Genomic DNA, 114901 nt, shown 5'->3' on the forward strand with positions numbered 1-114901 from the left:
GCAGCGAATGGGCCGAGGTGATCGCGTGGAAATCGCCGGTGAAGTGCAGGTTCATCTCTTCCATCGGAACAACCTGCGCATAGCCGCCCCCCGCAGCGCCGCCCTTCATGCCGAAGTTCGGACCCAGCGAGGCCTCGCGGATACAGATCATCGCATTCTTGCCGATCCGGTTCAGACCGTCACCCAGACCAACCGTTGTGGTCGTCTTGCCCTCACCCGCAGGCGTCGGGTTGATCGCCGTCACCAGCACCAGCTTGCCGTCTTCACGACCCTGAACCGAGTTGATGAACTCCTGGCTCACCTTCGCCTTGTCATGCCCATACGGCAACAGATCATCACTGGATATTCCAAGCTTCGCGCCGATCTCCTGGATCGGCTTCTTATTCGCTTCACGCGCAATTTCGATGTCGGATTTATAGCTCATTGGCCGGGGTCCTTGATTGAATACCGTGCAAAACCGACGTCAAACGTCGGCGCTACGCATTCCATACCCTTGTGTACAATCTGATTAGCCATGGATTCCGACATTCTGGCGTCGCGAAGCGTCGTCAGGTCACTTCATCGGTAACTAATCGGAAACCTGCATATTTTCGGGGCTCCAGGCAGGCTGGTCCGGAACAAAGAGCTTGAGGTGATCGCCCAGTTGAATGCGCCCGGGACGTTCGATCCATCCCGTGACACCCCGGCGCCCGACGGCAGCGGGTTTGAACCCTGCACCATACCCCTGATGATCCGCTTCGATTTCGCGTCCGGGCAATACGCAGGGTGCGTTTTCCATATCCACAGTGATCGTCAGCCCGTTGACCGCCTGAAGGCGCGAGGACGGCGGAATGTGCGAGAAATCCGGAACACCTTTCAGCACTATGGATACGCCCAGATAAGACGGGTCAAGCTGGTCCAGCCCCATGTTCTGCGCGATCTGCTGCAACTCTTCCAAGGACAGCACCGAAAGTTGACGAACATTGCGGATTTCAGTGCCCTTGGGATAGAGGTTCGAGACCCGAACACAGGACGCACGGTTCAGACCTTCGTGCCGTTCGCCTTTCGCGCCCTCAAACCCAAGATCCAGCAACTCCACGGGCTTGGCACGAAGTGATCCGCCGGCAGGAACAAGGCCCAGCCAAACGACTTCGGCTGCAAATTCGGTTTCCCGCAAAAACGGCATATGCGCTTCCCTACCCATTGGTGTCTGCCAGCGCATAATGCCCAGTAACGCTCTGATGGAAAGAGAAAAAACCCGGGTCAGAGCCCGGGTTCTTGCTGGTTATGCTGTCGGTTCAGGTTCCATCCCGCCCTCAGGCGGTGATTTCTTAGCCTTGGTCTTGGGGATGGCTGTGACGCTGGGCGCACTGCCCTCGTCCGACTTGTCGTTCCGGTCATCGCTGTCGCCGGGCGATTCCCCGTTCATGACGCGTTTAATTTCGTCACCGGTCAGCGTTTCGTATTCCAGCAAACCTTGGGCCAGACGTTCCCATTCTTCGTTATGATCGGTCAGAATCTTGTGCGCCTTTTCGTAACCTTGCTGGATCAGGCGCTTTACCTCTTCTTCAATCAGTTCCTTGGTATGAGCCGATACCGAGAAACCGGCAGTATTGCCCTGGTATCCCTCATGGGCCTCGGCATAGTCGATATTGCCGACCTTGTCCGACATTCCCCAGCGCATCACCATGGCACGTGCCAGTTGGCTGGCCTGCATGATGTCCCCGGCAGGCCCGTTCGACACGTGATCTTCGCCATACTTGATGACCTCGGCCGCCTTACCTGCCATGGTCATCGCCAGCTTTTGTTCGCACTCATCCCGGTGATAGTTCAGGCGATCCATTTCCGGCAGCGAAACGACCATACCCAGCGCGCCGCCGCGCGGTATGATGGTCGCCTTGTAGACTGGATCGCACATGGGCAGAGACAGACCAACAACAGCATGACCCGCTTCGTGATAGGCTGTTTTTTCCTTCTGATCCTGAGTCAGCACCATCGAGCGGCGCTCGGCCCCCATCATCACCTTGTCCTTGGCGTTTTCAAAATCTTCCATGGTGACAAAGCGACGACCCACGCGTGCGGCCATCAACGCGGCCTCGTTCACGAGGTTGGCCAGATCCGCACCCGAGAAGCCGGGCGTACCGCGCGCGATGATGCGCAGATCGACATCGGGGCCCAGCGGCGTCTTGCGTGCGTGAACGCCCAGAATTTTCTCGCGGCCCTTGATGTCCGGGTTGCCGACTGTGACCTGACGGTCGAACCGGCCCGGTCGCAGCAGCGCAGGGTCCAGAACATCCTTGCGGTTTGTCGCCGCCAGAATGATTACACCTTCGTTGGCCTCAAACCCGTCCATTTCGACCAGCAACTGGTTGAGCGTTTGTTCCCGCTCGTCGTTGCCGCCACCATACCCGGCGCCGCGATGACGACCCACAGCGTCAATTTCATCGATAAACACGATACAGGGCGCGTTCTTTTTCGCCTGCTCGAACATGTCACGCACGCGGGACGCACCCACACCAACGAACATTTCGACAAAATCCGAACCCGAGATGGTGAAGAACGGCACGCCCGCCTCACCCGCAATGGCACGGGCCAGAAGCGTCTTACCGGTACCCGGAGGGCCAACCAGCAGCGCGCCCTTGGGGATCTTGCCACCAAGGCGGCTGAACTTCTGCGGGTTTCGCAGGAATTCGACAATCTCTTCCAGCTCTTCCTTGGCCTCGTCGATACCGGCAACATCGTCAAAGGTCACGCGGCCATGCTTTTCGGTCAGCATCTTGGCCTTGGACTTGCCAAAGCCCATCGCGCCACCTTTGCCGCCGCCTTGCATCCGATTCATGAAATAGACCCAGACACCGATCAGCAGCAGGAAAGGCAGCAGCGTGATCAGGAACGACTGAAAGCCTGATTGCTGTTGTTTTACGGCCTGAACGGGGATGTTTTCTTCGATCAGAAGCTTGGTCACTTCGGCGTCGCCGGGTTTGATCGTGACATAGCTGGCACCGCTTTGCAGGGTATAGCGAATCTGCTCACCATCCAGGGTCACATTCTTGACTTCACCGCTTTGGACGGCACCGACAAAGTCGGAATAGGTTTTCTCGTTGTTCTGAAGCGTTCCGCCCGGTCCACTGAACAGATTGAACAGTGCAAGGATGAGCAGGAACAAAACGACCCAAAACGCGATATTGCGAGCGTTGCCCAAGGAAATTCTCCTAAAAGTTCCGGCAGGTGAGACGCTGCCAAGTTACCTCTTAAAATAGAGAGGATTGTCGTATGTTCAATGCGATAAAAAAGATGTGTGGAACTCGGGCCAATCTGACGCAAGACTGGCATGCCAACCATTCGCGAGACCCGCAAGCGGGGCGGCCAGCACCCTATCCGCATTCCAAACCGCAGGCGTCGCTGTCAAAGCTATCCTGGGACGCCCGGTTGCCCGCCACTCGGGCACCTGTTGCAACCCCTCACCCCCCAAAGCACGGATTTCTGCGCCCATTGTTGCCGGTCCGCTCAGCCGCCATTTGCCATCCCACACAGCACCGGGTGCAGCCAACTGAGATTTCACGGCATTAAATTCCCTGCAAATCCAAACACTCCCGCCGTGTGGAACAATAAGACAACCGCCCACTGACGCCGATTGCCCATTCGCAACTGCATCCATCGCCCGATCCACTGCCGCCTGACGCGGGGGATAACCCGACCCGGCAACCCACGAGAGGATTCCCAGCAGGACACGGCGCCGAATCTCAAGGGGCAACGCGGCAAATCCGGCCCGGTTCACCCTCACGTCACTTTGATCCACTTGCGCCACGGACCGTGCGGATTCTTGCGCACAGATGCCAAGTGCCGTGTGTGCCTGCGCCAGATTGTCAGCCACGCGGGACAATGAAAGCGCATCAATTCCCAAAGGTTCTAGACCACCCAAAGCTTCGCGCGCCTTGATCCGATCGAAACGGGCATCCTGATTCGAAGGGTCGTCCACCCATGCCACGCCAGCCCCAGTCAGATAGGTGCGCAGCTGTTCACGGGCAATCCCCAGCATCGGGCGCAGTATCGTCAGCCCCCGCTGTTTCCGAATGGCCGCCATTCCGGACAGGCCCGTGACCCCGGATGATCGGCCCAACCGCATCAACAGTGTTTCCGCCTGATCATCTGCGGTGTGGCCCAGCGCAATGGCATCGATTCCGCGGCCCTTTGCCCATTCGGATAACAAATCATACCGCGCCTGACGTGCGCGGTCCTGCAAGTTGCCGGTACCGTCCCATCCCGACCAACGCAGCGTGTCATGAGGCATCCCCAACGCAGCCGCCTGCAGGGATACCGTTTCGGCCTCGCGCGCGGATTCGGGGCGCAACCCGTGGTCGACCGTGGCAACGAAAAGGGTGATAGCCTCATCCTGCGCCACATGATGCAAAAGGTGCATTAAGGCGACAGAATCGCCGCCTCCCGAAACTGCAATACCCAACTTGCGCGGAAGTGTTTCGGGTAGCCGGGCGCGAAGGTCTGCAAGTAGTTTGCTGGAGTGATGGTTCAAGTACATCCCAACGCGGTCATCTCCTGCGTGGCGTTCGAAAACTCTGGCGCAGAAGGAAAGCGTACTCCGACCTCATTAAGCGTGATGCAGGCCTGATCAGTCTGTCCCAAACGGCCAAGCGCCGCACCCAGTTCGTACAACGCCTCGGGTGCAAATGCGCCCTCGGAATCACCCGTGAAGCTGGCCAGGAATGCTCGGGCCGCTTCGCGCGTGTCGCCAATCCCTTCAAGGGCATGACCGCGTTTCAGGTTGGCTTCGGGCGCCAGCGGACTGCCGGGATAGCTTGTTTCAAACTGCGCAAACAACGTGGCAGCAGTCTGGAAATCGCCATCGGCCAACGCTTGCGAGGCTGCATCAAAATCAGCACGTTCACCTATGGCCAGTTCACCATGATCGGTCGCCGTTGGCGTTTCGATACTTGTTGGCCCGGTGATCACACCGGCCGTGTCACCACCCAATGTCGAGGTCTCACCCAATGTCGTCAAATCGCCGCCTTCCAGTTCGACCAGCCGGAACTCAAGGTCACCGATTCGGTTGGTGCCGTCAGTGACAATGTTCTGCACCCGCTGGTTCAACTGCTCGGTTTGGCGGGTCAGGCGCTGCAATTCCGCTTCGATCGCGACAACGCGTTCTTGGACCGAACTGCCGGACAGGTTCGGTGCAGGTGAACCCGTGGTAGAAAACTCGCGTTTCAAACGCTGAATTTCCACATGTAGCACCGTTAGTTCCTGACGGATATCTGCAAGAGTTTGCTGATCCTGTGCCTGTGCAACACCAGCCGTCGCCACAACCGCCGCCAAAACCCATCCTGCAATGCGCATCATCTTACCCCAGAGTTGACCCGGTCAGAACCGTTACCGCACGGCGGTTCTTGGAATAACATTCCTCGGTGCTGCAAATCTCGATCGGGCGTTCCTTGCCATAGCTCACGGTATTCAGGCGGCTGCCCGCAACTCCGCGTGAAATCAAGTATTCTCGTGCCTCATTAGCGCGTTTGGCACCCAAACCAAGGTTGTATTCCCGTGTGCCCTGCTCATCCGCGTGGCCTTCAATCGTTGCGACAAAATCCGGATTGGCCAGCAACCAGTCTGCCTGCCCTTGCAGCACTGTTTGCGCCTCGGGCGACAAGGTCGACTGGTCAACGGCAAACAGGACACGGTCCCCGACCGTTTGCTGGAAATACGCGGGCGAGCGCGGATCACTCGGTGATCCGGGGACAATGGATCCAATGCCTCCGCTACCACCACCGCCACCCAAGGCTGAGGGGTCATTGTTTGTGCAGGCGGCGATCACACTCAGCGCGCCCAGCGCCAGAACTTTGCTCAATACGTTCATTTCAGGTGCCTCGTGTTATGTTTATTGCCGCCTGTCTACCACAGGGACGATTTGTTGTGAACTTCACTGCGATCAATTCTGCAATGGGCCCCAGGACGGATCGCTGCCGCCGTCCGGTGTACGTACCGGGCGCAGGTTCCTGCCCGAGATATCCACCGAGTAAAGCGATGCCCTACCGCTGGCCCCCTGCGTTTCGCGGGTGAACATGATGACCCGGCCATTGGGCGACCAGGTGGGGCCTTCATCCAGGAAAGACGCTGTCAGCAAACGTTCTTCTGATCCGTCGATGCGCATCACGCCGATATGGAACCGGCCCTGGTTCTGCTTGGTAAAGGCGATCAGGTCGCCTCGCGGCGACCAGACCGGCGTACCATAGCGACCCGCGCCAAAGCTGATCCGCGTGGCTTCGCCCCCGTTTGCTGCCATTACGTACAATTGCGGCGTGCCGGAGCGGTCGCTTTCAAAGACAATCCGGCCACCATCCGGCGAATAGCTGGGAGCCGTTTCAATTGCGGGCGTGTTGGTCAGGCGCGTACTTTGCCCCGAGGTGATATCCATTTTCCACAGGTCGGTATTGCCGCCCTGAATCAGCGAATAGACAATCGACCGGCCATCCGGCGAGAACCGTGGCGAAAAGCTCATGGTCCCGTCCTGCGTCTTCAGTTCCCGTGGTTTCGGGCGCCCGACTTCAGTCACGTAAATGCGCGGGCTGCCGCTTTCATAACTGGTATAAAGCAGCCGGTCACCGGTGGGTGAGAACCGGGGCGCCAGAACGATGGCGGCGCTGTCAGTCATGTACTGCACATTCGCGCCATCGTAATCCATGATCGCCAAACGCTTCAGGCGCTGGTCCTTCGGACCGCTTTCCGAAACAAAGGCAACGCGGCTGTCAAAATAACCGCCTTCACCTGTGATCCGGCTATAGACCTGATCGGCCACCTTATGCGCCATGCGCCGCCACCCGTCGGTGGTACCTGCCAGTTGAAGGCCATTGCCCAGTTCCTGGCCCGAAAACACATCCCACACCCGGAACCGGACCGTCAGTTTCTGACCGGACACATTGACAGCGCCCGTGATCAGGGCGTCAGCGTTGATCGCCTTCCAATCCGCAAACTGAACCGGAGCTTCGAAGCTGCTGACCCGGCTGATGAACGCATCCGAGGATATCTCGCGGAACAACCCGGTCCCGGTCAGGTCAGCCGCCACCACGCGCGAGATATCTTGCGCGAACTGAGCTGCGGCCGGGCCGTCCGGCACAAAATTCGGAACGGCAAAGGGCAAGGGTTCGATAATCCCCTCATCCAGTTCCAGACGCAAAGGCCCGCTCTGTGCATAAACCGGCGCAGACATCAATGTCAGGCCGACAAAGAGGCTGGTCAGAAGCTTCATCATTTGATCCGCATCCTCTCGGGGTTAAATGTAATCTCAACATCCTGCCAATGTTCGTATTTGTCAGCAGGCAAATCATATCCTTTGGCCCCGCAGCGCAAAATAGCACGTCGCGCAGCCTCGTAGGCCTGTTTAACGGCTCCCGCCGAGCCGCCAGAGCTGTCCAGCATCCGAACGCTGCCGCCGACGACCGTACCATCACGGTTCAACGAAAACGCGACAACAACCACAGTGTTCAGCGCATCTGTGGACAAGGAACCCACATTCCAACATCCAGAGACGGCCAGTCGCATCGCGTCTTTCTCTCCGCTGGTCAGCGGTGGACCAGAGGGTTCGGACCCGCTGCCCAAGGCTTCGGCCAGGGCGTCGTTAATTGCCGTTTCATCGGTTTGTTTTTCAGATTCCGGGGTCGCTTCAGGCGATTTGGCCACAGCGGGTTCGGATGGCGGCCTTGGCCGGTTTGGGCGCACGCGCGGCCGCGGAGATGTCAGGGGCGACTGTTCCTTGGTTTCCTCGGCCTCGGTCACAATCTCCGGGGCTGCCTCTTGCGGCGCGGTCTGATCCTGCTGTTCCTGCTGAACTTCTGCGCCTTCATCCAGGGATACCGGCGGCGTTTCAAAATCATCAGGTTTTGCCTCGGGCGGTGGCGGAGCTATTGCCTCGGGCGCGACGCGATCCGAGGGGCGCGGCTGTGCCTCCGGACCAGGCGGCGCAGGCTGTGCAACAGGCTCGACCTGAGGTTCCGTCAGAACCGGAGGCTCGTCAGGAACCTCGGGTTCTGGCGGCGCTTCCACGATGACAGGCTCTGGCTCTGGTTCTGGTTCAGCCGGTGCAACAGGTTCAGGGCGCGGCTGTTCGTCAATCACGGATTCCGGCGGTTTGGTCACAGCCTCCGGTTGGGGCGGTTGTTGCAAAGCGGTCGGCACTTCGGGGACTTCCGGCGCATCCCGCTGGGCAGTCATCGCCGCGAATTGTTCAGCCGTGATCACTGAGACGTCCTGCACAGCCATCGGCAACGGTTCGGACCTGAAGGTGCCGCCGAACATCGCCCATCCGATCAGGCTGACATGCGCAATCGCTGAAATCTTGGTGCCGGTATCCACCGTGCGACCTCACTCTCCACCTTCATCCAGCGTCGGCCCACCGGTATCGGTCACAAGGCCAACGTTGGAAAAACCGCCCGCGTTCAGTGCACCCATGACCTGCATCACCTGTGCATAAGGGATTGCGCCATCGGCCCGCAGGAAAACCCGGTCGCTGCTCCGCTCTGCCGCAATGGCACGCAGCTTGCCAATCAACTCTTCGCGCAACACATCGGTGGTCTGGATCTGCACGCGGCCGTCTGCGGTCAGAGTCACGGTCAAAGGCTCTTCGTTGTCGCCGGGCAGCGCACTGGCCGCGGTCTTGGGCAGATCGACCGGAACACCAACCGTCAGCAATGGCGCGGCCACCATGAAGATGATCAGCAATACCAGCATGACATCCACGAAAGGGGTCACATTGATCTCGGCCATCGGCTGCGCGCGACCGCGACGCCGACCACGTCTGCGCCCATTGCCGCCCGAAGATTGCTGGATCGCAGCGCCCATCTTCAGCTGTCCAACTGGCGCGACAGGATGGTTGCGAATTCATCCGCAAAGGCTTCATAGCCGCCAACGATCCGGTCACTATCTGCGCTGAGTTTGTTGTAGAAAATCACCGCCGGGATCGCCGCCAAAAGGCCCAACCCTGTCGCCATCAACGCCTCGGCGATGCCGGGAGCCACCACAGCAAGGTTAGTGTTTTGCTGCTCGGCAATCTCGATGAACGCATTCATGATGCCCCAAACGGTGCCAAACAGCCCGATAAACGGAGCTGTGGAGCCAACAGTCGCCAGAATGGGAAGCCCTTTTTTCAAGGTTTCCGCCTCTTTCGCGATGGCGACATCCATCGACCGGTCGATACGCGCGGTTGCCCCGGCAATCAGCCCGCCATCATTGCGATGCGACCTGCGCCATTCGATCATGCCTGATGCAAAGATTTTTTCCGAGCTGCCATCCGGCTGGGTTCCGATCTGCTCGAACAACTCATCCAACGGGTTGCCCGACCAGAAGCTTTCATCAAAAACCTGCGCCTCGCGTCGGGCCGCGCGATAGTTGATCAGCTTCTGAATGATGATCCCCCAGGACCATATGGATGCGCCGGTAAGTACCAGCATCACCAGTTTGACGATAAAGGTCGCGCGGGCAAACAGCCCCCACATGGAGAAGTCGATCTCCTGCGCCAGCGCCAGCGTTTCAGCTTCCATGAACCTGCTCTTTGTTTTGCCTGATGGCCGTTCGTTTGGCCTTGTTTTGCCAAACGCTATCTCAGTTGGTCATGAAAAGCCAACAGAACCACCCACGGTCCGCAAATTGTTACATCAATGCGCGAATCTCTGCCGGCAAACGGATCGGCTTGCCTGCTTTATTGATGCAAACGGCCGTGACTGTTGCACGAAATATTTCGGTCTCACCGCGTCGGACAAGCTGTGCCATGGTCAGACGCACGCCCGAGATTTCGGTAACTTCGGTTTCGACAATCAATTCATCATCGAACCTTGCAGGCGCCAGATACTCGGCCTCAAGCCGCCGCACGACCCAAACAATGCCTACTTCCCGCATGGCGTTCTGGTCATTGCCCAGATTACGCACCCAGTCCGAGCGCGCGCGCTCGATATAGCGCAGGTAGTTCGCATGATAGACAACCCCACCCATGTCGGTGTCTTCATAATACACGCGGATGGGGTAGGTGTGTTTCATTGCAACGTCTCCAGACGGGCAAACAGCCTTAACGCGTGCGAGGCATCCTGTGCCGCCCGTGGCAAAACCGGATCATAGGCCGCCCGGATCAAGGACGCGATGTCGGGACGCAGGATCGTGGCCTCACCTGCGATTGCCAGTGGAGATTGATTGCGAAATGCAGTGTCCGACCAGAGCAAGATTGTCTGCACGACCTGATTGAGCGCAAGGGTTTCAGCCGGAACCTTCGACAATTCTTTGTCCATGCGCAGAAACACAAACGCCGCGCGGATCGCGCCATCTTCTTCGAACCGGAAAATGCGGTACTGGTTTGCATCTGCCTCGACCAGCCGTGCAACCAAAGGTTCCAGATCCGGAACCAGACGATCAAGGTCCGGTACTTCCAGCAGTTCCTGCCAGTCCCGGAAAAAGAAAACCATGCAATTCGCGCCAAGTTCAGGGTCCGTCTCGGCCATTTGGTGACCGGCCAGCGTGACAACAGCTTCAAAAGCCCCCTTTACGGTGGCTAGCGTCTCGTCTTCAACGCCGAAAACGATCGGAACAATAGGCCGTCCCCAGCGCGTAAACAGAAACTCGCCGCTTTCGCGTGTGAACAGCGCCTCAATTTCTTCCGGTGTCACCGCCAGCCCTTTATCTTTTTAAAAATACTCTCGCCGAAAGGCATAAAATCTAAGTGCGCGGGCTTCAACCGAACAGATCGCTTTGCCGCTTGGGCGCGGCCATCCCAAGATGCGTCCACGCCTTCTGCGCCAACATCCGCCCGCGCGGAGTACGCTGGATTAGCCCCTGTTGCAGCAAATAGGGCTCGATCACCTCCTCAAGCGAGTCGCGGCTTTCGGACAGCGCGGCAGACAGGGTTTCAATCCCCACCGGGCCGCCTGCGTAGTTTTCGGCAATCAGCTTCAGATACCGCCGGTCCGCACCATCAAGACCCAGATTATCAACGCCCAGACGGGTCAAGGCACCATCGGCCAGGTCCCGTGTGATCCGCCCGTCCCCTTCGACAATCGCGAAATCCACAACGCGTCTCAGCAATCGCCCGGCGATACGCGGGGTTCCACGCGACCGGCGCGCGATTTCGCGCGCACCATCGTTATCCGCGGGCGCGCCCAGTTTCCGCGCGTTCCGGGTGACGATTTCGTGCAACTCATCCACCGTGTAGAACTGAAGCCGGGTCGGGATACCAAACCGGTCACGCAAGGGCGTTGTCAGCAGGCCCATCCGCGTGGTGGCCCCCACCAGTGTGAATGGCTGCAATTCGATCCGAACGGTGCGCGCAGCAGGACCTTCGCCGATAACAAGATCCAGCTCGAAATCTTCCATGGCCGGGTACAGCACTTCCTCCACAACCGGGTTGAGCCTGTGAATCTCGTCGATGAAGAGCACGTCACGCGATTCAAGATTGGTCAGGATCGCTGCCAGATCCCCCGCCTTGGCCAGAACCGGGCCAGAGGTCATGCGGAAATTCACTCCCAATTCACGCGCCATGATCTGCGCGAGGGTCGTTTTGCCCAACCCCGGAGGTCCGTGAAACAAGGTGTGGTCCATCGCCTCGCCGCGTTGCCGGGCTGACTGGATAAAGATGCGCAAGTTGGCGCGCGCCTCAGCCTGACCAATGAATTCATCAAGCCCCTGAGGACGCAAGGCGCGGTCATTGTCTTCCGGCAGGGGCTCCGGGCGCAGGGTGGGATCAGCGTCAACCATTCACTTACCCTTTCGGAGCCAGCAGCCTGAGGGCCGCGCGGATCAGATCAGCCTCGTCCGCATCCGGCTGGCTTGCAGCCGCTTCAGCCACAGCGCCCGCCGCGTCGGACGGCCCATATCCAAGATTGGCCAACGCCGACAACGCCCCGGCAGACGCGGCCGCAGCACCTGATGGCAGCTTCGATACACGTCTAGGTGCGGGCGTAGAATCATTCGGCTCAACAACCTCAAGTTCCGGGCCGTCCAGCGCCTGAGTAATCGTGCCACCCATGGCCATCACACCCGGCGCCTTGTCCTTGAGGTCCAACACGATCCGCTGGGCTGTTTTTGGCCCGACCCCCTTGGCCGCCTTTACCGCACCCCAGTCCCCCAGGGCAATTGCGCGGCTGACACCGTCGGGTCCCAATGCACTCAGGATCGCCAGCGACACCTTCGCGCCGACCCCCTGGACCGAGCACAGCAGGCGATGCCACTCTTTCTCGACAAGCGACAGAAACCCGTAAAGCTGCATCAGGTCTTCGCGGACAACCATGTCAGTGTAGATCGAGACCGCCTCGCCCACCCCCGGCAATGCCGCCATGGTCCGGTCGGAACAATAGACAAGATAGCCGACGCCCCGGACATCGATCAGCACATGATCTGCCGCACGATAATCCAGCCGCCCTGTCAGTTTTCCGATCATGCCCGCACCTCTTTCACACGCGCCTGTTGCGTCTTTCCGTAATAGGCGTGGCAGATTGCAATCGCCAGTGCATCCGCCGCGTCGGCCCCTTTCGGCAAACAGCCCGGCAATTGCAGTTTGACCATGTGCATAACCTGCTCTTTCTCGGCATGACCCACGCCCACCACGGTCTTTTTGACCCGATTGGGTGCATATTCCCCCACCGGCAGACCGGCCTGTGCCAGCGTCAGCAACGCCACGCCACGCGCCTGCCCAAGCTTGAGGGTTCCGGCCCCGTCCTTGTTCACGAATGTCTGTTCGATAGCAGCCTGATCGGGCCTGTGATCCGCAATCACTTCGACAATCTGATTGTGCAGCGACAGCAACCGCTCGCCCAGATCGTCGCCATCCGATTTGCATAATCCATTGGCCACATGGCTCAGGCGGCTGCCATTTGATTCGATGACGCCCCATCCCAGGGTTCTAAGCCCCGGATCGATGCCCAGAATTCGCATGTTTTGCCTCGGCCTGCTCGGGTTGTGTGATCTTTTTTCAACGCCTAGCACGAAGCGTGAACATTTTCCAAGCGAATTGACCCCAGGGCTGAAAACGACACGCGTGTTTCAGGCGCGACTTCGGGCGCGTTTTGCGACCCAGTGAAGTCTGAATTCGACACTTTCTCAAAGGCTTTTTCACCAATTGTTTAAGGGGATTACAACTTCGTGAAGCCTTGCAGAAAACGCATAGGACACATGCAAAAACTGAACTTGTGCGAACGAAATGGCGGCACTAGATGCCCCGCAGATCGCAGAAATGCAATGTGAACACTAACCAGAAGGAAACAGGATATGGCTGCACTGGACACAACCCGCGTCGCTACCACTGGCTCGTTCGGCCTTGTTGGCCGTATCGGCGCATTTTTCGTATCGGCCGTTAACGCCGCAGTTGAATGGAATGACGCCCGCGTAACCCGCAACGCGCTGACCGGTCTGACCGACCGCGAACTGGACGATATCGGCCTGTGCCGCGGTGACATCGACTTCATTGCCGAAGGTCGCCGCTAAGAACCGACCCCAACACTTATACGCCCCTTCCTCCTCCCTTGAGGGGCACACAAAAACACCGCGCACCGTAAGGGTACGCGGTGTTTTTTTAATCCGAGGGAGCGGATTAGTAGAAAACTTTGTTCAACTGAGTGGCGAGGGCTTGCGACACAGGATCGATTTGCATCACCCAGGCACCGGCTTTTTCGACTGGTGTGCCTTCGTTCAGGCTGTCGATCCGATATTGATAGCCGGTGGGACTAAGGTGGGACAAAAGAAATGCTTTGAAGGCGAAGAAACCGACAAGCGTAAGCAACAGCACCTTTGCTGGCACCGCCGAGCTCACCCGCTGCGGCCTCATCACAACCAGGCCATCCTTGCGCATCGTCGCACGATAGCCGCGGCTCATCTTTTGGTGTTTCTTGTTCAGGCGATTTACGCGCTGATTGAACTCCAGTTGTTTACCCGTCATGGCAGCCTCCAAAAACCGCCCCCCTCGACTTCATTCAGAAAACGGTAAAAAGAGATTGCGACAAAAACGTGGCAAAAACCTATAAAACTCCTGCAAATGGCCTAATTCGCGCCCTGTTTGGTTAAAATTAGGGTCGTCCACTCACCAATCTCGGCCCTATAGGCCTGATTGAACCCGTTTTGTGAATAAACGGAAACCACGTCATCGGCCTGTTCGTTAAGGATTCCCGACAGGATCGCATGCCCACCTGGGCGGAGATTCGCTGCCATTTCGGGTGACAAGGCCACCAAAGGTCCTTTGAGGATATTGGCAAAGATCAGATCGTAGGGTGCGTGTGCCTTGAGGTCGGGATGATCGAAACCTGCGGCTTCAACACACCGAACCGCGCCGGACATACCGTTTGCCTTCAGGTTGGCTTCGGCCACTTCAACGGCCACCTCGTCGATATCGCTGGCAATGAAATCACCATCCCATACCCGGGCTGCCGCCATGGCCAGAACGGCCGTGCCGCAACCGATATCCGCTACTTTCGAGGCACTGAATCCTTCATCCAACAACCGGTCCAGAGCTTTCAGACATCCCAGCGTGGTACCGTGATGCCCGGTGCCAAAGGCCATTGCCGCCTCGATCAGCAGTGGAATGCGACCGTCGGGCAGCTTGTCGGCATCGTGGCTGCCATAGACAAAAAAGCGGCCCGCCTCAACCGGGGCAAGCTCGCGCCGCACATGGGCCACCCAATCGGTTTCAGGCAATTCCGACACAACAAAAGGTTTGGCTTCAAAGGCAACTGCCAGAACGGCCAATGCGGCCTCGTCAGGGGCTTCGGTGAAATATCCACCCACTTCCCACAGGCCCGAGCCATCTTCGACCTCGAACACACCGACGCCGGTTGGTTCGGGCTCCAGCCGCTCCATCGCTTCGCCCAGACCTTCGGCGGCTTTCTTACCTGTCAGCGTAGTCAGCGCAGTGAATGTGGGCATGGGGAACTCCTGTTTCAGTTGGCACTGCGCGTAGGACGGTGCGCCGCCAACGTCAAGCTTGCGACCTATTCCGCCGGGGCTGGCGCGTATTTGCTCAGGACGGTCTCATTGCCCGGTTCCGGGTGGCGTGGAACCAGCAGGGACAGCAGCAGAGAAACGACCGCCATCGCCGCCGCTAGGCCAAATACGGCGCCTGGCGACATGACCCAGAGCAAACCCAGCAACGCGGGCAAGAAAACCGCGGCGATATGGTTGATCGTGAACGCGACTGCGGCAGTTGGCGCAATATCCGCCGGATCAGCGATTTTCTGGAAATAGGTTTTCAGCGCCAGCGCCAGCGCAAACAGCACATGGTCGATGACATAGAGCGTCGCCGCCAACAGCACGCCCCAGCCAAACCAGTAGATGCCACCATAGGCTGCGAACACGATCGCCAGACCGGTGTATTCAAAGATCAACGTGCGCCGTTCGCCAAACTTGGCCACCGCTTTACCCAGCAACGGAGCAACCATCATGTTGATCATCAGGTTGATCAGATACAGGCTGGTCAGCTCATGCACTTCAAAGCCGAACTTCTCGACCATCATGAACCCGGCAAAGACGACAAAGATCTGTCGCCGCGCACCGGCCATGAATTGCAGCGCGTAATATAGCCAGTATCGACGGCGCAGGATCAGTTTCTTGGTTTGCGGTGTGGGGGCATCGAATTGCGGGAAGGTGAACAGGCAAAACAGGGCTAGCAAAGCTGTTGCACCGCCAGCAGCCATGAAGACAAAGTTATAGGACAGATCGAACCGCTCCCAGGTCAGAACGATCAGCCCGTAAACCACCATCGTTGCAGCCGAGCCCATTGCGACCAGCCATCCCAATATCTGCGGCGCGCGATCCTTGGGAAGCCATTGCAACTGAAGCGACTGGTTTACCGTCTCATAGTAATGAAACCCGATTGAACTGAACAAGGTCACGAACAGCAATCCGCCAAGGCTTGGGAACCAGGCCGTAAAAGCCGTTGCGACCCCAAGCATCATCAGCGAGATCATGGCCAGCACCTGCTCGCGAATGAAAATGATGACGGCAATCACGCCGACCGCCAGAAAGCCCGGAATCTCGCGCACCGTGTGTAGCAGGCCGATATCGGCCCCGTCGAAATTCGCTGCCTCAATGACGAAGTTGTTCAACAGCGCGCTCCACGCATTAAACGCGATGGGCATGGTCAAGGCCATCACGAACAGAAGCGTGACAGGACGACGCCAGAACGGAAGGCTCTGCGCCTCGGCAAGGGGCATAGGTTTCAGCATGAGAATCCTCTACGCCCATTTCCCAACTTTGGCGAGGGGGAAGCGACCGGCGCACAATGGCCCTGCGTTAATGCAGACGTCACCGTCAGTAAAAGCTTTGTGGATCGATATCGACGGTCAGGCGGATATCGCCTTTCAGGCGTAACGGGGCAATCCAACGGGCGATAGCATCCTGGATTGGTGCGCCCTTGGGTGCCTTGACCAACAGGCGGACACGGTGACGTCCGCGAATACGGGCAATCGGCGCCGGGGCGGGGCCAAACACCTGTGCACCGATCTGGCGCAATGGACCGTCGTTGCGCGCCATGGCATTGCCGATGTCAAAGACCGGGCCGACCTCTGGCCCTGACAGAACAATCCCTGCCATACGTCCATAGGGTGGCACACCGGCCGCTTGCCGACCGGCGGCCTCGGCCTGCCAAAAGCCCTCTTCGTCCCCCGACAGAATCGCCCGGATCACCGGATGTTCCGGCTGAAAAGTCTGTAACAGCGCCTGCCCCGGTTTTTCAGCCCGACCGGCACGCCCCGCAACCTGCCGCATCAACTGAAATGTTCGCTCGGCAGCCCTCAGGTCTGCGCCATGCAGACTTAAATCCGCGTCGATCACCCCCACCAATGTCAGCTTGGGAAAGTTGTGCCCCTTGGCCACCAGCTGCGTTCCGACAACGATATCGGCATCCCCGGCCGCAATCTCTTCGATCTTGGCCTTTAGTGCGCGGGCTGAGCCGAAAAGATCAGAACTTAGCATGGCAATTTTGGCCTCGGGGAAGGTCACCTCGGCCTCTTCGGCCAAACGCTCAATGCCCGGCCCCACCGGAGCCAGCTTGCCCTCGACCCCGCAGGAAGGACAGATCTCGGGCATCGGCTTGGTCTCGCCGCATTGGTGGCACATCAGGCGCTTCAGGAATCTGTGTTCGACCATGCGCGCGTCGCAATGGTCACAAGCGATCTGTTCCCCGCAGGCGCGGCACAGGGTTACAGGAGCATATCCCCGACGATTGATGAACAAAAGCGACTGCTCGCCTTTCTCGATCCGCTGCTGCACCGCTTGCCGCAAAGTCGGAGATATCCACGTTCCGGCCTGCATCTGTTCGGCCCGCATGTCGATGGGCTTCATCTCGGGCAACACTGCCGCCCCGAAACGCGAAGTCAGGTCGATCCGATCATATTTACCTGCCTCAGCATTTGCCCAGCTTTCCAGCGAGGGGGTTGCGCTGGCCAGAATCACCCGCGCGCCGCAGATGGCCGACCGCAGGACCGCCATGTCTCGCGCGCTGTAATGCACCCCGTCTTCCTGCTTGTACGAGGTGTCGTGTTCCTCATCCACCACGACCAGCCCCAGATCGCGAAATGGCAGAAACAGGGCTGACCGCGCGCCAACAACCAGTTGAGCTTCCCCCTGCCCGACCATCCGCCAGACCCGCCTGCGTTCAGTCATGGTCGCGCCCGAATGCCACTCGGCAGGGCGCGCGCCAAACCGCGCTTCAACCCGTGTCAGGAATTCTGCGGTCAGCGCAATTTCAGGCAAAAGGACAAGCGCCTGCCGCCCCATGCGCAGCGCTTCGGCCACGGCCTCCAGATAGACTTCGGTCTTGCCGGAACCCGTCACGCCTTTCAGCAGCGTCGTGCCGTAATTCCCCGTCCGTTGCCCGGCGCGAAGCTGCGCAACCGCACTTGCCTGATCTTCGGTCAGGTCCTTTCCCGGTAAATCGGGATCAAGATGCGGATACGGCAGGTCGCGCGGGCTGTCTTCTTCACGAACCGCGCCTTGCTTGACCAAGCCTTTGACAACGGACGAAGTTACCCCTGCCTGTTCCGCCAGTTCCTTTAACGTGAATGCCAACCCGCCATAGTCGCGCAACACGTCAAGTACACGGATTCTGGCGTCGGTCATCCGGTCTGGCAGGGTGGCTCCCAAACGATAGATCTTGCGCATGGACGGCGGGTCGCCCAGCCCCGGCGCGCGGGTCGCCAGCCGCAGCATCGCGGGCATCGGTGTCAGAGTATAGTCGGCAACCTTGCCGAGGAATGCCCGCATTTCCTCGCGCATCGGTGCAACTTCCAGCACACGGATCACCGATCGCGCCTTGTTCAGATCGAAACCGCCCTGCCCCGGCCCCCAGACCACGCCCAACACCTTGCGCGGACCAAGTGGCACCTCGACAAACGCACCCAGAAAGCACCCTCCTTCGGGCGCTTTGTAATCCAACGTCCGGTCAAGCGGTTGCGTTGTCAGCACCGCAATCAGCTCTCCCTCGTCGAAAAATCCGTTAGCGCTCACAGCATATCCTTTGCAGGGGGTTCCAGCATGGCTCTCTTTGAGGTAAAGCCATCCGCGACCAAGGCCAACCCATCAAAGGACTGCCCTCATGAAATTCTTCGTAGACACTGCAGAGATTGACGCCATCGCTGAACTGAACGATCTGGGCATGGTGGACGGCGTGACCACCAACCCCTCGCTGATCCTGAAATCGGGCCGCGACATTCTGGAAGTGACCAAAGAGATCTGCGATCTGGTCGACGGTCCCGTTTCCGCCGAGGTTGTCGCGACCGAAGCTGACGACATGATCGCCGAAGGCCGCAAGCTGGCCAAGATTGCCCCGAATATCGCAGTGAAGGTTCCGCTGACATGGGCCGGTCTGAAAACCTGCAAGACGCTCAGCGATGAAGGACAGATGGTCAACGTCACCCTGTGCTTTTCGACCAATCAGGCGATCCTGGCTGCAAAAGCGGGTGCGACCTTCATCTCGCCCTTCATCGGTCGTCTGGACGATATCAACCTGGATGGCATGGATCTGATCGCCGACATCCGTCAGGTCTATGACAATTACGGATTCGAAACCGAAATTCTGGCCGCTTCAATCCGCACCGTGAACCACGTTACTGAAAGTGCCCGCATTGGTGCCGACGTCATCACCGCGCCGCCAGCCGTGATCAAGAAACTGGCCGATCACCCGCTGACTGACAAAGGTCTGGAAACATTTCTGGCAGACTGGGCCAAAACCGGTCAGAAAATCCTCTGATCTAGTGTGCAACCGCGCGGCGCTATCAGGCGCCGTGCCCGGCCCAACGGCCCAAAGCCTGATCTGCGATCAGGCGTGGCAGGCGGGAGCCTATCCGCCACAGCATCCGGGGAAATCCACTCTTGCGTGCATTTTTCCCAAGGCAAATCCGGTTCGGCATGCTATAAGCCGCCCAACAAAAAAAGACCGGACAGGACATGAGCAGCAATCCCAAACTCGAGGATAATCTCCGCGCGGCAATTCTGGCCGAGCCCGACGTCGTTCTGGACGACAAGGACCTGATGCAAGCCCTTGTGGCCGCGAACGAACGCGCCCGGGGTGATAATGTGATCGATCTGCGCGGCATTGCCATGCAGCGGCTCGAGGCGCGGCTGGACCGGTTGGAAGATACCCACCGCTCGGTCATCGCTGCGGCCTATGAAAACCTTGCAGGCACCAATCAGGTACACCGCGCGATTTTGCGCTTGCTGGAACCCGTCGAATTCGAGGATTTCCTGCGTGCCCTTGGCGCCGATGTCGCAAATATCCTGCGGGTTGACCATATCACGCTGGTTCTGGAAACCACCGTGGTTCAGAACGATCCTGCCATCGACAGGCTTGGAGGCGTTCTGACGATCGCAGAGCCCGGCTTCATCAACCAATACCTGACCAATGGTCGCGGCGGCCCTGTCCGCGACGTGACCTTGCGCGAAACTCATCAGCCGAACCGACGTGTTTTCGGCGCGCTGGCGGATCAGTTGCGCTCGGAAGCCTGCCTGAAGCTGGACCTCGGTCCGGGTCGCCTGCCGGGCATGATCGTCATGGGGGCCCGTGATCCGCGGCATTTCACGCCGCAACTCGGCACCGATCTTCTCACCTTCTTTTCCGGCGTATTCGAACGCTCGATGCGCCACTGGCTGTCGTGAACCTTATCTCACCTGCTTGCCGCGACGCGCTCCAGCACTGGCTGGACACTCTGGGCGCGCTGGCGGGGCGGTCCCAGAACACCCAGACCGCCTATCGCGGCGATGTCACCGAGTTTTTGTCTTTCATGACCCTTCATCACGGGGAACGACAAGGGTTGAAGGCGCTGGAACGGATCACCGTCTCGGACATGCGCGCCTGGATGGCAGATCAGCGCAGCGGGGATATCGGCGCGCGATCCCTTGCGCGCAAACTGTCCGCCGTCAAAAGCTTCTATCGTTGGCTGGCCGAGCGAGAGGGATTTGAACCCACCGCCGTTCTGTCGACCCGCGCGCCCAAATTCACCAAGAAACTGCCCCGCCCTCTGGCCGAAGACGCCGCGCGCGCCATGATTGACACGGTCGAGCTGCAATCTGTGTCCGACTGGGTCGCGGCCCGTGATGTTGCGGTTGTCACGCTGCTCTATGGATGCGGCCTGCGGATATCCGAGGCCTTGTCTCTGACCGGTGCAGACGCGCCCTTGCCCGAGACACTGCGCATTGTCGGGAAGGGCGACAAGGAACGGATCGTTCCGGTTCTTCCAGCCGCCCGAGATGCGGTTGACCGGTATCTTCAGCTTTGTCCCCACCCGCAAGCGAAGGACGCAGCCCTGTTCCGGGGCGTCCGTGGCGGCCCTCTGAACCCGCGCGCAATTCAGGGCGTCATGGCTAAGGCACGGATGCAACTGGGGCTGCCATCAACCGCCACACCTCATGCCATGCGGCACAGCTTTGCCACCCATCTGCTGTCCGCCGGAGGAGATCTGCGGGCTATACAGGAACTGTTGGGGCACGCCTCATTGTCAACCACACAGACCTATACCGCAGTGGATACCGCGCGGCTTATGGAGGTCTACAACCGTGCGCACCCCAAGGCGTGACCGATACATCGAACAGAAACCTCGGGCTTTTGGTTTGCATCTCTGGCGTGCATCGGTCATGACCCTAACATGACACTCAGATTCAAAGCTCTTGCCGTACATCTCTTCACTGCCACAGGTGCTGTTTTCGCAATGCTGGCCATGCTGGCCGCTGTGGAAGAGAAATGGAGCCTAATGTACCTTTGGCTGGTTGTATCTTTCGTTGTTGATGGCATCGACGGTCCGCTGGCGCGGCACTATCACGTCAAAAAGAACGCGCCCGAGTTTGACGGTGTCTTGCTGGATCTGATCATCGATTATCTGACCTATGTGTTCATTCCAGCCTTTGCGCTGTTCAAATCCGGATTGATGGATGGGTGGACTGGCTGGTTCGCAATCATTGTCATCACCTTCGCCAGCGCGATGTATTTCGCGGACACTCGCATGAAAACCAAGGACAATTCCTTTTCCGGCTTTCCTGGATGCTGGAACATGTTCGTTGTCGTGATCTTCGCGCTTGAACCCAATTTCTGGATCATCCTGCTGCTGGTCACACTGCTGTCGCTTGCGATGTTTCTACCTTTGAAGTTCGTTCACCCCGTGCGCACCGAACGCTGGCGCAGTCTGACCTTGCCGGTCGCCCTTGCATGGACGTTCTTTGCGGGCTGGGCCGCGTGGGTCGATTTTCATCCCGAAAGCTGGGCACACTGGGGTCTGGTCATCGCCAGCCTGTACCTGACATTTGCGGGTATCGCACAACAGGTCATTCCGCAGCGCCGTACCTGACACGAGCGCTGCCGGACCGGGTTTAAAGAACGTCCTGAACCTCAAATTCAGTACCGTTATGGGTAAAGACGTCACCCGCTCGCAGACCGGCCATGGCCAGATAGATCGGGCTTTGCGTCGAAATCCCCATATATGTATCTCCACCCACCTCAAACCGGGTCGTCGAAACACAGACGACAAAGCTGCGGTTGTTGAACCTGATCACCGATCCCGGCTTGACTGTATCTGTCAGCCCAAAATCGGTATTCTCGATCACATCGATCTTGGCATGATGCGCATGGACAGGCGCGTCAAACGCAGCCGCCAGATCGGCATTTTCGCGCGATGCGGCTATGTCATCCTTGTCGTGGCCTTCCCGGTCGTCCAGTCGGGCATCCTTCAGAAACGCATCGTAATGGGCCTGCGCCGTTGCAAGCTCCTCCGCCTCAAGCGACATCAACCGGTCGATAATGGCCTTCTTCTGGGCTGCGCGATCATTTTCAGTGCTCATTCAATGCGATCCTTCAAATTCAGCAACTGATATAAGTTGTGCTTCCCAGAACCGGATTGCAACCGAATTTCGAGGCTCAGATCAAAAGACCCGCCGCCCGTTCATGCCGCAGCAGTGCAACCTTTGTCTCGATCCCGCCGCACCCGGAAAACCCGCCCAGCCCATTGGCGGCCAGCACTCGGTGGCAGGGAATAATAACGGGGATCGGGTTTGCCCCGCAGGCCTGACCGACCGGTTGCGCCGGTTGCCCCAACGCCTTGGCGATATCCCCGTAGGTGCGCGTTTCCCCAAGGGGAATGGCATACATGAGATCACAGACCTGCCTTTGAAACTGCGATCCATGAATGCGGTAGGGCAGATCGAAGCGGTCAAGCCGACCAGCGTCATAGGCCATCAACTGCGCCGCCGCCTCGCGCAGCAGAGCGGTCGGCTCGCCCTCGTCCTCGCCGTCCCAGACCAGCCGCGTGAGGGCACCATCGGTTTCCTCGATCCCGAGTCTTCCGAACTGAGTTTCAACTGCAATCATCGCCATGGGATGACGGTTTCAGATCAATCCTCCAAGTTCAAGTGGGGAAGCCATGGGGGCTGCGCGACGCGCGGATTTTGTGAATTTCGGCAATCATGTTAGCCTACTTGCATTGTCAAAAAGAGTTTTGGAGCATGAGATGGGTCGTCATTTGATCCTGACGGTTCATGGAATTGGCGAACAAATACCCGGTGAGACCGTCGATCAGGTTGTCGGGGCCGCGACAACCTGGCTGGATGGCAATCCCGAACCGCCGATTGAGGTTCAGCGCGGGATGATCGAGCTGGCCGAGACAACCTTCGACGGCACCCCCCGAAGCGCGACATTGTTCCCGGTCAACCTGCGCAAGGTGACAAAACCGTCTGCTCCGCAGGATGCGGCTATGTTTGCCGAGGTTTTCTGGGCAGATCGCTCACCTGCCCCGAAAGGTGTCATTAAGACAGCGTTGGACCTGATCTGGGTTGTTCTCGCACTGGGTTATCTGGCGATGGACAATGCCGAACAAACGCATAGCCGCGCGGATGTGGCCTCGGATCAAGCCAACGGCAGGAACACTTTGGCCGCGCGGCTGGTTCACCTTTTTACCTGGGTTTTCTTCGGTGCAGTCGCGACCCTGAATGCCTATCTTCTGATCGGAGCGCTCGCCGTGATGGTCGATCGCGTTCCCGGGATTTTCTTTCAAAGCACGATCCTGCTGTTCTGGCTCTTGTTCACGCTTTACGCCGGAGGGGTCGCATACGGACTAAGGCGCAGCTTAAAAGCCCCGACCTATCTGAGGCGCGTATTCTGGCGCGGCATTCTCGGGATGGGGTTCTTGCTGCTGATCTGCCTGATCATAGGTCCGCTTGGTCTGGAAATCCGGGCCTGCACACCCTTGCCGGGCAGCCCAGCCTGCCCTTCGGCGCTGGAGCAGTTTGTGGCCTTTCAGGTCTACCTGCTGGCGTTTTTCTGGGCTTCGCTGATCTTCATGACAATCATTTTGTACGTGCTTTCTGCGACCAGGCTTGATGAAAAGGTTCAGGCAGACAATCTGAAAGAACACAGACGGCTGTATCCCAGCATATGTGCCGGGATGTTGGTGTTCTGGATGTTCTTTATATCCGGGTTGTGGCTTATGCTGCGGGAAATGCTCGACACGATTCCGGGGCTTTCGGATGGAAAACTGACCGGTCTGTTTGACAATTTTCTCAGCGATTCCATCGAAACGCTCAGCGTTGCCTTTGCGGCAATTGTGCTTCTTGTGTTTGTCGGCGTTGGCCTGTTTGCCGGTCGCAGAAGGCTGAAGGCAAACCTGCATGTCCGCGACGGGCTGATCAGCCGCGCCATCCTCAATCGTTTTGCACAATGGGTCTTTTTGTTCGGTGCAATCACACTGGCCCTAGTCGCAATCCGAGAGATCGCGATGAGCCAGCACGTCGATCCCCTGTGCCAGATCGGAACGGACAATTGCAACGTGATTGGCCTGGTTTTGAACAAGCTGGCAAGCAAACAGGGCGAGATTGGCCTGATCGTCCTGGGTGCAACAGCATTGATGTACCGCTTTTCCGATTTTGTCGCGGCAGGGCTGGGCGTGGCAAGAGACATCGTCACCTATGCCATTCGCGACAAGTGCTTTCTGAAAGCGGACCTTAAAACCAGGCTGCGCAATTATCCGGATCGCAAGGCGATTGATGAACGGTTTTACCGTGCGCTGCATTACGTGGTGGATATCTTTGCCGCGGACCACATCACGGTGATCTCACATTCACAAGGCACCGTGATTGCTACACAGATGCTGGCTGATCCACGCGTGCAAAAGCTGATTGACGGGCGCACCCTGACGCTGATCACGATGGGCTGTCCTGTGACCCACATCTATCAGCGCTATTTTCCGGAAATGTTCACGGTCGTTCCCAAAAATCTGAACGCCGCATGGTTCAACATCTTCCGGCAGGATGACTTTGTAGGGACCGAGATTGAAGGCGGGCTGATATCCGTAAATCGCAACATCCCGGTCGATCCTGGTGGGCACACTGGATATTTCACGGATTATCAGGTCTGGAAGGCCTTGAAGGACCCAGCCATTGGCTTTGACCTGTTTAATCCGACACCGCAGTCCGTGCAGACGTGAAACGAAAAACGCCCCCTCGAAAGATCGAGAGGGCGGTTTCCATCAGCTTAGCGCTTCATCGCAGCGTCGGCAAACTCCGGCGTGGGCGTGGCGGCCCACGTCAGGAAGGATTTTCCAACAGCGCTGACATTTCTCGCCTTCGGCCTTCTCGAACACGACGGCAACGCCTTCGATTTCGGGTACGCGGAACGCTTCGGCCGGGGCCGGGTCGCCAGTCACAGTCAGGCCTGACGTGATGCACAAATCGTCCACGTCAAAGGTCACCAGCAGATCAAGGGTTTCACTGTCCTCAACATGCACAATCGGAGCTGCTTCGAGGCTGGAGCCGATCACCTTGTCCTGACGCTGGATCTCAAGCGCGGCCGTCACTGCACGGCGTACACGGCGCACTTTGGCAACAGCCTCTTCCAGTTCGGCAAAACGCCAATCCGCAGGCGTTTCCGGGAAGTCGACCAAATGGACCGAGCTATCGTCGCCCGGAAAGCGCTCCAACCAGACCTCTTCCATGGTGAAAACCAGAACCGGCGCCAGCCATGTGGTCAGGCGATGGAACAGGATATCCAACACGGTTCGCGCGGCACGACGGCGCGGCGTGTCGCCGTCACAATAAAGTGCATCCTTGCGAACGTCGAAGTAGAAGGACGACAGGTCAACCGTGGCAAAGGTAAAGACCGCGCTGAATACGCCCTGGAAATCGAAAGACGCATAGCCCTTGCGAACCTGCTCATCCAGATCGGCCAGCCGGCTGAGCACCCAGCGTTCCAGACGCGGCATGTCTTCGGGCGCAACGCGGTCGGCCTCGGTGAAATCCGCCAGCGAGCCCAGCATAAACCGCATAGTGTTGCGAAGACGGCGATAGCTGTCGGCGGTGCCTTTCAGGATCTCCGGCCCGATCCGCTGGTCGGCCGTGTAGTCGGTCTGTGCCACCCAAAGGCGCAGGATATCGGCGCCGTATTGCTTGACGACCTCTTCCGGTACGATGGTGTTTCCCAGCGACTTGGACATCTTGTTGCCCTTGGCATCCAGCGTGAAACCATGGGTCACGACGTTGCGATAAGGCGCGCGGCCTTTGGTGCCGCAGGCCTGCAACATGGATGAATGGAACCAACCACGGTGCTGGTCGGTGCCTTCCATGTAGACGTCGGCGATACCGTCCTCGGTCCCATCTTCGCGGTCGCGCAGAACAAAGGCGTGGGTCGAGCCCGAGTCGAACCACACATCCAACACGTCAAACACCTGATCGTAGTCATAGGGGTTGGCGATGCCGTCTAGGATTTTCTCTTTGAACCCGTCGGTGTACCAGATATCCGCGCCGTCTTTCTCGAACGCCGCCTTGATACGCGCGTTGAGGTCTGCGTTGCGAAGCAGGTAATCCGCATCGGTGGGCAAGGCACCTTTCTTGGTGAAACAGGTCAGCGGCACGCCCCAGGCGCGTTGGCGCGACAGAACCCAGTCCGGGCGCGCTTCGATCATCGAATAGAGGCGGTTACGGCCGGTCTGCGGCGTCCACTTGACCAGTTCGTCGATCGAGCGCAGCGCACGTTCGCGGATGGTGTCGCCCATCTCACCCATGCCGTCGTCCAGCTTGCGGTCAACGGATGCAAACCACTGCGGCGTGTTGCGATAGATGATTGGCGCTTTCGAGCGCCACGAATGCGGATAGCTGTGCTTGATCTTGCCGCGCGCCAGCAGCCCGCCGACCTCGGCCAGCTTGTCGATGACAGCCTTGTTCGCGTCACCCTCACCGCCCTTGCGCGACAGGATGTACTTGCCACCAAAGAATGGCAGATCGGCACGGAACGAGCCATCATCCATCACGTTATAGGTGATGACCTGCTCTAACATACCCAGATCGCGGTAGAGTTCGAATTCTTCCATACCGTGTGACGGCGCACAATGAACGAAACCGGTGCCTTCGGTATCGGTCACGAAGTCAGCCGCGCGGAAGTCGCGGATATCGTCCCATTCGCCATTGCCACCTTCGGCCCCGGCCAGCGGGTGGGTCAGTTGAACACCTTCAAGCTCGTCAGTGGCGACATCACGTACGCGGGTCCACTGATCGTCGTTCAAACGGGCACGACCCAACACATCTGCGGCCAGATTGTCAGCCAGCAGGAACCTGTCACCCACATTAGCCCAGCATTCCTCAGGCGCGCCGGTGACTTCGTACAGGCCGTAAGAGATGTCTTTGCCATACACGACTGCCTTGTTCGACGGCATGGTCCAAGGTGTCGTCGTCCAGATCACGACGAATGCACCATCCAGGTTACCCGCGTTCACGACCTTGAACTTCACCCAGATGGTGAAGCTTTCCTTGTCGTGATACTCGACCTCGGCTTCGGCCAGCGCGGTCTTCTCGATGGGCGACCACATCACGGGTTTCGAGCCCTGATAAAGCGTGCCGTTCATCAGGAACTTCATGAACTCATCGGCGATCACCGCCTCGGCATGGAAGTCCATGGTGATGTAGGGATCAGGCCAGTTGCCGGTGATGCCCAGACGTTTGAACTCTTCCCGCTGGATGTCGATCCAGCCTTCGGCGAACTTGCGGCATTCCTGACGGAAGTCGACGATGTTCACCTCATCCTTGTTCTTGCCCTTCTTGCGGTACTGTTCTTCGATCTTCCATTCGATCGGCAGGCCGTGGCAGTCCCAACCGGGCACGTAACGCGCGTCAAAGCCCATCATCTGATGGGAGCGCACGATCATGTCCTTGATCGTCTTGTTCAGCGCGTGGCCGATATGCAGGTGGCCGTTCGCATAGGGGGGGCCGTCGTGCAGAGTAAAGGGTTTGCGGCCCGTTTTCTCGCGCAAGCGGTCATAGACACCGATGGTCTCCCACCGCTCCAACCATGCGGGTTCGCGTGCAGGCAGGCCCGCGCGCATGGGAAAATCGGTTTTTGGTAGGTTCAGCGTTTCTTTATAGTCAGGCGTTTGAATCGTGTCGGCGCACATTTTGAGCGTCCTTTGGATGATCAGGTCGTACTTGGATCGAAGCGGTCGGTGCGAGTTCTCAAACACCTTTGCCCGGCGTCTCAGAGGGTCAGAGCGCCGGGGATATAATTCGAATAATGATGGCCGTCCGGTCATACATGGCCGCGCTTATAAGACGCCTGCCTTCAATGGTCCAGAGGTTCCGGCCCATGCGGCGAATGGCGCAGCTTGGCCCAGCGATTCAGCCATGCCAGACCAGCGAGCCCAAGCCCCAGCGCCAGCAGTGAAAACACCCGGATCAGCCCACCCAGACCGGCAATATCGATCAGGAAGACCTTGGCCACCGCCAGCCCAATCACCACCAGCCCCGCCTTGCGCATCGCATCCGAACCACGTGTCAGAGATTGGTAGAACAGCACCGCCCCGACCAGCAGCAGAACAAGGGTATATGTATAAAGCTCGGGCTGCGTGACGCCGTTGCCTTCAAACATGCCTGCTGCTCCCTGCCAGACATGGCGGATGGTCAACCCAAACCACACGGCAATCAACGCGCCCGCAATGGCGTAGCTTGCCAGCCTGATCTGCTTTGGCATGTCCCTGATCCGCCAGGCCGAGAATCCAATGGTCAGTGCAGGCACCAGATAAGCAAGGACAAGGGTGTTCAGAAACGGTGGGCCAAGCACCGGGTCGGCGTTGGGGTTCAACAACGGGTTTTGTTCGGTCAACGCCAAGGTCAGACGGAACAAGCCATGACCGGCAAAGAACGCCGCCAACGCGTACCGGGCATAATTCAGCTTGCCGCCCAGCCCAAACCTCTGAACCTGAGCAAAGGCCAGCAGCAGCCAGATGACCGCCAGCAGGCCCAGACCCCAATGGCTGTTGTCGGCCCCGCCTTCACCGAAACCTTCAAGCCACCGCAGTAGCAACAGGGACAGCAGAATGCCGCCCGTCGCCCATGCCGCGCTTTCCAGCAGCAGTGCTGCAACCGGCCGCAGCAAGGGACGCAACAGCCACCAGCCAGCCACGAAACCCAATGTGGCCGTGCCATAAACCATCACCATTTCGGACACCGGGGCCGCGTTGGCCCAGTCCAGACCCGGGTCAAGCACCAAGCGCACGGTGACGGCGAAGACACCGGCCCAGATAAACCAACTCATCTGCGGCAAGGTGAATCTGCGATCCAACGCTGCTGCTGCGACGACGCTGGCCACCAGCGCAATCGTCAGCGCGGCCGAGCTGAGCACGATGACGCAGGCAAAGACCAGACAGGACAGCGCCGACAACGTGGCCAGAGCAGCCCGCATCCTGACCTCGCCGTCGGCGCGACCAAAACGCCCGGCCAGAAACACCATCAGAACTGCCAGGACAATCGCGTGTAGGGCCCAGGCGTACGCACCGATAACCGTGGCAGGATGCCAGCCCAATTCCAAAGCGATGGCCAGCGCTGGTGCAAAAATGACAGCCCACCCGGCCCAGATTGCACGATACTGGTTTACCCTGAATGACCGCCACGCCATCAAAATCGACGTGAGCGCGCCCAAAGCAACCAGCACGGTGGCCACCATCGGAAAGTCGGCCTCGGGCGTCTCCGCATAGGTGTCGGCGAAGCTGCGCAGAACCGCGCCGTATTCCAGCCCGTGAGAGGCAACAAAAAACACAAGGCCCGTCGCAGGTAGCACGGTCAGATCCTGAAGGGCTGGCGCATCCTTGGCCCACAAAAGCAGCGCCAGAAGCAGGGCGGACAGCAGGCAGACACCCAGCCAGAATTCAGCTGCGGAGTCTGCCCAATGCCAGGACAGGATCGCGGCACTGGCCGCAATCGCTCCGGCTGCGAGCCGAGTTGGAAACTCGGGCCACGGGCGGGTTCCGGGGGTGCGGATTACCTGAGACATCATACGCCCTGCATGATTCGGCCAAACGCGCCGCACCGGAATGGCCGTTGCCAGAAGCGCCAGCACTGTTGTCGCAACCAGATACCCCGGTTCCGTATTCGGTGCGCCACTTATCAAAAGCAGGTTTGCCGCATAAACGCCGACCAACGTCAGAACAGAAATCCATGCCCAGCGCCGCACCGTGTCGATACCCAGCCCCAAAACGGCTACCAAAAGAAAATAGGCATAGAGCCACGAAGGATCGTCAGATGCGCCCCCAACCAAAAAGGGTGCGGCATAGGCTCCGATCAGTCCAACCGCAGCCAGCAGCGGGCCGTGGAACCACCCCAGAACAAGACCAACAAGCGCGATGACAATCATACCTGCCAAAGCTGTCTCGGCCCCGATCAGGCCATAGAGCTGCCGCGCAGACAGGATAGCCCCGAACAAGGTGACAAGACCGGCCCCGGAAAAGACCGATGGCAAATAGGCAGTGGCCACCGCTTCGTCATCCCCGAACCTGCGGCGCAGAACCTCGCCCCCGACAATCAAAGCCGAACCAAAACCAAGCGCGGCGAAAACGCGGGCCACCGGAGGTAACAATCCGTTCTCAACGCCATATTGCACGAGGAAAATACCGGCCAATGCCAGCGACAGGGCCGAGACAGCGTAAAACCAGTTCTCACGCAGCCACGCGCCCAGCGCGGCAAACCGGTCATGGCGAAATACAATTGCAGGCGTAGCGGCGTCGGTGTCTACATCTTCGGCGCTTTCGTCTTCCTGTCGCTTTGGCGCGGCCCACGGCCCTGGGCTTTGAACCTGTTCCTCTGCCACAGGTTGCGGTGAAGGTGCATCTTGTTCCGGTTGCAGCGATGCCGGTGCATCACGCGACACCAACGCATTGATCTGCGCTTCCAGTTGTTCGACCCGGCGACGCAATCGGGAATGCCCGACCAGAAGGGCAATCAATGTCACCGGGATGGCCAGAACAACCAGGCCAATAAGAACAAGCAGCGTTTCCAACCGAGTCGCTCCGATCCGTAATTTCGGCCAAGCTATCTTGTGCTGTCGGTCAGCAACAGTCAGGAAAGCCGTGAGAAAGTCTAAAGCACAGAAATCGCCGGGCGGGCGATCATCAGCCAAAGGATGGTCAAAACCGCCAGAAACGCCGGAACCCCGCAGGCGAACCAGAACCGAAACAAGCGGTAATACTCCGGTGGCAGTTGCGTTCCCTGCTCTGCCGCCGTTCGCGCGTGGTCCCGCAACCGGATTTGGACCCAAACCACCGGCAACCAGAACAGGCCCGTCAAAACATAAAGTACCAGAGACAACACAATCCATCCTTCACCCAAAGACCACCCGATCTGCCAGGCAAGCAGCGCTCCGGTCACCGGTTGCAGGATGACAGCGGTCGTGGTGAACAGAAGGTCACCCAGAACCACCGTACCCGCCGTATGGGCGATGACGCGCGGGTCGTTTGTCCGGTGCGCGATCAGCATGAAAAAGGCGATCCCTGCCCCAGTTCCCAGCAGCACACATGCACCGATGACGTGCAGCCATCGCAAAATCAGTTCAGGGTCCATCATCGGCTCTCAAACAAGGGCAGCGCCACAAGCGACAGGATCATCGCGGGCAGGATTTTCACCAGCGGCCCCAGCGGGTCCAACCACAAGTCCGGCATCGTGATCGAAGCGGCGATCAGGTAGAACACGGCCACGGTTAACTGCGCCACGCAGGCCCGCGCCGCCCATCGGCGCCACAGGATGGCCAGACCCAGCGCTATGTCGATCAGGGACCAGAACACAGCGCTGGTCACCGCCATGGCGGATGACCACCCTGCTTCGACCAGCATGCCAGAAGCCGTGGATAAACCCGCCAAACCAAACAGGCCCGACAGCAACCAGAACAGGCTGAGTGTTGCAACGATCAGCGGCATCAACAGCGTCATCCGAGCGGTCAACCGATGCTCGCGCGCGCAAGGCAGCTTGGCGTAGACATCAGGCAAGGCGGCAATCCCGCGCCCGGCCGCTGCACGATAGTGGCCGGGGTCGCCAACCACGCCATCCGCCATGACCGTCATCGCCGTGCTGCGCAGCGGAGACCGCCAACCCAACCGGGCCAGACAGTCCGCCATGGACGCAACGGCTTTTGTCAGGACAGGCGGCAGGACCAAATGAAAGCGCGCGGCAGGAAACCCGAGCCACTGCCGCGTGCAGCGCACCACGTCCGACAAACTATGCGGGATATCCTCGACCAGATCGTAATTACCCTGCGGTAGGCGACCGGCAACGGCGGCAGTCACGACGTCACACAGGTCGGGCATCCCGATGCATTGAACGGGTGTATCGGGGTAAGCCAGCGGTTGAACAAAAGGCACGGCAGCCAGCATTCGCAGCAACGCCGTTCCCCCATAATCCGTTTGCCCGATAACTAGCCCCGGTTTCAGGATCCAAAGTGTTACGCCCGATGAACGTAAAGCGGCATCTCCGCGTGCCTTGCTGCGCAGGAAATGCGTGCTCGCGTCCGGCTCTGCCCCGATTGCCGAGATCTGAACAACGCTGATGCCACCTTTAGCGCAGGCCTCTGCAAGGGCTGTGATTGCTGAATGGTGCACCGCTTCAAGGTTGTCCTGCGCGTTATCCTGCAAAACCCCCGCGCAATTCACCACGACATCGACGTTGGCCAGCAGGTCCTGCCAGTCTTCCTTGTGCAACAGATCTCGCAAATCGTCCTGTTTCAGCGACACCCCCGGCAGGACCTTTGCCCCTTGCTCAGGATTGCGCCCCATGCCCTGAACCGTGGCACCTGCGGCTGACACTGCCCGCGTGACGGCGGCGCCGATGAAGCCATAAGCACCCAGAACCAAAACGTTCTTTCCAGAAAGCTCGTGATCTGCCATTAGCCTTTGCACCCGTTTTGCGCCACTCTACCTATCCGGGAAGCTTTGACCAGTCGCGACTACCGAGCTGCGACATTTATGGATGGAACAGAGACCCGACGAGATACGCGATCAGTGCCGCCGAACCACCGATCAACAGCGTTTCGATACCTGATCGCCACCAAGCCGCCAACGACCACCGGCTTTTGAATGCTCCAATCGCAAAGAAAACCCCCAACGTCATCCAGATCGACATCTCAAAAGCGTTCTCCACCGACGCTAAAAACGGCAGCAGCGGGATCATCCCGGCCACAAGGAACGCGAAAAACGTGGCCAACGCGGCTTTCATCGGATGCGGGTCTACACTGCCCAGCCCATATTCACCCTCGATCATCAGGTTGACCCAATGTTCGTGGCTCGACGTGATCGCGGCGGTGGCTTCGTTCAGAATTTCCCCTGACAACCCTTTTTGTGACAGAATTTCACGGACCTCCTCGCGCTCGCCGTCGGGGTAGAGTGCGATGTGGCGTTCCTCGATCGCCCGAATGCGCCGTATGTTGTCCAGTTCGGCCTTCGTGCCCGAATAGTTACCTGCGGCCATGGAAAACCCGTCTGCCAGAACGTTTGCCAGACCAAGCGCCACGATGACAAACGGGGAAAGACCCGCCCCCGCGACACCGGCGACAATGGCAAACGTTGTGACGGAACCGTCAATGCCGCCATACACAACGTCGCGCAACACGCCACGCCCGGGCGGAGCATTGATCCGGTCGGCGATTTCCTGCGGACTGTGACCGTGATCCGTCATGGCTAGCTCCTTTTTCACAGGCAGAGTGCCGAAGGGAGTGTTCTGACGCTTTGCTCTGGATCAACCCTTGGAGAATAGACCCTGCAAGGCTCGCTTGATGATGCCCCGCGTGGAGGGTTTGTGGCGTTTTGAGAATGGTAACGGGCGGCAGACTTCCATCGCGGCCACGCCCACTCGGGCGCTGAGCGCACCGTTGACCAGACCTTCTCCGAACCGTCGGGACAATTTGCTGAGAACGGATCCGCCAAGAACAGGTTCCAGCAGATCGTCACCAACGGCCACCGCCCCAGTTGCGACCAGATGCACAAAGACGGCACGCGTCAGACGCCAGCTTCCCAACGTGCCAGCCCGCCCCCCGTAGATTTCCGCAATGCGACGGATCATCCGCAGGGACGCAGCCAGTGCCGTTACAACATCCGCCAGTGCCAGAGGGACCAGAGCGGTCACGGTGGCAACCTGCCGTGCCGCGGCCTCAACCTCACGGCTGGCGGCGGCGTCGAGCGGGGCCAACAGCTCATCCTCGGCAAGGACTATAAGCGCCTCGGCATCGAACTGTTCTCCCATACGCTCGGACAATCGCTCACGACCCCAGCGGGTATCCTCGCGCCCTTTGTAGAATGCTATGATGCGATGTGTGACGGCACGCGCCTGAGCCAGGTCTTCATCAGCCAATGCAATATCCGCTGCACGGCGCATCCCATCAACACGGGACAACCGCCCCAAAGCCGCGAGCTCGCGCAGCGCGATGATCACCGCCACCAGAACCAATGCAGCCAACAGTCCGGCAACGATCCAACCCAATACGGGCGTCCGCTCCACCAGAGAGGTTGCAAAATCCCAGGCAGCCACCGATATGGCCGCCCCGACCACCGAAAGCGCAAGCCCCCAGAACCAGCGCGCAAGGGCCGAGGGTTTGCGGGCCGCCAGTCGGGCCGCGCTTTGCATCGCCTGCCCCTGAGGCGGCACAGTATCCGGCACCGGTTTTGCCTGCGCGACATCAGCAGCGGGTTCATCATCGTCAAGATCGATCAGAACCGGACCTTTAGCCATTTGTCGCATCCCTGCTGTGCCAGACAAACCTTATGTCCGGCAGGTTTTCATCGTTTTCTGCCCCATCGCTGCGCGCAACCTCGGCAAAGCCGTTTCGCTCATAGAACCGACAGGCACGGGAATTATCCTGAAACGCGTATAAGCCCAGCCGCCGCTGGCTTGATTTCGCGTGACCCAGCAATTGCTGACCAATCCCCTGCCCCCGAGCTTGCGCATCCAGATAAAGTGAATGGATTTCACCACCATTCAGCGCCAGAAACCCGACCACACCTGTCTCTGCCTCGGCCACAGTGACCCAATCCTGATCAATCATCCGGCCGCAAAAGGCGATGGTTTCAGCACAGCTGTGCAGTTTGGGCATCCAGTCGTTTTCCAAGGCGAAGCCGTGCAGGATCGTACCGATTGTACCGGCATCTGTGGTGCGTGCGGGGCGCAGTGTCGCGATCACAATCTGTCTCCGATCAGAAACTGCGCCGCACGATCCAGTCGGATATGCGGAGGGCCGTCACCGGGTTTCAGGGTTAGTTTTGCCGGGGCAAAGGCCATGAACCCATAGTCTTCGTTCAACCAACTCTCCGCTCCATTTCGCGCCGGACCCAACAGATGCGCCGGATCCTCGGGCAAGTCTCCGGGACAGAAAGCGGCCTGTTTGCCGCTGTCCAACAAAGTACCACGCACGCATGGCAGATCGGTTCCGTCGTGGCTGCGTATCTCTTCGGTCGTTGCACGCAGCGATGCTAGAGACAGGGCCGCGGTCCGGGCCCCGGCGAAATTCGCACGATCGCGCGCCTCGCGCGTCAAAGCCTCGATAATCGCGGTCAGGCGGGGATGTTGCGTGTGGTGCAGGTGGTCCGCTTTTGTCGCTGCAAACAGGATGCGTTCGACCTTTTTGCCCAGCAAAAGCTGGCTCAGCCATGCGTTCCGGCCCGGACGAAAAGCCGACAGGATATCGGCCATCGCGCGGCGCATATCTTCAACGGCCTGAGGACCCTTGTGAATTGCGCTCAGCGCGTCAACCAGAACCACCTGCCGATCAATCCGCGAGAAGTGATCCCGAAAAAACGGTTTCACGACCTGAGATTTATAAGCTTCAAACCGCCGTTCCATCTCGCGCTGAAGGGTCCTGCGCCGCGACGGGCCAGCGATTGCCAACGGTGCAAAGGTCAGTACCGGAGATCCCGCCAGATCGCCCGGCAGAAGGAAACGTCCCGGCGTACAGTCGTAAAACCCGGCATCGCGCGCTGCGTTGAGATAGGCGGTGAACGACGCGGCCAGAGCTTGTGCGGCAGGTTCGTCGTGCCCTACCGACGGGTCTGTATTTTGGACCAGCGCCAGATACGCGGCAGCCTCCGCACGGGTCTCGATCCGTGCCAGAGTTTCCTGAGACCAGTCTGCGTAAGATTTGTCCAGCAAGGCCAGATCCAGCAGCCATTCGCCGGGGTAATCGACGATATCCAAATGGACCGTGCGCGGCCCTTGCAACCCGGCAAGCAGCCCGGCGGGACGGGCCTTGAAGGACAAACGCAATTCAGACACCGCACGCGTGCTGTCTGGCCAGTGCGGTATCGGTCCCGTCAGGGCAGACAGGTGCGATTCATAATCGAACCGGGGCACAGTGTCATCCGGTTGGGGTTGCAGAAAGGCGGCATTGATCCGCCCCTCCTGCTGCGCAACCAGCCCGGTCATACGGCCCCGATCCAACAGATTGGCAACCAACGAAGTGATGAATACTGTTTTGCCGGATCGTGCCAGCCCGGTGACACCCAAACGGATGACCGGCTCGAAAAATGTCTCGGACACGCTGTCGCCGATACTTTCGACGCCACGCGCAAGACTGTCTGCCAGTGAAGAGATGACCAATCCGCCGCCCCGCAATTTTCCTTTTACCCAAGATAGGTAGCGGTCGCGGCACATACCAGCGCTTTCGCCCCCTTGCCCGATCCTGCGCTGCGCTGTACCAGCGGCACATGCCCAGATATGCGTTGAAAGTTGAATACCAGGGGGAGCCGTTTGCCGGATGGCAGCGGCAAAAGGATCAACCATCCGTGCAAGGTGCCATCGAACAGGCGCTTTCCCGTATTCAGCCGGGCGATCACACAATTGCCGCAGCGGGGCGCACGGACGCCGGCGTTCACGCTCTGGGGCAGGTTGCCCACTGCGACATGACAAAGGAATGGGACCCGTTCCGCCTGTCTGAGGCGCTGAACTATCACCTCAAGCCTCTCCCAGTGGCCATCGTAAAGGCCGCCCCCGTGACCGAGGATTGGCACGCGCGGTTTTCAGCGGTTGAACGGCAATATCTGTTCCGCATCCTGATGCGCCGAGCGCCCGCAACCCACGACCGGGGACAGGTCTGGCAGATTAGCCACCAGCTGGATGTCGACGCCATGCAGGAAGGGGCAAACATGCTGCTGGGCCGGCATGATTTCACCACGTTCAGGTCGTCGATCTGTCAGGCGGCCAGCCCGGTCAAAACCCTGGATGAACTGCGCGTTGAATGGGTCGAGGGCTTTTCCGCCCCCGAGGTTCATTTCCACGTGCGCGCCCGGTCGTTCCTGCACAATCAGGTGCGCAGCTTCGTTGGCACTCTGGAACGCGTCGGGGCCGGAGCATGGACCCCGGAAGATGTGCGTGAGGCTTTGGAAGCCGCCGACCGCGCTGCCTGCGGGCCGGTATGTCCGCCGCACGGACTGTATCTGGCGCGGGTCGGATACCCGGAACCGGTGTTCGACTGATCTAAACCGCGCGCAGAAGCAACCCGCCTGCAATCACCGCAATTGTAAGTCCTGCCACCAGTTCGATGCTGGGTGCCAAAATCGACGCAAAGCGCGTGGCCGAAGCCGAAGCCAGCAGCCCGCCGCGCAGACCAAAAGACGTCCACCCGACCAGCGTAGTCACAGTCGCCGTACCAAGCGCCATGGCAAAAGCACCCGCGATCCCCACCATGGCGATGCCCATTTGCCACGTCAGGATCAGCACAAACAAGGCACCGGTACAAGGACGTGCAGCTATGCCTGCGATCAGGATCAAGGCTTCGCGCAATGTGCCCACATTCGCAACCTCGTCCGCGGTAGGACCATGACGATGACCGCACTCCGCGCAGGCGCTGCCATCATGATGGTGCTGATGGGCGTGATCGTAAGGGACATGCTTTTTTCGTTGTCGTGCGAAATTGCGCACAGCCCGTACAATCAACCAAAGCCCAATCAACGCAATGGCTCCGTAGCTGATCGGAGCCATCACCTGTTCGGTCGTCCCAACAAGGCTTTCGCGGGACATCTGAAAGACCAGCACCCCCGCGTAGACCAGCACAACCGCCATCACAGCCTGTCCAAAACTGGACAATACGCTAATCGCCGACAACCGCCAGAAGGCAACACGCCGACCCAAACCGTAGCCCCCGATCAAAACCTTCCCGTGGCCCGGACCCACGGCATGAAAGAACCCGTAGGCGAAACAGACGGTCAGAAGCGTGGCCACCGCCTGAGGCTGTTCCGCACGCGCGGCACGCAAGGACCGCGCGATCTGGTTCTGAAAGTCCCGCTGCTCTCCGGCTGCCCAACTTGCCAGGCTGTCAAACCCACCACTGCCCCAGAACCAAAGAAGCAAACCGAAGGCCAGAGCGACCGGAACAATCAGGAAACGGGACATGAAACGAGGATCTCAGTCGCAAAGTTCTCACCAACCAATGGAATATCGTTTTCTTCCAGGTCGTAATCCGCGTCCAGTGTCAACAGAAACGCCTGCATCTGTGCAAGCTGCCCGTCTATGTCGGGATCGTTACGATCCACCCGGCATAAAGCCGGGCCCGTCACGGTTACAGGGCGCGTAATCTCGTAGGCCGTATAGAAGGACTCATCAAATGCCTTGGCGGAAAGCCCTGTGGCAAGTATCGCGTCGCCTTCGACCGCGCGCATGTGGGTGGTCACGACCCGCCCATCTTCCGTTGTCGCACTGGGCTCTAATGGACCGGACAGAGCAACCAGCGCTCCGTCTTTGGTGAGCACGAGGTCGCCGTTGTACCCCTCGACCCATTGCATATCGAACCCGCTCAGACGTTTTTCTTCGCTTTCCGTCAGAATACCGTCAGCATCCTGATCCAGATTCATGTCTTCCAGAACAAGCAGAGAGTAAAATTCGTCATATGCCCACGTCACCCGGATATGGGTCAGGTGACCGGCCTCATCCACGACGAACTCCAGCCCGGTGTCGATAAAGACATGCGGGTGGGATAGTGCCGGGATCGGCAGGCAACAGGTCATGACGGTGAAGAGCCAGCGCATATGCGCAAGATAGGTCTGACGGGACACGGCGACAACGGCCTTTACACACGCCTGCGGAAACTGGCCGACTTTCAGACTGGCGGGAACAGAACCAGTGTTTGCAGGGCCGTCCCTACAGGACCCTGCGTATCAAAAAGCACCGACTGAGACATGCCGATGCCCGTAGGTTGCCAATGTGAAACCGAACTGGACGCCAGCCAATCTGACACCGGTTCGCGGTGGATATTCACGGTCAAATCGGTGTTCATGAACCCCATCTCCGACGTCGGAGCATTCCACGAGATACCATTGCCGCAATCCGCCAACGGGCACAGTGCCTGAATGGGCGACTGATCTTCGCCGCTCAACAGCTTTGGGGTGCGCATCCAGACCGTTTTGGGTCCGGCCCCCTGTTTGCCGTCTTTGGGATAAAGGATGTCACTGTAGTGGGCAAACCCCTTCAAATCGTGACGAATCTCGCCGATTGGAAAAGGACCTTCTACCGCGTCTTCCAACTGTGGCGCGCTGGTTTCGACGTTTGCCACCACGCCTAGATCGCGCCGCACCAGATGCATGGTGGTGGCCGTGGCGCAGAGTGTGTCATCCAGATCGTGCACCGTAACACGTGTGGTCGCCAGCGTCTTTGTTTGGCGCGTGGTTTCTGCGGCAACCCGCAACCCGGCCAAGGGCAGAGGGCGCAACAGGTCAACTGTCAGGCGGGTCAGCATCTTTTCGGGGCCAACCTCAGTTTCCGCTGCCCGCACTATCAACCCGCTGACCGGCCCTGCGTGGCAATGATCGGCAGACCACGGACCGCGTGCAGGATCATGTCCTACAAACGCCCCATCCTCGCGCTGATGAAAATAGGTCTGATCCGTGAAGTCGAGCCCTGCCATTCGTCCTCTCTGGTCTTTTCTGCGTTGTTTACTTCAGTTCGTTCACCCCGGTAACCGGTTGCAAAGAAACGTGGTTTTCCCTGCGCAGGTTGAGTTATTTCTTCACGAAACTGTCCTTTTTCAGATCTTGAAACCGGGCTGTACTTTTAGGCACGAGGATGGCTTAACTGACCTGATCCTGTCCACCGCTGTGACGGGACGTCACCACATCAAATCCAAGTGGGGTTCGCATATGGCGTTGTTGATTGAAACCGGGTTGTCGGACTGGATTGGGGATGAGGAAATCGCCGCCACATTGCAGGCCTTGGCGCCCGGTGCAGACATCCGCACACCCGGAACGCTGGGCGACCCCAACGACATTACGATGCTTGCAGTGGTCAGCATGCAAAGCAATCACCCGGCGAAGTTGCCCAACCTGAAACTGGTTCAGAAGCTGGGGGCCGGGGTTGAGACCATAGTTGGCCATCCGGACCTGCCTCCGCATATCCGAGTGGCACGTTTGAAGCCAGACGCGCCTGCTCAGGGCATTGCCGAATGGTTTCTGGCCTATATTCTGCGCGCTCAGCGCCATATGGTTTTTCACGAGGCATCCCAGAGTCGCGCTGAATGGTTGCCGCGCGCGCCTATCTTCACACCTGATACGGTTGTGGGCGTTCTGGGTCTGGGCCATATAGGGGCCCGCACTGCCCGCATGTTACATGCCGTCGGGTTTCAGGTCATGGGCTGGAGCCGCTCACCAAAGTCCATCGATGGTGTCACCTGCCTGCATGGGCAAGACGCGCTGCCTCGGCTATTGGGGCAATGTGATCACGTCTGTGCCATCCTGCCTTCGACGCCGCAAACCGCGGGTTTGTTTGACGCACAGACGCTGGCCGCGATGAAGCCGGGCAGTCAGTTGCTGAACGCCGGACGCGGAAACCTGATTGACGAGGCGGCGCTGATCGCGGCGCTGGATAACGGCTCACCGGGCCATGCCGTGTTGGACGTCACGTCACAGGAACCGCTGCCAAAAGACAGCCCCTTGTGGCGGCACCCTTCTGTGACGATCACACCGCATGTCTCGGGCTGGTATCTGGGGGACGCACTGTCGGATGTGGCTGAGAACTACCATAGGCTCAGGTCCGGCGATCCCCTGTTGCACGAAGTCAGTCGCGATCTGGGGTACTGATACCAAGTCAGAGATCAGGGCGTCAGGATCCAGTTTCCGTTACCGTCATTGCACCGGCGGGTTCTGATCTCGCGGCTTTGATCGCTGCCTTCCGGCTGGATGACATGTTGAAGGCCGACGCAGTTGCCCTGAACGTTTTGCACCCGGATCGTTCCTTTTGAGCCGGTCTCGTCGTTTTGCCAGGACCGTTCCTGCCCTACAGAAGGCGTGCCATTGTTCAAAAGGGCATTCGAGGTTTCACTGACCACTTCAAAGTCTGCCGGGGACAGCCCCATCTCAGCTATGATTCGGGAGAGTGACTTGGCGTCGGCGGAACCGGTCATCAAAAGGGCGCCAAACGCGGCAATGACGGGTAAAAACTGGGCTTTCATTGTGGCCTCACAGAACTGAAATCATTTACGACCAAGGATATACCTCTGTTTCAGCAGGGCCAAGCCCCAGGGTGCCGACCTTCAAAATATCCCGAACAAACCTATCGCGCGTCAGGACCTAATAGCGCCGCGCCTTTGTCCCCATAGTGCCATTCAAACGATCCCGAGGCACACAAATGACCCATCCGACCTACTTCGCCCCGACCGGCGGCCACCCCGGCCAGAACCAGTTGCTGACCGACCGCGCCATGTTCACAGACGCGTATGCGGTCATTCCCAAAGGTACGATGCGCGACATTGTCACCAGCTATCTGCCGTTCTGGGAAGGAACACGCCTGTGGGTTCTTTCACGCCCGCTCAGCGGATTTGCCGAAACGTTCTCGCAATACATCATGGAAGTGCAGCCCGGCGGCGGCAGCGATCAGCCAGAGACAGACGCGCAAGCTCAGGCAGTGCTTTTTGTCGTCGAAGGAACAGTCACTTTGACGCTGAACTCGGAAAACCATGTGTTGGAGGCGGGCGGATACGCCTATATCCCCGCCGGCAGCGACTGGACATTGCGGAACACTGGCCAGACGGCAGCCCGGTTCCACTGGGTCCGCAAAGCCTATGAGTCCGTTCCCGGGTTGTCCGCGCCAGACCCGATCATCACCAACGAACGCGATGTGACGCCTGTCGAAATGCCGGGCACCGAAGGCCGATGGTCCACCACGCGGTTCGCAGACCCGCAGGACCTGCGCCATGACATGCATGTGAACATCGTCAATTTCGAACCGGGCGGGGTCATTCCCTTCGCCGAAACTCATGTGATGGAACACGGGCTTTATGTTCTGGAAGGGAAAGCGGTCTATCGTCTCAATCAGGACTGGGTCGAAGTTGAGGCCGGAGATTACATGTGGCTGCGCGCCTTTTGCCCGCAAGCCTGTTACGCAGGGGGGCCGGGTCGATTCAGGTATCTGCTTTACAAGGACGTCAACCGGCATATGCCCCTGTCCCTGTCGCACCGCTAAACGCTGGTCTGGCTGGAAATCGCAGTGATTTTTTATCCCAGGGCTTCACACAAGGGTCGGAATTTGCTGAACTCCAGGTAAATTCTTGTTTAGTGCATTGGAGATTTGTCCATGAAACTGCGCCTTGCCCTGATACCCGTTGCCGTACTCTCTACCTCTGCAATCCTACACACAGCACCCGCCATTGCGGGGGAAGAGACCAAATCCGTCTTCGTCATGAGCCGCAACTGGGCTGTGACACAGGTCGCTGACGCACCGGTCATTTATCGCGCCACACGCGACAACAACAACCTGAACCCGTTCGGCCCGCCCCCACGCCTTCGCACGACGCAAGCTATTGTTGCCATTCAACAAGCGACGGGCTGCAAGGTGATCTTCAACAGCATGTACCAGAATATCTCGGGTCAGTTCTTTTCTCAGGTCAGGTGCAAGTAAGCTGTTGCTGATCAGGCATTGAGGTCGCCCCGACGCCCTGCCATAGCTTGCGCATGAAACTCGCGATAAACGGATTCGGCCGCATTGGCCGCACGATCCTGCGGCAGGTTCTGGCCCTGCCCGAAGGGTCGGATATCGAGCTGGTGTTGATCAATGACATCGCGCCGCTGGAGACCTGCGCTTACCTGTTCAAATACGACAGCACCTTCGGCCCTTATCCCGGCGATGTGTCACAGGGGGATGAAACGCTGATCGTGGACGGGCGCTCTGTTCCTATGACCCACAGCGTCGATCTGACACGCGTTGACCTGTCCGGCGTTGACGTGATGCTGGACTGTACCGGGGTCGCGCGCACATCCGACGTGGCGCGTCGCGGGTTATCTGCGGGCGCCAACAAGGTCCTGATCTCGGGCCCTTCGCCCGCGGCCGACATAACCGTCGTTCTGGGGGCGAACGAGGATCAGTTGGGCAGCGCCCGGATCGTATCGAACGCCTCTTGCACAACCAATGGGCTTGCACCGCTGGTCAAAGTGCTGGACCACATTGGTGGTGTTTTGTCAGGCCATATGACAACCATCCATTGCTATACAAACAGCCAGCCCATGGTTGACGCCCCGCGCGGCGACCTTGCCCGGTCGCGGGCTGGTGCGCTGTCCATGGTTCCGACAACATCCAGCGCCACACACCTGATCGACGTGGTCGTTCCACATCTGGCCGGGCGCATCTCGGGGGCCGCAGTTCGCGTCCCGACAGCCAGCGTTTCAGCTGTCGACCTCGTGGTCACATTGGAACGCGGCATGAGGGCCGAGGATTTCGATCATGCTTTGCGTCAGGCCATTGACGCGTCCCCGGTTTTGGGTTGGACGGATATGCCGCTGGTGTCCTCCGATTTGCGGGCGCGCCCGGAATCGCTGGTCATCGCCGGGCCCGAAACCCGCATGGTCGGTGAAAATCAGGTGCGCGTTTTCGGCTGGTACGACAACGAATGGGGCTTTTCGGCCCGCATGCTGGACGTGGCCCGCCTGATGGCCGCGCCGTGACCGGACTTACCTTCGTGCACAGCGTCGGGTCGGTGCCTATGGTTTAGGCCCCGCGATAGGGTATTCTGTAACGCGGACTACCTTACTGATCCGTTCAATCATGAAATCCATGAACAGGCGTGCCTTTGGATCCTGATGGCGTCGATGCGTGTATAGGCAGGCCATCTGAACTGGAACAGGCGGAGTTTCCGTCGCAACCGGTACGAGGCGACCGGATTTCAGATGCTCGGCCACCTCGAAAACCGGCTTCATTGCAATGCCTTGACCGGACAACGCCCAATCCGTCAGGACATCCCCATCATCACATTCGAACCGCCCGGACACGGCAAAACGTTTCGGACCGTCGGGCGTTTTCAGCATCCACTGAAACTCGGTCGCACCCGGAAAGCGCAGATTCAGGCATTCATGCTTGTCGGCAATCAGGTCAGCTCCGGTTTTAGGCATACCGCGCCGCGCCACATAATCCGGCGCAGTACACAATACACGCTGGCAGTCGGCAATCTTGCGAATACGCAACGTGCTGTCCTCGGGCTGGCCAATGAAAAACGCCAGATCAAGACCTTCCGTCGTCAGGTCAACCGAGCGATCCGTCAGGCGCAAGCGGACATCAATCTCGGGGTATTCTGTAAGAAATTCAGGCACATGCGGTGCCAGCAATCGCCGCCCCACCCCCAGTGGAGACGCCACGAACAACGACCCGCGCGGTGCCTCGGTCAGATGCGTGACCTGAGCCTCGGCCTCGTCCACCGCATCCAGAACCGCCACCGCACCGGGGTAGAATGCTTTTCCCTGCTCTGTCGGGGACAGGTTACGTGTGGTGCGCTGGAACAGACGTACACCCAGATGGTCCTCAAGCTGCGATATTCGCGCCGATGTCACCGCTGGCGAAATCCTCAGATCTCGCCCGGCCGCAGACATGCTGCCCAGATCGTAAACCCTGACAAAGGTTCGGATGTTGTCGAGATAGGACATTTTTTCGGTTTTTTTGATACCAGTTGACAATATATTGGGAATACCGAAGAACCGCCCGTTTGCCTAGTGAATTACACAGGGCCGAAGCCAAGGACCGGCCAGGACATTGGTTGTATACGGTTAGCTTTGGCCCGGACTGCGGCAATTCCGGTCTGCCAATCGAGGTGCGGCAAAGCGATTGTGTCAGCAAAGGCCGGGACAATTCGACCAAAATTTCCTGATCCCGCGTTTATCCCTTTTCCCAACGGCATTCAGATGTTCTAACCTGACACTATAAGACCGTGCACCACACGGTAGCTGAGATCTGGAACTGGGACAGTTGGGGCTATTCATGCAAGGGCGCATGCCGCAAGGCCGTTTGAAGTGCTGGCTGAGTGCCATTGTTATGGCACTGACCCCGACCGCTCTGATGGCGCTGGAAACCTCTCTGACGGCGCCGGGCGCTTCAAAGGAACTTGTTGAACGTCTGAAAAAGACATCATCGGTGACAACGGCGGAAGAGCGGGGTCTGGATACGCCACTTGAGATCCTGTCTGCCGCCTTGTCGGATTACCGCACGCTTGTGCAGATCTTGTATGACGAAGGGTATTTCAGCCCGGTTGTCAGCATTAAGCTTGACGGGCAGGAAGCCGCTGAGTTGAGCTCTTTGACTGTGCCAGCCCAGATCAACAGGGCCGCAATTACCGTTGAAACCGGGCCAAGCTTCAAATTCGGCACGGCCATTGTTCAGCCCCTGGCGTCTGGCACCGTGCTGCCCGAAGGTTTCGCCCCCGGCAAACTAGCAACAACAGGGGTCATTCAAAAAGCAGGCTCGGACGGTGTGCAGGGTTGGCGGAATGCGGGCCACGCAAAAGCCAAAATCGAGGATCAGATCATTATCGCCCGTCACGCACAGGCCCGTCTGGATGCGCAGATTGATCTGGACCCGGGGCGCAGGCTGACGTTTGGCAGAATGTTCATTAAGGGCGACACGGATGTGCGCCACCGGTCCATCGAAAAAATCGCCGGTTTCCCAAGCGGGGAAGTTTACTCACCAGAAAAAATCCAGAAGGTTGGAACGCGTTTGCGCCGAACCGGCACGTTCAACGTCGTCTCATTGCAGGAACATGAGACAGCAAACCCCGACGGGACACTGGATTTCGACGCCACATTCGAAGACCTACCAAAGCGTCAGCTGACCTTTGGGCTCGAGCTGGCCTCGCGCGACGGTCTCGACGTGACCGCGACCTGGACACATCGAAACATGTTCAAACGCGCGGAGCGTCTGCGTTTTGAGGCCGCGATACGAAATATCGGTGGTTCCGAAGATCTTGATGGGCGGATCGGATTGCGTCTGGATCAGCCCGATCGTCTGGGTCCGGACGACAATACATTCTGGAACGTGTTGCTGGAGCGCCGCAACACTGAAAACTACAATGTATCGGTTGCGTCTGTGGCATATGGTGCGCGCCGCACATTCTCGGACACGCTCTATGCCGAAGCCTCGGCTGGGTTACAGTGGTCAGATGCTGACGACGCCTATGGAAGTGGCCGCAAGTTCAGATACTTTATCCTGCCCTTCCGCTCGGAAAGGGATGAACGCGACAATAAAGTCAGCGCCACGCGCGGCTATTATCTGGATTCCGAAGTCATGCCTTTCATTGGCTTTTCCGGCACCGATACGGGCATTCGCCTGTTTGTCGACGGCCGGATCTATACCAGCCTTGGAACCGGCGGCAGGGTTGTGCTGGCAGCGCGGGCGCAACTTGGATCAGTCATTGGCCCGCCAGCAGATGGCGTTACACCCGACTTTCTGTTTTTTTCCGGTGGTGCAGGAACCGTGCGCGGGCAACCCTATGAAAGCCTTGGCATCCCGGTCGGGACCGGTGTCGCAGGCGGCAAATCGTTCCTTGGACTTTCAGGCGAGATCCGGGGCAAGGTGACAGATTCTCTGTCGCTGGTTGGGTTTTACGACTACGGTGTCGTCGATACCTCTTCCTTTATAGGAAGTGGCGCGGAAGATCATGCAGGTGCCGGTATCGGCGTAAGATATGATTTGGGCGGCTTCGGACCCCTGCGGTTTGACCTGGCCTTCCCGGTAAGCGGCTCCAGCGGCAACGGTCTGCAATTCTATATCGGGATCGGGCAAGCGTTTTGAGGCGGCACCTTTCATACCTTCTGCTGATTGGCACGCTGATGCTTGTGCCAGTGGCCGGCCCCGCGCAGGAGGACGAAGGCGGCAGCATGATCGAGCGGTTCCTACAGGACACGCTGTCGGGCGACGATCAGAATGTTACCGTCAAAGGTCTGCAAGGCGCGCTGAGTTCACGCGCCACCATTACCGAGATCACGGTGGCCGATGATGAAGGGGTCTGGCTGACCATCCGGGGAGCGGAACTGGATTGGAACCGGTTGGCGCTGATTCGTGGGCGGTTCTCGGTCAACGCGCTGACCGCACAGGAAATCGACGTCGCCCGTGCGCCGGGCACCACGACCAAGGACACACCGTCCGCTTCTGCCGAGACCCAAGCTTTTCAACTGCCTGAACTGCCCGTGGCCATCGAAATCGGCGAAATCCACATTGGCGAGCTGGCCTTGGGCAAACCTTTGATCGGCATTGCGGCGGAACTGGCCGTCAATGGCAACCTGTCGCTGGCCGACGGGACGCTGGACACCAAACTGGACATCACCCGACTGGATCGGGCCGGTGATGAAATCTCCTTAGCTGCGGGTTTTCGGAACACTGACAGCCAGATTGATCTTGACCTTCAGGTCACCGAAGCTGCCGGGGGTCTGATCTCGACCGCTTTGAAAATGCCGGACAGCCCCCCGATCGGATTGACCGCGAAAGGGTCCGGGCCGGTGACGGATTTTACGGCCGAAATCAGCCTGAGCAGTGATGGGCAGCCACGGGTGACCGGACAGGTTCGGTTACGTTCTGCCCCAACAGCCGTGGCTAGCGCGGAGGAGGGCATCGCCTTTACCGCAGATCTGGGCGGTGACCTGACGCCCTTTGTCGCTGAGAATATGGATACGTTCTTCGGCCCCAAAACGCAGTTGATCGTGGATGGACGGACCCTACCTGAAGGCGCGTTGGATATCAGTGATCTGGAACTCAGTTCTCAGGCACTGAACCTGAAAGGGGCGCTGCAACTGGCGCCGGGAGGTCGGCTGCAACTGGCGGCCCTGCAAGGACGCATTACACCGCCCGAGGGGCAAAGCGTCGTCCTTCCGTTGTCAGGTGGCGACACATCGATCGAAGCTGCGCAGGTCTCTGCGTTGTTTGATGAGAAAAACGGCAATCTCTGGGATCTAAGTCTGACCGCTAACGCCGTAAAATCCGATACCCTGAACCTGCAACGCGCGCAAATTACGGCGCAGGGAACTTTGGAACAGGGTGACGTTTTGCGGATCGACGGTGATTTGCAAGCTGCTTTGGACGGTATCGACCTGACTGACGATGCCCTGAACGCAGCTATTGGAGACCGCATTACGCTGGACGGTACGTTCCAGTATGGCAGGGATCAGACCCTGAACGTGTCCGGGGTCGAGATGGTCGGCTCGGACTATGAACTGGGCGTTGATGCCGAGATCAGCGGCTTGTCCAGTGGTTTGGCCGTCGATGGAACCGCGACATTGCAGGCGACCGATCTGGCACGGTTTTCGGGTCTGGCGCAGCTGGAACTGGGCGGTCAGGCCACTGCCCGGCTCACGGGCCAGGGTTCGCCGCTTGAAGGCAGTTTCGATGGCAAGCTGGAGGTCGAAGGGCGCGGTCTTTCCACAGGGCGCGATGACATTGACCCAGTGATCCGGGGCAACACAACAATCACGCTGGACGCAAAACGCGGTCCAGATGGCGTAACGATCCGGGATTTTACGCTGATCGGCGATACTCTGCGCGCGCAGGCTGATGGTACGGTTACCACCCCTGAGGGCAGCGTGACGATTGACGGGCAAGCAACAGTCAACGCGCGGGATCTTTCCGTGTTCTCGGGCCTCGCCAAACGTGAGCTTGGCGGTGCGGTACAGGCGAAACTGGACGGCAAAGGCACTGTTCAGACGCTCGAGTTTGATGGCACAGCCAGCGTGATGAGCCGGGATGTCAAAACGGGCCTACCCGAGATTGACCCGCTGCTGGTCGGTCGGACCGAGATAAATTTCGACGGCGCGCTGAGTCAGAAGCAGATTAAAATCCGCGACGCGGTGATCAAAGGTTCAGCCATTGTGGCAAGCGCCGCGGCAACAATTGATGATCCGACGGATGCATTGGCCGTGGACGGGCAGGTCAGTCTGAACATCCCGGACCTGTCACCCTTTTCAACTCTTGCCGGGCGAGATCTTGCAGGTTCGATCATCGCGGACGTCGCAGGCAAAGGTACGGTTGGCAGCAAGGCATTTGACGTCAAAGGCAACTTGGCTGCTGATGACATCAAGTCCGGCATCAACGCGGTTGACAACCTGATCCAGGGGCGAACGAACCTGACGGTGGATGCGGTGAATGACGAGGCCGGTCTGAATATTCGCACATTCCAGCTGATCGGCACCGCCCTTTCTGCGGATGCATCCGGCAAACTGAACCGCGATGCCGGCGGATTGACCTTTTCCGCAGCGCTGGATGATCTGGGGCGGCTGTCAAAAACACTCTCCGGGCCTCTGAAACTGGACGGCAACGTCGCTCCGACACGGTCCGGGCTCGAAGGAACAGCACACTTGCTTGGGCCAGAGAGTTCCTATGCCAAAGTGTCCGGTACGGTGGACACAAATGGATCCGCTGATCTGGACTTCGATGCCAAGTTCAACCGCATCGAAAGGTTTGTGCCAGAGTTTCCCGGCACCCTTACCGCTGCGGGCAATGCCAAGCGGGACAGTGGCGTTTGGACCATCGACGCCAAGGCGCAAGGTCCCGCAGACATCGTCAGCACGGTTGCAGGCACCTTTGATGAAACCAGCAGCAATGCAGATATTTCAGCAAAGGGTGGCGTAAACCTGGGGATAGCAAACGTCTTCATCACGCCTAACAAGATTGAGGGGTCCGCGCGTTTTGATCTAGCCCTCAAAGGCCCGGCTGATCTGGCGTCCCTAAGCGGATCGATTACCACTTCGGGAACATCCCTTGCACTTCCCGGCGCAGGCCAGACCATCACCGGGATCAACGGACAGGTGGATCTGGCGCAAAGCCGTGCAACCATCACGCTGAACGGCGGGGTGCGGGCCGGTGGTGGCTTTACCGTCAATGGACCTGTCGATCTGACGCCCCCGTTCAATGCGCAGATCACGACAACAATCAACAGCCTCGTCCTGACCGATCGGCTTTTATACGAGACGACTTTGAACGGTCAGATTGCGATAACCGGCGCTCTAGCCGGGAACAGTTCGCTGGCTGGGCAGATCACCTTTGGTGAGACCAATATCAACCTCGCTGCGGCTTCGGGGGCTGTAGGTGCCGCACCGATCCCCGAAATACAGCATGTCAACGAAAGCGGTGCCAGTTTCATCACGCGCGAGCGTGCAGGTCTTGTAACCACCAAAGACAAGGGCCAAAGCACATCCCGAATAGCACTGGACATCAACTTGCTGGCACCCAAAGCCGTGTTCGTACGGGGGCGCGGTGTAAATGCCGAACTGGGTGGCCGGATTTCCATTGGTGGCACCACGACCTCGGTGGTCCCATCAGGTCAGATTGAATTGATCCGCGGTAATTTCGATATTCTGGGCCGCAGGCTGGCCCTGACCAAAGGCATCGTGACCCTACAGGGTGACTTGACGCCTTATATCGAGTTTGAATCCTCTGCCAGCACCTCGGACGGCACCGCGACCATCGAAATCGCAGGGCCGCTGGATTCACCCGAGGTCAGCGTGTTTTCCGATCCCGAACGCCCGGCTGAAGAGGCACTGGCGATGCTGCTCTTTGGGAACAGGTTCTCGGAAATCTCACCGTTCCTGATTGCGCAGATGGCCGCGTCGCTGGCGCAACTCAGCGGTGCTGGAGGGGACGCGACCAAGGGATTACGCGACTCTACCGGTGTTGATACGATTGATGTTGGTGCGTCAGAAGGTGGCGCGGGCCGATTGGGTGCCGGGGCCTATCTGGGTGAAAACCTCTATACCGACTTTACCGTCAATACCGAAGGCGATACCGAGGTGAACCTGAACCTTGATGTTACCGACAATTTCTCGGTCAAGGGCACGGTTGACGGTCGCGGCGAAACGGGCATCGGAGTGTTCTTTTCAAAGGACTATTAGGATCGCTTCTGACCCTGGAAACTATTTCCGGCGAATTCCTATCGGTTGGCCGATCTGCGAAGCCGGTCCCAGAGACTTATGGTCAACCACCATTTGCGCAAGACGCGTCGCTGCCCAATCCGGATAGGGTACGGATCGCCCGGTGCTGTGGCTGACATTCATGAAAAGCGCCTCTTGCGTCGCGCAAATCTCGTCAGTTTCTGCCAAAAGCATCTGTGCGAAATAATGTCCTCTCTTGCTGTCAGCATCCAGCATACGGAACCTGAAATAAAACGATGAACCGTCTTTGACCTCCCGCACGAAATGCAGATGAGACTGCAGGATGTAAGGCCCCTGCCCCAACGCCTTGACCTGCACCTCGCCCAGCCCGAGATGGTCAACCATCAGCTTTTCCAACGCCATGTCAAAGGCGACACTGTAAAACCCAACATTCATATGGCCGTTATAGTCGATCCATTCGGGCCGTACTTCAAAGCCGCGAATTTCCACCGGCGCAGCGTACGGGCCATCATGCCCGCCAGGAGGTGTCGTAGTCGGCTGCATCTGGCCCCCTTTACTGCGCGTCTTGTTCGTCAAATATTGCAACTGCCCGGACAAATCCGGCAGAGGCCCCTTTAATCTTGAAGGGGAAACAGGAAATCTCGAACCCTGAGGGCGGCAAATCTTCCAGATTGGTCAGCTTTTCCAAGTGGCAATACCCGATGTCCATCGACGCGCGGTGGCCTTCCCAGATTATAGATGGATCTCGGGTCTCAGCGTATTCCTGAGCGGTGAGCGGAAACGGGGCATCCCAGCTCCAGGCGTCGGTGCCGGTGACACGCACGCCACGTTCAGTCAGAAAAAGCGTCGCCTCGCGCCCCATTCCACATCCTTTGACCAGATAATCCGGCGCGCCATAACGTGTCCCTGCAGCAGTGTTGACCACGACGATATCCAGCGGGCAAAGGTCGTGGCCGATGCGCTTCAATTCGGCTTCGACATCTGCCGCGGTAACGACATACCCATCCTCGAAGTGCCGAAAGTCCAGCTTGACGCCGGGGTTCATGCACCACTCCAACGGCACTTCGTCGATGGTTATTGCCCGTTCACCTTTGTTCATCGTGGAATGATGGTGATACGGCGCATCCAGATGCGTGCCGTTGTGGGTCGCGATCTGCAACCGTTCGATTGCCCATCCTTCACCGTTCGGCAGGTCTTGCCGTTCCAGACCCGGAAAGAAAGACATGACCTGTTCTGCCGTCTGATCATGGGTCAGATATTCAATTTGCGGCAACATGATTGGCGGGTCAGACACGATCCCGGTTTCCAACGGAACGGACAGATCGACGAAACGGCGTGCCATAAGAAATTCCTCCACCAACATCTACGACAGGGTTGGTCGAGCGCAAGCGCCTGTCAAGAAAAGAAAAAGGCGACCCATCTGGCCGCCTTCTTTGCTTGATATGTGTTGGTTTTACTCAGCCGCAACTGCGCTTTCGATCTTTTCGACGCGAATGGCCGAGAATTTGAACTCGGGGATTTTGCCATAAGGGTCGATGGCCGAGTTGGTCAGAATGTTCGCCGCCGCCTCAACATAGGCAAACGGGATGAACACCATATCCTCGGCAATCGCCCGGTCCGCGCGAACCATGATCTCAATCGAACCACGACGTGTGGTCAGGCGGATCATATCGCCCGGCTCGATTCCCATAAGCTTGAGCGTACGTGGATTCATCGAACAGTTCGCCTCCGGCTCCACCGCGTCCAGAACATTGGACCGGCGGGTCATCGAGCCGGTGTGCCAATGTTCCAGCTGACGGCCAGTGGTGGCGATCATCGGGTATTCCTCGTCCGGGGCCTCATCCGGCGGAATGACGCTGGCGGGAGTGAACTTCGCCTTGCCGCCCGAACGGGGGAAACCATCCCCGAACACGATGGCCTGACCCGGATCGGTTTCGCTGAGCGACGGGTAGGTAATCGTCTCGGTCTCCAGACGCTCCCACGTGATGTTGTCAAGCGACGCCATGGTCAGTTTCATCTCGGCAAAGACCTGCGACACATCGGTGTAGTCCCAATTCAGCCCGATGCGCTGTGCCAGCTCAACCGTGATCTTCCAATCTTCGCGCGCCTCACCCGGAGGAGTAACGGCAGGCCGTACACGCTGTACCTGACGGTTGGTGTTCGACACCGTGCCGTTCTTTTCATAGAGCGCCGAGGCAGGCAGGATGATATCGGCATAGTTCGCCGTCTCGGTCAGGAAGATGTCCTGCACGATCATCAGATCCAGTTTGGCCAGTGCCGCGCGGGCGTGGTTCACATCCGGATCGGACATGGCCGGGTTTTCACCCTGAATATACATGCCCTTGATGTTGCCCGCATATGCCTGATCGATAATCTCGGTCACCGTCAGACCCTTCTCGTTCGAAAAGTCATCCGAATGCCAGACATCATTGAACCTGGCGCGAACGCCGTCGTCAGTCACCGACTGATAGTCCGGCAGGAACATCGGGATCAGGCCCGCATCCGATGCGCCCTGCACGTTGTTTTGCCCCCGCAGCGGGTGCAGCCCAGCGCCGGGTTTACCGACATTGCCCGTCATCAGAGCCAGCGAAATCAGGCAGCGCGAGTTGTCGGTGCCGTGGATGTGCTGGCTGACGCCCATGCCCCAGAAGATCAGACCAGCTTTGGCCTGCGCAAAGGTACGCGCGACACGGCGCAGCTGATCCGGTTCAATACCACAGATCGGTGCCATCGCTTCGGGCGTGAAGGCGCGCAGGTGCTCTTTCTCGGCCTCCCAGTTCTCGGTCCAGCGATGGATGTACTGGCTGTCATACAGCTCTTCCTCGACGATCACGTTCATGATCGCGTTCAGCATCGAGACATCCGCGCCGGGGCGGAACTGCAGCATTTCGTCGGCGAACTTGCGCATACCAACGCCGCGGGGGTCCATCACGATCAGCTTGCCGCCACGCTTGGCGAACTGCTTGAAATAGGTCGCCGCGACAGGGTGGTTCTCGATCGGATTTGAACCGATGATGATCGCCACATCGGCGTTCTCGATCTCGTTAAAGGTCGCCGTCACCGCGCCCGAACCCACATTCTCGATCAGCGCCGCAACGGATGAGGCGTGGCACAAACGGGTGCAGTGATCGACATTGTTGTGCTTGAAGCCCTGACGGATGAACTTCTGGAACAGATACGCCTCTTCGTTGGTACACTTGGCCGAACCGAAGCCTGCAACCGAGCGTGGGTCTTTGGCACGCAGGGCCATCAGCTTGGTCGCGGCCAGATCCATCGCCTCTTCCCAGGTCGCTTCACGGAAATGGGTCGACAGATCGCCCGGATCGACGTTCAGCCCCTTGGCGGGCGCATCCTCGCGCCGGATCAGCGGTTTGGTCAGGCGGTGTGGGTGGTGGATGTAGTCAAAGCCAAAGCGACCTTTGACGCACAAACGACCTTCGTTTGCGGGGCCGTTGATGCCCTCGACATACTTCACCTTGCCGTCCTTGACCTTCAGCGACACCTTGCAGCCCACACCGCAGAACGGGCAGACGCTTTCGGTCTCGCTATCGTAATCCTTGCTGTCCCCCTGCTGCTGTTCGTCCAGCACGGTCGCAGGCATCAGCGCACCGGTGGGGCAGGCCTGAACACATTCACCGCAAGCAACACAGGAGGAGGTACCCATCGGGTCATTCTGGTCAAACACCACCTGCGCCGTATGACCACGACCGGCCATGCCAATCACGTCGTTCACCTGCACTTCGCGGCAGGCCCGAACACAAAGATTGCAGTTGATACACGCATCCAGATTGACACGCATCGCCACATGGCTGTCATCCAGCAGCGGGATTTTCTCGGCCTCTTTCGCAGGAAAGCGGCTGTTGCTGACATCGTTCAACTTGGCCATATCCCAGAAATGGCTGGATACGTCATGCGGCTGCTCGGGCTGGTCAGCCACGAGCAATTCCATCACCATGGCGCGCGATTTTTCGGCGCGGTCGGTGTCGGTCTTGACTACCATCCCATCGGCCGCCGGGCGGATGCACGAGGCGACCAAAGTACGCTCGCCCTCCACCTCGACCATGCAGGCGCGGCAGTTGCCATCGGGGCGGTATCCCGGTGCAGGCTTGTGGCACAGATGCGGGATCACCAGGCCCCGGCCATTGGCCGCTTCCCAGATCGTGGTGCCCTCGGGCACGGTGACGTCATCGCCGTTCAGGTTGAAGGTGACGGTCTTGGTTGGGCTTGCGTCAAGCATGGCTCTGTCTCCCTCAGATTTCGTCAGCGAAATGTTTCATGACCAGACGGATGGGGTTCGGGGCCGCCTGCCCCAGACCGCAGATCGAGGCATCGGCCATCACCTGGCACAAATCTTCCAACAGATCGGTATCCCACTTGTCGGCTTGCATCAGCTTGACCGCCTTTTCGCAGCCTGCCCGGCAGGGGGTGCACTGGCCACAGCTTTCATCCTCGAAGAACCGCAGCATGTTCAGCGCAGCATCGCGGGCGGTGTCCTGATCGGACAGAACCACAACGGCGGCAGACCCGATGAAAGTGCCAAGCGGCTGAAGCGTGTCGAAATCGAGCGGGACGTCGTCAATGCCCGAGGGGAGAAGACCTGACGACGGCCCGCCCGGTTGATACGCCTTGAACACATGGCCATCAGCCATGCCGCCGGCGGCATCAATCACATCAAGAATGGTCGAACCTGCGGGCAGTAGGTAAACGCCCGGCTTCGCCACACGCCCCGAGACCGAATAACTGCGCAGGCCCTTGCGGCCGTTCTTTTCAACAGAGTTTAGAATCTGCGGCCCTTCGCGGCAGATTTTTGAGACCCAATAAAGCGTCTCGACATTGTGCACCAAGGTCGGACGGTTAAAGACCCCAACTTGCGCGACGAACGGCGGACGATGGCGCGGCAGGCCTTTCTTGCCCTCAATCGATTCGATCATCGCGGATTCTTCGCCGCAGATATAGGCACCGGCACCCCGTCGCAGGTCGATGTAACCCTTTGCGACGATACCGGCATCTTCCAATGCCGCAATCTCACGACGCAGAATTTCCAGTACTGCCGGGTATTCGTCGCGCATGTAGATGAAACAGGTCTCGGCCTCGACCGCCCATGCCGCGATCAGCATACCTTCCAAGAAGACATGCGGTGTGCGCTCCAGGTAATAGCGGTCTTTGAATGTGCCGGGTTCACCCTCATCGCCGTTCACGGCCAGATAGCGCGGGCCGTCGTTCATGCGAACAAAGCCCCATTTCTTGCCCGACGGGAAGCCAGCGCCACCCAGACCACGCAAGCCCGAGGCCAGGACAGTTTCCTGTACTTCTTCCCAGTTTCCGCCGTTGCGCAGATTTTTCAGCGTGGCGTAGCCGCCGTTGGCCTCATAGGCCTCGAAGGTCTCATAGTCGGGCAGATGCGCATGGGTGTCCCCTACTGCAATCGCCGACTGCACCTTTTCGGGGGTCGCATGATCAATGTGATTGTGGCCAATCTCCAATACCGGGGCGGTATCGCAACGCCCCATGCAGGGTGCGCGAACAACGCGAACTTCGACAGGGTCCAAACCGTCTTGCAGCGCCTGCTGCAACTGCTGGGCACCGGCCATTTCGCAGGAGAGGGAATCACAAACCCGGATGGTCAAAGCGGGAGGAGGCGCCTCGCCTTCTTTCACCACATCGAAATGGGCATAGAAAGTCGCGGTCTCGTAGATCTCGGCCTGACCGATCCGCATCTCGACGGCCAATGCCGCGATATGGTCGGCGCTGATATGGCCGTGTTCGTCCTGAATCAAATGCAGGAATTCGATCAACAGATCACGGCGGCGCGGGCGATCGCCCAGCAGGCGTGTGATTTCAGCCTGCGCCTCATCCGTGAACTGACGGCCCTTGGGTGTGTGCCGCCCCTTGCCTTTACCTGACTTCCAGACGCCCTTGGGTGTGCCTGATGGCTTGGTATCTAATGGTGCCATGATGCCCTCCGATTGAGGTTCCGTCTCTCATCAGGCAAACATATCGTCAAATCGCTTTTCGCAATCGCACGATAACGACGCCTTATCACCGCAAAGAGGTCACCACATCCCGCAAAGCCTTGACGGTTGGCAGCTCGGGATCCCGGCTGAGGGTTGCCAGACAAATCGGTTTGCTGACAACAGGTTCAATCAGCGGCAACACTTTCGTTCCCTTCAAATCGCCCAGCGCGCGCACCAAAACCCGAGGGACAACCGTCGCTGCCAGCCCTTCACGCACCATGACCATCGAAGCCGTGAAACCGCTGGTTTCGGCCACGATGTCAGGGTGCAGCCCCTGTTCGGCAAACACCCGGTCCAGAATTCGCCGGTTCTGCATCTGCGGCTCCAAAAGGCTGAGCGGAAATTCTGCGACCTGCGCCCACGGAATCGGGCCGGTCTGGTCCGTCAAATGCGTGGGCACCAACAACACATAGGTTTCCTCGTAAAGAGGGTGAACCTGCCGGAAATCGGTGCCAATACTGTCACCATAGGTTACCCCGGCATCTAGGCTGCCTTCGTCCAGCCGATGTTGAATTGCGGTGGCGGACATGGTTTCAATGCGTGTGACGATACGAGGATGCGCGTCACGCAGCCTTTTGACCAACCGCCCCGTGAAGGCGATTGCGGTCGGGATCACGCCGAGGATCAGTGTGCCCGTAATCTCGCCCTTGGCAGCAAGAACCTGCTGTTCCAGCGCCTTGGTGTCGTCCAGAATGCGCCGCGCCCGCTGGACGATCATCTCGCCCTCTTCGGTCAGCCCTTGAAAGCGGTTGGCGCGGCGGACGATGGAGACACCCAACCGATCCTCAAGATTGCGGATGCGCATAGAAAACGCAGGCTGTGAAATCCCGCACTCCTCGGCCGCCTTGGCAAAATGCCGATGCCGCGCCAAAGCGCTGAGCAGTTGCAGGTCGCGGATTTCGATCAAGGAAAGCTCCAATGCTGCGGATAAGGCAGGATACCCCGCTCACCCGACAGGAACAGCCCAATTGATCAGGTATTAAACAAAAAGTGCATCACATCGCCGTCCTTGACGATATAGCCTTTACCCTCTGCCCGCATCTTACCCGCCTCTTTCGCGCCCTGTTCGCCATTGGCAGCGACATAGTCGTCATAGGCGATGGTCTCGGCGCGGATGAAGCCCTTTTCGAAATCGCCATGGATCACACCTGCTGCTTGCGGTGCAGCGGTGCCGGTGCGGATGGTCCAGGCGCGGGCCTCTTTCGGGCCAACGGTGAAATAGGTTTCCAGCTTCAGCAGATCGTAACCAGCGCGGATCAGACGGTCGAGGCCGGGCTCTTCCAGTCCCATCTCCTCAAGGAACATCTGGGCTTCGTCCTCGTCCAGCAGGCTTATCTCTTCTTCGATCTTGGCACTGATGATGACATGGGCATTGCCCTGCGCAGCGGCCATTTCGGCCACGCGGGCAGAGTATTCGTTGCCTTGTGCGGCGTCTTCCTCGGACACGTTGCAGACGTAGAGAACCGGTTTGGTTGTCAGCAGTTGCAACATCTTCCACGCCTTGGCGTCCTCGTCGCTGACTTCGACCAGACGTGCGGGCTTGCCGCTTTCCAGCATGGCCTGCGCCTCGGCCAACAGGCGATCCTGCTGTTGCGCCTCCTTGTCGTTGCCCTTCAGCTTGCGCACCAGATTGGCCCGGCGCTTTTCGATGCTTTCCAAATCGGCCAGCATCAGTTCGGTTTCAATCGTTTCAGCGTCCGCAACCGGATCAACACGCCCGTCGACATGTGTCACGTCACCGTCTTCGAAACAGCGCAACACATGTGCAATCGCATCCGTTTCGCGAATATTCGCCAGAAACTGGTTGCCCAGCCCTTCGCCCTTTGACGCGCCTTTCACCAGACCCGCGATATCCACAAAAGTCATCCGCGTCGGGATAATCTGTTTTGAGGACGCAATCGCTGCCAGCCTGTCGAGACGGGCGTCGGGAACCGCAACATCCCCGACATTGGGTTCAATGGTGCAGAACGGGAAGTTCGCGGCCTGCGCAGCTGCGGTTTTGGTCAACGCATTGAACAGGGTCGACTTGCCGACATTCGGTAGACCCACGATTCCCATCTTAAAGCCCATCACGGCCTCCTGCATAGAATACGATCGCAGCTTCTATGCAGGTCAGCCTAGATGCGCAAGGGATTGCTGGCGGCACCTTTGCCGAGTCCATTTCGCCACATCACAAAATTGTTTGGAAAATGTGTTCTTGTCTAAATTGAAAAACGGCGCCTACGATAACCAGTTAATATCGCACGATCACTTTATGTTAGCGGAACCCGATGAAACATTTTTTTCTTGTAACCGTAATGGCGGCAACGGCCTGCGTGTCAGCCCAGGCACAGACCATTGTTTTTGGCGCTGGATACGCTGATTATTCCGAAGACACGTCCGAGGATCAGGGCCTGATCTCGATTGAATACCACCATGCACCATTTCATCAGGCCACGCGGTTTCGCGCCGGTTGGGGTGCGGCCCTAACTGTAGATGAAGATGGTGACACGCATATCGGCGCGGGCCTGATCGGGCAGTATGCGCTAAGCGATCGCTGGTTCGTGGAAGGCAGTGTAATGCCCGGCTACTATAATGCCAGCAACGACCTGAATGATCTTGGGGGCGATTTTCAGATTCGCAGCCTTTTGGGTCTTGGCTATAATCTGAACAATGGCAACAGCGTGTCTGTCGCGCTTACCCATAAATCCAACGCCAGTACCAATGACGAAAACCCGGGCGTGAATGCCCTGCTGGTACGCTATCATCTGGGCTTCTGATCCATTCCTGTCTGGGCGGGATTGATTTTCGGTCAAAGTTTCTGCACATCAGGTCGAAACCCGAGTGCAAGGACATCCGATGACCCGTATCGACGCCAAGTTCGCCGCCCTGAAAGCCGAAGGCAAAAAAGCCTTTGTCGCCTATGTCATGGCCGGAGATCCCGACTATGACACTTCGCTTGAAGTGGTCAAAGGCCTGCCTGGTGCTGGCGTGGATGTTATCGAGCTGGGCCTGCCCTTTACCGACCCGATGGCCGACGGCCCTACTATTCAGGCCGCAGGCCAACGTGCGCTTGAGCGGGGCATGACCTTGCAACGCACATTGGATCTGGCACGAACGTTTCGGGAAACGGACGATACAACCCCCATTGTCCTGATGGGGTATTACAACCCGATCTACAGCCGGGGTGTCGACGCGTTTCTGGCCGATGCAAAAGCGGCAGGGATTGACGGTTTGATCGTGGTGGACCTCCCCCCCGAAGAGGACGCAGAACTCTGCCTGCCCGCGCAAGCGGCAGGTCTGAATTTTATTCGCCTTGCGACCCCCACTACGGATGACAAACGCCTGCCACGCGTTCTGCAAAACACTTCGGGCTTTGTGTATTATGTCTCGATCACCGGGATTACTGGCGCAGCCGAGGCAGAGGCAACAGATGTTGGCCCCGAGGTTGCTCGCATCAAGGCCGCGACCGATCTGCCGGTGATCGTGGGGTTCGGGATCAACACGCCTGAGAAATCGCGCAAAATTGCCTCGGTGTCGGATGGCGCGGTGGTCGGGTCAGCGATCGTCAGCCAGATCGGCGCAGGTAAACCTGTGGCCGAAGTGCTGACCTTTGTGAAATCTCTTTCGGATGGCGCGCACAGCGCCTGATTTCGCAGGCAACATGCGAGAATTGTGACCCGTCGCGGATACCGCGGCGGGTTTTTTGTGTTCCTTCACTGTGACGTCAAGACATTGCAGCCTTGGGAATGAATTGGTAAGGAAAACTAACCAAAGTGAGCGGAGCCCTGTTTTCATGCCTGTGATCACCAATATCGAAGACCTCAAACGCATATATGAACGCCGCGTGCCCCGTATGTTCTATGACTACGCCGAAAGCGGCAGCTGGACAGAACAGACCTTTCGCGAAAACACGACCGATTTTGAAAAAATACGCCTTCGCCAAAGGGTTGCGGTCGATATGTCCGGTCGGTCGACATCTTCGCAAATGATTGGCGAAGACGTTTCAATGCCCGTGGCGCTTGCCCCGGTCGGATTGACGGGGATGCAACATGCAGACGGAGAGATGAAGGCCGCCAAAGCCGCCGAGGAATTTGGTGTACCCTTTACGCTGTCCACCATGTCCATCAACTCGATCGAAGATGTGGCCGGGTATACCGACAAGCCCTTCTGGTTTCAGCTATATACGATGAAGGACACGGACTACATCAACCGGCTGATCCAGCGGGCAAAAGACGCAAGATGCTCCGCGCTGGTGATTACACTCGACCTGCAAATTCTGGGCCAACGGCACAAAGATCTGAAAAACGGTCTGTCGGCCCCGCCCAAACTGACGGCAAAAACCATCGCCAACCTGATGACCAAATGGGCCTGGGGCATTGAAATGCTGCGGGCCCAGCGTCGCGAGTTCGGCAACATCGTGGGGCATGTGCATGGTATTTCGGACGCATCGTCATTGGGGGCCTGGACCGCAGAACAGTTCGACCCCAGCCTGGACTGGTCCAAGGTTGAAAAACTGATGGAGCAATGGGGCGGGAAAGTGATCCTCAAGGGCATCCTTGATGCGGAGGACGCAAGGATGGCCGCCAAGCTGGGTGCCGATGCGATTGTCGTGTCAAACCATGGTGGGCGTCAACTTGACGGCGCGCTAAGCTCAATTCGTGTCCTGCCCGAGATCATGGATGCGGTCGGTGGCGATATCGAGGTGCATCTGGACAGCGGCATCCGGTCCGGGCAAGACGTGCTCAAAGCCTTGGCGCTTGGGGCAAAAGGGACCTATGTTGGCCGCGCGTTTGTGTATGGTCTGGGTGCCATGGGTCAGAAAGGTGTCACCACGGCGCTTGAGCTGATCCAGAGGGAGCTTGACACCACAATGGCGCTTTGTGGTGAGAAAAACGTGGCCGCGTTGGGGCGTCACAATCTGCTGATACCCGAAAACTTTGGGGGCCGCTGGCAAGCGTAACCGGTCAATCAGGGGGGCTCTGCCCCCGACGCCCGTTCCGGGCGCCTCCCCCGGGATATTTTTGGCCAGATGAAGCTGGGGATTCTTCAGCCGTCCACCAGATCGACACTCCAGGATAGGCGGTGGAACCCAGCTGAACGCATGGCAAGATTACCTCTTTCCAAATCGGGTGAATCAAGCTAAGGACGCGGCTTCACGCGGGTATACAGCCTTGGAGGATGCCCGCCCTAACATTGGAGAATATATCATGGCTGGTGAGATTCCTGATCTCGTAGCTCTGGAACGGACGGGGACAGGCAAGGGCGCCGCTCGTCAGGCACGCCGCGACGGCATGGTTCCGGGCATCGTATTTGGTGGTGACAAAGATCCGTTGCCAATCCAGATCCCGTTCAACGTCCTGTTCAAGCGCCTGAAAGCGGGCCGGTTCAAGTCGACCTTGTGGAACCTGAAAGTTGAAGGCCACGATGACGTGCGCGTCATCTGCCGCGACGTTCAGCGTGATGTAGTCAAAGACCTGCCGACCCATCTGGACCTGATGCGCCTGCGCCGGACCACCAAGATCGCGTTGTTCATCCCCGTTGAGTTCATCAATGAAGGGGTGGCCCCTGGCATCAAAAAGGGTGGCGTTCTGACCGTTGTCCGCCCGGAAGTCGAACTGATCTGCACCGCCGGTGACATTCCTGAAAAGATCACTGTTGATCTGACCGGTCTGAACATCAATGACGTCGTGACCATTTCGTCGGTTGAACTGCCTGAGGGCACCAAACCGACCATCGATCGTGACTTTGTGATTGCCAACATCTCGGCGCCGACTGGTCTGTCCACCAGCGACGACGATGAAGATGGTGAAGTTGCAGCCGATGAAGTCGAAGTTGTCAGAAAAGAAGAAGAATAAGTCTGGAACAATGTTTCCGACTTTGAAGCGGGGCTCGGGTGAGCCCCGTTTTTTTTACGGGTTCAGTCATCAGGCCTGACTGGATTTCCTGACGATTTCCGGGCATGAAATGGCTTTGGAGCTACAGAGGCAAAACGGAAACATGAAGCTGTTTGTTGGATTGGGAAACCCGGGCCAGAAATATGCCCGGAACCGGCACAATATCGGGTTCATGGCCCTGGACCGGATCGCAGAGGATCACGGGTTTGGCCCCTGGAAATCGAAGTTTCAGGGCGAGATTTCGGAAGGTCGACTTGGCACCGAGAAAGTCCTGCTGTTGAAACCGCAAACCTACATGAACCGTTCGGGTCAATCCGTCGGCGAGGCGATGCGGTTTTACAAGCTCGACTCCACCGACGTTGTTGTGTTCCATGACGAGCTGGACCTTGCTCCGGGCAAGCTACGTGTCAAGGCAGGGGGCGGGCACGCCGGGCACAACGGTCTGCGCTCGATCCATGAGCATATCGGGGCGGCTTATGATCGCGTGCGCCTTGGGATCGGGCATCCGGGCCGCAAGGAAATGGTGTCGGGATATGTCTTGAACGACTTTGCAAAATCCGAAGCCGAATGGCTGGACGACGTTCTTTGGGGTGTTTCGGACGGAGCACCCTACCTGGCACAGGACGAGGGCGGCAAGTTCATGAATGCAGTTGCATTGCGCACTGCCCCGCCGCGATCATCAAAAACCGCTGCACCTAAAGCCGACACACCTTCAACGGCCGAACCCGACGCCGCGGGCGACGACCGGTCTGCCATGCAGAAGCTTTTGGACAAATTCAGGTAGCACCTCTGCCTCTTTCCGTTACGTAGAGGTTGCGGAATGTGATCTCCCGCGTTCCAATACCGCTCAACTAGGGAGGCAATGCGATGAAATCCATTTTGAAGTGGGTGCTGCGCATCGTGCTGGCGTTGGTTCTGGCCGCCACTGCCGTCGGGCTGTGGAAGCGCGAAGAGTTGCAGCGCCTTTTGGCCGTAAACTCGTTATTTTCGGAAGAGAAGATCGTCCACAATTTCTCGCATATGGACGAGGCCTTTCTGACCGTGAACCTGCCGCGCGGAGACGCGCCAACCTGGGACCTGCCTTATGGCGAAGGGTTCGAACTGCCGGAAGGAACCGACAGCTGGATCGATGAACGATCGGTCACGTCGTTGCTGGTTATGCAGAACGGCAAGATCAGATTCGAGGAATATTATCTTGGCACCGGGTCTGATGACCGGAGGATTTCTTGGTCGGTCGCCAAAAGCTATCTTTCGGCGCTTTTCGGTATCCTTTTGCAAGAGGGCGCAATCGAGTCGTTGGATGACCCGGTTGTCAAATATGCGCCAAAACTGAAAGACAGCGCGTATGAAACCGCGTCGATCCGCAACGTGCTGAACATGGCAAGCGGCGTGACGTTTGATGAAGATTACCTCGACCCAAATTCCGACATCAATCGGATGGGGCGTGTGGTTGCCCTGGGTGGTGAGCTGGACGATTTCGCAGCCTCACTGCAGGACAGCTTTGCGACGCCGGGTGAAACCTGGCAATACGTGTCGATCGACACCCATGTTCTGGGCATGGTGATACGCGGTGCGACCGGGCGGAACGTGGCAGACCTTCTGACGGAAAAGATACTTCAACCGTTGGGGCTGGAGCGGGACGGATACTACATCACTGATGGTGCAGGGGTCGCTTTTGTTTTGGGTGGCCTCAACTTCACCACGCGTGATTTCGCCCGGTTCGGACAAATGATCCTTCAGGACGGCATCGCGAACGGAAAGCAACTGGTTCCTGCCGAATGGATTTTCGAAGCCACCCAACCCAGCGCACCGACCGCACAAGGAGAGATCGGGTACGGGTATCAATGGTGGATTCCCCGCGGCGCACATGAAGGAGAGTTTCTGGCCCGCGGTGTCTATGGTCAGTACATCTATTTCAACCAGCCCAGGGGCGTTCTGATTGTGACAACTGGTGCAGACAGGCTGTTCCGTGAACCCGGCGTAAATGATCTTAACATCGAAATGTTCCGCAAGATTGCGGAAAGTCTGTAAGATGCCATTATGCAGAAACAAGACAGTGTAAATGTACTGGGTGGCTTTTTGGCCCCTTGCTCACGCGACCCTTTGACAGGGTTTTTCCGGGATGGCGCGTGCAATACCTGCCCCGAGGATCAGGGTAGTCACACAGTCTGCGCCGTGATGACAGCCGAATTTCTGGCGTTCTCAAAATATGTGGGTAATGATCTGAGCACGGCACGGCCCGAATTCGGCTTTCCCGGCCTTCGCCCAGGTGACAGCTGGTGTTTATGTGCAAGCCGGTTTTTGCAAGCTCATGACGAAGGATGTGCGCCACAGGTTCATCTGGAGGCGACACATCAACGCGCGCTTGAAATCGTACCGCTCGACATTCTGCTCCAAAACAAGGCGAAGACCTGACGGACTCCCAAAACAGCACACGGCGGATTCAGAATGCCATTTGCCAGATCAGGCTGACACTGTAGTTTTCAAATCCGCTTTCACCGATACCATCATAGAACAGATTTGCGGCCAGAAGGCTGTCGTTTTCCAGTCGGTAGTCAAAACCCAGATCAGCGCGTGCACGTGCCGTATCCCCTATCGGTGTCACGCCAGGAACAGTGCCTGTGCCGGATGTTGTGCTCCAAATACCAGATAGACCACCGGTCAGCATCATCTGACCGCGCGACACTTGGATTGGATGGCTGAAATCCATGCCCAACCGTGCGGTGGTCAGGCTGAAATCCTGCTGCGGAATCAGGTTGCCCAGACTATCAGTATAAGTCTCCTGATTGTCGCTGGCATAGCTGATGTCCAGCAACGGCATAAGCGTCAGGTTCCCGCGCTTCATCTCTCCGGTTACGCGCGACTGGATCAGCCAGCGCTCGCTATCGAAACTGTCGGTATAGGTGCCCAGCGGGGAAATATCGTTATCGGCCTGACCGTACAGAACGCGCCCCTCGAAAAACACCGGCTGGCTGGGCAGTTTGGCGACGACATAAGGTCCGACCAGCCACCCTGTGCCATCCACGCTGGCCGGGCCGTTTTCGGTTTCGGCATAGTCGATCTGCAACATGGCGCCGATCAGAAGGTTCGAGTTCACCCAGCCATGCGCCCCCACCACGGCCAAGGCATAAGAACTGTCGTAATCGTTTTGCGAGCTCCAGTTACCGGACAGATTGAACCAGACCGGTTGGGTTGGATCACTTGCAAATTTCAGATACCCCGATCCTTGCGTCACTGATGAGTCCAACGCACCTGATCCCGATTGCTGAAGAAACTGCGTCAGCTCTGGCTGATTGGTCACAAGGCTGTTGGCCCGGGCGTTCTGAAAGGCCTGCACCAGTCGCTGTGTATCCGTTACGCCCTGTTGTGTGCTGACCCTGTTGGATGCAAGATTCAGGTTCCCGGCGGCATCAGAAAAAACGCCAGCGGGAATAAACAGCTCAATTGTACCGTTATTTTGCGCAGTCAACGTTGCGACATAATTGGTTCCGGACCCTGTCAGGGTGGCTGAAGCATTGGTAACCGACAAGTCGCCCACTGTGAAATCTGTGCTGGGTTCACTAAGTGTGATCACCGCTTGGAACGTACCGTTGCCGATTGTTGTCAGTGCACCGATTGAGGCCGTCGGCTGCGTCGTGTCGGCCAAAGTCCGCGTGTTGATATACTGGGTATTCGTGGCGCCGGACAGCGCAAATTCGTATCGGTACAGCGGCCCTCCAACCGTTTCCTGCGCGGTAAACACAACACCCATATAACTATCTGAAGTATAGGTCGAATCCGCCCCATTCTGGCTAATAATTGTTGGATTGATCCAACCAAGCCCAGTCAACGCAGCTGGGGTGATCACAGGCAACGCCGTAGAAACAGATCCTAAGCTGTAATACGTACCCCCAGGGACAAATCCCCCGACTGAAACGAAAGCCATGGAAAGCGGTGGATTATTGTTAAACACTATACTGCCACCACCAGGTGTGGGGTCATTCTGTGTAATGAAATAGGTACCAAGGGCGGCAACCTGTTTAGTACCCCCCATCAAAAGCGCGGAAACCAGAAGACAGAGACATGACAGCCTCGTGATTGCGGACCAAACCATATTACCTCCTACAGCACCGCGTGGGTGCCAAACACCAGAGTGCCCGGGGTCAAAATCACATCCCAAGCAGCGTCTTCCTTGCCCCGTCTTCGCAGAGACATCCCCAGAACCGGCGGCAAATCGCCGGTTAATGAGAAGTTAATTCAATTGGAAGACGCTGTATAGAACGCTGCGGGATTCAACTGGGGCGTGCGGACTACACAGTGTTGTTGGAACAACCGGGTTTTGACCTGAACCAACTCTCAGACAGCTTGAAACACCCAATTTTTACTGTGTCGTCGCGTGGAGAAAGAACCGTGAGGCAAGCAGCGCTGGAAATTCGCCTGCAAAGACAGAAGGGACATAATCGCTGACAGTTCAGCAGTTTTGCAACAGTATGGCTCCAGTTGCTACACTGATCACCATTTGGAAACCTTCAAGCACAAGTTGAACAGGGCGATATCGCTTGTGGACGATTCTTTGCACGGGCTCCACCGGGTCCAAAAGGATCGCTTGCGAGGGCGAGCACGCGTGAAAAAACGGAGGCCATGCCAGGGCAGGAACAACATCCGGCTGCGCCCGGCAAAACAGCAATCAGATTCGAAAGCCATTTCAAAGGGGCATTACAATCACGGGTGGACCGAAGGGTTTTCCCCGCTGCTTGTTCGATCAAGATTGTCAACCGGGGCATATAGCCCCGGTGCGGTCCCGGTTGAAATCACCCTGCAGTGCGGCCTTCGGTGTCTGACATATCGAAGTTCAGATATTTTGCGACGGTCTGAACATCTTTGTCACCGCGTCCACACATGTTCATGCAGATCAGATGGTCCTTGGGCAACTCGGGCGCGATCTTCATGACATGCGCCAAGGCGTGACTGGGTTCCAGCGCCGGAATGATACCCTCGGTGGCACAGCACAGCTGGAATGCCTCAAGCGCTTCCTTGTCGGTAATCGAGACGTAAGTCGCGCGACCGACCTCATGCAACCAGGAATGCTCGGGGCCGATACCCGGATAGTCCAGACCGGCCGAGATCGAATAGCCTTCCAGAATCTGCCCGTCATCATCCTGCAACAGATAGGTCCGGTTGCCATGCAGCACACCCGGACGACCGCCTGTCAGCGAGGCACAATGCTCCATCTTTTCGTTTACACCTTTACCGCCAGCCTCAACACCGATGATGTTGACGGCCTTGTCATCAAGGAAAGGATAGAACAGGCCCATCGCGTTCGAGCCGCCACCAATAGCCGCAATGATCGTATCCGGCAGGCGGCCTTCGGCCTTCATCATCTGCTCTTTGGCTTCCTTGCCAATGATCGACTGGAAATCACGCACCATCGCCGGGTATGGGTGCGGACCGGCCACTGTTCCGATGCAATAGAACGTATCGCGCACATTGGTCACCCAGTCGCGCAGCGCGTCATTCATCGCGTCCTTCAGCGTACCACGACCCGAAGTGACCGGAATCACCTCGGCCCCCAGCAAGCGCATACGAAACACGTTCGGGGCCTGACGTTGCACGTCATGGGCACCCATATAAACGATGCATTTCAGACCAAATTTCGCACAGACCGTGGCTGTCGCGACACCGTGCTGCCCCGCCCCGGTCTCGGCAATGATCCGCGTCTTGCCCATGCGTCGCGCCAGAATGATCTGGCCCAGCACGTTGTTGATCTTGTGTGCGCCGGTGTGGTTCAGCTCATCACGTTTCAAATAAATTTTCGCTCCGCCCAGATGCTCGGTCAGGCGTTCCGCGAAATACAAGGGCGAGGGGCGGCCCACATAGTTGGCCCACAGATCATCCATCTCGGCCCAGAAAGTCGGATCATCCTTGGCTTTATCATATTCCTCTTCCAGTGACAGGATCAGCGGCATCAGCGTTTCGCTGACAAAACGCCCGCCGAATATGCCAAAGCGCCCTTGCTCGTCAGGGCCGGACATGAAGGAATTGAAAAGATCGTTGGCCATGGGTGTCTCCCTCGTCGTACCTGACTGTCATAGGTGGTCGTCGCGGGATTTGCCATGGCAAAACGCACCATATTGCCCCCTTGCAGAGGCAAACAAAATCAGCGCGTCGCGTCGATAAATGCCTGTATCAGTCCAGCGTCCTTTACGCCCGGCGCGCTTTCAACACCTGACGCCACATCGACTTGCCGCGCACCCGTCATGCGGATCGCCTCAGCGACATTGTCCGGGTTGAGACCACCGGACAACATCCACGGCCTGCGCCAGTATTTGCGACCTGCCAGCAGCCGCCAGTCAAAAGGAAGACCGTTGCCGCCGGGAAGTTCCGAATTCTTCGGCGGCTTTGCATCGATCAGAAGCTGGTCTGCAACTTCGGAATACAGATCAATCGCTGCCAAGTCCTCGGCCTCCGCCACACCGATCGCCTTGATGACGGGCAGGCCATAGCGCTGCTTGACCTCTGCCACACGCTCGGGGCACTCTCCGCCGTGAAGCTGCAACATATCCAGCGGAACCCCAGCGACAATCTCATCAAGCTGCGCGTCCGAGAAATTCACGGCCAGAGCGACCTTGGCAACGCCGACTGGTACTTCGGCGGCCAACGCCGCGGCTTGCGGTATTGGTGCGTAACGGGGCGATTTGGGAAAAAAGTTGAACCCGACATAGCGTGCGCCGGCTTCAACCGCAGCGCGCACATGTTCTGATGCGGTCAAACCGCAGATTTTAACGGATACATCGGTAGACATAAGCCTCAGCTGGCCTCGTCGAGTAGGGCCAGAATATCATCCTTACCCTCGTTCTGCTTTTTCTTGAGCTTCTTGACTTCGCGTTCAAGCTTGCGGACCTCGCCTTTTTTCACGGTCGCATCGCGGCGGTGTTTATGCTCCCGCAGCCATTCCCACATGAAACCGATGATCAAACCGGCGACAACGCCACCGAGAACGACCAGAAAAAGCGGTAAAGAGGTACTGACGTTAAAGCCCAGAAGCTCGGCCAGAGCATCGGGCATCAGTCTCAGTTCAACAGACTGAACATTCGCCAGAGACACGGAAATCAGAACGATCCCGAGAGTCCCAAGAAAAGCATATCGAAGGTAACGCATCATGAGGTCAGGCTTTACCGTTCAAACGATCCCTGAGCAACTTGCCAGTTTTGAAAAATGGTACACATTTTTCCTCGACCTGAACGGTTTCACCGGTACGGGGGTTGCGCCCTACGCGGGCATCCCGCTTTTTCACCGAAAACGCGCCAAAGCCACGCAGTTCGACCCGGTCGCCGCGCGCCATGGCATCGGTGACTTCTTCGAACACGGTGTTCACAATCCGCTCGACATCACGCTGATAGAGATGCGGGTTTTCGTCAGCGATTTTCTGAATCAGTTCTGAACGGATCATTCGAGATACCCTCCCAGGCAGCCGGTGTGACAGGTCTACTGTTTTGACAGTATAGGAAAAAACCCAGAACGGGGGAACGGATACTCTGCGTGTTGAGGCCTTATTTTGCCATATTCTCACGCGAAATTTTGCCCGACAGGCCGATTTACACACTTCAAGCGCGAACATTATCGAGTTTTAGCAGTGTGTTTGGAACATGTTGATTCGCAACAAAAACGGCCCCACACTTCCATGCGAGGCCGTAAATCATGCTTGGGATGCGCCCCGGGCTTAGTCGCCCGACTTCAGCGCTGCACCCAGAATGTCGCCCAGCGACGCGCCCGAGTCGGAAGAACCGTACTGTTCCACAGCTTCTTTCTCTTCTGCGATCTCGCGTGCCTTGATCGACAGGCCCAGACGGCGGGTCTTGCTGTCAACGTTGGTTACGCGGACATCAACCTTGTCACCGACCGAAAAACGCTCGGGGCGCTGTTCGGAACGGTCACGCGACAGATCGGAACGGCGGATGAACGACTTCATGCCTTCGTACTCGACCTCGATGCCGCCATCTTCGATTGCGGTCACTTCTACAGTGATGACCGAGCCACGCTTCACGCCGCCAACGGCTTCTGCGAACTTGTCACCACCCAGAGCTTTGATCGACAGCGAGATACGCTCTTTTTCGACATCCACTTCCGAGACAACGGCCGAAACCATGTCGCCTTTGCGGTAGTTCTGGATTGCATCCTCGCCACGTTCGTCCCAGGACAGGTCCGACAGGTGAACCATGCCGTCGATGTCGCCCTCGAGGCCAATGAACAAACCAAATTCGGTGATGTTCTTGACTTCGCCTTCGACTTCGGTGCCCTCGGGGTGTGTTTCTGCAAACACTTCCCATGGGTTGCGCTGAGTCTGCTTCAGGCCCAGAGACACGCGGCGCTTGGCGCCGTCGATTTCCAGAACCATGACGTCGACTTCCTGGCTGGTCGAGACGATCTTGCCGGGATGGACGTTTTTCTTGGTCCAGGACATCTCGGACACGTGCACCAGACCTTCGACACCGGCTTCCAGTTCGACAAATGCGCCGTAGTCGGTGATGTTGGTGACGCGACCCTGATGGACCGAGCCCAGCGGGTACTTGGCGGCAACCAGATCCCACGGATCTTCCTGAAGCTGCTTCATGCCCAGGCTGATGCGGTGAGTGTCTTTGTTGATCTTGATGACCTGAACCTTGATGGTTTCGCCGATCGTCAGGATCTCGGACGGGTGGTTTACACGACGCCATGCCATGTCAGTGACGTGCAGCAGGCCATCAACGCCGCCCAGGTCAACAAATGCACCGTATTCGGTGATGTTCTTGACCACGCCCTCGACGTTCTGACCTTCTGTCAGGTTGCCGATGACTTCGGCGCGCTGTTCGGCACGCGATTCTTCCAGGATTGCGCGGCGCGACACAACGATGTTGCCACGGCGGCGGTCCATTTTCAGAATCTGGAACGGCTGCTTCAGACCCATCAGCGGGCCTGCGTCGCGTACGGGGCGTACGTCAACCTGCGAACCAGGCAGGAATGCAACTGCGCCACCCAGATCGACGGTGAAGCCACCTTTGACGCGGCCAAAGATTGCTCCATCGACACGCTGGTCGTCGGCATATGCTTTTTCCAGACGATCCCATGCCTCTTCGCGGCGGGCCATCTCGCGCGAGATGACGGCTTCGCCACGGGCGTTTTCTGCGGCACGCAGGTAAACTTCGACCTCGTCGCCGACAGCGATTTCAGGGGCTTCGCCGGGATTTGCGAATTCTTTCAGATCAACGCGGCCTTCCATTTTATAGCCGACGTCGATGATGGCTTGACCGGCTTCAATCGCCAGGATCTTGCCTTTGACAACAGAACCCTCTTCGGGCGTGTCCATTTCGAAGCTTTCGTTCAGGAGGGCTTCGAATTCCTCCATGGATGTGTTAGCCATGTGGCGTTCATTTCCTTTACAGTACGTTTTTGCTGGCCGAGCGGTTGTCTCCGCCGGTCTTGTTTCATGACGTCTTCAGGCGTGATCCGGTGCGCCCCGAGCAAACAAACACAAAGGGCCGAGGTAACCCGGCCCTGCTCAGAAACGTCATCCGGACGTTGACCGCCCTTGTATCGACAGCGCGCGTATAGGCTGAATCTTGAACCGGTGCAAGTGCAAAGCCTATGGTGCGAGGTAGCGCGTGCAGGAACTCCTGCCTAGCGCTGATCCCCAATGCGATATGGCAACCTGAATGATAGCAGGTTCTGACTGAAAAAGACTGCATGGTCCGCGGCAGGTTCTTGCCCGAAGGAATCTTGGTACTGGGGACCGAACCACGCGGCTAAGCCTCAGCATGCAACGCAAAGGTAATATGTCTCAACTTTTCGCGCGTCACGCGGCGCCCGGCTTCCTGCGTCACAGGATGGATGGTGGAGATTTGGAGAGTGAACGCCAACCATTCGACTGTTTGTACGATCTGCAAGATTTGGTGACGTATCTGAGATTAAACGTTCCGTATCCTTTCCCTAATTTAGCTTTATCGGTCGACAAAGAGGTCGACCAGAAACCAGAACCAAAAGGAAAATATTATGAAATCTCTCATCTTTGCCGCCATGGCGACTGCAATTGCCCTGTCCACCCCGGCCTTTGCCGCTGACGAAATCAACGTGTCCAACGGCATTTCAGCCGCTGGTGCGCCACTGGCCGCACATGGCGTTGATCTGGTTGCATTGGTCAATGATGGCAACCCGGTCGAAGGCTTCGCCACTCACTCGTCAACTTATGACGGAGCCTCCTATTATTTCACGTCCGCCGCGAACCGTGAAGCGTTCGAGGCAAACCCTGCTGCATACCTGCCGCAGCATGGTGGCTTCTGTTCATTCGGCGTATCGGTCGGCAAGAAGTTTGACGGTGACCCGGATCAATACCTTGTCGCAGACGGAAAACTGTTTCTGTTCCTGAACGCGGAAACCCGGGCAGCCTTTTTGAAGGACGTTGTCGCCACCGCAAAGACGGCGGATGACCAATGGGCGAATATCAAAACCGTCGCCGTGGGCGAGCTGTAAGACCCGCCCCGATTGCCCGCGGCGTTAACGCGTCGCGGGCAGTTTTGCGTTGATCACCTCAAGGGCTTTGGCCAACGCCGCCTCGATACTCAAATCAGTGGTGTCCAACCGCACGGCATCCTCAGCCGGTTTCATCGGAGCGGTACTGCGCTCAGCATCTCGCGCGTCCCGTTCTCTGACGTCCGCCAAAACCTGTTCACGGGTTACGTCAGCGCCTTTTGCACTTAGCTCCAGGAAGCGTCGCTCGGCGCGCACTTCAGCACTGGCTGTTACAAACAGCTTCACTTCGGCATCCGGACAAATCACCGTGCCGATATCACGACCGTCCAGAACGGCCCCACCTGCCCTGCGGGAAAATGTGCGCTGAAAATCGGCCAAGGCTGCGCGAACCTCTGGAAGAACCGCCACTTTGGAAGCTGCCTGCGCAATCTCGGCGGTGCGCAGGTCGCCTTGTTCAAGTTCTTCCGCTGTCAGGGCCTGTGCGGCCTCAAGCGCGTCAACCCCTTCCAGGGTCCGCCTTCCGACAGCGCGATACAGCAAGCCCGTGTCCAGATGGGCAAAGCCGAAATGCGCCGCCACAGCCTTGGATATCGTGCCCTTGCCCGCAGCCGCTGGTCCGTCAATGGCAACCGTGAAACTCACGTGCGCTGTACCTTTGCGCCCAGCGACGCCATCAGTGGTTCAAAGATCGGGAAAGACGTTGCAATCGGGCCACCATCATCCACGCTTACGGGATTCTGCGCCCCCATACCCATCACCATGAACGACATGGCAATGCGGTGATCCAGAAAGCTTTCGCAGGTGCCGCCGCCCGGAACGTTGCCGATGCCCAGCCCTTCAACCGACCACCAGTCGTCGCCTTCAGCGACTGTCACCCCGTTGGCGCGCAGGCCACGGGCCATGGCGTCAATCCGGTCGCTTTCCTTCACGCGCAGCTCTTTCACGCCGCCCATCATCGTTGTGCCTGTGGCATTTGCAGCCACCACAGACAGAACCGGGTATTCATCAATCATCGAGGCGGCACGCTCGGAAGGAACGTCGATGCCTTTCATGTTGGGCGAGTACTTGGCGCGCAAATCGGCAACCGGCTCGCCCCCTTCTTCGCGTTCGTTTTCATAGGTCAGATCAGCGCCCATCTCGCGCAAGGTTGTAAAAAGGCCCGCGCGTGTGGGGTTCAAACCGATCCCTGGAACCAAAACATCCGATCCAGGTGTGATCAATGCCGCGCAAACCGGAAAAGCCGCGCTGGACGGATCGCGCGGTACAGCGATGACCTGTGGCTTCAGCTCCGGGCGACCGGTCAGAGTGATAACACGGCCCTCGTCGGTATCCTCGACCGTGATTTCGGCACCAAATCCAGCCAGCATCCGTTCGGAATGGTCACGTGTAGCCTCTTTCTCGATCACAACGGTCTTTCCGGGGGCATTCAGACCCGCCAAAAGTACGGCGGATTTCACCTGCGCCGACGGCACAGGAACTTCGTATCGCACAGGGGTCGGATCCGCAGCGCCGACGATGGTCATCGGCAAGCGCCCGCCGGATCGCCCAACCGATTGTGCCCCAAACAGGGCCAGAGGGTCAGTCACCCGCGCCATGGGGCGTTTGTTCAGACTGACATCACCGGTAAAGGTCGCCGTGATCGGAGAGGTCGCCATCGCCCCCATGATCAGCCGCACACCGGTTCCCGAGTTGCCACAGTCGATCACCTGACCCGGTTCGGCGAAGCCACCGACACCCACGCCGTGCACTGTCCATTCCCCGTTTCCGTGCTCTGTGACCTCGGCGCCGAAGGCACGCATCGCCTTTGCGGTATCCAGTACGTCTTCGCCCTCCAGCAAACCCGAAATCCTGGTTTCACCCACGGCCATAGCACCAAGGATCAGCGACCGGTGCGAAATCGACTTGTCGCCGGGCACCTCGGCCGTGCCGGTCAGCGGGCCGCAGGGATGCGAGGTCATCGGGATGGGCGTGCCGTGTCCGGACATGAGGGCTCCTTTTGCGCTATCAGTGCTCAAGCCGATTAGCGAATTGACGCCCGTTGGTCCAGCGGCAATCAGCCTTTGCGTCGGAAGGTCAGGTAGTGAGGTGTCCGACCCTCGCGCAGCGCCTTCTGTTCGTATCGCGTGGAGATCCAGTCGCCCCACGGCTCGCGCCAGTCAGAAGGGCGTTCGGCCAGCCATTCAAACCCGGCGCGCGGAACCTCTTCCAAGGTCTGACGCACATAATCGGGAATGTCAGTTGCAACCCGGAAGATCGCCCCGGGTTTCAGCACTTTCGCCAGCGGTTCAAGATGTTCCTGGGTTACAAATCGACGGCGATGATGCCGCGTTTTGGGCCATGGGTCGGGATAGAGAAGGAACGCGCGCGAAATGCTGGCCTCTGGCAGCACGTCGAATAGATCGCGCACATCGCCGGGGTGCACGGCAAGGTTTTCAACACCTGCCTGACGGATTCTGCCCAGCAGCATGGCAACACCGTTGATGTATGGCTCGGCCCCGATGATGCCAATGTCAGGATTGTTTTGCGCCTGGTGCACCAGATGCTCACCACCGCCGAAGCCAATTTCCAACCAGACCGGCTTGCCGCCGAACAGATCGTTCAGGTCCAGCGGCTTGCGTTCGGGATTCGAGGCCCAGTCCACGGCGCCGGGTGACAAGGCGGCCAGATCTTCGTTCAGATAGGTCTTTTGACTGGGCTTCAGGGTCTTGCCCTTGAAGCGGCCATAAAAGTTTCTGCGCGGGCGTTGTGGGGTCTCTGTGCTCATGGCGGTGGCCATACTGCGCAGTGGAGTACGTTGCAAGGGCGTGCACCGCCCCAAAGAAAAGCGCGCCCCTGAAGGCGCGCTTTGGATTTTTCAGATCAAACTGCGGATTTCAGCGCGTCGACCAGATCAGTGCGTTCCCAGCTAAAACCGCCATCCGCATCCGGTTCGCGGCCAAAGTGACCGTAAGCCGCTGTACGCTGGTAGATCGGCTTGTTCAGCTGAAGGTGCTGACGAATGCCGCGGGGTGTCAGATCCATGACCTCACCAACTGCTTTTTCGATCGCCGCATCTGCAACCTGACCCGTGCCATGCGTGTCTGCATAGATCGAAAGCGGCTTCGATACGCCAATGGCATAGCTCAACTGAATGGTGCAGCGCTCGGCCATACCGGCGGCTACAACGTTTTTCGCCAGATAGCGCGCGGCATAGGCCGCCGAACGGTCAACCTTGGTCGGGTCTTTGCCCGAGAATGCGCCGCCACCATGCGGGGCTGCGCCACCATAGGTATCCACGATGATCTTACGACCGGTCAGACCAGCGTCGCCATCCGGCCCGCCAATAACGAATTTTCCGGTCGGGTTGACGTGCCATTCGGTATCAGCCGACAACCAGCCTTCGGGCAGAGTTTCACGGATATAAGGTTCAACGATGGCGCGGATGTCATCCGACGTCAGCGCCTCGTCCAGATGCTGCGTCGACAGAACGATCGAGCTGACGCCAACCGGTTTGCCGTCTTGATAAACGACCGACAATTGAGATTTCGCATCCGGCCCCAGTGCAGGCTCGGTGCCGTTCTTGCGCACTTCGGCCAGACGCCGCAGGATTGCATGCGAATACTGGATCGGTGCAGGCATAAGCGCAGGCGTCTCGGTTGTCGCGAAGCCGAACATGATGCCCTGGTCGCCAGCGCCTTCGTCCTTGTTGTCTGCGGCATCCACACCCTGCGCGATATGGGCGGATTGTTCGTGCAGAAGGTTTGTCACCTCGACGGTTTCGTGGTGGAATTTGTCCTGCTCATATCCGATATCTTTCACGCACTCGCGCGCGATCTCTTCGATGTGGCCCATGTAGTCGTGCAGTTTGTCCTTGTCCGACAGACCAACTTCGCCACCGATAACGATGCGGTTGGTCGTGGCAAAGGTTTCGCAGGCCACGCGCGCCTCAGGCTCTTCATTCAGAAATGCATCAAGGACAGCATCTGAGATACGGTCACAGACCTTATCCGGGTGCCCTTCGGAAACGGATTCCGAAGTAAAGGTATAGTTCTGTCGGGACATAAATGTGCTCCATTAAGGTTTCTCCGCCACGCCAGGAAGCCGTTGTGACAGACCACAGACGCATACGCTTGCCCAAAGTTGGGGTCAATCTCTAATTGCCCGGTTGCCGCGGGTACCAAACAGCGCCATCGCCAGAATAAACAGTAAGACAACAACGATCGGACTGTCTCCGATACGTGCATAAGCCGTGCGACGGTGTGGTTGCGGCAGCACGGCGTCCACATATCCAGCCTCACCCAGAGCCAACGACGCAGTCAAACGACCCAATGGGTCAATCATGGCCGATACACCGGTATTGGCCGAACGGATCATCGGCAAGCCCTGCTCAATTGCCCTCATCCGGGCTTGTACCAGGTGTTGAAACGGTCCCGACCGTGTTCCAAACCAGGCGTCATTTGTGATTTGCAGCAAGAAATCAGCCCGACCCGGCGCACCGTTCACATCTTGCGGGAAGACGGCTTCGTAGCAAATCAGTGGCAACGCCTTTCCCAGCTTGCCGAGGTCCAACAGGGCAGGGCCCGGCCCCGCGCTGAACCCGTGCCCGGTTGTAGTTGCCAGACCACTGATCCCGAAACGCCCCATCAGATCACCCAAGGGGACATATTCGCCGAATGGCGCCAGATGGTGTTTGTCATACACCCCTGCCAGACGCCCGGTTTCATCCAGATAGATCAGCGAGTTGAAAATCCTCGGACCTTCTGCGCGCTGAATCCCCAGTATCACCGGCGCACCCTGCGCGGCATCCGCAATAGTCGACAGAAACGGTCGTGCGCTGCCCAACCATGCGGGAACCGCGGTCTCGGGCCAAACAATCAGGTCAGGTCTAGGAGAGGCTGCAGTATACTCAACCTGACGCGCAAAAAACAAAGGCGCATATGCCGGATCCCATTTTTGATGCTGAGGGGCATTCGGCTGGATCACGCGAACCAGATGCGAACTACCCTGAACGACGGGTCGCGTCGACCCGTAGGCAATCGCCATCGCTGCCATAACGCCGGTAAAACTCAGGGTCCGCACCAAACCGTCCAAGGGTTTGTCCTGCACCAATGCCGCGCCAATTAGGAATGTTGCGGCAAAGGTCAGCACATTCAACCCATACGGCCCGACCAGAGACAGCATCTGCGCCACTGGCGTGTCCACCCAGATTTGCGCGACCCCAGCCCATGGAAAGCCGGTCAACACATATCCCCGCGCCACTTCGGCCAGGGACAAAACTGCAACCAGTAATATGCCCTGACGAACTGGCGTGGCACCAATTCTGCGCGACAGGCCAAAGGCGGCAGCCCAGAACAAGGCCAGTCCGCCCGCTAAGAACACCAACGCAAACGGGGCCATCCAGGCATGGCGTTCAGCATCTACCTGAAACGGCTCAATGATCCAGCCAAGGGCATGGGCAAAATAGCCGGTCGCGAAGGCCCAGCCGACCCATGCCGCCCGGCCTCGGGTTTCGCTGGCAAGGAAGATCGGCACAATCAGGACCAGAGCCAAAACGGTTGCGCCCCAATACAGATGAGGCGCCTGACCAAACGCGCCTACACCGCCAAGGGCGGCAGCGACCAACAATCTCAATGATAATGGCCAGCCCCGTACTGGGGTCATGCAGCAACGTCCGGCAGCATGACGCGCAGCCGTTTGATACGGCGTGGATCGGCTTCGATCACTTCGAATTCCGGACCTTCTGGATGAATGACAACTTCACCCCGCGCCGGAACGCGGCCGGAGAGCATAAACACAAGCCCGCCCAGAGTATCGATTTCCTCTTCGTCGACGTCTTCATGACTGGTCAGAGACCGGCCAATCTCAGCCTCGAAATCTTCGAGCGGCACACGCGCCTGCACCACATAACATCCGGGCTTTTCCTGCACCCAAAGCTGGTCTTCATCCGCATCGTGCTCGTCAGCGATTTCGCCGACGACCTGCTCGATCAGGTCTTCGATCGTGAGCAGTCCATCAACGCCGCCATATTCATCAATCACCAATGCCATGTGACGCCGCTCGGTTTGCATCTTGGTCAACAAGACGCCGATTGGCATGGATGGCGGCACGAACAATAGCGTCCGCAGCATCGAGGTCAGATCAAACTCTTTGCCGCCACCGTTGAAACCGTGGGTCAGGGCAAAATCCTTGAGATGAACAAAACCAAGCGGTGTATCCAAGGTTCCCTCATAGACAGGAATCCTTGACATACCACTGCTCCGGAAAACATCCGCCAGTTCATCTTTTGTGATCGTTGAAGGTACCGAGACGATTTCAGCGGTAGGGATGGCAACATCCTCAACGCGCATCCGGCGCAGGTTAATCATCCCGCGTGGCTGCGCCACAGCCGCGTTTTGTCCGTTCACCGTCTGGTCCGGTTGAGTATCATCGCTCGAAAACACTTCGAGGATTCGAGAAAACAGACCGGTTTTCTCTTCCGTTTCAGTACTGCTGTCCTGAGGTTGCGCGCTTTGCGCCGCCCTAGAACTGCCTTCTATATCGCCCATTACCTTGTTCCAACTGATCGGGTCTTGAACCCACATTATACCTTATATGGGTCATCAATACCCAATTTGCCAAGTATCTTGACCTCAATCCCTTCCATCAAGGTGGCATCGGGGTCACGAATGTGATCATAACCCAGCAAATGCAACGTTCCGTGAACAAGCAAATGGGTCACGTGATCATTCATTGCCTTGTTGGCCTCGGCCGTCTCGCGGGCGCAGGTGTCATAGGAAATCGCAATATCGCCCAGAACAATCTCGCCAGTAAAATCCGGCTCTGGCAGGCGTGGTGATTGCCCTGGCTCATCCGGAGCTAGGTCTTCCGCAGGCCAGCTCAGCACATTGGTGGGCGTCGGTTTACCGCGAAATTCTGCGTTCAGTTCTGAAATCCGCGCATCGTTGCATCCCAATATACTGACTTCGCACTGCTCCGGGGCCAATCCGCAATGGGTCAGAACGGCGTTAATCGCCTTTTGTGACAAGACCTCAAGATCTTGCCACCTTTCGTCTTCGAAAATGAGTTCCAGGGTCATCTTACCGCGCAACAGCCTCGTTAGCGGGCTATGTGTTCACGTGGTTTCACGGCCCGCATCGGCCTCATACGCCTCGATGATCGCAGCGACAAGCGGGTGACGCACCACGTCTTTCGAGGTGAAGTAGTTGAAGCTGATATTCGGGATTGTTTTCAACAACCTCTCAGCATCCGCCAAGCCCGATTGAACGCCACGCGGCAAATCGACCTGTGACCGGTCGCCAGTTATGACCATGCGGCTTCCTTCGCCCAGACGGGTCAGGAACATCTTCATCTGCATCGTGGTGGCGTTTTGCGCTTCATCCAGAACTACAAATGCGTTGGCCAGCGTACGACCGCGCATAAAGGCCAGCGGAGCGATTTCGATTCGTTTTTCTTCGATCAGCTTGGCCAACTGTTTTCCGGGCAGAAAATCGTTCAGCGCGTCATAAAGCGGCTGCATGTAAGGGTCGACCTTGTCCTTCATGTCACCCGGCAGATAGCCCAGTTTTTCGCCCGCCTCGACCGCCGGACGGCTCAGGATGATTCGGTCCACATGCCCGCCGATGAACATCGAAACCCCGACCGCCACCGCCAGATAGGTCTTACCCGTCCCCGCCGGACCAATTCCAAAGGCCAGCTCATTCTTGAACAGTGACTGGACATAGGCTTTCTGGGCGTCGGTGCGCGGTTCAACCAACTTCTTGCGGGTTTTGATCTCGACCGAACCGCCCTTGAACATCTCAAGCTGATCGCCATCGCGGCTACCGGTTCCCTGTTCCGAAACACCCATCCGCAACTCGCGATCGACGTCTGCGGCCTCAACCTCGCGCCCACCTTCAAGCCGAGTGTAAAGCGATTGAAGCACCTCAACCGCCTGTTTCTGAGCATCTTCATCGCCCATCACAACAAGCTGATTGCCGCGGCGTACAATCTGGACCGAAAGCTTGGTTTCGATCTCAGCCAGATTGCGGTCATATTCACCGCACAGGTCAATCAGCAATCGGTTGTCGGGAAATTCTACGAACGCCTCGTGTTGGGGCATTTCATCTTGCGGTGGGGTCAGGGCACCGATGGCCAATCCGCTCTCCTGTCTTGGCTGTTCACCCCGAGCGTAGACAACAAATCTTGGTAGGCGCAAGCCACAGTTTAAAAAATAAATGCTGAGATGTCATAACAGCCGATTTAACGGTGATTGGTTGCCGATTGGATGAACATCAGAAGGTGTAATTCAGCCCGAATCTTAATCCGCTGTATTTTGGTGTGGACTTTGTGGAGAAGCCAGAACTGAACTGGATGTCTTTTGATTGGAACTGGACATATTCATATTCGCCCGTAATCGACCAATTGTCGGACAACCTATGCTCGGCCCCTATGCTTGCCGAATAGCCGTTCCGCCGATCTGACACCGGGAAATTCTGAACCGAGGTGGCCGATGCAATACTGTTGGTTGTTTCCACATCGCCCCACAGATATCCGACGCTAAAAAAATACAGAATTCGTCCGCTGCGGTTCGTCAGACCATTGCGAAATCGGACTGCAAGAACATCCGATATCTTTGTTCCGCCCTGCACATTGACGCTGCCGATCCGCCTGCTGACAGTGTCGTCAAGAGCTCCGAATTCATACCCGATTTCGAAGCCGTAGACATAGTCGCGCCCTTCCCTTGCAGGTAAAATGCCACGCCAGCCGCCCCGGACCCCCCCGTATGCTCCCGACAAATCCTGATCACCGATATCAAACTGTCCGCCGGGTGTTGTCAGGCCAAATCGATCGTCCCCACCAGCGCCATAACCACCAGTAAGCCCCAGATAAAAAGCACTGACATCGCTGCTGAATCTTTTCGGGCTGACCACTTCCGGATCGCTTATCTCACCTTTCAAATCACCGGCAATGGATGCGCTGGCAATCAGTGTAACAGCGGTAGTTAGTGTCAGCGTTTTCAACCTGCTCAGGCTCGTAAAGCTCTTGAAAGTCGTCACTCGTACCTCCCTCATCCCGTTTTCCGGGACCGGCATATTGCCGATTTGCAGGCGCAAATCCTTGCGCCCCGAAAACCATGGCTCCTCTCGGAGCATAGTTCCAAGCAATAAATCAAGGGTAAATTTTGGAAACAAACACCAACTATGGTGTCCGGGAGGTGTATACACCGATCTACAGCAACTCACCGGCCAGAGAATTCGCCCCCGACGCAGTGATCCGGACCTCTCTCAAGTCACCCGTGGCGATCTCTGGTCCTTTTACGTGCACCGAATGCAGGTATTCGGACTTTCCAACCATCTGTTCGGGCAGGCGACCCGGTTTTTCGAAAAGAACGCGGACTGTGCGTCCAACCATACCGTCCTGAATTTCCCGCTGATGACGCGTGATCAAGGCCTGAAGCCGCTGCAACCGTTCATCTGACACTGCCGGATCAACCTGGGCTCGTTCAGCCGCTGGGGTTCCCGGACGTGTGGAGTATTTGAAGGAATAGGCGTAGCCGTATTTGACCTCTTCGACCAAATCCATCGTGGCCTGAAAATCATCTTCGGTTTCTTCGGGAAAACCAACGATGAAGTCCCCCGACATCACGATATCAGGCCGCACCGCGCGAATGCGTTCGACCAGCCGCAGATAGCTTTCTGCCGTATGGCTGCGGTTCATCCTTTTGAGGATACGGTCCGAACCCGACTGAACCGGCAAGTGTAGATAGGGCATCAGCTTGTCACAGGTGCCATGCGCCTCGATCAGGTCGTCGGCCATGTCGTTCGGGTGCGAGGTCGTAAAGCGGATGCGTTCCAGCCCGTCGACCTTGTTCAATTCCCAGATCAAGCCGGCAAGTGTCATGTCACCATTTGCCCCGGCACCGTGATAGGCGTTGACGTTTTGGCCCAGCAACGTGATCTCGCGCACCCCGCGCTCGACCAGATCATTGGCTTCGCGGATGATGCGATCCGCTGGACGGCTGACTTCAGCACCGCGCGTATAAGGAACCACGCAGAAGGCGCAGAATTTATCACAGCCCTCCTGAACAGTCAGAAACGCCGTCGGGCCGCGCTTGGCCTTGGGGCGGTTTTTCAGTTTTTCGAACTTGTCCTCTTCGGGGAAATCCGTGTCCAGCGCCTTTTCGCCCGCTCGGGTCTTTGCCTCCATCTCGGGCAGGCGGTGATAGCTTTGCGGACCGACCACCAGATCAACCAGCGGCTGGCGGCGCATGATCTCTTCGCCTTCAGCCTGAGCGACACAGCCCGCCACGCCGATTTTCAAATCAGGCTTCTCGGCCTTCAGACCCTTGAAGCGCCCCAGTTCGGAATACACTTTCTCTGCCGCTTTCTCGCGGATGTGGCAGGTGTTCAGCAGGATCATATCCGCATCTTCGGGGGTCTGGGTTTCAACATAACCCTGCCCGCCCAGCGCCTCGGACATGCGTTCGCTGTCATAGACATTCATCTGACAGCCATAGGTCTTGATAAACAGCTTCTTCGGTTCGGACATGAGACGGGCCTTTGCATTCGCTGGACCGGCGTCGTCTATCTGCTTCGAACGCCGCTTGCAATGCGGGCGCAATTACCCGAATTTGGCGGAACTTTCCAGCAAGACAAAACCGAAAACAGCCGATGCAATACGATTCCTTCGACCATTTCCTGAAAGCGGGGCAGCCCGCAATGACGCAAGGCCCCGTTGCGATGGTCTTTGCCGAGGACGAGGTCGAGTTGGAAAGCACTCTGCATCACCATCTGAAGCTAAGGTTCAAATCCGTTATCGCCTTCATGCCTCAGGAGTTCCGACTAGAGCCCGCGTTGACCGACCGGGTGCATCGGGTCACCTTGAAATGCGTTCCCCGAACGGTGGTTTTCGATACCCTGAACAGAATAATTCAGGCCGCACCCGGCATCTGGATGTATTACTGCTATAACGCCGAATACCTGTTCTTTCCGTTTTGCGAAACGCGCAGCATTGGCGAAATGCTGGCCTTTCACAGCGAAGAACGCCGCAATGCGATGCTGAGCTACGTCATCGACCTTTATGCCGAGGACCTGACCGCTTTTCCCAACGGTGTCGCCCCCGAACAGGCTTTGTTCGACAAAACGGGTTACTATGCCCAATCACGCCACGACCCTGATGGCCAACCTCTGGACCGTCAGGTGGACCTGTCAGGTGGCTTGCGCTGGCGGTTCGAGGATCACATTCCCTATGAACGCCGTCGCATCGACCGCATCGCCCTGTTCAAGGCGCAAAAGGGCCTGATCCTGAAATCCGACCACACGTTCAATGAGCCGGAATACAATACCTATTCCTGCCCATGGCATCACAACGTGACCGCGGCTATCTGTTCCTTCCGCGCCGCGAAGGCGCTCAAAACAAATGCCGGGTCGACTTTTGACATTCCAAGTTTTAGCTGGCGCAACTCCGTGCCTTTTGAATGGCACTCGCGGCAGCTGCTGGATCTGGGTCTGATCGAATCAGGCCAATGGTTCTGAAGCGCCTCAGCGCTGAAACAGGACCGGAAACCAGTCTTCACGAAGACGCTGCCCCGGCGTCATGTCATGGCCGGGAAACGGTGGAGAGGTTCTGCCAGGACGCTCTACATACCGCGCGTCATCGCCGACCAGCCGCAGAGAAAAGGCGCGGCGACGGCTGTCCGAGTGGTTTCCTCGCGCACCGTGAAGGGTGCGATAATTGAAGGCAACGGCGTCACCGGGGTCCATTTCGAATTCGACGACCTTCATGCCCTCAGCATCCGGGTCCGGCACGGGGATGTACTGGCCTTCATCCGGGAAAAAACCTTCCTCAGAAACCCAGCGGGTTGGCAGCACCTCTTTCTCCCACCGGTGAGAGCCCGCGACACAGCGCAACGTCGCCTGCCTGACCGGATCCAGCGGAGACCAGAAGCTGATGGTTTGCTGACCCTCAACGAAGTAATATGGGCCATCCTGATGCCAGGGCGTGGCCATGGATGTCCCGGGCTCTTTTACCAATACGTGGTCGTGAAACACCTGAACACTTTTCGACTGCATCAGGTCCGCTGCGACCTCGGCCGCGGGCGAGTTTTCGATCACCTCGCGGAACTGCGGGATGCGGGTCCAGTTGCAATAATCGTCAAAGAACAGACCCGTTTGACCCTCTTTCTTGTTTTCTGATGCATACGGGCCAGGCTCTGCCATATTCGCGGCAATGCCGTCGCGCAGTTGATCCACATAATCTGCAAACAGCCCTTTGATCAGAACGACGCCATCATCCTGATACGTTGTGATCATCTCTTGAGTTACAAGCGGGTGAGGCATCCGGGTCTCCATTCGTTTTCCAATCTTTTGCGTTGAAGGAGTGTTCTGTTCAAATCATATCTTTCGAAGTTATAATTAACTTCATGTTATACATTTCACTGCGTCAGTACGAATACGTTTGCGCGGTCGGGCGCCACGGCAGCCTGTCCGCAGCCGCACAATACCTGAATGTATCGCAACCGGCCCTGTCCACAGCCCTGACGCGTGTCGAAGCACATTTGGGACACCCGCTGTTTATCCGCCGCCGAGGCTCGGCCATGGCGCTGACGCCTCAGGGGAGAAAATTCATCGATCAGGCCGAGACCCTTCTGAAAGACGCAGCCCAAATCGAGTCATCAGAAACACCGTCGCCGGGCACGACACGTCTAAGACTGGGGTGTTTTACGGACCTCGCCCCCTTCCTGCTGGCACCCGCCCTGCACCATTTGCGCGATGCTTTTCCAAACATCGCTATCACTTACTTTGCTGCGTCCTTTGAAGGGCTGCTGAACAGATTGATTGATGGCCAGATCGATATTGCCATCACTTACGAGCTGACAATGGATGCGGGGTTCACACGAGCAAAACTGTTCGACAGTCGGCCAAAGGCCCTTATGCCCCCGGATCATCTATTGGCGACAGCGGGCACGGTCTCACTGGCTGACTTGGCTGCTCACCCGTTGATCCTGTCAACAGAAGGCTGGTCGGCACAACACATCCTCAGTCTCTTTCGGCGCAACGGTCTGCACCCGACTGTCGCGCATAGGGCAGCATCGATCGAGATTCAGCGCAGTCTTGCAGCCCATGGCGAAGGGATCGGGATCAGCTATACCAGCCCGCTCAACCCGGTCAGTTATGACAACAGACGTCTTGTCAGTGTTCCGATCAGCGATCAGGACGCAACTGAATCCGTTGTTCTTGCGCGCCACGGAACAGGGCCCGCTGACGCAACCATTGATCAGGTTGAACGTTTGTTATTGGCGAGTTTGAAAGGTGGTCTTGGCGCTACTTTTTGCGCAGGCGAATGACAACGTCAACCGAGGCAATCTCGACCCCTTCGGGCGCTTCGGGCAGGCGCTGGATCACCAATTGGTCCGATGGCGCATCACTCAGGCGTGCCTCGTCTTCCCAATAAAAATGAGGGTGATCATGCGTGTTCGTGTCGAAATAGCTTTTTGACCCGTCCACAGTGATTTCCTGCAGAACGCCGGCGTCGCAAAACGCACGCAGGGTATTGTAAACCGTCGCCAGTGATACAGCGTCACCATTCGCCTTGGCAGATTCAAACAGGCTCTCGGCGGTAACGTGACGATGGCGGCCATCGCCCACCAATAGCTCGGCCAACGCCACACGCTGACGCGTCGGACGCAGGCCAGCGTTCACCAGCCAACCCGTAGCTATATCGCCGCTCTGCGGTGTCATTGATCCAATACCCATAGTGACTTCCATTATATATAGGAGCGCATGGTTGGCAATTTCAAATGAAATTCATTCGCAAAGAACGCGGTATACACAACATGATGTGGCCGCTGCTCTTGCAGGACCTTGCAAACGGGTGCTAGACGAGGCCAGATATTACGAACGGACCCACGGCAGGAGAGGCGGCAAGAATGGCCCAGTTCCCGAGCAGTTTTGACAAAGACGATCTGCTGAAATGCGCCCGCGGCGAATTATTTGGCCCCGGCAATGCACAATTGCCCGCCCCGCCAATGCTGATGATGGACCGGATCACCGACATCTCGGATGATGGTGGCCTGCACGGCAAAGGCCATGTGCTGGCCGAGTTCGATATCATCCCTGACCTTTGGTTCTTTGACTGCCATTTTCCAGGCAACCCGATTATGCCGGGTTGCCTGGGCCTTGATGGTCTATGGCAGCTGACCGGTTTCAACCTGGGTTGGCGTGGATGGCAAGGGCGCGGCATGGCCGTTGGCGTGGGCGAAGTGAAACTGACCGGTATGGTTCGTCCGGACCGCAAGATGCTAACGTATAAAATCGATTTCAAAAAAGCGATTCAGACACGTCGCCTGACCATGGGTGTGGCAGATGGAATCGTCGAAGCCGATGGCGAGATGATCTATGATGTCAAAGATATGAAGGTCGTTCTGTCCGAGGCCTGAGCCTGACCGACCCGAAACAAGGAGTGCGCACATGCGTCGAGTAGTCGTCACCGGTCTGGGGGTAGTGTCTTCGATCGGGAATAATGCCCAAGAGGTTCTGGCCTCGCTCAAAGCAGGTAAATCCGGGATCGAAGCCAGCGAACAGATGGCAGAACACGGGTTTCGCAGTCAGATCGCGGGAACGCTCAAGATTGACGTGGCTGAACACGTAGACAAACGCACCCTGCGCTTCATGGGTCCGGGCGCGGCTTACGCTCATATCGCCATGTCTCAGGCCATTGCAGATTCCGGTCTGACCGAGGACCAGGTAGTCAACCCGCGCACAGGTTTGGTGGCCGGATCCGGCGGCCCGTCGACAAGCGCGATGCTGACCGCGCATCAGACGGTTCTGAGCACCGGTGCAACCAAGCGGATAGGGCCGTTCGCCGTGCCAAAATGTATGTGCTCGACAATCTCGGCAAACCTGGCGACCGCATTCAAGATCAAGGGTATCAACTATTCGATCACCTCGGCCTGCTCGACCTCGCTGCATTGCATCGGCAACGCGGCCGAACAGATCATGCTGGGCAAACAGGACGTCATGTTTGCTGGCGGCGGCGAAGAACTGGACTGGACGCTTTCGTGTCTGTTCGATGCGATGGGCGCGATGTCGTCGAAATACAATGACACGCCCGAGAAAGCCTCGCGCGCGTTTGACGAAAACCGTGACGGGTTTGTGATTTCCGGTGGCGGCGGCATCCTCGTTCTGGAAGAGTTGGAGCACGCTCTGGCCCGCGGTGCAAAGATATATGCCGAAGTCACCGGCTATGCTGCCACCTCGGATGGCCACGATATGGTGGCCCCTTCAGGTGAAGGCGGCGAGCGCGCGATGCGGCTGGCGCTGGGAACACTGCCCGAAGGTCGCAAGGTCGGCTATATTAATGCACATGGGACCTCGACCCCCGTCGGTGACGTTGGCGAAGTAGAGGCTGTGCGCCGCATCTTCGGTGAAAGCAATGTGCCACCGATCTCCTCGACCAAATCAATGACTGGCCACGCGCAAGGCGCGGCAGGAGCGCTTGAGGCGATCTTCTGCCTACTCATGCTGGACAATGATTTCATTACGCCGTCGATCAATGTCGACACACTCGCCCAAGGCATCTTGCCCGGTGAAATTGCAACTGAAGTGGTTGAAAACGCAGGACTGGACAGTGTCATGACCAACAGCTTCGGCTTTGGCGGCACTAACGGGTCCATGATTCTGTCTAAGTATAACGGGTGAAAGTGATGTCGGATCTTCTCAAAGGTAAACGCGGCCTGATCATGGGCGTGGCCAATGACCGCTCAATCGCGTGGGGCATTGCCAAGGCCATGCACGAGGCAGGCGCAGAACTGGCCTTCACCTATCAGGGCGAAGCGTTCGGCAAGCGGCTGGAACCTCTCGCTCAAAGCTTGGGCAGCGATTTCATGGTGGATGCCGATGTGACCGACGACGAGTCACTGGATCGCGCCTTTGGTGAGCTGGCTCAGCGTTGGCCCACCATCGACTTTGTTGTTCATGCCATTGCGTATTCGGATAAGTCCGAGCTGACAGGCCGGTTTCTGAATACCACGCGGGCGAACTTCAAACACTCGATGGACGTGTCGGCCTATTCTTTCATCGAGGTGGCGCGCCGCGCCTATCCGATGATGAAGGACAATGGGGGTTCGCTGCTGACGCTGACCTATCAGGGATCAAACCGGGTTGTACCGAACTACAACGTCATGGGTGTTGCCAAGGCTGCGCTGGAATCGGCGACCCGTTATCTGGCCAATGACCTTGGCCCGGATGGTATCCGCGTGAACGCAATCTCACCTGGGCCGATGAAAACCCTTGCCGGTGCGGCCATTGGCGGAGCGCGCAGGACATACAAGTTCTGTGATCAGAATGCGCCGATGCGTTCGAATGCCACACTGGAAGCTGTTGGCGGGACCGCAGTTTACCTGACATCTGATGCGGGTGCCTGCACGTCTGGTGAAATCATCCGCGTTGACGGTGGTTTCCACGTTCTGGGCATGCCACAACCCGATTTCATGTGACCATATCTTTCCCTGCCGCCGCCAAGATTTCACCATCTTTGGGCGGCAGGACTTCGATATGAGCAAGCTAGATCAAATCATTGCAAACAACGCACGGTCAGTGCAAAGCCGGAAGAAATCCGGTTTCCTCAGCCAGCGGGCCAGAGTGCTGCTGCTCGCGCTGACTTCATTGCTGCTGGTGTTTGTCTTTTTCACCCAGCCACAGGTACGTGCAGCTGTTGAATCTTTGATCGGCTGAAGTCCGTGCAGGATTTCCAACCCGAACTAAGTCTCAATTGATCGAGACGACTTCAATCTCAAACACCAGATCCTGTCCGGCCAACGGATGATTCCCATCCAGGGTTACAGTCGCTTCGTTGGCGTCCACAACTGTCACTGGTACGGCCTGACCGTCCGGTGTCTGCATCTGCAGTTGAGTGCCCGGATCCAGCGGAATATCCTCGGGAATACCCTCACGGGGGATTTCCTGACGCATCGCAGGATTGATCGGGCCGTAGGCGTCGGTACAGGCAATCTCGACCCGTTTCTTGTCACCTGCGGACAAACCGGGCATGGCACTGTCCAGACCGGGAATAATCTGACCCGATCCAACCACGAACTCCAACGGATCGCGCCCATCCGAGCTGTCAAAGACTTTGCCATCCAGCAATGTCCCTGTGTAATGGATGCGAACCGTGTCGCCTTGCTTGATTTCGGTCATAGTGGCCTCCGGCCGTTTTAGGGGTTAAGCGGCCAACCCTAGAGATTGACACAAAGTTGTAAACCCTTGGCCCTTTCCCCCCATTCCGTGTTGTGCCAACCTGCGCGCAATCAAAGGAGGGTCATATGGCAGTCACGACCTGCGTGTTCGACGCCTACGGAACACTGTTTGATGTTGCGGCCGCCGCCCGGCAGGCGGCAAGCGAACCTGGATTCGAAGCACTGAAAGACAAATGGCCCGAGGTCGCGGGACATTGGCGCCTGAAGCAATTGCAATACACGTGGCTGCGTGCAGTGGCTGATGCGCATGCGGACTTCTGGGATGTCACGCAGGACGGGCTGGACTGGGCGCTGGAAGCTGCAGGCCTGCAGGGCAACCCTGAACTGCGCCAACGCTTGCTGGATCTTTATTGGGAGTTGCAGGCCTATCCCGAAGTTCCTGCCATGTTGAAAACCCTCAAGGATGGCGGGATGCAGACTGCCATCCTGTCCAACGGATCACCGCCCATGCTGGACGGTGCTGTTCAGTCCGCCGGGATCGGCGATGTGCTGGATGACGTGCTGTCGGTCGAAAGCGTTGGGGTCTTCAAGCCCCATTCCCGTGTCTATGATCTGGTTCAGAACAGGTTTGACTGCGCCCGCGACGAAGTCTTGTTCGTCAGTTCAAACGGCTGGGATGCCGCGGGGGCCAGCGGTTATGGTTTTGTCACCGTCTGGGTCAATCGGATCGGGGAACCAATGGACCGGCTGCCGTGGACGCCAGCGCATGTTCTGTCTGATTTGACCACCATTCCCAAGCTGGCTGGTCTTTGATGTCAGACTTTACGACTTCGGACGGCAAGCGCATCTATTTCGAAGACCATGGATCGGGCACGCCGCTTTTGTGTCTGGCCGGATTGACCAGAAACAGCCGGGATTTTTCGTATTTCGCACCACATGCCACTGAACTGCGCATGATTGCGATGGATTACAGGGGGCGCGGCCGCTCGGACTACGACCCCGATTTCATGAACTACAACATCTTTCGTGAATCCCATGACGCGATTGAACTGCTGGATTTTCTGGGCATCGAAAAAGCGGTCATTCTGGGCACCTCGCGGGGCGGGCTGATTGCCATGGCACTGGCAGCAAGCCACCCCGAACGCTTGGCCGGTTTGATTCTGAACGATGTGGGGCCCGTCATCGAGACGTCAGGCATCGCCAAGATCATGGCCTATGTGGGCGCACAACCCACCGCGAAAACCCATGACGAAGCTGCTGCCGCCCTGAAACATGTGATGGAGCCGCAATTCCCCGGAGTTCCCCTGGAGATCTGGCGCAAACAGGCCGAAATTCAATATAAACAACAAGGGGACAGGCTGGCGCTGCGCTATGATCCGGCCCTGCGCAAGGCGCTTCTGGAACAGGCCGCGAGCGGTGCTATACCCGACTATTGGTTGTTTTTTGAAGCGCTGCGCAACATTCCATGCGGCGCGATCAGGGGCGCAAACTCGGACGTTCTGAGCGCAGAAACACTGGCTGAGATGCACCGGCGGCATCCCGGTCTGATCTCGGCCGAAGTACCGGATCGTGGGCATGTTCCGTTCTTGAATGAGCCTCAATCTCTGGATGTCATCAAAAAGGTATTGAAGAACGCTGCATGAGCACAATTGAAATGATCGAAGCCGCGGCCATACGGCTTAATGGACATGTCCGCGAGACACCAATTCTGTCGTCGCCATTTCTTGACGCGATTGCCGGGCGCCGGATTTGGGTCAAGCCGGAATGCCTGCAACATACGGGCAGTTTCAAGTTTCGGGGAGCTTGGTCTGCCATATCCGCGCTGGACGAAGACACACGCCCGCGCGGCGTGATTGCATATTCTTCGGGCAATCACGCACAAGGCGTTGCGATGGCGGCGGCGAAACACGGTATTGCTTCGGTCATTGTCATGCCGTCGGACGCGCCACACCTGAAAATCGAAAACACCCGCGCGCTTGGAGGTGATGTCGTTCTTTACGACCGTGCAAACGAAAGCCGTGAAGAGATCGGGGAGACCATCGCCGCCGAACGCGGGCTGACTCTGATCCGGCCATATGACGAACCTCAGGTGATTGCCGGGCAAGGTACTACCGGCTTGGAAATCGCCAGACAGGCCGCGGAACTTGGGTTATCTCAGGCGGATGTTCTGGTCTGTTGCGGCGGTGGCGGCCTCACCTCTGGCATTGCACTGGCATTGGAAAAACACGCCCCCGACCTAAGGGCACGCCCGTGCGAACCGGAAGGGTTCGATGACGTCAAACGATCACTGGCGACGGGACGGATTCAGAACAACAACGCGGCATCAGGCAATATTTGCGATGCCATCCTGACACCGCAACCCGGCGACATCACCTTTCCCATCCTAAACCGTCTTTGCGGGCCCGGTATTTCGGTGACCGAAGAAGAGGCCCTGCGGGCTATGGCACTTGCTTTCCTGCGCCTCAAGATCGTGCTGGAGCCCGGCGGCGCAGTTGCATTGGCCTCGGCCCTGTTCCGGGGCGACGAGATTGAGGGCGACGACGTGATCGTGGTCACATCGGGTGGTAACGTCGATCCGGATGTTTTTGCCAGGGCGTTGGAATTCCTGACCTGACAGGCATCCCAAACCTGTGCAAGTTGCACCTGGAAAGCCGGGGCTGCAAGGACCTGAGTCATGATGATCGCTGATCTGGGCGACGTGAAACTGAATTACCGTGTCGATGGTGCGGCGGACGGCGCGCCACTGGTTTTTGCCAACTCATTGGGAACAAACCTGCACATATGGGACGCAGTGTTACCGCACCTGCCCAAAGGGTTGCGTATCATCCGGTATGACAAACGCGGGCATGGGCAATCCTCGGTTCCACCGGCGCCTTATTCTATGGGTGCCCTGATCCGCGATGCCGAGTCGCTGCTGGATCACCTGAAGGTTCGCGACTGCGTTTTTGTCGGCCTGTCCATTGGCGGGATGATCGCACAGGGGCTGGCCGTCAAACGTATGGATCAGATACGTGCGCAGGTTCTGTCGAACACCGCTGCCAAAATCGCCACACCCGCAGTCTGGCAGGATCGGATCGACGCTGTGCGTCGCGGCGGGATTGAAGCGGTGGCAGACGCCACGATGGAACGCTGGTTTTCCCGTGATTTCCGCGCAGCGCAAAACCACCTGCCATGGCGCGACATGATGATCAGCCAACCGCTTGACGGATATCTGGGCTGTTGCGCTGCCGTCGCCGGGACCGACTTCTATACACCCACAAGCGGCCTGCGCCTTCCCACGCTTGGCATCGCCGGAAGCGAGGACGGCTCGACCCCGCCCGATCTGGTGCGCGAAACTGTCGACCTGATCCCCGGATCGCGGTTCGAACTGATCCGCAGAGCTGGCCATTTGCCCTGCGTCGAGAAACCCGCAGAATACGCAGCAATCCTGACCCGGTTTCTGACCGATATCGGGCATATCTGAAGGAGAACAGCGATGGCGTCTTTCCTGTTGGTCCACGGCTCCTGCCACGGAGCCTGGTGCTGGCGCGACCTGATCCCCGCGCTGGAAGCTCTGGGACATTCGGCCCGGGCCATCGACTTGCCCAGCCATGGTGCAGATCCAACGCCGGTGTCCGAGGTGACGCTGGAAAATTGCCGCGATGCCGTTCTGAACGCCTGCACGCCCGATACGATTGTCGTGGGTCACTCGTGGGGCGGGTATCCGATCAGCGCCGCCGCCGAAGCTCGACCGGACGCCATGCGCGCCCTGATCTTTCTGTGCGCCTACGTGCCTCACGATGGCCTTTCGCTGGCAGAAATGCGCAGACGCGGCCCGCAGCAGACAATTGCCCACGCGATTGACAAATCGTCTGACGGGCTGTCTTACACCGTGTCGGTAGATGCCATCCCAAAGCTGTTCTACCACGATTGCCCGGACGATATCCTGCCTTACGCCTATGCGCGCCTGTGCCCACAGGCCATTCGCCCCCAGGAAACACCACTGCCGGTCGGCACGAATTTCAACGAAGTGCCCAAGGCCTATATCCGCACCACAGATGACCGAACGATCCCCGCGGAATATCAGGCGGACATGTGCGCGTTTATCCCGAAGGACCTGCGGCTAACCATCGACAGTTCGCATTCTCCGTTTTTCTCGCATCCACAGGAACTGGCCGGATTGCTGAGCGAATTGGCAAGCAAATTTGAGTGATGCAGCAGGTTGGACGTGAAACTCTGTCTTTCCACATTCAGTGACTGTGCCTAGGGTGCCACGAACAGATCACCCGCCCGAGTTCCATGCGCCTGCCATCACTCTTCATCCTCAGCATCGTCATGATCGACGCAATGGGCATTGGTCTGGTTATGCCGATCATGCCGCAACTGATTGTTGATGTGCAGGGCAGTTCGCTTGCCAATGCAGCGATCTGGGGCGGAGTGCTGAGTACCGCTTTTGCGGCGATGCAATTTATCTTTGGTCCAATCCTTGGAAACCTGTCCGACGCCTATGGCCGCAGAACTGTGCTGCTGCTGTCGCTGTTCGTCATGGCGCTTGATTATATGGTTATGGCAGTGGCGGGCAGTATCTGGCTGTTGCTGGCCGGTCGTATTGTCGGCGGTATTACCGCAGCCACGCATTCCACCGCCGCCGCGTTCATGGCGGATATTTCCGATCCCAAGGACAAGGCCGCAAACTTTGGCCTGTTGGGGGCGGCCTTTGGCGTCGGATTTGTGCTCGGACCAGTGATCGGCGGGTTGCTCAGCGAATATGGAACCCGTGCCCCGTTTTGGGCTGCGGCAGGTCTGGTGGCACTGATCTTTGCCATCGGCTGCTTCGTGATGCCTGAAACCGTGACCGACAAGACCCGGCGCGCCTTCAACCTGCGCCGCGCCAACCCGGTGAATTCGCTGCGCGCCATTGCTGCACTGCCCGGTATCCGACCTATGCTGTGGGTCTACTTTCTGTATTCGGTCTCAATCTACGTCTACCCCGCTATCTGGTCCTTTTTCACCACCGAGCGGTTCGGATGGTCCCCTCAGATGATCGGCCTGTCACTGGGCGTCTATGGGATCGGCATGGCCGTTGTGCAGGGCGGTCTGATCCGCCCCGCAATCCGATTGTGCGGAGAACGGGGTGCCATCATCTACGGGATGGGTTTTGAAATTCTTAGTTTCGCAATTCTGGCCTTTCTGACCAACGGGTTCATTGCGCTTTTGTTCATCCCAATCACCGCAATCGGGGCAATAGCCACACCGGCACTTCAGGCAATGATGTCCAAAGCGACACCAGATTCGCAGCAAGGAGAGTTGCAGGGCGTCCTCGCCGCGCTCAACGCGCTTTCGATGGTAATCTCGCCCCTGGTCATGACCAGCGTATTTGCGCAGTTCATTCGCCCCGACACACCGCTGTACCTGCCGGGTGCTCCTTTCCTGCTGGCACTGGCGCTGATGCTGGCCGGGTTCGTTTTGTTTCGCCGGTCCCCGCCTGTCGTGGCTTAACAACGACACTCACATGGCGGTTTCCGCCTTGCGATCAACGCTTTCCCACGCCACCGTGGGGCCAACGGGAATGAGGGAAAACATGCAAACAATCAAAGCCGCAGTCTGCCGGGCATTCGGCGAACCCCTGGTTATCGAAGAGGTTCAACTGGCGCCCCCCGGCACGGGCGAAGTCGAAGTGACGCTGGATGCAGTGGCCATATGCCATTCAGACATATCCTATGCCGAGGGTGCCTGGGGAGGGTTCCTGCCCGCCGTTTACGGACACGAAGCCGCAGGTGTGATCTCCGCAGTCGGAGAGGCCGCTGGGGACTTCAGGATTGGCGAGCCTGTGGTTGTGACGCTGATCCGCGCGTGCGGGTCCTGCCCCAGCTGTGCCGGAGGGCACCCGACAAATTGCGAAACACCGTACGACACCGTCAAAGGCCCGCTAAAAACGGCTGACGGTAGTCCTCTGGAACAGGCCATGGCCTGCGGCGCGTTTGCCGAAAAAGTTGTGGTGAGCCATCGGCAGATCGTCAGGATACCCGAAAGCCTGCCCAAAGACCTGGCCAGCCTTCTGTCTTGCGGGGTGATCACCGGGGTCGGCGCTGCTGTAAACGCCGCCAATTTGCGTCCGGGTCAGGATGTCGTTGTCATCGGTGCGGGTGGTGTTGGCCTGAACGCCATTCAGGGCGCACGGATCGCAGGAGCACGACGGATCGTGGCCGTCGACATGACTGAAGAAAAGCTGGAAATCGCGAAGGAGTTCGGCGCGACCCATGGCGTGCTGGCCAGCCTGAAAGAACCCTGGAAGGCAGCGTTCAAAGCCCTTGGCGGACGCGGTGCCGATGCGGTTCTGATTACGGTCGGTGCAATCGCCGCCTATGATCAGGCCCCGCGTTATCTTGGCCGCGGCGGTAAGGCCATCATGATCGGAATGCCGCATTCGGGCGGCATGGCCAGCTATGAACCGGTTGTTCTGGCAGCCCTCGGCCAGGGTGTTGTCGGCTCAAAAATGGGTGATGTGGTTATTCAGCGGGACATCCCCTGGATGATCGACCTCTACGAGCAGGGTCGGTTGAAACTGGACGAGCTGATCTCGGGCCGCTGGTCGCTGGATCAGATCAACGAGGCCATTGCCGATACCAAAACCGGATCTGCCAAGCGCAACGTGATCCTGTTCGACAGAACCTGATCTCCCGGCTCGGAGGAACTGAGATGAAACTGCAGGATCTCGACATCATCGTCACCGCCCCACCCGCTCCGGGTTGGGGGGGGCGATACTGGATATTGGTCAAACTGACGACAGACACCGGCATAACCGGTTGGGGCGAATGCTATGCCTCGTCCGTCGGACCTGAGGCGATGCGCCACGTCATCCGGGATGTGTTCGAACGGCACATGCTGGGCGAGAACCCCGAAAACATCGAGCTTATGTTCCGCCGTGCCTATTCCAGCGGCTTCACGCAGCGCCCCGACCTGACGGTGATGGGCGCATTCTCGGGGTTGGAGATCGCCTGTTGGGATATTCTGGGCAAGGATCACGACCGCCCGGTTTACGCCCTGTTGGGCGGCAAGGTGAACGAGCGAATTCGCTCCTACACTTACCTCTACCCTTTGCCGCATCACAATCTGACCGACTTCTGGACCTCTCCCGAACAAGCGGGTGAAACAGCCGCTGAAATGGTGCGACGCGGCTATACCGCTGTAAAATTCGACCCGGCGGGCCCTTATACAATCCGTGGCGGCCACATGCCCGCGTTGAGTGACATTTCCATGTCCGTCGCCTTTTGTAAGGCAATTCGCGAAGCGGTAGGGGACAAGGCCGACCTGCTGTTTGGCACACACGGTCAGTTCAACACGGCTGGTGCCATTAGGCTGGGACAGGCGCTGGAACCATATCAGCCCCTATGGTTCGAAGAACCCACGCCACCTGATATGATCGAAGACATGGCCCGTGTCGCCCGCAACGTCCGTATCCCCATCGCCACCGGAGAGCGCATGACAACGAAGGCCGAGTTTGGAGCCGTTCTGCGCGCCGGGGCTGCGGAAATCCTACAACCGGCGCTGGGGCGAGCCGGAGGAATCTGGGAGATGAAGAAAGTCGCCGCTATAGCAGAGATATTCAATGCTCAGATGGCGCCACATCTTTATGCAGGACCGGTCGAATGGGCCGCCAATATCCACCTGGCCGCGTCGATCCCGAACCTGCTGCTGCTGGAAACCATTGAAACCCCGTTCCACAACCAGCTGATCAAAGGTTCCATTCAGATAGAGGACGGCTTCGTGATCGCTCCGACAGCGCCGGGACTTGGGATCGATGTCGACGAAGACCTGGCCCGCGCGCACCCGTATGAAGGTCGCGGCTTGCACTTGCAGATGCAGGAAGAGCCCTGCGATTACGTTAATGGCAATGCTTTTCAGGGCGGTGCCCCTGCAACCGAGGGGTGACAACGCAGACGGGTTTGAGGCATATTGACCCAAGATTAACGGCACAACGGTCAAAACGTGACACTCCTAGAAACCGAACCTCAGGCACACACCTCGGACACACCATCAGAAATGAAAGAAAATGCAGCCCGCGCGGCTGCATTTCTCAAGACACTGGCGCATGAAGGGCGCCTGATGATCCTGTGCCACCTTGGGAATGGCGAGAAATCGGTAGGCCAGCTTGAGGATTTGCTGCAATTACGACAAGCCGCCGTCAGCCAAATGTTGGCCCGTCTGCGGGAGGAAGGATTTGTCACCACCCGAAGAGATGGCAAAACGATCTATTATTCGCTAAGCGATGGAAATGCAGCGCAGATGATCGGTCTGCTGTACGAGCTGTTTTGCGAGCCTGCCAGCTGATCACGCCTAATTGGACACGTAACCGGCGATCACCTGCATCAGCTTGAACGCGGTTGCCGCATCGTTTTCCACAACGGCCAGGAATTCTTCCTCACCGATCCTAAGGCAGGATAGTTGTGTTTCGGCCACCATGCTCAGCGCGCGTGGTTCTTTGCGGATCAGACCAAGTTCACCCACCAATGCGCCCGGCCCCACGGTGGTGATCAACTGATCGGGTCCATCTTCCTGTGGCAGGTACAGGCCTGCCTCTCCCTCCAGCACTACATAAGCGCCATCGGTGGGCTGATCATCTTTCAGGAACACCACCTGCCCAGGCTTGGCATCGAACCATTGCGCCCCAAAAGCCAGAAGGCGCAATTGCCTCCGGTCCAGACCTGAAAACAAGGGGGTCTGCTCCAGCGCGCGCAGTTTCCGCGCCAGATCTGCTGAAGATGCGCTGTCTTTTCCCACGTCTACCGGTCCTCCATCCGAGACGACACGACCTTGCCGGATTTCCACGAACATGTCGAATACGTCCGGGTTTTCGAACTGGTCATTGAGGTAGAACACCGTGGCATCCGGCAGCAACTCGCGCAGCTTCTTGTAAACCGATACCTGCGTTTTCATGTCGTAACTGGCCAATGCCTGCTCCAGGATCAGGATATCTGGCTTCTTGATTGTCGCGCGGGTAAACGCCAGCGGTTCGGCAAAAACCGCCGGAAGGCTCTGCCCACCCAAAGCAACCGGAATGTCATAAATCAGCTCGACCACCAAAGGACGCGCGCCGTTCTCCTCCAACACGTCGACAATGACCTTGCGGGCCTCATCCGATCGCGCGCCGCCTATCTGGCTGACCTTGCCGAACAGCGCGTTTTCCATGACCGTCAATCCAGGCGCGAAATCTTCCGGATCCAGCGGAACAAATGCGTCCTTGAGGCTTTCCAACAGCTTATCCGAATGACTCTGCCTCAGTTCCAGAATGCGGTCTTTCAGCTCATCCGTGAAAGCCGGGCCAATCTGCTCAGCCGAGACGACGAAAGGCACGGCCAACATACTGGCCAGCTGTTCGTCATCCAGCCCTGATGTTCCCTCTTTGCGGGTCTGTTCAACCAGCTCCACAGCTGCCTCATAAGTCTTTGCATCAAGACCCAGCTTGCGGAACAACGGATGGTCGGTTCCGTCGAACCCGAAGATCTGTCGCAGCATCTCGATCACGTCACGGGTCAGGGCGATCAGCGTCTCATCCAGCCCCAGCTCTCGCAACTGCATGAGGAAAACCTTCTGCCGGGCAAGCAACGCCTGCGTCACCGGCACGCGGGGCGTCGCAAAAAGCAGGTTCTCGGCAACAGGCAGCGCCGGGTTGTAAGCATTCCGGTCGAATATCAGCGCCTGCTGCTCAAGACCCGCGTCATGGACCGCCTGCCGCACAAGCGGGCGCAGCTCGACCAGTTTCCTTGCCAGTTCGCAGTGTTCGGTCGCAACAAAGCTTTGTTCGGCACCGCGCCGAAACAAGGCTGCACCAGACCCCATTCCATCAATCAGCTGCAACCACCAGTCGCGCAACGCCGTCGCGTCTTCAAACCCGGCCAGCGCCGGGTCAAGCCATTCCACCCTGAACGGATCCATGCTGTTTCCAGCCCGCAAAGTCTCGGCAAAATCAGGGTCGTCTGAGGATTCAGCCAAGGGTTTGAATCGCATCGGCATCATCACGTTGTCACCCAACGTTCCCTGAAACATGACCGGGCGGGACGTTGCGTACCCGATACGCGCGGCCACAACGCCCTGATGCAGATCTGCCAGGTTCAGATCCCCAACCTGAACCGTGCCGGCAGCGGGCAAAATCTCGCGGGTCAGCAGCTCACCCATGGCGCGCCGATCCTCTTCGCTGGGTGCGGCGATACCAATCGTCTTGCCACCGGGAAAAGTAAGATTCAGATCATCCAGCACCTGATTTCCGTCCATGTCGCGAACTGAAACGTGATTCAACACGATATCGCCGCTCAGGTGGGGGCGCTCTGCTAGTTCGCCCTCGAACAGCACTTCATCCTTCAATCCGGCCGGATCGAAACGGTCAACGACGATTTCCCAGCGCAACGACATGTCCTGGGTTTGGTTGTAATAGGTCAACAGCTCTTTCCAGGGTGAGCTCAGATCCTTGTACGCCGCTAGCGCGGCAACCAATGCCCCCAGCGAAACCGAACCCTGCAACACCAGAAGGCCACCAATCAGGTAGAACATGAATGGTGTCAGCTGCGAGATGAAGTTGTTTATGAACTTCATAAAGAACTTCTTCTGGTAAATCTCAAAGCGGATCGTGAAAAGCCGCCCCAATTGATCGGAAACCATAGCCCTGCGATAGCGCCAACCGCCATTGCTGCGTAGGGTTGACGCCCCTGCCGCGTTTTCGCCGATCTGGGCAGCCAACGCCCGTACTTCCTGAATGCGTTTCTTGTTCAACAGGTTGATCTGACGTTGTAATTTGGGGATTAACCAGGCCTGTACCGGGATCAGGGCGACAGCGGCCAGCCCGAACCAAAAGCTTTGCAAGAACAAGAAAGAAAGGATGGTGATCATCTGACCGGCTTGCAGAACCGGCTGGCTGATCGCATCGCCCATCAGCCCCCCCATTGGTTCGCTTTCAGCCGTGATCATCGAGACCATTTCGCCTTGGCTGACCCGTTCGAAATAGGGTTGCGGAAAAAGAAGCGCGCGGCTGACCAGCTGATACCGAAACCGTCGCAGCATGCGTTCGCTCAGCACACCCTTCATGGTGTTGATGCGCATTTTCATCAGCCCGTGCGCCAACACGGCAACAAGGAAAGCAAAGCACAAGATGATCAGGAAATTCGTCTGTGAAAGCGTATAGCCCCAGACATCCACTTCGGCCGTTGTCGAACCGATTGCGTCGTTGATGATACGCTTGGGCAACTCCAGCGTAAGATAGAGCAACGGAAACAACGTCGCCGTCACAGCCAGCAGGATCAGCTGATCACGTTTGGAGTATTTCCAGATAAAGCGGAAAATCGTGCGTTCTATGGAACCTGCCCCTACTGCTGGCCGATAACACGGCCCGGACGCCGTGCGCCCAAATTCAACAGTTTGAATTTACTGCCATACTGACACGTTATGCAAATTTTTTCCCTCCTGAGAATTTTCTTTATCTTATGTGAACTAGTTCATTTACGCATGGCCGTGTTATTGCCTAAAGTCGGTTTTGAACGATATCGGGAGGGTTCTTTTGACTGCCAGTATTGGCGCAGTGCTACTTATGCTTTGCCTTTTACAGATTAAGCATATGTTCGCTGACTACTACCTCCAGACACCGAAGATGCTCTCTGGCAGAGGCGAGTATTTTCACTTGGGACGCGCGCAGCACGCAGCAGTTCATGTTGCGGGCTCTGTCATCGTGTTTGCCGCTTTCGGCGCGCCGCTGTTGTTTATCCTGATTGTCGAATTGCTTGAATGGGTCATTCACTTCAATATCGATTTCGTGAAAGCCAGCTATTCAGACAAGAAACAACTTGAGCCCACGCAGGCCGCATTCTGGCGTGCGGCTGGGCTGGATCAGTGCCTGCACAACCTGACCTATGTGGCGATGGTCTGGGCCTGGGTCACCTTCGCGGCAACGTAACTAACATCAGGGTATACTGTCCGTTTCGCAGCCTGGAAGCTATGCGCCGATCCTTCGGTCGGTCATAGCGAGGTAAGCTGTAAACCTGCCCCGCTCGACTTTGATTGTTGCAAAAACCCGACTAGCCCAGAACCGAAAAACTGCTTTCCTCATTGATCGGGCGCTTGCGTGAGTAAAAGCCCACGTCGATGGTGCGTTTGATATAAGGCAGTTCAAATTGCAGTGGTTCCGCGTCGTGGTCCGCTCCGCCTTCGCAATACGCGATCAGGGCCGCCATCATCTTACCCGCAATCGGTGCATTCTTGTACTGGTTCCCGCTGGACCCGCAGGCCATGTAAAACCCCGGCAAGCTGGATTTGTCATAGATCGGAATCCAGTCAGTAGAGGCATCGTAAAGGTCAACCACGCCCCGCGTTTTTGATGGAATACCAAGGCTGGGTACACGCTGCGCGTATCGCATGGCCTGTGTGGTCCATTGGTCCGTGAACTCTCGGTTATAGGTGACATCATCCTCGCACCATTGATGCGGATCGCATTCCGGGTCCTCAGATCCCACAAGGATGTGATTGCCGTGTTCCGGGCGGCAATAGCAGGCGATGTCGCTGTCCGAGACGATGGTTCCGTCGTTTTCAAAGTCGAACCCCTCCGGGGCAGGGACATGCACGACCTCTTGCCGCAGGGGGCGGGTTTTGATGGTCATGTCGTCCAGAACGCCTGCCATCCCATTGATGATAGCCGAGCCCGGCCCGGCCACGTTCACGACAACCCTTGCGCGGATTTCTTCGCCCGAGGCCAGCTTGACTCCGGAAACGCGACCATCTTCGGTCAGGATCTCGGTAACTTCGGCACTGGTGCGGACCTCGGCCCCGTGCTGTTTGGCAGCATCCATCAGGTTTTGCGCCGACAAGGCCGGGTCGGTGACATATCCCGCCTGCGGCCAGTACACTCCACCCGTCATCTTTCGCCCGTTGGGCTGGCCGAATTCCGGGTCATCCATGCGGCGCGCCGGGGCAAAGCTGTCCAACGAATAAACCGGCAGGCGTTCAACCACTTTTTCCCCCGACCATTCTTCGAACGGGCAATCCAGTTCTGATGAATTGCGCATGTGCTTTTCCAGCATCCCGTTCGCCTCGGTCTTCATGACCAGGCAGCCGGTTTCCCTGAACTGAGCCAGATTGGCCCCCTCTGGCAGTCCAAGATAGTCAGCCCAGTCGCGCCAGTAATGATAGCCTTCCCAGGCAAACGCCGTTCCGTCAAAGGTGGAATAATGCATCCGGATGATCGCGCAGGACCCGGCGGTTGAACCGTGCCCAACCTGTGCGTTACGATCCAGAGACAGGGTTTTCCAGCCCACCTTGGACATTTCGAACGCAATGGCCGCGCCGATCACACCTGTGCCAATGATGATTGCGTCTGGTTGACTCATGTCGGGTCTCCTTTCCAGTAGCGCCGGGAATATGCGCTGAATTCTTCAACTTCTTCGGGTTTCGGTTCAACGCCCGTAAAGGCGTATAGGTAATGCGGCACCATCGAGATCCGCGTCTCGAAGGGTTCGTTCAATTGTGCCAGATCATATCCGATCTGCATGTAATACAGCACGCGCGCACGCGTTTCGGACTCGATCTCGGAATAGCCGTATCTGGCGAACATCGCGTGCAAAGCTTCAAGTCGCCGTGTGTCTGACTGGTCCAGCGCACGGCGTACTTTGCCCGATTTACGCGCCCAGTCGCGCACGGCAAAATCCAATGCGGTGTCAAACAAGTCCGTGTTGACCACACAACGATGCACATTGCAGACCGCGCCCGTTATCGTTTCGGCTGGTGCTTCGGCCTGTTTTACAAGCGCAACCGTATTGGTCGCCTGCCACCGCGCCAGCAGTGCATCCAAAAGTTCCTGTCTGGACTTGAAGTACCAGTAGAAGGATGAACGTGACACGGCCATCCGCTCGGCCAGGTTAAGAACCTTGATCTGGTCCACCCCGTCCGAAATCAGCACGTCCATCGCTACGTTCAGCCAATCGTCTCGGGTGACCTTGATATTGCCGATCAGGGGCTCGGCCTCGGGATCATCGCGGTGAAGGATAGGTTTGTTGTTCATTCAACTCTCCGGTGGCGCCCCGCCCTCTGCGGTGCGACGTGCGATAAAGTCCTGCAAGGCACCAAAACGATCATTGTCTATGGCAGGGGCCTTGAAATCGTTCAAGATACCCTGCCAAACCCCCGTTGCACGTTGGTTGGCATCTGTTGAACCGCGCTCGGTCCATGTGCCGAAATTGGCGTAGTCATGGACATGCGGTTGATAGAACTCGGTGGTGTAGCGCTCCATCGTCTGGGGGCAAGCAAAGAAATGGCCGCCGGGCGCGACCTCACTTAAAGCGGTATCAAAGCCAATCTCGGCGGACCCCGCCTGCGCGCCCGCGCAAAGCTCGGCCACCATATTCAGCACCTCGGCATCGCAGACCAGCTTTTCGAAGGATACGGTCAATCCCCCTTCCAGCCAGCCCGCGGAATGAATGATCACAGTCGCCCCGGCCATCAGGCAACCCCAAAGGCCAAACTGGTTCTCATTCGCCGCTTGCACGTCGTTGCTGTTTGACGCTGACCCTGCCGCCGACCGCCAGGGCAGGCCAAGGTGACGGGCCAACTGGCCCGCAGCAAGTGACGCCTGAAAATGCGAGGGCGTCCCGAATGCAGGCGCGCCGGATTTCATGTCCACATTGCTGGTGAACGTGCCATAACACACCGGAGCGCCCGGTCTGGCCAGCTGCGCCAAGGTCAGCGCGGCCAGCGTCTCGGCATGGGACAGGGTGATTGCCCCGGCCACGGTGATCGGCGCCATCGCCCCCATCAGGGTGAACGGTGTGATGATCGACATCTGACCGTGGCGCGCAAAGTCGATCAGCCCTTGCGCCATGGGAATATCCAACGTGCGCGGGCTGTTTGTGTTGATGATCGTGTAACAATGCGCATTGCCCCGAAACTCATCATCCGACAGACCGCGCGCCGTGGACAGCATCTCAAAGCAATCCATGACCTGCGGCGTGCCGCGCGAGAAGAGGAACGGAAACTTGTCGGTCAGTTCCATCTGCGCTTGTGTCGTGAAGTAGTGGCGCAAATGCGTCGGTACATCCTGAGGTTCAACTTGAGGCGAGATCATCTGGAACACATCGAAATGATGGGTGAGCTTCAGAAACTCCAGATAATCCTGACTGGTCGCCGGGCGACGGCCACGCTCAAGATCGGTTGCGTTCGGCGCGCCTGCCCCCGGTTGAAAAACCAGCGAACCCAGTTCCAGAGTGAAATCCCGATGCCGCGAACCGGCGCGACAAGCGATAGATTTGGGGGCCGAGGCAACGGCAGCCTCAACCATCTCGCGCCCGATAAAGACCATTTCACTGCCTTCATCCACACGCGCGCCACCCTGCTTGAACAGCTTGCGCGCCTCGGGAAGCAGGGTCTTTACACCCAACTCCTCGAGCGTACGCAACGCTGTCTCGTGCATGTCCGCGATCCGGTCAGCCGGGAACACCTCCATCAAAGGGAAAGGGTTCCTGAGCTGGCGATAGTTCACATCGCGGCTGGGCTGCGGGGCAGCCGCGCCCCCTCGCCTTCGGCGTCGTCGGTCCGGAGCCGTCATGATCAGCCCCGCATCGCTTTGCCCTGAGGGTCGTAGGGCGACGGTGCAATTACCCGCGCCGGACATTCCACCCCTACGACATGGACAGACAGTTCCGTACCCGGGTCCACCTTGTCACGGTCAATCAAGGCCATTGCCAACGACTTGCCGGTATAGTGCCCGTAACCGCCTGAGGTCACAAAACCCACGCGTTCACCATTGGCCCAGACCGGCTCATACCCGCTGGCATCGGCGTCCAACGCATCGATTTCCAGTGTCACCTGCACCTGCGCCGGGCCATTGCCATCCCGTTCGGCCAGAGCGGCCTTCTTGCCGATGAAATCCTTGTCCCAGTCGATCCAGCGATCCATGCCGGTCATGCCGGGTGTGTAAGCCTGCGTGAACTCTGCCGACCAGATGCCAAAGCTTTTCTCAAGCCGGGTTGATAGCATCGCATTGAAACCGCACTCGCGGATACCCTCTTCTGCACCGGCTTCCAGCAAAATGCGGCGCAGCTTGATGTGATCGCCATAGCGGCAGTTGATTTCATACCCTTTTTCGCCGGTCACCGACATACGAGCCACGCGGGCACGGACGAGACCGATGTCGAAATCACCGCAGCCCATGAATTTCAGACCCGAGATATCCTGTTCGGCCAATTTTTCGACCACCGCCTGCGATTTTGGTCCGACCACGGCGAACCCGCAATACTCCTCTCCCAGGTCGCGGACAGTGACCCCATCCGTCATATGATCGTTGAACCATCGCATATGCCAGGCGCGCAGGTAATAGCTGCCCATGATCCACCAGGTGCCATCGCCCCAGTTCAACACGGTCAGATCGCCTTTGAGCCGCCCGTCCTCGCCCAGCATCGGCGCCAGTTTGGCACGACCCGGGGCGGGCAGTTTCGATGCCATAACGTTATCCAGCCACGCTTTGGCATTTGGGCCCGAAACCTCAAAGCGGGAAAAACCCGTGATATCCATCAGGCCCACGCCCTCACGGATGGTCCTGCATTCAGCGGCCACGATGTCGTGCGCGTTCGAACGTTTGAGCGTTGGCGTTTCCTCGAACCCTTTGAGCGCGAAATACAGCGGCACCTCCAGATCCCAGCTGACACCCCATTTGCATCCGGCCTCGGTCATCGCGTCATGCGCCGGAGCCATCTTCAGCGGGCGACCCGCAGGCAATTGCTCGTTCGGGTAGGTCATCACAAAGCGGCGCGAATAGAACTGGCCAGTGGTTTCACGGATATACCGCTTGTTCTGTGCGAAATCACCATAGCGCGCCACATCCATCGGCCAGGCGTCCGCTTCAGGCTCGCCGTGGATCATCCATTCGGCCAGTGTTTTCCCAACGCCACCACCTTGCAGGAACCCGGCCATCACCGCGCAGGCGGTCCAATAGCCGCGCTTGCCCGGAACCGGACCAACCAGCGGGTTACCATCCGGCGAGAACGTGAACGCACCATTGACCCATGTCTTGATGCCCACGTTCTGGATTGACGGATACCGCTCAAAGCCCAATGTCAGTTCGTTCTCGATCCGGTCAAGCTGTTCCTGAAACAGTTCCTCGCCATAGTTCCACGGTGCACCATCCATCGCCCAGTGTTCATGATCGACCTCGTAGATCCCCACCAGAACGCCCTTCTGGTCCTGCCGCATATAAGTGAATCCTTCGAGGTCCACAGTCATCGGCATCTCGAAATCCGCCTGTGCCACTTCGGGCACAGTGTCTGTGATCAGATAGTGGTGCTTCAACGGCGAGACTGGCAGCTCTACCCCGGCCATACGCCCAACCTGCTTGGCCCAGAGCCCGGCCGCGTTGACCACATGTTCACAGGTGATCGTGCCCTTATCGGTCACAACCTGCCAACCATCATCTGTCTGAATCAGCTCTTCGACCTTGGTTTCCTCGAAATATTCGGCACCACGTTTTCTGGCCGCAGTCGCATAAGCCTGAACAGTGCCTGTCGTATCGATATACCCTTCGCGATCCGCCCACATCGCGCCCAAAACACCGTCGGTTGACATGATTGGGCAGCGTCTCTGTGCCTCTTGCGGGGTCAGCAGCTCGCAATCATCAATGCCGATTGACTGGAAGATGCGGTAATTGGCCTGCAACCACTCCCAGCGTTCAGGCGTACCGGCCAGCGTCAGACCACCGGTCATGTGCAAACCGATATTCTGGCCCGATTCTTTTTCGATCTCACTCAGTAGGTCAATTGTGTAGGCCTGCAACGAGGCCATGTTTGGATCCGCGTTCAGGGCATGGATGCCGCCCGCTGCATGCCAGGACGATCCCGATGCCAGCCGCCGCCTTTCCAGCATGACCACATCCGACCAGCCGAATTTGGCCAGATGATACAGAACCGAAGCACCAACGACGCCCCCTCCAATGACCACTACGCGATATTGGGATTTCATCCCGACCTCCCTGAACAGAATCTTGGAAGACGCTAGTAGCACTGTTCAGTTCTGTCTAGACATTTCTGTACAGTGCGGAATGCGAGAACTCTGCCGAATGCTTTGCAAACCTAAAGCTGCGCGCTTGGGCGGGCTTTCACGCTTTCAAACCAGACCTGCGTGTTCGTATTGCCGTCCGGTATCCGCATCTTTATGACGCGCGCGAAATCGACAAAAACAAAAGTGGATATATCCGCCAGAGTGAATACATCGCTAGCGACATACGCGCTTTGCATCAGCCGCGCCTCCAGCAGCTCGAAAAACGACGCAACCCGCTCGCGCCCACGTAGCGCCAGCTCAGGGATCTGCGCATGGTTAACAGGGCCGGGAATAGCACGGTCTTTGAACGCCGGGTGGCTGTTGCGCAAAGCCTCAGCGATGGGCGCACCGCCCTGCTGCTCGGCAATTGCGTTCCACATCAAGACCAACCCTTTTTCATCAGCGGTACGGCCCATTAAGGACGGCTCGGGGAAACGCGCTTCAAGATACGCGGCGATGCCAAGATTTTCGGTCAGGACTGCGCCTTCATCCGTTACCAGAACCGGGATTGTGGCCCGGGGGTTCACTGCACGAAACTCAGCGCTCAACTGCGTGCCCTTAGCAATCGAGATTTCGTGCGTTTCGATGTCCAACCCTTTTTCCGCGATGAACATGCGAGCACGGCGCGGGTTTGGGGCTGTAGAGCAATCGTAGAATATCATGCGGGCCCCTTCTTTCTGATCAGCGCCGATAGATGAAACAGCGCCCTTCGACGGCACAATCGGGCAACGGCATTTCCTCCAGCCGCTCGAAATACATCCGGTCGCTTGATACCATTAATCCACCCGGTGCCAGCAAGGACTCGATCAACGGGGAAACAAGCCGAGCAAAGATGTCGTTCTTTTCGCGATTATGCCCTCCAAGGTCTGCATGGATCAGGCTTGCCGTCGGCCCAAACCTGTCGACCGCCGCTGGCAGCGTCTCGCGCACATCTCCCAAGATCACCCGATCCTCGGGCGGGGTTGAATCGGGGTGCGAAGCCACCGCGCGTTCGAACACAAAGACAGGGCGTCCATCGATGTGCTGCACAAGATGATGATAGGTGCGCCCATTGCCCAGACCCAGTTCAAACACCGGACCTGCCATGCCTGCCGTTTGCGCAATCGCGTGATCCAGACAGGCGCGCTGTGACACCATTCGATCGATAAACAAGTCCAGACGGCTTTGATTCTTGGACACCGGTAAATATCTCCTTGATACCAATCGAAAGCATAGATGCCCCCGACGCCGCCTTAGATGACAAATTCTCAAGACTTTGTGTAGCGACGAAGCCCAAAGTTTCACATTTTCGCGACATTTCAGCCCAAGAACGGGTTTGACTAGACAGGCGGAACCGCGCGACACTGGCGAAAAAATCACGGGGAGTTGAAACGACCGATGTCACCAAGCGGCCAAACGGTTGGAAAGCCTGCATGAGCGCGTTGTTGTGCGTCAGAGACCTCAGCATCGGCTTTGGTGCGGGAAGTTCCGTGGTCGCGGATGTGAACTTTGATGTCAAACCAGGGGAAACCTTGGCGCTGGTCGGTGAATCGGGATCGGGAAAAACCATCACGTGCCGGGCCGTCTTGCGGATTCTGCCGCGAACGGCCCAGATACGCAGCGGCACGATAACTTTGAATGATTCCAAGGGCACATGTAACCTGACAGCGGTCACCGAACGGGAAATGCGCGGCATTCGTGGCAATCGCGTTTCGATGATCTTTCAGGAACCAATGCGATCACTGTCACCTCTGCACAAGATTGGTAATCAGGTCAGTGAAGTCCTGTGGCTGCATCGTGGGCTTTCCGAGTCTGAAGCGCGAAAAAAGGTCCTGACGCAGTTCGAGCGCGTGGGCTTTCCAGATCCGCAGCGCGCCTATGACTCCTACCCGTTCGAGCTGTCGGGCGGAATGCGCCAACGCGCCATGATTGCGATGGCCATGGTATCCAAACCCGAGTTGCTGATCGCAGACGAGCCAACCACCGCGCTGGATGTGACCACTCAGGCTCAGGTTCTGGGGCTGATCAAGGAATTGCAGCGCGAGACTGGCATGGCGCTTATTCTGGTGACCCATGATCTGGGCGTGGTTGCCAACATGGCCAAACAGGTTGTGGTCATGCACAAGGGCCGCATCATGGAGGCTGGCCCGGCCGCACCAATCCTGACCTCCCCGGCGCATCCATATACCAAACAACTGTTTGATGCTGCGCCGGAAATTCCAGATCAGGCTGCTGTGGGCATACCGATGCCGGACGACGATCTGATCCTTCAGATGAAGGGCGTCTCAAAGACCTACTCGATGCGGTCCAGCAAAGGGTGGCAGGCCGACAAGGAAATCTATGCGTGCAAAGGGGTCGATCTGAATCTTGCACGTGGCAAGACGCTGGCCATTGTTGGTGAAAGCGGATCAGGTAAAACGACAGCCGCGCGGATCGCGTTGGGTGCGGAACTGCCCGATCCCGGCGGAGAAGTCCTGTTTCGCACCGCGCCGAATGCCGATCCCGTCACGGTGCACAACATGACCCGCGCCCAGCGCACGGCGTTTCAGCGCAATGCGCAGATGGTGTTTCAGGATCCCTACAGCTCGCTCAGCCCGCGGATGCGCATTCAGGACGCGATGACTGAGCCGCTGGAAATTCACCGCATCGGAACAACCGCCGAGCAGCGCGACAAGGCCGCCGAGATGTTGCAGCGCGTCGGCCTGACAGCCGACATGCTGAAACGCTATCCACACGCCTTTTCGGGGGGGCAGCGGCAACGTCTGTCGATAGCCCGCGCCATGATGCTCGACCCGCAGCTCATCGTGTGTGACGAACCCACCTCGGCGCTGGACGTATCGGTACAAGAGCAGATTCTGACCCTGTTGGAAAATCTGCAGGAAAGCCTGAACCTGTCCTATCTGTTCATCTCGCACGATCTGGCTGTGGTCGCGCGGATCGCCGACGAAGTTGCCGTGATGCGTCGCGGCCTGATCGTCGAGCAAGCACCACCCGAAACTCTTTTCTACAATCCGCGCCACCCCTACACCAAAGCGCTGATTGCCGCTCAACCCGAACCCGACATCAATCGCCCGATCGACCTGCAAGTGGTTTCCTTGGGCGCCGGCGCGCCGGACAGTTGGGATGAAGCCTTTCGTTTCTCGGACACCGTGATACCCTCATTGGTGGAATTGGAACCGGGCCATAAGGTACGTTGCCATGTTTAAGACCACTCGCCCCCTGATCCTGACCGCTTCGCTGGCGCTCATCGGGATGCTGCCCGCCACGGCAGAGACAATTCCGACGCCGCAGGAAAGCGTGTTCTGGAACGCGGAAGTAGAAGCGGGCAATCTGCCACCCGTTCAGGAGCGCCTGCCAGCGGACCCGCTGATTGTAGATCTGGCAGCAAAGGGTCGCGAGTTCGGCAAACAGGGCGGCACCCTGCGCACCATGATCACGCGGTCCAAAGATATTCGCCAGATGGTTGTCTATGGCTATGCCCGGCTGGTCGGATTCGACCAGAACTATGAGATTATCCCCGATTTGCTGGCGTCGTTTGAAAACGAAGACGGCCGCAAGTTCACCCTGAAACTGCGCGAAGGGCACAAATGGTCAGACGGTTCTCCGTTTACGTCGGAAGATTTCCGCTATTGGTGGGAAGACGTTGCCAACAACAAATTGCTCAGCCCGTCAGGCCCGCCGGATTTTCTGATTGTCGAAGGCAAATCACCCACCGTTACCTTCCCGGATGAAACCACGGTAATTTTCGAATGGGAGGACCCTAACCCGGGTTTTCTACAATCGCTGGCTCAGGCACGACCACCCTTTATCTATCGCCCAGCAGCTTTCCTGAAACGATATCACGAGAAATATGCCGACCCCGAGGAACTTGCCTTTCTGGTCGACGATGCCCGCGTCAAAAGCTGGGCCGCGCTGCACAACAAGCTCGACAACCTGTACAAGTTTGACAATCACGAATTGCCCACGTTGCAGCCGTGGCTGAACGCAAGTTCCGGCAAGAAAATCCGCCACAATTTCGTACGTAACCCCTATTACCACCGTATCGACAGCCAAGGGGTTCAACTGCCCTATATCGACGTGGTCGAGATGGAGATCGTTGCCCCCGGTCTGGTCGCTGCCAAAACCAATGCAGGGGAAAGCGACCTGCAAGGCCGGGGTCTGGATTTCCGCGACGCTTCGATCCTGAAAAAAGGCGAAGCGCAAGGCGGCTACAAGACATTGCTGTGGAAAACCGGCGTTGCGTCGCAAATCGCGATCTATCCGAACCTCAATTTCGAGGATGACGTCTGGCGCGATGTGCTGCGTGACGTCCGTGTACGGCGCGCCCTGTCCGTTGCCATCGACCGCGAGACAATCAACCAGGCTTTGTATTTCAAGCTTGCGCATCCCGGCGCAATGTCGGTTCTGCCTGCCTCGCCCTTTTATGATGAGAAGAATGCCACCGCATGGGCCGGTTACGATGTCGGCCAGGCCAATGCGTTGTTGGATGAGGTCGGCCTGACCAAGCGCGACAAGAACGGTGTCCGTCTGTTACCGGATGGCCGCCCTATGGAACTGGTGATCGAAACTGCTGGTGAGCGGCAAGAGGTTGAAAACGCCTTGCAAATCGTCACCGACACCTGGCGTGAGATCGGGGTCAAGCTGGTCATGCGCCCATTGGATCGCGATATCCTGCGCAACCGGGTGTTTGCCGGCAACTCGATGGCATCGGTCTGGTATGGATGGGATGACGGCATCCCGCAGGCACACACGTCTCCAACCTATCTGGCACCCACCGATCAGGTATTCCTGGCCTGGCCAAAATGGGGCCAGTTCTACCAGACAGGTGGTGAAGCCGGGGAAGCCCCCGACATGCCCGAGGCAGAACGTCTGATGCAACTGGCCCATAACTGGGAGGTCGCCACAACGGACGACGAACGCAAGGAAATCTGGACGGAAATGCTTAAAATCCACGCCGATCAGCTTTATGCCATTGGTATCCTGAATGGAGCACCCCAACCCATTGTCGTGTCGAACCGTCTGCGCAATGTGCCGGAACAGGCCATGTGGGCATGGGAGCCCGGTGCGCATTTCGGCGTTCACCGCCCGGACGAGTTCTTTTTCGCCGACTAAGCAGGAGCAGCTAAATGGTCATGCTGCGCTATGCGGTGTATCGCTTTTTCACGATGCTGCTGACATTGTTGGTGGTCTCGGTCCTGATCTTCATAATCATCAACCTGCCGCCCGGTGATTACCTGAGCAACCAGATTGCCGAGCTTCAGGCCTCGGGCCAGTCAGCGGGTGTCGCCAAGGCCGAGTTTCTGCGCGCCGAGTACGCTCTGGATCGCCCTATGTGGGAACAGTACCTGATCTGGATAGGCTTCTGGCCGGGACCACACGGATTTTCAGGTCTGATCCAAGGCAATTACGGCTGGTCCTTTGAGTTCGACCGGCCTGTATCGGAAATCGTAGGCGACACGCTTTGGTTGACGGTCGTCGTCAACCTTGCCGCGATCCTGTTTGTATATGCCGTTGCCCTTCCCCTGGGTGTTATTGCTGCGGCGCGATCACGGACGTGGATTGATTATACCTCGGCCTTTGTGGGTTATCTGGGGTTGGCGACCCCAAACTTCCTGCTGGCCTTGATCTTGTTCTACTACGGGCATCGGTATTTCAACCTGCCTATCGGCGGTCTGATGGACCCCCAATTCGAAGGTCAGCCGCTGAGTTGGGACAAGATGAAATCCATTCTCATCCACCTGATCGTTCCGACTTTTGTCATCGGAACCTCGGGCGCATCGGCGATGATGCAGCGCCTGCGGGCAAATATGCTCGACGAACTGGGGAAGCCCTATGTGGAAACGGCCATTGCCAAGGGCATGGCCCCGTCGCGGATGCTAACAAAATATCCGTTGCGCGTGGCATTCAACCCGTTCGTTGCGGACATCGGTAACCTTCTGCCATCAATGGTGTCAGGATCGGTTCTGGTTTCAGTCGTTCTGGGCTTGCAAACCATCGGGCCGACTTTGCTGACAGCACTGAAAACGCAGGATCAATTCCTGTCCGCATTCATCCTGATGTTTGTCGCGCTGCTGACGCTTATCGGCACGATGATCTCGGATATTCTGCTGGTCATGCTGGATCCCCGCATACGGTATGAGGGGCGCGAAGCATGACCGAACGTCCTGACAATCGCTACGTCGATGACGCGCCTTTTGATCCGCAGGCATCGATACAGCAACTGGAACGCGCCGATCTGGATGCCCCAAACTGGGTGTTGGTCTGGCGCAAGTTCCGCACACATAAGCTGGGCCTGATCTCGGGTATCTTCCTGCTGCTGTGCTACCTGATGCTGCCGTTTGCCGGTTTCATCGCGCCGTATGGCCCTAATGACCGGAACGGAGAGCATCTGTACGCGCCACCACAATCCGTGAACTGGTTTTACGACGGCGCTTTTATCGGCCCCCATGTTTTTCCAATCGTCGCCGAGGCGGATCTGGAAACCTTCCAGTGGAAGTTCGTCCCTGACACTGATGACCCGCGCCCGATCCGGTT

The 114901-nt window shown here is 57.9% G+C and carries 107 protein-coding genes and 1 riboswitch (1 of these 108 cut by a window edge); of the genes, 41 read left to right on the top strand and 66 right to left on the bottom strand.

What is annotated here, in order from left to right; all coding sequences use genetic code 11:
* The 15 genes from ACR0JI_RS14620 to ruvC form a co-directional block, all read right to left on the bottom strand.
* A partial coding sequence (locus ACR0JI_RS14620) for a formate--tetrahydrofolate ligase (protein WP_480494792.1) occupies positions 1–424 on the bottom strand: 424 nt, incomplete at its 3' end.
* A gap of 144 nt (positions 425–568) precedes the next feature.
* Positions 569–1165, bottom strand: a complete 597-nt coding sequence (locus tag ACR0JI_RS14625) for an MOSC domain-containing protein (protein WP_480473725.1) — start codon at positions 1163–1165, stop codon at positions 569–571.
* 99 nt (positions 1166–1264) lie between these two features.
* Positions 1265–3181, bottom strand: a complete 1917-nt coding sequence (ftsH, locus tag ACR0JI_RS14630; protein ID WP_480473726.1) for an ATP-dependent zinc metalloprotease FtsH — start codon at positions 3179–3181, stop codon at positions 1265–1267.
* Between the two features lie 75 nt (positions 3182–3256).
* The gene (tilS, locus tag ACR0JI_RS14635) at positions 3257–4516 is read right to left on the bottom strand and encodes a tRNA lysidine(34) synthetase TilS (RefSeq protein WP_480473727.1); all 1260 of its coding nucleotides are present in this window, start codon (positions 4514–4516) and stop codon (positions 3257–3259) included.
* Complete coding sequence (gene ybgF / locus ACR0JI_RS14640; protein WP_480494905.1) at positions 4507–5331, bottom strand: tol-pal system protein YbgF; 825 nt, start codon at positions 5329–5331, stop codon at positions 4507–4509. The genes tilS and ybgF overlap by 10 nt, the downstream gene beginning before the upstream one ends.
* A 4-nt stretch (positions 5332–5335) precedes the next feature.
* Complete coding sequence (gene pal, locus ACR0JI_RS14645; RefSeq protein ID WP_480473728.1) at positions 5336–5845, bottom strand: peptidoglycan-associated lipoprotein Pal; 510 nt, start codon at positions 5843–5845, stop codon at positions 5336–5338.
* A gap of 72 nt (positions 5846–5917) precedes the next feature.
* Entirely contained in the window at positions 5918–7237 is a 1320-nt protein-coding gene (gene tolB / locus ACR0JI_RS14650; RefSeq protein WP_480473729.1) for a Tol-Pal system beta propeller repeat protein TolB, read from the bottom strand.
* The gene (locus tag ACR0JI_RS14655; protein WP_480473730.1) at positions 7234–8337 is read right to left on the bottom strand and encodes an energy transducer TonB; all 1104 of its coding nucleotides are present in this window, start codon (positions 8335–8337) and stop codon (positions 7234–7236) included. Before ACR0JI_RS14655 ends, tolB begins: the two co-directional genes overlap by 4 nt.
* 9 nt (positions 8338–8346) lie before the next feature.
* Positions 8347–8823: a protein TolR gene (gene tolR / locus ACR0JI_RS14660; protein ID WP_480473731.1), complete on the bottom strand. Its 477-nt coding sequence runs from the start codon at positions 8821–8823 to the stop codon at positions 8347–8349.
* Positions 8824–8825: 2 nt separating this feature from the next.
* Positions 8826–9521: a protein TolQ gene (gene tolQ, locus ACR0JI_RS14665; protein ID WP_480473732.1), complete on the bottom strand. Its 696-nt coding sequence runs from the start codon at positions 9519–9521 to the stop codon at positions 8826–8828.
* Positions 9522–9630: 109 nt separating this feature from the next.
* Positions 9631–10014, bottom strand: a complete 384-nt coding sequence (gene ybgC, locus ACR0JI_RS14670; protein WP_480473733.1) for a tol-pal system-associated acyl-CoA thioesterase — start codon at positions 10012–10014, stop codon at positions 9631–9633.
* Positions 10011–10634, bottom strand: a complete 624-nt coding sequence (locus ACR0JI_RS14675) for a hypothetical protein (protein WP_480473734.1) — start codon at positions 10632–10634, stop codon at positions 10011–10013. The genes ybgC and ACR0JI_RS14675 overlap by 4 nt, the downstream gene beginning before the upstream one ends.
* A 64-nt stretch (positions 10635–10698) precedes the next feature.
* Positions 10699–11718, bottom strand: a complete 1020-nt coding sequence (gene ruvB, locus ACR0JI_RS14680) for a Holliday junction branch migration DNA helicase RuvB (protein WP_480473735.1) — start codon at positions 11716–11718, stop codon at positions 10699–10701.
* A 4-nt stretch (positions 11719–11722) separates the two neighbouring features.
* A complete protein-coding gene (gene ruvA, locus ACR0JI_RS14685; protein WP_480494794.1) occupies positions 11723–12400 on the bottom strand; it encodes a Holliday junction branch migration protein RuvA in 678 nt (225 codons plus the stop codon).
* Positions 12397–12894: a crossover junction endodeoxyribonuclease RuvC gene (ruvC, locus tag ACR0JI_RS14690; protein ID WP_480473737.1), complete on the bottom strand. Its 498-nt coding sequence runs from the start codon at positions 12892–12894 to the stop codon at positions 12397–12399. The genes ruvA and ruvC overlap by 4 nt, the downstream gene beginning before the upstream one ends.
* A gap of 333 nt (positions 12895–13227) precedes the next feature.
* On the opposite strand from ruvC, the gene ACR0JI_RS14695 reads away from it, so the two are divergent.
* The gene (locus ACR0JI_RS14695; protein WP_480473738.1) at positions 13228–13443 is read left to right on the top strand and encodes a DUF1127 domain-containing protein; all 216 of its coding nucleotides are present in this window, start codon (positions 13228–13230) and stop codon (positions 13441–13443) included.
* Positions 13444–13549: 106 nt separating this feature from the next.
* On the opposite strand, the gene ACR0JI_RS14700 is transcribed toward ACR0JI_RS14695, so the two are convergent.
* The 4 genes from ACR0JI_RS14700 to ACR0JI_RS14715 form a co-directional block, all read right to left on the bottom strand.
* Positions 13550–13906 (bottom strand): hypothetical protein, encoded by a 357-nt coding sequence (locus tag ACR0JI_RS14700; RefSeq protein ID WP_480473739.1) that lies wholly within the window; start codon positions 13904–13906, stop codon positions 13550–13552.
* Positions 13907–13995: 89 nt separating this feature from the next.
* Positions 13996–14874, bottom strand: a complete 879-nt coding sequence (locus tag ACR0JI_RS14705; RefSeq protein ID WP_480473740.1) for a 50S ribosomal protein L11 methyltransferase — start codon at positions 14872–14874, stop codon at positions 13996–13998.
* 65 nt (positions 14875–14939) lie between these two features.
* Entirely contained in the window at positions 14940–16172 is a 1233-nt protein-coding gene (locus ACR0JI_RS14710) for an MFS transporter (protein WP_480494796.1), read from the bottom strand.
* 85 nt (positions 16173–16257) lie between these two features.
* The gene (locus tag ACR0JI_RS14715; protein WP_480494798.1) at positions 16258–18453 is read right to left on the bottom strand and encodes a primosomal protein N'; all 2196 of its coding nucleotides are present in this window, start codon (positions 18451–18453) and stop codon (positions 16258–16260) included.
* An 88-nt stretch (positions 18454–18541) separates the two neighbouring features.
* Between ACR0JI_RS14715 and fsa the strand changes: the two genes are divergently transcribed.
* From fsa to ACR0JI_RS14735, 4 genes are all read left to right on the top strand, one after another.
* Positions 18542–19195 (top strand): fructose-6-phosphate aldolase, encoded by a 654-nt coding sequence (gene fsa, locus ACR0JI_RS14720; protein ID WP_209505487.1) that lies wholly within the window; start codon positions 18542–18544, stop codon positions 19193–19195.
* Positions 19196–19392: 197 nt separating this feature from the next.
* Complete coding sequence (locus tag ACR0JI_RS14725) at positions 19393–20100, top strand: DUF484 family protein (protein WP_480473743.1); 708 nt, start codon at positions 19393–19395, stop codon at positions 20098–20100.
* Entirely contained in the window at positions 20097–21017 is a 921-nt protein-coding gene (locus tag ACR0JI_RS14730; RefSeq protein ID WP_480494800.1) for a tyrosine recombinase XerC, read from the top strand. Before ACR0JI_RS14725 ends, ACR0JI_RS14730 begins: the two co-directional genes overlap by 4 nt.
* Before the next feature lie 69 nt (positions 21018–21086).
* A complete protein-coding gene (locus ACR0JI_RS14735; RefSeq protein WP_480494802.1) occupies positions 21087–21782 on the top strand; it encodes a CDP-alcohol phosphatidyltransferase family protein in 696 nt (231 codons plus the stop codon).
* Positions 21783–21804: 22 nt separating this feature from the next.
* Here ACR0JI_RS14735 and ACR0JI_RS14740 read toward each other — a convergent pair whose 3' ends face one another.
* Together ACR0JI_RS14740 and ACR0JI_RS14745 are read right to left on the bottom strand one after the other, a co-directional pair.
* Positions 21805–22272 (bottom strand): hypothetical protein, encoded by a 468-nt coding sequence (locus ACR0JI_RS14740; RefSeq protein WP_480494804.1) that lies wholly within the window; start codon positions 22270–22272, stop codon positions 21805–21807.
* Between the two features lie 76 nt (positions 22273–22348).
* On the bottom strand, positions 22349–22804 hold the full coding sequence (locus tag ACR0JI_RS14745; RefSeq protein ID WP_480473747.1) for a methylated-DNA--[protein]-cysteine S-methyltransferase: 456 nt from the start codon (positions 22802–22804) through the stop codon (positions 22349–22351).
* 133 nt (positions 22805–22937) lie between these two features.
* On the opposite strand from ACR0JI_RS14745, the gene ACR0JI_RS14750 reads away from it, so the two are divergent.
* Positions 22938–24908, top strand: coding sequence for a hypothetical protein (locus tag ACR0JI_RS14750; RefSeq protein ID WP_480494806.1), 1971 nt, complete (start codon positions 22938–22940; stop codon positions 24906–24908).
* A gap of 42 nt (positions 24909–24950) precedes the next feature.
* On the opposite strand, the gene ileS is transcribed toward ACR0JI_RS14750, so the two are convergent.
* The 8 genes from ileS to ACR0JI_RS14790 form a co-directional block, all read right to left on the bottom strand.
* Positions 24951–27863 (bottom strand): isoleucine--tRNA ligase, encoded by a 2913-nt coding sequence (gene ileS / locus ACR0JI_RS14755; RefSeq protein WP_480494807.1) that lies wholly within the window; start codon positions 27861–27863, stop codon positions 24951–24953.
* A 164-nt stretch (positions 27864–28027) separates the two neighbouring features.
* Positions 28028–30736 carry a DUF2339 domain-containing protein gene (locus tag ACR0JI_RS14760; RefSeq protein WP_480494808.1) on the bottom strand — a complete coding sequence of 903 codons (2709 nt, stop codon included), beginning with the start codon at positions 30734–30736 and terminating at the stop codon, positions 28028–28030.
* Positions 30737–30816: 80 nt separating this feature from the next.
* Positions 30817–31296: a DUF2269 family protein gene (locus ACR0JI_RS14765; protein WP_480494907.1), complete on the bottom strand. Its 480-nt coding sequence runs from the start codon at positions 31294–31296 to the stop codon at positions 30817–30819.
* On the bottom strand, positions 31296–32612 hold the full coding sequence (locus ACR0JI_RS14770) for an SDR family oxidoreductase (protein WP_480494810.1): 1317 nt from the start codon (positions 32610–32612) through the stop codon (positions 31296–31298). Before ACR0JI_RS14770 ends, ACR0JI_RS14765 begins: the two co-directional genes overlap by 1 nt.
* Before the next feature lie 76 nt (positions 32613–32688).
* Entirely contained in the window at positions 32689–33399 is a 711-nt protein-coding gene (locus ACR0JI_RS14775; RefSeq protein WP_480494812.1) for a VIT1/CCC1 transporter family protein, read from the bottom strand.
* A gap of 60 nt (positions 33400–33459) precedes the next feature.
* Positions 33460–34449: a YcjF family protein gene (locus ACR0JI_RS14780; RefSeq protein WP_480473753.1), complete on the bottom strand. Its 990-nt coding sequence runs from the start codon at positions 34447–34449 to the stop codon at positions 33460–33462.
* On the bottom strand, positions 34442–34897 hold the full coding sequence (locus ACR0JI_RS14785; protein ID WP_480473754.1) for an N-acetyltransferase family protein: 456 nt from the start codon (positions 34895–34897) through the stop codon (positions 34442–34444). Before ACR0JI_RS14785 ends, ACR0JI_RS14780 begins: the two co-directional genes overlap by 8 nt.
* A complete protein-coding gene (locus ACR0JI_RS14790; protein WP_480473755.1) occupies positions 34894–36309 on the bottom strand; it encodes a YcjX family GTP-binding protein in 1416 nt (471 codons plus the stop codon). The genes ACR0JI_RS14785 and ACR0JI_RS14790 overlap by 4 nt, the downstream gene beginning before the upstream one ends.
* 107 nt (positions 36310–36416) lie before the next feature.
* On the opposite strand from ACR0JI_RS14790, the gene truA reads away from it, so the two are divergent.
* Positions 36417–37184: a tRNA pseudouridine(38-40) synthase TruA gene (gene truA / locus ACR0JI_RS14795; RefSeq protein ID WP_480473756.1), complete on the top strand. Its 768-nt coding sequence runs from the start codon at positions 36417–36419 to the stop codon at positions 37182–37184.
* Position 37185: 1 nt separating this feature from the next.
* Here truA and ACR0JI_RS14800 read toward each other — a convergent pair whose 3' ends face one another.
* The 3 genes from ACR0JI_RS14800 to ACR0JI_RS14810 are packed head-to-tail and all read right to left on the bottom strand — an operon-like array spanning position 37186 to position 39607.
* Positions 37186–38100 carry a nickel/cobalt transporter gene (locus ACR0JI_RS14800; protein WP_480473757.1) on the bottom strand — a complete coding sequence of 305 codons (915 nt, stop codon included), beginning with the start codon at positions 38098–38100 and terminating at the stop codon, positions 37186–37188.
* Positions 38085–38759 carry a DUF1007 family protein gene (locus ACR0JI_RS14805; RefSeq protein ID WP_480473758.1) on the bottom strand — a complete coding sequence of 225 codons (675 nt, stop codon included), beginning with the start codon at positions 38757–38759 and terminating at the stop codon, positions 38085–38087. The genes ACR0JI_RS14800 and ACR0JI_RS14805 overlap by 16 nt, the downstream gene beginning before the upstream one ends.
* 44 nt (positions 38760–38803) lie before the next feature.
* Positions 38804–39607, bottom strand: a complete 804-nt coding sequence (locus ACR0JI_RS14810) for a thioesterase family protein (RefSeq protein ID WP_480473759.1) — start codon at positions 39605–39607, stop codon at positions 38804–38806.
* A gap of 232 nt (positions 39608–39839) precedes the next feature.
* Here ACR0JI_RS14810 and ACR0JI_RS14815 point away from each other — a divergent pair, with 232 nt between their 5' ends.
* On the top strand, positions 39840–40775 hold the full coding sequence (locus ACR0JI_RS14815) for a 2-hydroxyacid dehydrogenase (RefSeq protein WP_480494814.1): 936 nt from the start codon (positions 39840–39842) through the stop codon (positions 40773–40775).
* A 14-nt stretch (positions 40776–40789) separates the two neighbouring features.
* Here ACR0JI_RS14815 and ACR0JI_RS14820 read toward each other — a convergent pair whose 3' ends face one another.
* Positions 40790–41146 carry a hypothetical protein gene (locus ACR0JI_RS14820; protein ID WP_480494816.1) on the bottom strand — a complete coding sequence of 119 codons (357 nt, stop codon included), beginning with the start codon at positions 41144–41146 and terminating at the stop codon, positions 40790–40792.
* A gap of 176 nt (positions 41147–41322) precedes the next feature.
* Here ACR0JI_RS14820 and ACR0JI_RS14825 point away from each other — a divergent pair, with 176 nt between their 5' ends.
* The 3 genes from ACR0JI_RS14825 (at position 41323) to ACR0JI_RS14835 (ending at position 43631) form a co-directional block, all read left to right on the top strand.
* The gene (locus ACR0JI_RS14825) at positions 41323–42156 is read left to right on the top strand and encodes a bifunctional allantoicase/(S)-ureidoglycine aminohydrolase (protein WP_480494818.1); all 834 of its coding nucleotides are present in this window, start codon (positions 41323–41325) and stop codon (positions 42154–42156) included.
* 111 nt (positions 42157–42267) lie between these two features.
* Positions 42268–42591, top strand: coding sequence for a hypothetical protein (locus ACR0JI_RS14830; RefSeq protein ID WP_480494820.1), 324 nt, complete (start codon positions 42268–42270; stop codon positions 42589–42591).
* A gap of 53 nt (positions 42592–42644) precedes the next feature.
* The gene (locus tag ACR0JI_RS14835) at positions 42645–43631 is read left to right on the top strand and encodes a type I glyceraldehyde-3-phosphate dehydrogenase (RefSeq protein ID WP_480494822.1); all 987 of its coding nucleotides are present in this window, start codon (positions 42645–42647) and stop codon (positions 43629–43631) included.
* Positions 43632–43667: 36 nt separating this feature from the next.
* On the opposite strand, the gene ACR0JI_RS14840 is transcribed toward ACR0JI_RS14835, so the two are convergent.
* Entirely contained in the window at positions 43668–44603 is a 936-nt protein-coding gene (locus ACR0JI_RS14840; protein ID WP_480494824.1) for a LysR family transcriptional regulator, read from the bottom strand.
* Between the two features lie 331 nt (positions 44604–44934).
* Between ACR0JI_RS14840 and ACR0JI_RS14845 the strand changes: the two genes are divergently transcribed.
* On the top strand, positions 44935–46740 hold the full coding sequence (locus ACR0JI_RS14845) for an autotransporter assembly complex protein TamA (RefSeq protein ID WP_480494826.1): 1806 nt from the start codon (positions 44935–44937) through the stop codon (positions 46738–46740).
* Positions 46737–50825 (top strand): translocation/assembly module TamB domain-containing protein, encoded by a 4089-nt coding sequence (locus ACR0JI_RS14850; protein WP_480494828.1) that lies wholly within the window; start codon positions 46737–46739, stop codon positions 50823–50825. The genes ACR0JI_RS14845 and ACR0JI_RS14850 overlap by 4 nt, the downstream gene beginning before the upstream one ends.
* A gap of 21 nt (positions 50826–50846) precedes the next feature.
* Here ACR0JI_RS14850 and ACR0JI_RS14855 read toward each other — a convergent pair whose 3' ends face one another.
* The 6 genes from ACR0JI_RS14855 to ychF form a co-directional block, all read right to left on the bottom strand.
* Complete coding sequence (locus ACR0JI_RS14855; RefSeq protein ID WP_480473768.1) at positions 50847–51368, bottom strand: thioesterase family protein; 522 nt, start codon at positions 51366–51368, stop codon at positions 50847–50849.
* 10 nt (positions 51369–51378) lie between these two features.
* Positions 51379–52167, bottom strand: coding sequence for a cyclase family protein (locus tag ACR0JI_RS14860; protein ID WP_480473769.1), 789 nt, complete (start codon positions 52165–52167; stop codon positions 51379–51381).
* Positions 52168–52278: 111 nt separating this feature from the next.
* Positions 52279–55062: a formate dehydrogenase subunit alpha gene (fdhF, locus tag ACR0JI_RS14865; RefSeq protein WP_480494830.1), complete on the bottom strand. Its 2784-nt coding sequence runs from the start codon at positions 55060–55062 to the stop codon at positions 52279–52281.
* Positions 55063–55075: 13 nt separating this feature from the next.
* Complete coding sequence (locus tag ACR0JI_RS14870) at positions 55076–56779, bottom strand: NAD(P)H-dependent oxidoreductase subunit E (protein WP_480494832.1); 1704 nt, start codon at positions 56777–56779, stop codon at positions 55076–55078.
* An 85-nt stretch (positions 56780–56864) separates the two neighbouring features.
* The gene (locus ACR0JI_RS14875) at positions 56865–57746 is read right to left on the bottom strand and encodes a LysR family transcriptional regulator (RefSeq protein ID WP_480494834.1); all 882 of its coding nucleotides are present in this window, start codon (positions 57744–57746) and stop codon (positions 56865–56867) included.
* 65 nt (positions 57747–57811) lie between these two features.
* Positions 57812–58909 (bottom strand): redox-regulated ATPase YchF, encoded by a 1098-nt coding sequence (ychF, locus tag ACR0JI_RS14880; protein WP_480494836.1) that lies wholly within the window; start codon positions 58907–58909, stop codon positions 57812–57814.
* A 200-nt stretch (positions 58910–59109) separates the two neighbouring features.
* Between ychF and ACR0JI_RS14885 the strand changes: the two genes are divergently transcribed.
* The 7 genes from ACR0JI_RS14885 (at position 59110) to ACR0JI_RS14915 (ending at position 65130) form a co-directional block, all read left to right on the top strand.
* Positions 59110–59598, top strand: coding sequence for an acyloxyacyl hydrolase (locus ACR0JI_RS14885; protein ID WP_209505423.1), 489 nt, complete (start codon positions 59110–59112; stop codon positions 59596–59598).
* A gap of 79 nt (positions 59599–59677) precedes the next feature.
* Positions 59678–60469, top strand: coding sequence for a tryptophan synthase subunit alpha (gene trpA, locus ACR0JI_RS14890; RefSeq protein WP_480473776.1), 792 nt, complete (start codon positions 59678–59680; stop codon positions 60467–60469).
* Positions 60470–60614: 145 nt separating this feature from the next.
* A complete protein-coding gene (locus tag ACR0JI_RS14895; RefSeq protein ID WP_480473777.1) occupies positions 60615–61781 on the top strand; it encodes an alpha-hydroxy acid oxidase in 1167 nt (388 codons plus the stop codon).
* Between the two features lie 247 nt (positions 61782–62028).
* Entirely contained in the window at positions 62029–62676 is a 648-nt protein-coding gene (locus ACR0JI_RS14900; RefSeq protein WP_480473778.1) for a 50S ribosomal protein L25/general stress protein Ctc, read from the top strand.
* Between the two features lie 142 nt (positions 62677–62818).
* A complete protein-coding gene (gene pth / locus ACR0JI_RS14905) occupies positions 62819–63499 on the top strand; it encodes an aminoacyl-tRNA hydrolase (RefSeq protein WP_480494839.1) in 681 nt (226 codons plus the stop codon).
* A gap of 83 nt (positions 63500–63582) precedes the next feature.
* A complete protein-coding gene (locus ACR0JI_RS14910) occupies positions 63583–64746 on the top strand; it encodes a serine hydrolase domain-containing protein (protein WP_480494841.1) in 1164 nt (387 codons plus the stop codon).
* A 9-nt stretch (positions 64747–64755) separates the two neighbouring features.
* Positions 64756–65130 (top strand): DUF2237 family protein, encoded by a 375-nt coding sequence (locus tag ACR0JI_RS14915; protein ID WP_480494843.1) that lies wholly within the window; start codon positions 64756–64758, stop codon positions 65128–65130.
* A gap of 28 nt (positions 65131–65158) precedes the next feature.
* Here ACR0JI_RS14915 and ACR0JI_RS14920 read toward each other — a convergent pair whose 3' ends face one another.
* From ACR0JI_RS14920 to rpsA, 6 genes are all read right to left on the bottom strand, one after another.
* Positions 65159–66466: an Ig-like domain-containing protein gene (locus ACR0JI_RS14920; protein ID WP_480494845.1), complete on the bottom strand. Its 1308-nt coding sequence runs from the start codon at positions 66464–66466 to the stop codon at positions 65159–65161.
* Between the two features lie 1039 nt (positions 66467–67505).
* On the bottom strand, positions 67506–68753 hold the full coding sequence (gene trpB, locus ACR0JI_RS14925; RefSeq protein WP_480494847.1) for a tryptophan synthase subunit beta: 1248 nt from the start codon (positions 68751–68753) through the stop codon (positions 67506–67508).
* 98 nt (positions 68754–68851) lie between these two features.
* Positions 68852–69496, bottom strand: a complete 645-nt coding sequence (locus ACR0JI_RS14930) for a phosphoribosylanthranilate isomerase (RefSeq protein WP_480473783.1) — start codon at positions 69494–69496, stop codon at positions 68852–68854.
* Positions 69497–69501: 5 nt separating this feature from the next.
* Positions 69502–69852 (bottom strand): lipopolysaccharide assembly protein LapA domain-containing protein, encoded by a 351-nt coding sequence (locus tag ACR0JI_RS14935; protein ID WP_480476817.1) that lies wholly within the window; start codon positions 69850–69852, stop codon positions 69502–69504.
* Between the two features lie 7 nt (positions 69853–69859).
* On the bottom strand, positions 69860–70144 hold the full coding sequence (gene ihfB, locus ACR0JI_RS14940; protein ID WP_050603110.1) for an integration host factor subunit beta: 285 nt from the start codon (positions 70142–70144) through the stop codon (positions 69860–69862).
* Positions 70145–70414: 270 nt separating this feature from the next.
* On the bottom strand, positions 70415–72091 hold the full coding sequence (gene rpsA, locus ACR0JI_RS14945) for a 30S ribosomal protein S1 (RefSeq protein ID WP_480473784.1): 1677 nt from the start codon (positions 72089–72091) through the stop codon (positions 70415–70417).
* 629 nt (positions 72092–72720) lie between these two features.
* Between rpsA and ACR0JI_RS14950 the strand changes: the two genes are divergently transcribed.
* Positions 72721–73197, top strand: a complete 477-nt coding sequence (locus ACR0JI_RS14950) for a YHS domain-containing (seleno)protein (RefSeq protein ID WP_480473785.1) — start codon at positions 72721–72723, stop codon at positions 73195–73197.
* A 24-nt stretch (positions 73198–73221) separates the two neighbouring features.
* On the opposite strand, the gene ACR0JI_RS14955 is transcribed toward ACR0JI_RS14950, so the two are convergent.
* The 10 genes from ACR0JI_RS14955 to miaB all read right to left on the bottom strand — a co-directional run bounded on the left by ACR0JI_RS14955 (position 73222) and on the right by miaB (position 83703).
* A complete protein-coding gene (locus ACR0JI_RS14955) occupies positions 73222–73839 on the bottom strand; it encodes a (d)CMP kinase (RefSeq protein ID WP_480494849.1) in 618 nt (205 codons plus the stop codon).
* On the bottom strand, positions 73836–75182 hold the full coding sequence (gene aroA, locus ACR0JI_RS14960) for a 3-phosphoshikimate 1-carboxyvinyltransferase (RefSeq protein ID WP_480473787.1): 1347 nt from the start codon (positions 75180–75182) through the stop codon (positions 73836–73838). The genes ACR0JI_RS14955 and aroA overlap by 4 nt, the downstream gene beginning before the upstream one ends.
* A gap of 68 nt (positions 75183–75250) precedes the next feature.
* Positions 75251–75961: a tRNA (guanosine(46)-N7)-methyltransferase TrmB gene (gene trmB / locus ACR0JI_RS14965; protein ID WP_480473788.1), complete on the bottom strand. Its 711-nt coding sequence runs from the start codon at positions 75959–75961 to the stop codon at positions 75251–75253.
* Positions 75962–76056: 95 nt separating this feature from the next.
* On the bottom strand, positions 76057–77238 hold the full coding sequence (metK, locus tag ACR0JI_RS14970; RefSeq protein WP_480473789.1) for a methionine adenosyltransferase: 1182 nt from the start codon (positions 77236–77238) through the stop codon (positions 76057–76059).
* 5 nt (positions 77239–77243) lie between these two features.
* Positions 77244–77292: riboswitch (SAM-SAH riboswitch) on the bottom strand.
* Positions 77293–77322: 30 nt separating this feature from the next.
* A complete protein-coding gene (lnt, locus tag ACR0JI_RS14975; protein WP_480494851.1) occupies positions 77323–78837 on the bottom strand; it encodes an apolipoprotein N-acyltransferase in 1515 nt (504 codons plus the stop codon).
* Positions 78834–79721, bottom strand: a complete 888-nt coding sequence (locus tag ACR0JI_RS14980; RefSeq protein WP_480476819.1) for a hemolysin family protein — start codon at positions 79719–79721, stop codon at positions 78834–78836. Before ACR0JI_RS14980 ends, lnt begins: the two co-directional genes overlap by 4 nt.
* Positions 79722–79756: 35 nt before the next feature.
* The gene (ybeY, locus tag ACR0JI_RS14985) at positions 79757–80251 is read right to left on the bottom strand and encodes an rRNA maturation RNase YbeY (RefSeq protein ID WP_480494853.1); all 495 of its coding nucleotides are present in this window, start codon (positions 80249–80251) and stop codon (positions 79757–79759) included.
* A 36-nt stretch (positions 80252–80287) separates the two neighbouring features.
* The gene (locus ACR0JI_RS14990) at positions 80288–81310 is read right to left on the bottom strand and encodes a PhoH family protein (RefSeq protein WP_480494855.1); all 1023 of its coding nucleotides are present in this window, start codon (positions 81308–81310) and stop codon (positions 80288–80290) included.
* 136 nt (positions 81311–81446) lie between these two features.
* Positions 81447–82211, bottom strand: a complete 765-nt coding sequence (locus tag ACR0JI_RS14995) for an outer membrane protein (RefSeq protein ID WP_480494858.1) — start codon at positions 82209–82211, stop codon at positions 81447–81449.
* 172 nt (positions 82212–82383) lie between these two features.
* Positions 82384–83703, bottom strand: a complete 1320-nt coding sequence (gene miaB / locus ACR0JI_RS15000; protein ID WP_480494860.1) for a tRNA (N6-isopentenyl adenosine(37)-C2)-methylthiotransferase MiaB — start codon at positions 83701–83703, stop codon at positions 82384–82386.
* A gap of 122 nt (positions 83704–83825) precedes the next feature.
* On the opposite strand from miaB, the gene ACR0JI_RS15005 reads away from it, so the two are divergent.
* Positions 83826–84689 carry a hypothetical protein gene (locus ACR0JI_RS15005; RefSeq protein WP_480494862.1) on the top strand — a complete coding sequence of 288 codons (864 nt, stop codon included), beginning with the start codon at positions 83826–83828 and terminating at the stop codon, positions 84687–84689.
* A gap of 6 nt (positions 84690–84695) precedes the next feature.
* Here ACR0JI_RS15005 and ACR0JI_RS15010 read toward each other — a convergent pair whose 3' ends face one another.
* Positions 84696–85493: a phytanoyl-CoA dioxygenase family protein gene (locus tag ACR0JI_RS15010; protein ID WP_480494864.1), complete on the bottom strand. Its 798-nt coding sequence runs from the start codon at positions 85491–85493 to the stop codon at positions 84696–84698.
* A gap of 83 nt (positions 85494–85576) precedes the next feature.
* Between ACR0JI_RS15010 and ACR0JI_RS15015 the strand changes: the two genes are divergently transcribed.
* Positions 85577–86500 carry a LysR family transcriptional regulator gene (locus ACR0JI_RS15015; protein WP_480494866.1) on the top strand — a complete coding sequence of 308 codons (924 nt, stop codon included), beginning with the start codon at positions 85577–85579 and terminating at the stop codon, positions 86498–86500.
* Here ACR0JI_RS15015 and irrA read toward each other — a convergent pair.
* Positions 86478–86894: an iron response transcriptional regulator IrrA gene (irrA, locus tag ACR0JI_RS15020; protein WP_267366106.1), complete on the bottom strand. Its 417-nt coding sequence runs from the start codon at positions 86892–86894 to the stop codon at positions 86478–86480. The genes ACR0JI_RS15015 and irrA overlap by 23 nt on opposite strands.
* Before the next feature lie 188 nt (positions 86895–87082).
* On the opposite strand from irrA, the gene fabA reads away from it, so the two are divergent.
* The 4 genes from fabA to ACR0JI_RS15040 are packed head-to-tail and all read left to right on the top strand — an operon-like array spanning position 87083 to position 89888.
* Positions 87083–87592 (top strand): bifunctional 3-hydroxydecanoyl-ACP dehydratase/trans-2-decenoyl-ACP isomerase, encoded by a 510-nt coding sequence (gene fabA, locus ACR0JI_RS15025; protein ID WP_480494867.1) that lies wholly within the window; start codon positions 87083–87085, stop codon positions 87590–87592.
* 31 nt (positions 87593–87623) lie between these two features.
* Positions 87624–88853, top strand: coding sequence for a beta-ketoacyl-ACP synthase I (gene fabB, locus ACR0JI_RS15030; RefSeq protein ID WP_480494869.1), 1230 nt, complete (start codon positions 87624–87626; stop codon positions 88851–88853).
* A 5-nt stretch (positions 88854–88858) separates the two neighbouring features.
* Positions 88859–89650, top strand: coding sequence for an enoyl-ACP reductase FabI (locus ACR0JI_RS15035; RefSeq protein WP_267366101.1), 792 nt, complete (start codon positions 88859–88861; stop codon positions 89648–89650).
* Positions 89651–89708: 58 nt separating this feature from the next.
* Positions 89709–89888 carry a hypothetical protein gene (locus tag ACR0JI_RS15040; RefSeq protein WP_480473800.1) on the top strand — a complete coding sequence of 60 codons (180 nt, stop codon included), beginning with the start codon at positions 89709–89711 and terminating at the stop codon, positions 89886–89888.
* Positions 89889–89921: 33 nt separating this feature from the next.
* Here the strand turns inward: ACR0JI_RS15040 and ACR0JI_RS15045 are convergent, their stop codons facing one another.
* On the bottom strand, positions 89922–90350 hold the full coding sequence (locus ACR0JI_RS15045) for an FKBP-type peptidyl-prolyl cis-trans isomerase (protein WP_209505363.1): 429 nt from the start codon (positions 90348–90350) through the stop codon (positions 89922–89924).
* Between the two features lie 125 nt (positions 90351–90475).
* On the opposite strand from ACR0JI_RS15045, the gene ACR0JI_RS15050 reads away from it, so the two are divergent.
* From ACR0JI_RS15050 to ACR0JI_RS15090, 9 genes are all read left to right on the top strand, one after another.
* The gene (locus ACR0JI_RS15050) at positions 90476–91162 is read left to right on the top strand and encodes a haloacid dehalogenase type II (RefSeq protein WP_480473801.1); all 687 of its coding nucleotides are present in this window, start codon (positions 90476–90478) and stop codon (positions 91160–91162) included.
* Entirely contained in the window at positions 91162–91992 is an 831-nt protein-coding gene (locus tag ACR0JI_RS15055) for an alpha/beta fold hydrolase (protein ID WP_480473802.1), read from the top strand. The genes ACR0JI_RS15050 and ACR0JI_RS15055 overlap by 1 nt, the downstream gene beginning before the upstream one ends.
* Positions 91989–92963: a threonine ammonia-lyase gene (locus ACR0JI_RS15060; protein WP_480473803.1), complete on the top strand. Its 975-nt coding sequence runs from the start codon at positions 91989–91991 to the stop codon at positions 92961–92963. Before ACR0JI_RS15055 ends, ACR0JI_RS15060 begins: the two co-directional genes overlap by 4 nt.
* 60 nt (positions 92964–93023) lie before the next feature.
* Complete coding sequence (gene pcaD / locus ACR0JI_RS15065; protein ID WP_480473804.1) at positions 93024–93812, top strand: 3-oxoadipate enol-lactonase; 789 nt, start codon at positions 93024–93026, stop codon at positions 93810–93812.
* Positions 93813–93824: 12 nt separating this feature from the next.
* The gene (locus ACR0JI_RS15070; protein WP_480473805.1) at positions 93825–94541 is read left to right on the top strand and encodes an alpha/beta fold hydrolase; all 717 of its coding nucleotides are present in this window, start codon (positions 93825–93827) and stop codon (positions 94539–94541) included.
* 86 nt (positions 94542–94627) lie between these two features.
* A complete protein-coding gene (locus ACR0JI_RS15075) occupies positions 94628–95827 on the top strand; it encodes a TCR/Tet family MFS transporter (RefSeq protein WP_480473806.1) in 1200 nt (399 codons plus the stop codon).
* A gap of 82 nt (positions 95828–95909) precedes the next feature.
* The gene (locus ACR0JI_RS15080) at positions 95910–97004 is read left to right on the top strand and encodes a Zn-dependent alcohol dehydrogenase (RefSeq protein ID WP_480473807.1); all 1095 of its coding nucleotides are present in this window, start codon (positions 95910–95912) and stop codon (positions 97002–97004) included.
* Positions 97005–97027: 23 nt separating this feature from the next.
* On the top strand, positions 97028–98260 hold the full coding sequence (locus ACR0JI_RS15085; RefSeq protein ID WP_480473808.1) for a mandelate racemase/muconate lactonizing enzyme family protein: 1233 nt from the start codon (positions 97028–97030) through the stop codon (positions 98258–98260).
* Between the two features lie 111 nt (positions 98261–98371).
* Positions 98372–98659, top strand: a complete 288-nt coding sequence (locus ACR0JI_RS15090) for an ArsR/SmtB family transcription factor (RefSeq protein WP_480473809.1) — start codon at positions 98372–98374, stop codon at positions 98657–98659.
* Between the two features lie 6 nt (positions 98660–98665).
* Here ACR0JI_RS15090 and ACR0JI_RS15095 read toward each other — a convergent pair whose 3' ends face one another.
* Positions 98666–101662: a cyclic nucleotide-binding domain-containing protein gene (locus tag ACR0JI_RS15095; RefSeq protein WP_480494909.1), complete on the bottom strand. Its 2997-nt coding sequence runs from the start codon at positions 101660–101662 to the stop codon at positions 98666–98668.
* A 244-nt stretch (positions 101663–101906) separates the two neighbouring features.
* Between ACR0JI_RS15095 and ACR0JI_RS15100 the strand changes: the two genes are divergently transcribed.
* Positions 101907–102269, top strand: coding sequence for a DUF3307 domain-containing protein (locus ACR0JI_RS15100; protein WP_480473810.1), 363 nt, complete (start codon positions 101907–101909; stop codon positions 102267–102269).
* Positions 102270–102390: 121 nt separating this feature from the next.
* Here ACR0JI_RS15100 and ACR0JI_RS15105 read toward each other — a convergent pair whose 3' ends face one another.
* The 6 genes from ACR0JI_RS15105 to ACR0JI_RS15130 form a co-directional block, all read right to left on the bottom strand.
* Positions 102391–103695, bottom strand: a complete 1305-nt coding sequence (locus ACR0JI_RS15105) for an NAD(P)/FAD-dependent oxidoreductase (protein WP_480494871.1) — start codon at positions 103693–103695, stop codon at positions 102391–102393.
* Entirely contained in the window at positions 103692–104366 is a 675-nt protein-coding gene (locus ACR0JI_RS15110; protein ID WP_209505343.1) for a TetR/AcrR family transcriptional regulator, read from the bottom strand. The genes ACR0JI_RS15105 and ACR0JI_RS15110 overlap by 4 nt, the downstream gene beginning before the upstream one ends.
* Entirely contained in the window at positions 104367–105905 is a 1539-nt protein-coding gene (locus ACR0JI_RS15115) for a trimethylamine methyltransferase family protein (protein ID WP_480494873.1), read from the bottom strand.
* A gap of 2 nt (positions 105906–105907) precedes the next feature.
* Entirely contained in the window at positions 105908–108310 is a 2403-nt protein-coding gene (locus tag ACR0JI_RS15120) for a GcvT family protein (RefSeq protein WP_480494875.1), read from the bottom strand.
* A 110-nt stretch (positions 108311–108420) separates the two neighbouring features.
* Entirely contained in the window at positions 108421–109050 is a 630-nt protein-coding gene (locus tag ACR0JI_RS15125) for a glutathione S-transferase family protein (protein WP_480494877.1), read from the bottom strand.
* A gap of 19 nt (positions 109051–109069) precedes the next feature.
* On the bottom strand, positions 109070–109567 hold the full coding sequence (locus ACR0JI_RS15130) for a class I SAM-dependent methyltransferase (RefSeq protein ID WP_480494878.1): 498 nt from the start codon (positions 109565–109567) through the stop codon (positions 109070–109072).
* Between the two features lie 233 nt (positions 109568–109800).
* On the opposite strand from ACR0JI_RS15130, the gene ACR0JI_RS15135 reads away from it, so the two are divergent.
* The 4 genes in view from ACR0JI_RS15135 to ACR0JI_RS15150 are tightly spaced (at most 14 nt apart) and all read left to right on the top strand, a layout consistent with a single transcriptional unit that may run on beyond the window.
* Positions 109801–111573, top strand: a complete 1773-nt coding sequence (locus ACR0JI_RS15135) for an ABC transporter ATP-binding protein (protein ID WP_480494880.1) — start codon at positions 109801–109803, stop codon at positions 111571–111573.
* Positions 111566–113479 (top strand): ABC transporter substrate-binding protein, encoded by a 1914-nt coding sequence (locus tag ACR0JI_RS15140; RefSeq protein ID WP_480494882.1) that lies wholly within the window; start codon positions 111566–111568, stop codon positions 113477–113479. The genes ACR0JI_RS15135 and ACR0JI_RS15140 overlap by 8 nt, the downstream gene beginning before the upstream one ends.
* 14 nt (positions 113480–113493) lie before the next feature.
* Positions 113494–114522, top strand: coding sequence for an ABC transporter permease (locus ACR0JI_RS15145; RefSeq protein ID WP_480473819.1), 1029 nt, complete (start codon positions 113494–113496; stop codon positions 114520–114522).
* On the top strand, positions 114519–114901 hold the beginning of the coding sequence (locus tag ACR0JI_RS15150) for an ABC transporter permease (RefSeq protein ID WP_480473820.1). The gene runs 772 nt beyond the window's last position; 383 of the gene's 1155 nt are visible here — the first part of the coding sequence; it begins with the start codon at positions 114519–114521; its stop codon lies beyond the right edge, outside the window. The genes ACR0JI_RS15145 and ACR0JI_RS15150 overlap by 4 nt, the downstream gene beginning before the upstream one ends.

The sequence above is a fragment of the Ruegeria sp. N10 genome (genome assembly GCF_056531545.1).

Excerpts from the sequence above, each read along its gene's own strand:
- ACR0JI_RS14860 (WP_480473769.1), bottom strand. The coding sequence starts at position 52,167 with ATGGCACGCCGTTTCGTCGATCTGTCCGTTCCGTTGGAAACCGGGATC.
- rpsA (WP_480473784.1), bottom strand. The coding sequence starts at position 72,091 with ATGGCTAACACATCCATGGAGGAATTCGAAGCCCTCCTGAACGAAAGC.
- ruvB (WP_480473735.1), bottom strand. The coding sequence starts at position 11,718 with ATGGTTGACGCTGATCCCACCCTGCGCCCGGAGCCCCTGCCGGAAGAC.
- ybgF (WP_480494905.1), bottom strand. The coding sequence starts at position 5,331 with ATGCGCATTGCAGGATGGGTTTTGGCGGCGGTTGTGGCGACGGCTGGT.
- ACR0JI_RS14765 (WP_480494907.1), bottom strand. The coding sequence starts at position 31,296 with ATGGACCCTGAACTGATTTTGCGATGGCTGCACGTCATCGGTGCATGT.
- ACR0JI_RS14845 (WP_480494826.1), top strand. The coding sequence starts at position 44,935 with ATGCAAGGGCGCATGCCGCAAGGCCGTTTGAAGTGCTGGCTGAGTGCC.
- ACR0JI_RS15070 (WP_480473805.1), top strand. The coding sequence starts at position 93,825 with ATGGCGTCTTTCCTGTTGGTCCACGGCTCCTGCCACGGAGCCTGGTGC.
- ACR0JI_RS14625 (WP_480473725.1), bottom strand. The coding sequence starts at position 1,165 with ATGCCGTTTTTGCGGGAAACCGAATTTGCAGCCGAAGTCGTTTGGCTG.
- ACR0JI_RS14830 (WP_480494820.1), top strand. The coding sequence starts at position 42,268 with ATGAAACTGCGCCTTGCCCTGATACCCGTTGCCGTACTCTCTACCTCT.
- ACR0JI_RS14855 (WP_480473768.1), bottom strand. The coding sequence starts at position 51,368 with ATGCAGCCGACTACGACACCTCCTGGCGGGCATGATGGCCCGTACGCT.
- ACR0JI_RS15090 (WP_480473809.1), top strand. The coding sequence starts at position 98,372 with ATGAAAGAAAATGCAGCCCGCGCGGCTGCATTTCTCAAGACACTGGCG.
- ACR0JI_RS14775 (WP_480494812.1), bottom strand. The coding sequence starts at position 33,399 with ATGACGGATCACGGTCACAGTCCGCAGGAAATCGCCGACCGGATCAAT.
- ACR0JI_RS14705 (WP_480473740.1), bottom strand. The coding sequence starts at position 14,874 with ATGCCCACATTCACTGCGCTGACTACGCTGACAGGTAAGAAAGCCGCC.
- ACR0JI_RS14870 (WP_480494832.1), bottom strand. The coding sequence starts at position 56,779 with ATGGCACCATTAGATACCAAGCCATCAGGCACACCCAAGGGCGTCTGG.
- aroA (WP_480473787.1), bottom strand. The coding sequence starts at position 75,182 with ATGTCCGGACACGGCACGCCCATCCCGATGACCTCGCATCCCTGCGGC.
- ACR0JI_RS15075 (WP_480473806.1), top strand. The coding sequence starts at position 94,628 with ATGCGCCTGCCATCACTCTTCATCCTCAGCATCGTCATGATCGACGCA.
- ACR0JI_RS15105 (WP_480494871.1), bottom strand. The coding sequence starts at position 103,695 with ATGAGTCAACCAGACGCAATCATCATTGGCACAGGTGTGATCGGCGCG.
- ACR0JI_RS14770 (WP_480494810.1), bottom strand. The coding sequence starts at position 32,612 with ATGGCAGATCACGAGCTTTCTGGAAAGAACGTTTTGGTTCTGGGTGCT.
- ACR0JI_RS14810 (WP_480473759.1), bottom strand. The coding sequence starts at position 39,607 with ATGGCAGGGCTCGACTTCACGGATCAGACCTATTTTCATCAGCGCGAG.
- trmB (WP_480473788.1), bottom strand. The coding sequence starts at position 75,961 with ATGAGCACAGAGACCCCACAACGCCCGCGCAGAAACTTTTATGGCCGC.
- ACR0JI_RS14750 (WP_480494806.1), top strand. The coding sequence starts at position 22,938 with ATGGGTCGTCATTTGATCCTGACGGTTCATGGAATTGGCGAACAAATA.
- ACR0JI_RS15085 (WP_480473808.1), top strand. The coding sequence starts at position 97,028 with ATGAAACTGCAGGATCTCGACATCATCGTCACCGCCCCACCCGCTCCG.
- ACR0JI_RS15045 (WP_209505363.1), bottom strand. The coding sequence starts at position 90,350 with ATGACCGAAATCAAGCAAGGCGACACGGTTCGCATCCATTACACAGGG.
- tolB (WP_480473729.1), bottom strand. The coding sequence starts at position 7,237 with ATGATGAAGCTTCTGACCAGCCTCTTTGTCGGCCTGACATTGATGTCT.
- ACR0JI_RS14895 (WP_480473777.1), top strand. The coding sequence starts at position 60,615 with ATGCCTGTGATCACCAATATCGAAGACCTCAAACGCATATATGAACGC.
- ybeY (WP_480494853.1), bottom strand. The coding sequence starts at position 80,251 with ATGACCCTGGAACTCATTTTCGAAGACGAAAGGTGGCAAGATCTTGAG.
- tolQ (WP_480473732.1), bottom strand. The coding sequence starts at position 9,521 with ATGGAAGCTGAAACGCTGGCGCTGGCGCAGGAGATCGACTTCTCCATG.
- ACR0JI_RS14745 (WP_480473747.1), bottom strand. The coding sequence starts at position 22,804 with ATGGCGATGATTGCAGTTGAAACTCAGTTCGGAAGACTCGGGATCGAG.
- ACR0JI_RS14800 (WP_480473757.1), bottom strand. The coding sequence starts at position 38,100 with ATGTCCCGTTTCCTGATTGTTCCGGTCGCTCTGGCCTTCGGTTTGCTT.
- ACR0JI_RS14825 (WP_480494818.1), top strand. The coding sequence starts at position 41,323 with ATGACCCATCCGACCTACTTCGCCCCGACCGGCGGCCACCCCGGCCAG.
- ruvA (WP_480494794.1), bottom strand. The coding sequence starts at position 12,400 with ATGATCGGAAAACTGACAGGGCGGCTGGATTATCGTGCGGCAGATCAT.
- ACR0JI_RS14920 (WP_480494845.1), bottom strand. The coding sequence starts at position 66,466 with ATGGGTGTTGTGTTTACCGCGCAGGAAACGGTTGGAGGGCCGCTGTAC.
- irrA (WP_267366106.1), bottom strand. The coding sequence starts at position 86,894 with ATGACACCGCAGAGCGGCGATATAGCTACGGGTTGGCTGGTGAACGCT.
- truA (WP_480473756.1), top strand. The coding sequence starts at position 36,417 with ATGCCCAGATATGCGTTGAAAGTTGAATACCAGGGGGAGCCGTTTGCC.
- ACR0JI_RS14900 (WP_480473778.1), top strand. The coding sequence starts at position 62,029 with ATGGCTGGTGAGATTCCTGATCTCGTAGCTCTGGAACGGACGGGGACA.
- ACR0JI_RS14725 (WP_480473743.1), top strand. The coding sequence starts at position 19,393 with ATGAGCAGCAATCCCAAACTCGAGGATAATCTCCGCGCGGCAATTCTG.
- ihfB (WP_050603110.1), bottom strand. The coding sequence starts at position 70,144 with ATGATCCGTTCAGAACTGATTCAGAAAATCGCTGACGAAAACCCGCAT.
- fabA (WP_480494867.1), top strand. The coding sequence starts at position 87,083 with ATGGCCCAGTTCCCGAGCAGTTTTGACAAAGACGATCTGCTGAAATGC.
- ACR0JI_RS15010 (WP_480494864.1), bottom strand. The coding sequence starts at position 85,493 with ATGCCTCACCCGCTTGTAACTCAAGAGATGATCACAACGTATCAGGAT.
- ACR0JI_RS14695 (WP_480473738.1), top strand. The coding sequence starts at position 13,228 with ATGGCTGCACTGGACACAACCCGCGTCGCTACCACTGGCTCGTTCGGC.
- ACR0JI_RS15080 (WP_480473807.1), top strand. The coding sequence starts at position 95,910 with ATGCAAACAATCAAAGCCGCAGTCTGCCGGGCATTCGGCGAACCCCTG.
- ACR0JI_RS14980 (WP_480476819.1), bottom strand. The coding sequence starts at position 79,721 with ATGGGCGATATAGAAGGCAGTTCTAGGGCGGCGCAAAGCGCGCAACCT.
- ACR0JI_RS15060 (WP_480473803.1), top strand. The coding sequence starts at position 91,989 with ATGAGCACAATTGAAATGATCGAAGCCGCGGCCATACGGCTTAATGGA.
- ybgC (WP_480473733.1), bottom strand. The coding sequence starts at position 10,014 with ATGAAACACACCTACCCCATCCGCGTGTATTATGAAGACACCGACATG.
- ACR0JI_RS14840 (WP_480494824.1), bottom strand. The coding sequence starts at position 44,603 with ATGTCCTATCTCGACAACATCCGAACCTTTGTCAGGGTTTACGATCTG.
- ACR0JI_RS15135 (WP_480494880.1), top strand. The coding sequence starts at position 109,801 with ATGAGCGCGTTGTTGTGCGTCAGAGACCTCAGCATCGGCTTTGGTGCG.
- ileS (WP_480494807.1), bottom strand. The coding sequence starts at position 27,863 with ATGTGCGCCGACACGATTCAAACGCCTGACTATAAAGAAACGCTGAAC.
- ACR0JI_RS14820 (WP_480494816.1), bottom strand. The coding sequence starts at position 41,146 with ATGAAAGCCCAGTTTTTACCCGTCATTGCCGCGTTTGGCGCCCTTTTG.
- trpA (WP_480473776.1), top strand. The coding sequence starts at position 59,678 with ATGACCCGTATCGACGCCAAGTTCGCCGCCCTGAAAGCCGAAGGCAAA.
- ACR0JI_RS15050 (WP_480473801.1), top strand. The coding sequence starts at position 90,476 with ATGGCAGTCACGACCTGCGTGTTCGACGCCTACGGAACACTGTTTGAT.
- tilS (WP_480473727.1), bottom strand. The coding sequence starts at position 4,516 with ATGTACTTGAACCATCACTCCAGCAAACTACTTGCAGACCTTCGCGCC.
- ruvC (WP_480473737.1), bottom strand. The coding sequence starts at position 12,894 with ATGCGAATTCTGGGCATCGATCCGGGGCTTAGAACCCTGGGATGGGGC.
- ACR0JI_RS14935 (WP_480476817.1), bottom strand. The coding sequence starts at position 69,852 with ATGCGTTACCTTCGATATGCTTTTCTTGGGACTCTCGGGATCGTTCTG.
- ACR0JI_RS15035 (WP_267366101.1), top strand. The coding sequence starts at position 88,859 with ATGTCGGATCTTCTCAAAGGTAAACGCGGCCTGATCATGGGCGTGGCC.
- trpB (WP_480494847.1), bottom strand. The coding sequence starts at position 68,753 with ATGGCCAACGATCTTTTCAATTCCTTCATGTCCGGCCCTGACGAGCAA.
- ACR0JI_RS15015 (WP_480494866.1), top strand. The coding sequence starts at position 85,577 with ATGTTATACATTTCACTGCGTCAGTACGAATACGTTTGCGCGGTCGGG.
- ACR0JI_RS14950 (WP_480473785.1), top strand. The coding sequence starts at position 72,721 with ATGAAATCTCTCATCTTTGCCGCCATGGCGACTGCAATTGCCCTGTCC.
- ACR0JI_RS14710 (WP_480494796.1), bottom strand. The coding sequence starts at position 16,172 with ATGCTGAAACCTATGCCCCTTGCCGAGGCGCAGAGCCTTCCGTTCTGG.
- fsa (WP_209505487.1), top strand. The coding sequence starts at position 18,542 with ATGAAATTCTTCGTAGACACTGCAGAGATTGACGCCATCGCTGAACTG.
- ACR0JI_RS14915 (WP_480494843.1), top strand. The coding sequence starts at position 64,756 with ATGCAGAAACAAGACAGTGTAAATGTACTGGGTGGCTTTTTGGCCCCT.
- ACR0JI_RS15110 (WP_209505343.1), bottom strand. The coding sequence starts at position 104,366 with ATGAACAACAAACCTATCCTTCACCGCGATGATCCCGAGGCCGAGCCC.
- ACR0JI_RS14735 (WP_480494802.1), top strand. The coding sequence starts at position 21,087 with ATGACACTCAGATTCAAAGCTCTTGCCGTACATCTCTTCACTGCCACA.
- ACR0JI_RS15145 (WP_480473819.1), top strand. The coding sequence starts at position 113,494 with ATGGTCATGCTGCGCTATGCGGTGTATCGCTTTTTCACGATGCTGCTG.
- pal (WP_480473728.1), bottom strand. The coding sequence starts at position 5,845 with ATGAACGTATTGAGCAAAGTTCTGGCGCTGGGCGCGCTGAGTGTGATC.
- ACR0JI_RS15005 (WP_480494862.1), top strand. The coding sequence starts at position 83,826 with ATGCAATACGATTCCTTCGACCATTTCCTGAAAGCGGGGCAGCCCGCA.
- ACR0JI_RS15140 (WP_480494882.1), top strand. The coding sequence starts at position 111,566 with ATGTTTAAGACCACTCGCCCCCTGATCCTGACCGCTTCGCTGGCGCTC.
- lnt (WP_480494851.1), bottom strand. The coding sequence starts at position 78,837 with ATGACCCCAGTACGGGGCTGGCCATTATCATTGAGATTGTTGGTCGCT.
- ACR0JI_RS15055 (WP_480473802.1), top strand. The coding sequence starts at position 91,162 with ATGTCAGACTTTACGACTTCGGACGGCAAGCGCATCTATTTCGAAGAC.
- ACR0JI_RS15115 (WP_480494873.1), bottom strand. The coding sequence starts at position 105,905 with ATGACGGCTCCGGACCGACGACGCCGAAGGCGAGGGGGCGCGGCTGCC.
- ACR0JI_RS15040 (WP_480473800.1), top strand. The coding sequence starts at position 89,709 with ATGAGCAAGCTAGATCAAATCATTGCAAACAACGCACGGTCAGTGCAA.
- ACR0JI_RS15120 (WP_480494875.1), bottom strand. The coding sequence starts at position 108,310 with ATGAAATCCCAATATCGCGTAGTGGTCATTGGAGGGGGCGTCGTTGGT.
- ACR0JI_RS14780 (WP_480473753.1), bottom strand. The coding sequence starts at position 34,449 with ATGGCTAAAGGTCCGGTTCTGATCGATCTTGACGATGATGAACCCGCT.
- fabB (WP_480494869.1), top strand. The coding sequence starts at position 87,624 with ATGCGTCGAGTAGTCGTCACCGGTCTGGGGGTAGTGTCTTCGATCGGG.
- pth (WP_480494839.1), top strand. The coding sequence starts at position 62,819 with ATGAAGCTGTTTGTTGGATTGGGAAACCCGGGCCAGAAATATGCCCGG.
- ychF (WP_480494836.1), bottom strand. The coding sequence starts at position 58,909 with ATGGGCTTTAAGATGGGAATCGTGGGTCTACCGAATGTCGGCAAGTCG.
- pcaD (WP_480473804.1), top strand. The coding sequence starts at position 93,024 with ATGATGATCGCTGATCTGGGCGACGTGAAACTGAATTACCGTGTCGAT.
- fdhF (WP_480494830.1), bottom strand. The coding sequence starts at position 55,062 with ATGCTTGACGCAAGCCCAACCAAGACCGTCACCTTCAACCTGAACGGC.
- ACR0JI_RS14815 (WP_480494814.1), top strand. The coding sequence starts at position 39,840 with ATGGCGTTGTTGATTGAAACCGGGTTGTCGGACTGGATTGGGGATGAG.
- ACR0JI_RS14885 (WP_209505423.1), top strand. The coding sequence starts at position 59,110 with ATGAAACATTTTTTTCTTGTAACCGTAATGGCGGCAACGGCCTGCGTG.
- ACR0JI_RS14835 (WP_480494822.1), top strand. The coding sequence starts at position 42,645 with ATGAAACTCGCGATAAACGGATTCGGCCGCATTGGCCGCACGATCCTG.
- ACR0JI_RS14930 (WP_480473783.1), bottom strand. The coding sequence starts at position 69,496 with ATGTCTACCGATGTATCCGTTAAAATCTGCGGTTTGACCGCATCAGAA.
- metK (WP_480473789.1), bottom strand. The coding sequence starts at position 77,238 with ATGTCCCGACAGAACTATACCTTTACTTCGGAATCCGTTTCCGAAGGG.
- ACR0JI_RS15125 (WP_480494877.1), bottom strand. The coding sequence starts at position 109,050 with ATGATATTCTACGATTGCTCTACAGCCCCAAACCCGCGCCGTGCTCGC.
- miaB (WP_480494860.1), bottom strand. The coding sequence starts at position 83,703 with ATGTCCGAACCGAAGAAGCTGTTTATCAAGACCTATGGCTGTCAGATG.
- ACR0JI_RS15100 (WP_480473810.1), top strand. The coding sequence starts at position 101,907 with ATGCTTTGCCTTTTACAGATTAAGCATATGTTCGCTGACTACTACCTC.
- ACR0JI_RS14740 (WP_480494804.1), bottom strand. The coding sequence starts at position 22,272 with ATGAGCACTGAAAATGATCGCGCAGCCCAGAAGAAGGCCATTATCGAC.
- tolR (WP_480473731.1), bottom strand. The coding sequence starts at position 8,823 with ATGGGCGCTGCGATCCAGCAATCTTCGGGCGGCAATGGGCGCAGACGT.
- ACR0JI_RS14910 (WP_480494841.1), top strand. The coding sequence starts at position 63,583 with ATGAAATCCATTTTGAAGTGGGTGCTGCGCATCGTGCTGGCGTTGGTT.